Annotated in this window: 89 protein-coding genes and 2 pseudogenes (1 of these 91 only partly in view); 29 read left to right on the plus strand and 62 right to left on the minus strand. The window is 71.1% G+C overall.

The window, feature by feature from the left end:
- Positions 1-10 precede the first annotated feature (10 nt).
- The 3 genes from KQY30_RS32595 to KQY30_RS32605 all read right to left on the minus strand — a co-directional run bounded on the left by KQY30_RS32595 (position 11) and on the right by KQY30_RS32605 (position 2,069).
- Positions 11-721, minus strand: a complete 711-nt coding sequence (locus KQY30_RS32595) for a TetR/AcrR family transcriptional regulator (protein WP_217310129.1) — start codon at positions 719-721, stop codon at positions 11-13.
- Positions 722-916: 195 nt separating this feature from the next.
- On the minus strand, positions 917-1,498 hold the full coding sequence (locus KQY30_RS32600; protein WP_217310130.1) for a 1,4-alpha-glucan branching protein: 582 nt from the start codon (positions 1,496-1,498) through the stop codon (positions 917-919).
- Positions 1,499-1,640: 142 nt separating this feature from the next.
- A complete protein-coding gene (locus tag KQY30_RS32605; RefSeq protein WP_217310131.1) occupies positions 1,641-2,069 on the minus strand; it encodes a MerR family transcriptional regulator in 429 nt (142 codons plus the stop codon).
- An 83-nt stretch (positions 2,070-2,152) separates the two neighbouring features.
- On the opposite strand from KQY30_RS32605, the gene KQY30_RS32610 reads away from it, so the two are divergent.
- The 5 genes from KQY30_RS32610 to KQY30_RS32630 all read left to right on the plus strand — a co-directional run bounded on the left by KQY30_RS32610 (position 2,153) and on the right by KQY30_RS32630 (position 7,793).
- Complete coding sequence (locus tag KQY30_RS32610; RefSeq protein ID WP_217310132.1) at positions 2,153-2,809, plus strand: SDR family NAD(P)-dependent oxidoreductase; 657 nt, start codon at positions 2,153-2,155, stop codon at positions 2,807-2,809.
- Between the two features lie 379 nt (positions 2,810-3,188).
- Positions 3,189-3,779, plus strand: coding sequence for a hypothetical protein (locus tag KQY30_RS32615; protein WP_217310133.1), 591 nt, complete (start codon positions 3,189-3,191; stop codon positions 3,777-3,779).
- On the plus strand, positions 3,743-4,444 hold the full coding sequence (locus KQY30_RS32620; RefSeq protein WP_367997456.1) for an ABC transporter ATP-binding protein: 702 nt from the start codon (positions 3,743-3,745) through the stop codon (positions 4,442-4,444). The genes KQY30_RS32615 and KQY30_RS32620 overlap by 37 nt, the downstream gene beginning before the upstream one ends.
- Positions 4,444-5,154: an ABC transporter ATP-binding protein gene (locus KQY30_RS32625; RefSeq protein ID WP_217310134.1), complete on the plus strand. Its 711-nt coding sequence runs from the start codon at positions 4,444-4,446 to the stop codon at positions 5,152-5,154. Before KQY30_RS32620 ends, KQY30_RS32625 begins: the two co-directional genes overlap by 1 nt.
- Positions 5,151-7,793, plus strand: a complete 2,643-nt coding sequence (locus KQY30_RS32630) for an ABC transporter permease (protein ID WP_217310135.1) — start codon at positions 5,151-5,153, stop codon at positions 7,791-7,793. Before KQY30_RS32625 ends, KQY30_RS32630 begins: the two co-directional genes overlap by 4 nt.
- A 30-nt stretch (positions 7,794-7,823) precedes the next feature.
- Here the strand turns inward: KQY30_RS32630 and KQY30_RS32635 are convergent, their stop codons facing one another.
- The gene (locus KQY30_RS32635; protein ID WP_217310136.1) at positions 7,824-9,158 is read right to left on the minus strand and encodes a HAMP domain-containing sensor histidine kinase; all 1,335 of its coding nucleotides are present in this window, start codon (positions 9,156-9,158) and stop codon (positions 7,824-7,826) included.
- A gap of 15 nt (positions 9,159-9,173) precedes the next feature.
- Positions 9,174-9,875 (minus strand): response regulator transcription factor, encoded by a 702-nt coding sequence (locus KQY30_RS32640; protein WP_217310137.1) that lies wholly within the window; start codon positions 9,873-9,875, stop codon positions 9,174-9,176.
- A gap of 203 nt (positions 9,876-10,078) precedes the next feature.
- Here KQY30_RS32640 and KQY30_RS32645 point away from each other — a divergent pair, with 203 nt between their 5' ends.
- Both KQY30_RS32645 and KQY30_RS32650 read left to right on the plus strand, forming a co-directional pair.
- Complete coding sequence (locus KQY30_RS32645; RefSeq protein ID WP_093601330.1) at positions 10,079-10,744, plus strand: response regulator transcription factor; 666 nt, start codon at positions 10,079-10,081, stop codon at positions 10,742-10,744.
- Positions 10,741-12,135: an ATP-binding protein gene (locus KQY30_RS32650; protein WP_254407425.1), complete on the plus strand. Its 1,395-nt coding sequence runs from the start codon at positions 10,741-10,743 to the stop codon at positions 12,133-12,135. Before KQY30_RS32645 ends, KQY30_RS32650 begins: the two co-directional genes overlap by 4 nt.
- Here the strand turns inward: KQY30_RS32650 and KQY30_RS32655 are convergent.
- Together KQY30_RS32655 and KQY30_RS32660 are read right to left on the minus strand one after the other, a co-directional pair.
- Complete coding sequence (locus KQY30_RS32655) at positions 12,116-12,928, minus strand: hypothetical protein (RefSeq protein ID WP_217310138.1); 813 nt, start codon at positions 12,926-12,928, stop codon at positions 12,116-12,118. The two genes, KQY30_RS32650 and KQY30_RS32655, sit on opposite strands and share 20 nt — an antisense overlap.
- Positions 12,929-13,040: 112 nt before the next feature.
- Entirely contained in the window at positions 13,041-13,811 is a 771-nt protein-coding gene (locus KQY30_RS32660) for an aminoglycoside phosphotransferase family protein (RefSeq protein WP_254407426.1), read from the minus strand.
- 234 nt (positions 13,812-14,045) lie between these two features.
- On the opposite strand from KQY30_RS32660, the gene KQY30_RS32665 reads away from it, so the two are divergent.
- Positions 14,046-15,347, plus strand: coding sequence for a CBS domain-containing protein (locus tag KQY30_RS32665; RefSeq protein ID WP_217310139.1), 1,302 nt, complete (start codon positions 14,046-14,048; stop codon positions 15,345-15,347).
- Positions 15,348-15,826: 479 nt separating this feature from the next.
- Positions 15,827-17,392: an Nramp family divalent metal transporter gene (locus KQY30_RS32670; RefSeq protein ID WP_217311442.1), complete on the plus strand. Its 1,566-nt coding sequence runs from the start codon at positions 15,827-15,829 to the stop codon at positions 17,390-17,392.
- A gap of 164 nt (positions 17,393-17,556) precedes the next feature.
- Here the strand turns inward: KQY30_RS32670 and KQY30_RS32675 are convergent, their stop codons facing one another.
- The 3 genes from KQY30_RS32675 to KQY30_RS36845 all read right to left on the minus strand — a co-directional run bounded on the left by KQY30_RS32675 (position 17,557) and on the right by KQY30_RS36845 (position 21,427).
- Positions 17,557-17,934, minus strand: coding sequence for a hypothetical protein (locus KQY30_RS32675; RefSeq protein WP_217310140.1), 378 nt, complete (start codon positions 17,932-17,934; stop codon positions 17,557-17,559).
- 164 nt (positions 17,935-18,098) lie between these two features.
- Positions 18,099-20,873, minus strand: a complete 2,775-nt coding sequence (locus KQY30_RS32680) for an ALF repeat-containing protein (RefSeq protein WP_254407428.1) — start codon at positions 20,871-20,873, stop codon at positions 18,099-18,101.
- Complete coding sequence (locus KQY30_RS36845; RefSeq protein WP_254407429.1) at positions 20,870-21,427, minus strand: ALF repeat-containing protein; 558 nt, start codon at positions 21,425-21,427, stop codon at positions 20,870-20,872. Before KQY30_RS36845 ends, KQY30_RS32680 begins: the two co-directional genes overlap by 4 nt.
- A 594-nt stretch (positions 21,428-22,021) precedes the next feature.
- On the opposite strand from KQY30_RS36845, the gene KQY30_RS32685 reads away from it, so the two are divergent.
- Together KQY30_RS32685 and KQY30_RS32690 are read left to right on the plus strand one after the other, a co-directional pair.
- Positions 22,022-22,522, plus strand: a complete 501-nt coding sequence (locus KQY30_RS32685) for a hypothetical protein (protein ID WP_217310141.1) — start codon at positions 22,022-22,024, stop codon at positions 22,520-22,522.
- A gap of 36 nt (positions 22,523-22,558) precedes the next feature.
- Positions 22,559-25,171 carry a tachylectin-related carbohydrate-binding protein gene (locus KQY30_RS32690; protein WP_217310142.1) on the plus strand — a complete coding sequence of 871 codons (2,613 nt, stop codon included), beginning with the start codon at positions 22,559-22,561 and terminating at the stop codon, positions 25,169-25,171.
- Positions 25,172-25,315: 144 nt separating this feature from the next.
- Here KQY30_RS32690 and KQY30_RS32695 read toward each other — a convergent pair whose 3' ends face one another.
- The 6 genes and pseudogenes from KQY30_RS32695 to KQY30_RS37235 all read right to left on the minus strand — a co-directional run.
- Complete coding sequence (locus KQY30_RS32695) at positions 25,316-25,708, minus strand: hypothetical protein (RefSeq protein WP_217310143.1); 393 nt, start codon at positions 25,706-25,708, stop codon at positions 25,316-25,318.
- 57 nt (positions 25,709-25,765) lie between these two features.
- Positions 25,766-26,848 carry a SagB family peptide dehydrogenase gene (locus tag KQY30_RS32700; RefSeq protein WP_217310144.1) on the minus strand — a complete coding sequence of 361 codons (1,083 nt, stop codon included), beginning with the start codon at positions 26,846-26,848 and terminating at the stop codon, positions 25,766-25,768.
- 17 nt (positions 26,849-26,865) lie between these two features.
- Positions 26,866-28,803 carry a YcaO-like family protein gene (locus tag KQY30_RS32705; RefSeq protein WP_254407430.1) on the minus strand — a complete coding sequence of 646 codons (1,938 nt, stop codon included), beginning with the start codon at positions 28,801-28,803 and terminating at the stop codon, positions 26,866-26,868.
- Positions 28,804-29,173: 370 nt separating this feature from the next.
- On the minus strand, positions 29,174-29,386 hold the full coding sequence (locus KQY30_RS36850; protein WP_254407431.1) for an azolemycin family RiPP peptide: 213 nt from the start codon (positions 29,384-29,386) through the stop codon (positions 29,174-29,176).
- Positions 29,387-29,495: 109 nt separating this feature from the next.
- Positions 29,496-31,121: a YncE family protein gene (locus KQY30_RS32715; protein ID WP_367997490.1), complete on the minus strand. Its 1,626-nt coding sequence runs from the start codon at positions 31,119-31,121 to the stop codon at positions 29,496-29,498.
- An 18-nt stretch (positions 31,122-31,139) separates the two neighbouring features.
- Positions 31,140-31,358: pseudogene (locus KQY30_RS37235) on the minus strand (DUF305 domain-containing protein); the annotation flags it as partial.
- Positions 31,359-31,767: 409 nt separating this feature from the next.
- On the opposite strand from KQY30_RS37235, the gene KQY30_RS32720 reads away from it, so the two are divergent.
- A complete protein-coding gene (locus tag KQY30_RS32720) occupies positions 31,768-33,000 on the plus strand; it encodes an FAD-dependent oxidoreductase (protein WP_217310147.1) in 1,233 nt (410 codons plus the stop codon).
- A gap of 148 nt (positions 33,001-33,148) precedes the next feature.
- Here the strand turns inward: KQY30_RS32720 and KQY30_RS32725 are convergent, their stop codons facing one another.
- Positions 33,149-35,911, minus strand: coding sequence for an ABC transporter substrate-binding protein (locus tag KQY30_RS32725; protein ID WP_254407432.1), 2,763 nt, complete (start codon positions 35,909-35,911; stop codon positions 33,149-33,151).
- Between the two features lie 84 nt (positions 35,912-35,995).
- Complete coding sequence (locus tag KQY30_RS32730) at positions 35,996-36,295, minus strand: antibiotic biosynthesis monooxygenase (RefSeq protein WP_217310148.1); 300 nt, start codon at positions 36,293-36,295, stop codon at positions 35,996-35,998.
- Between the two features lie 143 nt (positions 36,296-36,438).
- Between KQY30_RS32730 and KQY30_RS32735 the strand changes: the two genes are divergently transcribed.
- On the plus strand, positions 36,439-36,882 hold the full coding sequence (locus tag KQY30_RS32735) for a PAS domain S-box protein (protein WP_217310149.1): 444 nt from the start codon (positions 36,439-36,441) through the stop codon (positions 36,880-36,882).
- 99 nt (positions 36,883-36,981) lie between these two features.
- On the opposite strand, the gene rfbB is transcribed toward KQY30_RS32735, so the two are convergent.
- Complete coding sequence (gene rfbB, locus KQY30_RS32740; RefSeq protein WP_217310150.1) at positions 36,982-37,965, minus strand: dTDP-glucose 4,6-dehydratase; 984 nt, start codon at positions 37,963-37,965, stop codon at positions 36,982-36,984.
- Between the two features lie 186 nt (positions 37,966-38,151).
- On the opposite strand from rfbB, the gene rfbA reads away from it, so the two are divergent.
- The gene (rfbA, locus tag KQY30_RS32745; protein WP_217310151.1) at positions 38,152-39,030 is read left to right on the plus strand and encodes a glucose-1-phosphate thymidylyltransferase RfbA; all 879 of its coding nucleotides are present in this window, start codon (positions 38,152-38,154) and stop codon (positions 39,028-39,030) included.
- A gap of 87 nt (positions 39,031-39,117) precedes the next feature.
- On the opposite strand, the gene KQY30_RS32750 is transcribed toward rfbA, so the two are convergent.
- The 3 genes from KQY30_RS32750 to oxc all read right to left on the minus strand — a co-directional run bounded on the left by KQY30_RS32750 (position 39,118) and on the right by oxc (position 42,851).
- A complete protein-coding gene (locus KQY30_RS32750; RefSeq protein WP_217310152.1) occupies positions 39,118-39,546 on the minus strand; it encodes a DUF2267 domain-containing protein in 429 nt (142 codons plus the stop codon).
- A gap of 218 nt (positions 39,547-39,764) precedes the next feature.
- On the minus strand, positions 39,765-41,021 hold the full coding sequence (gene frc / locus KQY30_RS32755) for a formyl-CoA transferase (protein WP_217310153.1): 1,257 nt from the start codon (positions 41,019-41,021) through the stop codon (positions 39,765-39,767).
- Positions 41,022-41,093: 72 nt separating this feature from the next.
- On the minus strand, positions 41,094-42,851 hold the full coding sequence (oxc, locus tag KQY30_RS32760; RefSeq protein WP_046497071.1) for an oxalyl-CoA decarboxylase: 1,758 nt from the start codon (positions 42,849-42,851) through the stop codon (positions 41,094-41,096).
- Positions 42,852-43,118: 267 nt separating this feature from the next.
- On the opposite strand from oxc, the gene KQY30_RS32765 reads away from it, so the two are divergent.
- Complete coding sequence (locus KQY30_RS32765) at positions 43,119-44,762, plus strand: FadD7 family fatty acid--CoA ligase (RefSeq protein WP_217311445.1); 1,644 nt, start codon at positions 43,119-43,121, stop codon at positions 44,760-44,762.
- A gap of 184 nt (positions 44,763-44,946) precedes the next feature.
- Here the strand turns inward: KQY30_RS32765 and KQY30_RS32770 are convergent, their stop codons facing one another.
- The gene (locus KQY30_RS32770) at positions 44,947-45,879 is read right to left on the minus strand and encodes a LysR family transcriptional regulator (protein WP_217310154.1); all 933 of its coding nucleotides are present in this window, start codon (positions 45,877-45,879) and stop codon (positions 44,947-44,949) included.
- 190 nt (positions 45,880-46,069) lie between these two features.
- Positions 46,070-46,549: a hypothetical protein gene (locus tag KQY30_RS32775; RefSeq protein WP_254407433.1), complete on the minus strand. Its 480-nt coding sequence runs from the start codon at positions 46,547-46,549 to the stop codon at positions 46,070-46,072.
- Between the two features lie 551 nt (positions 46,550-47,100).
- Between KQY30_RS32775 and KQY30_RS32780 the strand changes: the two genes are divergently transcribed.
- The 3 genes from KQY30_RS32780 (at position 47,101) to KQY30_RS32790 (ending at position 50,726) form a co-directional block, all read left to right on the plus strand.
- Positions 47,101-48,333 carry an ATP-grasp domain-containing protein gene (locus tag KQY30_RS32780; protein ID WP_367997457.1) on the plus strand — a complete coding sequence of 411 codons (1,233 nt, stop codon included), beginning with the start codon at positions 47,101-47,103 and terminating at the stop codon, positions 48,331-48,333.
- 263 nt (positions 48,334-48,596) lie between these two features.
- A complete protein-coding gene (locus KQY30_RS32785; protein WP_254407434.1) occupies positions 48,597-50,120 on the plus strand; it encodes a hypothetical protein in 1,524 nt (507 codons plus the stop codon).
- 78 nt (positions 50,121-50,198) lie between these two features.
- Positions 50,199-50,726, plus strand: a complete 528-nt coding sequence (locus KQY30_RS32790) for a GNAT family N-acetyltransferase (RefSeq protein ID WP_217310156.1) — start codon at positions 50,199-50,201, stop codon at positions 50,724-50,726.
- A 47-nt stretch (positions 50,727-50,773) separates the two neighbouring features.
- Here KQY30_RS32790 and KQY30_RS32795 read toward each other — a convergent pair whose 3' ends face one another.
- The gene (locus tag KQY30_RS32795; protein WP_217310157.1) at positions 50,774-51,778 is read right to left on the minus strand and encodes a phosphotriesterase; all 1,005 of its coding nucleotides are present in this window, start codon (positions 51,776-51,778) and stop codon (positions 50,774-50,776) included.
- Between the two features lie 454 nt (positions 51,779-52,232).
- On the opposite strand from KQY30_RS32795, the gene KQY30_RS32800 reads away from it, so the two are divergent.
- From KQY30_RS32800 to KQY30_RS32810, 3 genes are all read left to right on the plus strand, one after another.
- Positions 52,233-53,351, plus strand: coding sequence for a Xaa-Pro peptidase family protein (locus tag KQY30_RS32800; RefSeq protein WP_254407435.1), 1,119 nt, complete (start codon positions 52,233-52,235; stop codon positions 53,349-53,351).
- Between the two features lie 595 nt (positions 53,352-53,946).
- Entirely contained in the window at positions 53,947-55,326 is a 1,380-nt protein-coding gene (locus KQY30_RS32805; protein WP_217310159.1) for a bifunctional o-acetylhomoserine/o-acetylserine sulfhydrylase, read from the plus strand.
- 5 nt (positions 55,327-55,331) lie between these two features.
- A complete protein-coding gene (locus KQY30_RS32810) occupies positions 55,332-56,555 on the plus strand; it encodes a homoserine O-acetyltransferase (protein ID WP_217310160.1) in 1,224 nt (407 codons plus the stop codon).
- A 144-nt stretch (positions 56,556-56,699) separates the two neighbouring features.
- Here the strand turns inward: KQY30_RS32810 and KQY30_RS32815 are convergent, their stop codons facing one another.
- The 9 genes from KQY30_RS32815 to KQY30_RS32855 form a co-directional block, all read right to left on the minus strand.
- Complete coding sequence (locus KQY30_RS32815) at positions 56,700-58,052, minus strand: M14 family metallopeptidase (RefSeq protein WP_217310161.1); 1,353 nt, start codon at positions 58,050-58,052, stop codon at positions 56,700-56,702.
- 281 nt (positions 58,053-58,333) lie between these two features.
- Entirely contained in the window at positions 58,334-58,777 is a 444-nt protein-coding gene (locus KQY30_RS32820) for a subtilase-type protease inhibitor (RefSeq protein ID WP_217310162.1), read from the minus strand.
- Positions 58,778-58,999: 222 nt separating this feature from the next.
- A complete protein-coding gene (pcaD, locus tag KQY30_RS32825) occupies positions 59,000-60,178 on the minus strand; it encodes a 3-oxoadipate enol-lactonase (protein ID WP_217310163.1) in 1,179 nt (392 codons plus the stop codon).
- Positions 60,175-61,746 carry a 3-carboxy-cis,cis-muconate cycloisomerase gene (gene pcaB, locus KQY30_RS32830; RefSeq protein ID WP_217310164.1) on the minus strand — a complete coding sequence of 524 codons (1,572 nt, stop codon included), beginning with the start codon at positions 61,744-61,746 and terminating at the stop codon, positions 60,175-60,177. The genes pcaD and pcaB overlap by 4 nt, the downstream gene beginning before the upstream one ends.
- On the minus strand, positions 61,730-62,335 hold the full coding sequence (gene pcaG / locus KQY30_RS32835; protein ID WP_217310165.1) for a protocatechuate 3,4-dioxygenase subunit alpha: 606 nt from the start codon (positions 62,333-62,335) through the stop codon (positions 61,730-61,732). Before pcaG ends, pcaB begins: the two co-directional genes overlap by 17 nt.
- A complete protein-coding gene (gene pcaH, locus KQY30_RS32840) occupies positions 62,335-63,120 on the minus strand; it encodes a protocatechuate 3,4-dioxygenase subunit beta (RefSeq protein ID WP_254407726.1) in 786 nt (261 codons plus the stop codon). Before pcaH ends, pcaG begins: the two co-directional genes overlap by 1 nt.
- Positions 63,121-63,223: 103 nt before the next feature.
- Positions 63,224-64,414 (minus strand): thiolase family protein, encoded by a 1,191-nt coding sequence (locus tag KQY30_RS32845; RefSeq protein WP_217310167.1) that lies wholly within the window; start codon positions 64,412-64,414, stop codon positions 63,224-63,226.
- Positions 64,415-64,416: 2 nt separating this feature from the next.
- Positions 64,417-65,070, minus strand: coding sequence for a 3-oxoacid CoA-transferase subunit B (locus KQY30_RS32850; protein ID WP_217310168.1), 654 nt, complete (start codon positions 65,068-65,070; stop codon positions 64,417-64,419).
- Positions 65,070-65,825, minus strand: coding sequence for a CoA transferase subunit A (locus tag KQY30_RS32855; protein ID WP_217310169.1), 756 nt, complete (start codon positions 65,823-65,825; stop codon positions 65,070-65,072). Before KQY30_RS32855 ends, KQY30_RS32850 begins: the two co-directional genes overlap by 1 nt.
- 115 nt (positions 65,826-65,940) lie before the next feature.
- Between KQY30_RS32855 and KQY30_RS32860 the strand changes: the two genes are divergently transcribed.
- Positions 65,941-67,629 (plus strand): IclR family transcriptional regulator C-terminal domain-containing protein, encoded by a 1,689-nt coding sequence (locus tag KQY30_RS32860; RefSeq protein ID WP_217310170.1) that lies wholly within the window; start codon positions 65,941-65,943, stop codon positions 67,627-67,629.
- 155 nt (positions 67,630-67,784) lie between these two features.
- On the opposite strand, the gene KQY30_RS32865 is transcribed toward KQY30_RS32860, so the two are convergent.
- The 24 genes and pseudogenes from KQY30_RS32865 to KQY30_RS32980 form a co-directional block, all read right to left on the minus strand.
- The gene (locus KQY30_RS32865; protein WP_217310171.1) at positions 67,785-68,669 is read right to left on the minus strand and encodes a peptidoglycan-binding protein; all 885 of its coding nucleotides are present in this window, start codon (positions 68,667-68,669) and stop codon (positions 67,785-67,787) included.
- A 43-nt stretch (positions 68,670-68,712) separates the two neighbouring features.
- Complete coding sequence (locus KQY30_RS32870; protein WP_217310172.1) at positions 68,713-70,275, minus strand: DUF6519 domain-containing protein; 1,563 nt, start codon at positions 70,273-70,275, stop codon at positions 68,713-68,715.
- Positions 70,276-70,418: 143 nt separating this feature from the next.
- Complete coding sequence (locus KQY30_RS32875) at positions 70,419-72,647, minus strand: hypothetical protein (RefSeq protein ID WP_217310173.1); 2,229 nt, start codon at positions 72,645-72,647, stop codon at positions 70,419-70,421.
- Positions 72,644-76,444: a putative baseplate assembly protein gene (locus KQY30_RS32880; protein ID WP_217310174.1), complete on the minus strand. Its 3,801-nt coding sequence runs from the start codon at positions 76,442-76,444 to the stop codon at positions 72,644-72,646. Before KQY30_RS32880 ends, KQY30_RS32875 begins: the two co-directional genes overlap by 4 nt.
- The gene (locus KQY30_RS32885; protein ID WP_217310175.1) at positions 76,441-79,686 is read right to left on the minus strand and encodes a putative baseplate assembly protein; all 3,246 of its coding nucleotides are present in this window, start codon (positions 79,684-79,686) and stop codon (positions 76,441-76,443) included. The genes KQY30_RS32880 and KQY30_RS32885 overlap by 4 nt, the downstream gene beginning before the upstream one ends.
- Positions 79,683-80,060 carry a GPW/gp25 family protein gene (locus KQY30_RS32890; RefSeq protein ID WP_217310176.1) on the minus strand — a complete coding sequence of 126 codons (378 nt, stop codon included), beginning with the start codon at positions 80,058-80,060 and terminating at the stop codon, positions 79,683-79,685. The genes KQY30_RS32885 and KQY30_RS32890 overlap by 4 nt, the downstream gene beginning before the upstream one ends.
- Positions 80,057-80,401, minus strand: coding sequence for a hypothetical protein (locus tag KQY30_RS32895; protein ID WP_254407436.1), 345 nt, complete (start codon positions 80,399-80,401; stop codon positions 80,057-80,059). The genes KQY30_RS32890 and KQY30_RS32895 overlap by 4 nt, the downstream gene beginning before the upstream one ends.
- A gap of 77 nt (positions 80,402-80,478) precedes the next feature.
- Positions 80,479-81,006, minus strand: coding sequence for a phage baseplate assembly protein V (locus KQY30_RS32900; protein WP_217310178.1), 528 nt, complete (start codon positions 81,004-81,006; stop codon positions 80,479-80,481).
- A 73-nt stretch (positions 81,007-81,079) separates the two neighbouring features.
- Positions 81,080-82,219, minus strand: a complete 1,140-nt coding sequence (locus KQY30_RS32905; protein ID WP_217310179.1) for a hypothetical protein — start codon at positions 82,217-82,219, stop codon at positions 81,080-81,082.
- Entirely contained in the window at positions 82,212-82,556 is a 345-nt protein-coding gene (locus KQY30_RS32910) for a LysM peptidoglycan-binding domain-containing protein (protein WP_217310180.1), read from the minus strand. Before KQY30_RS32910 ends, KQY30_RS32905 begins: the two co-directional genes overlap by 8 nt.
- An 8-nt stretch (positions 82,557-82,564) precedes the next feature.
- Entirely contained in the window at positions 82,565-83,272 is a 708-nt protein-coding gene (locus KQY30_RS32915; RefSeq protein WP_217310181.1) for a hypothetical protein, read from the minus strand.
- Positions 83,269-83,970: a hypothetical protein gene (locus KQY30_RS32920; RefSeq protein WP_217310182.1), complete on the minus strand. Its 702-nt coding sequence runs from the start codon at positions 83,968-83,970 to the stop codon at positions 83,269-83,271. The genes KQY30_RS32915 and KQY30_RS32920 overlap by 4 nt, the downstream gene beginning before the upstream one ends.
- An 18-nt stretch (positions 83,971-83,988) precedes the next feature.
- Complete coding sequence (locus KQY30_RS32925; RefSeq protein WP_217310183.1) at positions 83,989-87,660, minus strand: hypothetical protein; 3,672 nt, start codon at positions 87,658-87,660, stop codon at positions 83,989-83,991.
- Positions 87,661-87,881: 221 nt separating this feature from the next.
- Positions 87,882-90,554, minus strand: coding sequence for a DUF4157 domain-containing protein (locus KQY30_RS37240; RefSeq protein ID WP_217310184.1), 2,673 nt, complete (start codon positions 90,552-90,554; stop codon positions 87,882-87,884).
- A complete protein-coding gene (locus KQY30_RS32935; RefSeq protein WP_217310185.1) occupies positions 90,551-90,844 on the minus strand; it encodes a hypothetical protein in 294 nt (97 codons plus the stop codon). The genes KQY30_RS37240 and KQY30_RS32935 overlap by 4 nt, the downstream gene beginning before the upstream one ends.
- A pseudogene (locus KQY30_RS32940) lies at positions 90,835-92,789 on the minus strand (ATP-binding protein). The gene KQY30_RS32935 and the pseudogene KQY30_RS32940 overlap by 10 nt, the downstream one beginning before the upstream one ends.
- 33 nt (positions 92,790-92,822) lie before the next feature.
- Positions 92,823-93,722: a DUF4255 domain-containing protein gene (locus KQY30_RS32945; RefSeq protein WP_217310186.1), complete on the minus strand. Its 900-nt coding sequence runs from the start codon at positions 93,720-93,722 to the stop codon at positions 92,823-92,825.
- A 4-nt stretch (positions 93,723-93,726) separates the two neighbouring features.
- Positions 93,727-94,449, minus strand: coding sequence for a hypothetical protein (locus KQY30_RS32950; RefSeq protein ID WP_217310187.1), 723 nt, complete (start codon positions 94,447-94,449; stop codon positions 93,727-93,729).
- Positions 94,442-95,185, minus strand: coding sequence for a hypothetical protein (locus KQY30_RS32955; RefSeq protein WP_217310188.1), 744 nt, complete (start codon positions 95,183-95,185; stop codon positions 94,442-94,444). Before KQY30_RS32955 ends, KQY30_RS32950 begins: the two co-directional genes overlap by 8 nt.
- Positions 95,182-95,706 carry a phage tail protein gene (locus tag KQY30_RS32960; protein ID WP_217310189.1) on the minus strand — a complete coding sequence of 175 codons (525 nt, stop codon included), beginning with the start codon at positions 95,704-95,706 and terminating at the stop codon, positions 95,182-95,184. Before KQY30_RS32960 ends, KQY30_RS32955 begins: the two co-directional genes overlap by 4 nt.
- A gap of 28 nt (positions 95,707-95,734) precedes the next feature.
- Positions 95,735-97,585: a phage tail sheath C-terminal domain-containing protein gene (locus tag KQY30_RS32965; RefSeq protein ID WP_217310190.1), complete on the minus strand. Its 1,851-nt coding sequence runs from the start codon at positions 97,583-97,585 to the stop codon at positions 95,735-95,737.
- A gap of 462 nt (positions 97,586-98,047) precedes the next feature.
- Positions 98,048-98,416, minus strand: a complete 369-nt coding sequence (locus KQY30_RS32970; RefSeq protein WP_217310191.1) for a hypothetical protein — start codon at positions 98,414-98,416, stop codon at positions 98,048-98,050.
- 5 nt (positions 98,417-98,421) lie between these two features.
- Positions 98,422-100,155: a cytochrome c oxidase subunit I gene (gene ctaD, locus KQY30_RS32975; RefSeq protein ID WP_217310192.1), complete on the minus strand. Its 1,734-nt coding sequence runs from the start codon at positions 100,153-100,155 to the stop codon at positions 98,422-98,424.
- Positions 100,156-100,516: 361 nt separating this feature from the next.
- Positions 100,517-101,023 carry a MarR family winged helix-turn-helix transcriptional regulator gene (locus KQY30_RS32980; RefSeq protein WP_217310193.1) on the minus strand — a complete coding sequence of 169 codons (507 nt, stop codon included), beginning with the start codon at positions 101,021-101,023 and terminating at the stop codon, positions 100,517-100,519.
- Positions 101,024-101,302: 279 nt separating this feature from the next.
- Here KQY30_RS32980 and KQY30_RS32985 point away from each other — a divergent pair, with 279 nt between their 5' ends.
- Positions 101,303-101,809 (plus strand): SPW repeat protein, encoded by a 507-nt coding sequence (locus KQY30_RS32985; protein WP_217310194.1) that lies wholly within the window; start codon positions 101,303-101,305, stop codon positions 101,807-101,809.
- Between the two features lie 232 nt (positions 101,810-102,041).
- Here the strand turns inward: KQY30_RS32985 and KQY30_RS32990 are convergent, their stop codons facing one another.
- Positions 102,042-103,625, minus strand: a complete 1,584-nt coding sequence (locus tag KQY30_RS32990; RefSeq protein WP_217310195.1) for a PHB depolymerase family esterase — start codon at positions 103,623-103,625, stop codon at positions 102,042-102,044.
- Between the two features lie 259 nt (positions 103,626-103,884).
- On the opposite strand from KQY30_RS32990, the gene KQY30_RS32995 reads away from it, so the two are divergent.
- The 5 genes from KQY30_RS32995 to KQY30_RS33015 all read left to right on the plus strand — a co-directional run bounded on the left by KQY30_RS32995 (position 103,885) and on the right by KQY30_RS33015 (position 111,858).
- A complete protein-coding gene (locus KQY30_RS32995; protein WP_217310196.1) occupies positions 103,885-106,389 on the plus strand; it encodes a SpoIIE family protein phosphatase in 2,505 nt (834 codons plus the stop codon).
- A gap of 197 nt (positions 106,390-106,586) precedes the next feature.
- Complete coding sequence (locus tag KQY30_RS33000) at positions 106,587-107,786, plus strand: S8 family peptidase (RefSeq protein WP_217310197.1); 1,200 nt, start codon at positions 106,587-106,589, stop codon at positions 107,784-107,786.
- Between the two features lie 437 nt (positions 107,787-108,223).
- Complete coding sequence (locus KQY30_RS33005) at positions 108,224-109,405, plus strand: mandelate racemase/muconate lactonizing enzyme family protein (protein ID WP_217310198.1); 1,182 nt, start codon at positions 108,224-108,226, stop codon at positions 109,403-109,405.
- Between the two features lie 83 nt (positions 109,406-109,488).
- Positions 109,489-110,367, plus strand: coding sequence for a trypsin-like peptidase domain-containing protein (locus tag KQY30_RS33010; RefSeq protein ID WP_217310199.1), 879 nt, complete (start codon positions 109,489-109,491; stop codon positions 110,365-110,367).
- A gap of 213 nt (positions 110,368-110,580) precedes the next feature.
- On the plus strand, positions 110,581-111,858 hold the full coding sequence (locus KQY30_RS33015; RefSeq protein ID WP_254407437.1) for an NAD(P)/FAD-dependent oxidoreductase: 1,278 nt from the start codon (positions 110,581-110,583) through the stop codon (positions 111,856-111,858).
- Positions 111,859-111,980: 122 nt separating this feature from the next.
- Here KQY30_RS33015 and KQY30_RS33020 read toward each other — a convergent pair whose 3' ends face one another.
- Together KQY30_RS33020 and htpX are read right to left on the minus strand one after the other, a co-directional pair.
- Entirely contained in the window at positions 111,981-112,565 is a 585-nt protein-coding gene (locus KQY30_RS33020; protein WP_217310200.1) for a hypothetical protein, read from the minus strand.
- 135 nt (positions 112,566-112,700) lie between these two features.
- Complete coding sequence (gene htpX, locus KQY30_RS33025; RefSeq protein ID WP_217310201.1) at positions 112,701-113,606, minus strand: zinc metalloprotease HtpX; 906 nt, start codon at positions 113,604-113,606, stop codon at positions 112,701-112,703.
- Between the two features lie 280 nt (positions 113,607-113,886).
- On the opposite strand from htpX, the gene KQY30_RS33030 reads away from it, so the two are divergent.
- Entirely contained in the window at positions 113,887-114,492 is a 606-nt protein-coding gene (locus tag KQY30_RS33030; RefSeq protein ID WP_217310202.1) for a response regulator transcription factor, read from the plus strand.
- 97 nt (positions 114,493-114,589) lie between these two features.
- On the opposite strand, the gene KQY30_RS33035 is transcribed toward KQY30_RS33030, so the two are convergent.
- A protein-coding gene (locus KQY30_RS33035; protein ID WP_217310203.1) for an ATP-binding cassette domain-containing protein crosses the window boundary here: on the minus strand, positions 114,590-115,343 show its 3' portion. Its footprint extends 1,070 nt past the window's final position; the window shows 754 of its 1,824 coding nt (coding positions 1,071-1,824); the start codon falls outside the window, past its right edge; it ends in the stop codon at positions 114,590-114,592.

Raw genomic sequence — 115,343 nt, forward strand, 5'->3', positions numbered from 1 at the left:
GCGTGGGGGGCTAGGGGTTCGGGAGGCGGCTGTGCAACCCGGCTAGCAGGAGCTGGAGTCCGAAGTCGAACTCCTCCTCGATGGGGACCGATGTCAGTGCGGTGGTGACCTCGGCGATGGCCGGGAATTCCTTGGGGTCCAAGTGCCGGTAGAAGTCGGCGAGTTGGGCGCCGGCGTCGGGGGCGGCGGCTGCGGGACCGTGCTGCTGCGCGGTGAAGCCGATGACGTAGTGGCCGACGGCGGTGAAGGCGCGTGCGGCGAGGTCGCCGGGGAAGCCGTGGCGCAGCAGGGCGCGCAACACCCGTTCGCGCTGGGCCAGTCCGTGAGGTCCCACGGGGACCTGGGCCATGAGCGGGGGCACGGTGTCGGGGTGGCGGCGCAGGGCATCGTAGAACCGGCGTGCCATCGCTCCCAGGGCCTGGTCCCAGGTGGTGAACGTATCGATGTCACCGAGGTCGACTTCACCGAGGACGCGGTCGACGATGTGGGCGAGGATCTCGTCCTTGCTAGCGAAGTGCCGGTAGAGCGTGGCGGTCCCCGAGTCGAGCGCATCGGCGAGCATGCGCAGCGAGAAGGCGGCGACTCCGTGCCGGTCCACCAGTTCCAAGGCGGTGGCGACGATCAGGTCGCGGTCCAGGGAGGGGCGGCCACGGCGCGGGCCGCGCGGCGCCTGCGGGCGGGCTGCCCACCAGGCGGGACTGCCGGGAGCGGCGGTGCTCATGTTGTGGTCTTCCCGTCGGTACGCCTGAACCGGTGAGGGCGGCCTGCGTGCCCGGGACGATCTCCGCGCGACCCCCGCGCACGGGACGTCCCATCGAGCATCCCCATGCAGCCCCTACCATTATGGGTACATAGTATCCATATGTAGTGGGGCGCCCGCCCGCCGCGCGGCTCGGCCGCCGTCCGGCTCTGCGTCCTATATTCGCGGCGCGACGGTCGCGAGCACGCCCCATGCAGCCGTTCCGTTTGGCCAGGTCCACCCAGCGACGAGGTGTCCGGAAAATCCCTGCGTGGCCTCAGTCGGCCGCAGGACGCGGTTGACCTGCACGTCGTCCCCGTCATCAGGGCCAGTTCCGTGCACGTTGACGCTCGGGTCAGGGGTGTCGCTCTTGCTCTGGTGCTGCGGCGTCGCCTCGCCACGCAGGAGCGCGCGCAACTGCTCCATCACCACCGGGTCGTGGACGCCGTCGTAGATCCACCGGGTGCCGAGCACCCCATGTTCGGAGGTGCCGATCAGAGTCTCGCCGGGGACGTCCTCCAGCGCCGCACCGCGGTAGCCCATGGGCACCAGATACGCCACCGGCTCCTGCGCGGTGGCGTCCGCCACGACCATGAACTCGATCCCGACCGTGCCCTCTGGATCGTCCAGACGGAACCCACCGGCCTTGACCAGTTCCGGTGTCTTTGCGTCGCCCACGTACCAGCTCTGCTTCGGCAGCCAGTCGGTGAGCAACTCCAGCTTGGTGGGTGTCATGGTGGTGTGGTGGATGAAGGCCATGCGAGCTCCTTACACGTAAGTCTGGGCCCGTCCCCGAACGGGATGTGATCGAACCTATAGGAGACGGCCGTGCTTCCCGAGAGGTGGCAGGTGGCCTCGTGGACCTTCCCGCGGACAGGACTCACGTGCAACGTGCCAGTGCTCAGGCACGCGCCTGCCGCGGCACCCGACCGACCTGGCTCATAGGGGCAGTCTCGCCTGACGGATCTGCGCCTTCCCCGGGCGCTGTGTCGAGAACGGCGTCCAGTATTCCCCGGGAACGCTCCAGTTGGGCGATTGCCTCGGTGATACGGGTACGTTCGCGCCGCAGCTCCCCGATGAAGGTCGGGCAGCCGGACGGCACCCTCAGCTCGTTTCTGTCGTGCAGGCAGTGCACGACCTTGGCGATGACCGCGGTGGACAGCCCGGCGGCGAGCAGCGCTCGGATGTGGTTCACGGTTGCGACGTCTGCCTCGGCGTACTCACGGTATCCGTTGTCCAGCCGGATCGGCCGGAGCAGCCCCTGCTCCTCGTAGTAGCGCAACAGCCGTCTGCTCACGCCGGTTTCGTGGGCCAGGTCGCCGATGCGCATCGGGCCTTCTCCTTGACCTTCACATAGATGTGACGCCTTACGGTCCCCCAGTATCGCTGATCGTGAAGTGAAGGAGCCGGGTCATGCCGGGTGCGGTGATCATTGGTGCGGGACCGGGGATCGGGCAGGCGGTGGCCCGTCGGTTCGCCAGGGAAGGTCTGCCGATCACGCTGATCGCCAGGGGCGAGCGGACGCTGCGCGCCGCGGCGGACGCGGTCGCCGCCCACGGCGTTCCAGTCGTCACGTTGCGGGCTGACGCCACCGACCGGGCCGAGTTGGACGCAGCCCTGGACCAGGCCATCGGCGAGCACGGAGTGCCGGAAGTCGCCGTGTACAACGCCGCGCTCGTCCGCGCGGACGAACTGGGTGAGTTGTCGGTGCGCGATCACATGGAGGCATGGGCGGTCAACGTGGTCGGCGCGCTCAACGCCGCGGCACGCCTCGCGTCGGCAATGGTGACGCGCGGAAGCGGAACGTTCCTTGTCACGGGCGGTATGCCCGAGCCCAAGCCGCAGTATGTGAGCCTATCCCTGGGCAAAGCGGGCGTCCGGACTCTGGTCGCGCTGCTCGATCAGCAGTACAGATCCTCTGGAGTCCATGTGGCGAGCGTCACCGTGGACGGCCCGGTCGCCGCCGGCACCGACTTCGATCCCGACCACATCGCCGAGCACTACTGGAAGCTGCACACACAGCCGCGCCACCTGTGGGACAGCGAGGCGCTGCACGCCGGCCGCTCCTGACGGCGCGTGGCCCGTGCCCGAGGCCGGAGAACCGAGCCCGGCACCGGTCCGCGTCCGCCGGTGAGTGAATCCGCTGCCCTCGCCTGCGCGGCCCCGTCCGCACATCGAGCACCAAAAGCCAGGAGCGGTCCGCGCCATGGCGCGGCTGTGAACCGCGGCGCGGACATGGCTCCCGGGCCACCCCACCGACCCGGCGCCCCCGCAGGATCACCCCGGCTCCGGACCGGACATCGCGCTCGGCGGGCATCGTGCGAGCCGCTGACGACGTCGCGTTAACCGGGCGCTCACCTGTTGAGGTGCGGGCGCTGGCAGCCCGGTTTCTAGCGTCGGTTCCGAGGCGGTCGTCCGGCCGGCTCGTCCCCCGCGCAGAGGTGTCACGATGCGTCGTACCCTGTCCGCCGCGCTGACCGGTCTGGTGATCCTGACCGGGGCAGTGGCGTGCTCCTCCAACGACTCTGGATCCGGATCGGGTCCGTCCTCCCCGGCCCCCGCGCCGGAGGTGAATCCCGCCGGTGACATCCCGGACAACCAGGTGTACGTGGACTGGTCGCCGGCCGACGGCGGTTATCGCGTCAAGGTGCCCGAAGGCTGGGCGCGCCAGGGCTCCGGCGCCGCCACGGTCTTCAGCGACAAGTTCAACAGCGTCCGGATCGAGCGGTCGCCGGCGGCGCAGGCCCCGACCGCCGACTCGGTCCGCTCGGTGGATCTGCCGGCGGTCGAGCGGTCGGCGACGAATGTGACGGTGGGCGAGGTCAGCACCGTGAGCCGTCAGGGCGGCAGCGCTGTACTGGCCACGTACCGGGCGGACTCGGCCGCCGACGGCGTGACCGGCAAGAGCGTCCGGCAGGACGTGGAGCGCTACGTGTTCTGGCGGAAGGGCGAACAGGTCGCGCTGACGCTCTCCGGTGCGGTCGGCGCGGACAACGTCGATCCGTGGCGTACCGTCACGGACTCCTTCCGGTGGTCGTGATGACCACGGCCGTTCCGCTCAGCGCACGCTCCCTGTACCGGTTCTTCCGGGCCGGCGGGGAGGAGACCTTCGCGCTCCAGGGAGTCGGTCTGGAGGTGGCGAAGGGCGAGATCGTCGCGGTCATGGGTCCTTCCGGATCCGGCAAGACGACACTGCTGAACTGTCTGGCCGGTCTGGACGAACCGGACGGCGGCATGGTGCACGTCGCCGGTCTGCCCCTGTCCCACCAGCGGGAACACGTACGAGGCCGGCTCCGGGCCCGCCATATCGGTGTGCTGTTCCAGTCGGGCAATCTGCTGGAGCACCTCACGGTCGCCGGCAATGTACGGCTCGTACGGCGGCTCTCGCGCACCCCGGACCACATCGCGCCACGGGATCTGCTGGAGCGGATGGGCATCGCGGCACGTGCGGGCGCGCTGCCCCGGCAGCTCTCCGGCGGCGAGTCGGCCCGCGCCGGTCTGGCCGTGGCACTGGCCAACGATCCGGCCGTGGTCCTCGCGGACGAGCCCACCGGGGAGGTCGACGCGGAGACCGAGCGGCGGATCCTCGCGCTGCTGCGTGAACGGGCCGCTACCGGGACCTCCATGGTGGTGGTCACGCACTCGCGGGCGGTGGCCGCCATGGCCGACCGGGTGCTGCGGATGCGGGACGGACGGTGGGTGTGATGGCCGGGACCGGAGCACCGCCGGCCGTCTGCGCGGATATCGCGCGCACCTACGGCTCGGGCAGCGGCGCGGTGGTCGCCGTGCACGGCGCGAGCTGTACGGTCGCCGCGGGCGCGCGCATCGCGGTCGTGGGCCCTTCGGGCTCCGGCAAGTCGACGCTGCTGCATCTGATGGCTGGTCTGGACCGGCCCACGGCCGGGCGGATCACCCATCCCGGGCTGCCCGGAGGACCGCTCGCCCGGCACATCGGTTTCGTCTTCCAGGGGCCGAGTCTGCTGCCGCCGCTCACCGTGGTCGAGAACGTCGCCCTGCCGCTGCGTATCGACGGTGTGGAGGAGGCGGACGCGGAGGCGCGCGCCGTCTCGGCGCTGGAGAGCCTCGGGCTGGCGGCGCTGGCGGCGAAGCTGCCCGACGAACTGTCGGCCGGTCAGGCCCAGCGCGTCGCGGTGGCGCGGGTACTGGCACGACGGCCCCGGCTGATCCTCGCGGACGAACCCACGGGCCAGCTCGACCGCCACAGCGCGGAGCAGGTGATGACGGTGCTGCTGGGCGCCGCCGAGGCGCTCGGCGCGGCCGTGGTGGTCACCACACACGACACCCGGGTGGCGGAGGCGCTGACCACACGGTGGTCCATGACCGACGGCCGGCTGGTGCTGCCGGACCGTACGGGATCCGAGCCACGGGAACACGAGGGAGATGGAGCACGGTGATCAGGACGTGGCTTTCCGGGCTGCTGCGCGTGCGCGGCGGCCGGCTTCTCGCGACCGCCTCGGGGGTGATGGTGGCCGTCGCACTGCTGTCCGTGCTGGGCGGCTTCCTCTCCACGACCCGGGCCACCATGACCTCCCAGTCGGTCCGTTCGGTCTCCGTCGACTGGCAGGTACAGGTGGCCGACGGCGCCGATCCGGACGGTGTGCTGTCCGCCGTGCGCGCGCTCGCCGGCACGGAGAAGGCCCTGCCGGTCGGCTACGGGTGGACCGAAGGGCTGGAGGCCCGGACGGGCGGCACACTTCAGAGCACCGGCCCCGGGTCGGTGCTGGGTCTGCCCGCCGACTACGCCGATGTCTTCCCCGGCGAGATCCGGGTACTGGCGGGGAGCGGCCGGGGAGTGCTGCTCGCTCAGCAGACCGCCGCCAATCTGCACGCGGCTCCCGGCGACACCGTCACCGTCAAGCGGGCCGGGCTGCCCGCGGTGCCCCTCCAAGTGGCCGGAGTGGTGGAACTGCCGCTTGCCGACTCGCTGTTCCAGAAGGTGGGAGCGCCGCCGCAGTCGCAGCCCGCGGCGCCGCCGGACAATGTCGTCCTGCTTCCCGAGCGGACCTGGCACACCGTGTTCGATCCGCTCGCCGGTCCCCGGCCCGATCTCGTACGGACACAGATCCACACTCTGCGCGGCCATGATCTGCCCGCCGATCCGGCCGCCGCGTACACCACGGCCACCGGCAGCGCGCACAACGCGGAGGTACGGCTCGCCGGTACCGGGCTGGTCGGTGACAACCTGGGCGCCGTTCTCGACGCCGCCCGCTCGGACGCGCTCTACGCGCAGTTGCTGTTCCTCTTCCTCGGCGTGCCCGGTTCCGTGCTGGCCGCGGCGCTGACCTGGGCGGTCGCCCAGGCCGGAGCGGGCCGCCGGCGCAGGGAACAGGCGCTGCTGCGGGCCCGGGGAGCCACCCTGGGCCGGCTGATGGGTCTGGCGGCGGTGGAGGCCGCGGTCGTCGCGGTGGCCGGCACGGCGGGCGGGCTGGCGCTCGCCGCGCTGGTGAACCGTACGGCGTTCGGTACGGCGGGGATCTCCCCGGCGTGGGCGCTGGTCGCCTCGGCGGCGGGTGTCGGGGTGGCGGGCGCGACCGTACTGGTGCCCGCGCGGTTCGACGCGCGGCGGGCGACCGTCGTCTCCGGCCGTACGGTGGTCGGGCGCCGCCCGGTGCCACGCCCGGCGTGGTGGATACTGGCCGTACTGCCGGCGGCGGGTTCACTGGCGGTGTTCCGCGCCACGAGCACGACGAACTACGCGCTGGTCCTGGCCCCGGAAGGCACGGCGAGTCTGTCCGTCGACTACTGGGCGTTCGCGGGACCCGCCCTGCTGTGGGCGGCCGGCGCGGTGCTGGTGTGGCTGCTGACCGACGGGCTGCTGCACCGTGGCGGGCCGGTGCTGCGAAGGCTGTTCCGGCCGGCGGCCGGCGCCCTCTCCGGCACGGTCGCGGCCAGTCTGTCCCGGCAGCGCGGCACGGTGCTGCGCTCGGTGGTGCTGCTCGCGCTGGCCTGTGCGTTCGCCGCGTCGACCGCCGTGTTCAACTCCACCTACCGGCAACAGGCCGAAGTGGACGCCGTGCTGACCAACGGCGCCGATGTCACCGTCACCACGTCCACGGCCTCGGCCACCGGCCCCGCGGACGTCGCCAAGGTCGCCGCGGTGCCAGGCGTACGTCATGTCGAGCCGCTCCAGCACCGGTTCGCTTATGTCGGCGCCGATCTCCAGGATCTGTACGGCGTACGGCCCGCGAGCATCGTGTCGGCCGGCCGTCTGCAGGACGCCTACTTCTCCGGTGGCACGGCGGGCGCCCTGATGGACCGTCTCGCCGCTCGTCCCGACGGGCTGCTCGTGAGCGCGGAGACGGCGCACGATTTCCAGCTCCACCCGGGCGATCAGGTCCGGCTCCGGCTGACCGACGCGCGGACCGGCGGACCGCGTACGGTCCCCTTCCACTTCGCCGGTGTCGTGAAGGAGTTCCCGACCGCGCCCAAGGACAGCTTCCTGGTCGCCAACGCGTCATACATCGCCCGTACGACGGGCAGCGGGGCCGCCAGTACGCTGCTGGTCGACACGGGCGGCATGGATCAGCGGGCGGTGGCGGCGCGGGCGCGGACACTGCTCGGACCGAACGCCCGCATCACGGATCTGCCGTCGTCGCGGACCGCGATCGGATCCAGTCTCACGGCCGTCGATCTCGCCGGACTCACCCGCGTCGAGCTGGGATTCGCGTTGGTGATCGCCGCCGCTGCGGGCGGTCTGGTGCTGGCGCTCGGACTGGCGGAGCGGCGTCGCACACTGGCGCTGGCGTCGGTGCTGGGCGCGCGGGGACGGCAGCTCTCGGGATTCGTGTGGAGCGAGGCGGCGCTGGTGGCCGTGTCGGGCCTCGCCGGTGGCGCGGCCCTCGGCTGGGCGCTGTCGCGGATGCTGGTGAAGGTCCTCTCCGGAGTCTTCGATCCGCCGCCGTCACAGATCGCCGTTCCCTGGGGCTATCTGAGCGCGATGGCCGGTATCACGGTGGCGGCGCTGGCGGTGGCGGCCTGGGCCGCCGTACGGCACGCCCGCCGGCCTCCGCTCACCGAGTTGCGGGAACTGTGACGTACCGACGGACCGGCCGGGCCGGGCATCTCAGGGCGGTCCGTGTGACGGGAGCGTCGTCGGCGCGGGCCGCGCCGGAAGGGCCACGAGCCAGGTGAATCTGGGGTGGGGCCGAGGGCGGGAGACGAAGAGTCTGCCGCCCTCGGCCTCGGCCAGCGAGCGGGCCAGCGCGAGACCGATGCCATGGCCGTCCTCCGTCGCGTGGCCGCGCCGCACGAACGGATCCGTGTCCTCGGGGATCCCGGCTCCCTCGTCCTCGACATCCACGGCCAGCACTCCGGCGCTCTCCCGGACACGTACGGTCACCGTTCCTCCGCCATGTGTCCGGGCATTGGCGATCAGCACATCCAGGACCTGCCGGGCGGCCCGCGGTGAGCCGACGGCGTCCGGCAGGTCCTCGTCGATCATCACCCGCAGACGCCGTCCTCCCGCCGCGAGTTCGCCGTGCCAGTGCCGTTCGATCCCGTCGAGGAGCGGCACCGGGTCGAGCGGTGCCCGCTCGGGTACGTCACGCGCCAGGGCCAGCAGATCGGTCAGGGTGGTCTCCATCCGTTCGACCTGCTGGAGGGCCGAGCGCAGGGCAGTGTACGGATCGGCGCGCGCAGCGGGTGCCAGTGGAGTCTCCAGCTCCAGCCGTACGCCGGTGAGCGCCGTACGGAGCTGGTGGGACGCGTCCGCGCTGAAGGCCCGCTCGCGCCGCAGAAGGAGGCCGATGCGGTCGGCGGCGCGGGCGAGGGCGTCAGCGACCGCGTCGGCCTCCGGGAGCCCGGTAGCCGGCGCACGGCCGGGCGGCGGCTCGCCGCGCTCCATGTCGCGGGCCGCGACGGCGAGAGCCTCCAGCGGACGGGCCAGCCGACGGCTGGACCGGACCGCGAGCAGGACGCCGACGCCCACGGCGAGTGCCGCCGGCACCGCCATCCCGGCCCAGGTCAGGGCGGCCCGCCGGTACGGATCGGCGGCGGGCGAGGTGACCCGTACCACCGCGCGGACATGTTCGGCGCCGCCGACCGGGACGGCCGCCACCAGGCCCTCACCGGACCGTGCGGTGGCGGCCCGTCCCGCCGCCGCGGCCCGTACCGGACCGTCTCCGGCCCGGGGACCGGTACCGGCCACGCGCAGCCCGTCGGGCCCGTACACCGCGATACGGGTGCCCGCCTCGGCACGCGGCAGCTCCACCGGATCACCGGCGCCCGGACGGCCGAGCGGTACGGGCAGGCCGACCGCGACCCGCTCGCCGAGCTGCCGCAGCTCACGCTCCTCGTCCTGCTCGTACAGCCGCAGCGCGGCGACGGCGAGCGGCAGCGCGAAGAGAAGCACCGCGCAGACGACGGCCAGCACGGTCGACCCCAGGATGCGGCGGCGCACGGTCCGGCCCTGCCGTCAGCCGGCCGCGGGGGCCGTCGGGACGTCGAGGCGGTAGCCGAACTGACGCAGTGTCGTGATCCGCAGATGGCCGCCGAGCTTGCGGCGCAGCGCGGCCACATGCACATCGAGGGTCTTGGTGGAGCCGAACCAGTTCTCGTCCCAGACGTCGTTCATGAGGTCCTCGCGGCTCACGGCCTGTCCCGGACGCGCGGCCAGCCGTACCAGCAGATCGAACTCGCGGGGACGGAGTGTGATCTCGCCCCGAGGGCTCAGACAGCGCCGGGCGGGCCGGTCCACGACAAGAGCGCCGAGCCCGATCCGCGCCGGGGCGCCGGGTGCTCCGAGGGCGCCGGGCGCGGCGCGGCGCAGATGGGCGGTGACCCGGGCCTGGAGCTCGGCGACCCGGACGGGTTTGGTCAGATAGTCGTCGGCTCCGCACTCCAGGGCCTGCACGACATCCATCTCCCCGGTTCTCGCCGTCAGTACGACGATGACGGCGTCCGGAGCCCGCTCCCGCAGAAGACGGCACAGTTCGAATCCGTCCATGTCGGGCAGCCCCAGATCGACCAGGAGCAGATCGGCCGGGTCCGGCGCGGTGTGTGCCAGCGCGGTGGCGCCGTCGGGGCACCAGTGGCTGTCGTGGCCGAGTACGCGCAGTGTCGCGCCGAGTCCGCCGCCGATCGTCGGGTCGTCCTCGACCACCGTGATACGTGCCATCGCCTCACGCCGCCCGGCGCCACGGACCGACGCGCCCGTACCCGCTGCCGTACACACATCCGTACACATCGACGCGGCCTTCCGCGCCCTGGATCGCGGTCACGCCCCGAGGATGCCGGACCGTACCTGAACACAACCTGAACGCGCGCTTCGCCGCCCGGGACGGTGGACGGCCGACGTCCGTACGTGGTCATACTGGCGGAATGACGGCTCCCCGCGTGCTGATCGTCGAGGACGATCACGGACTGCGCGATGTGATCGCCCGTGGCCTGCGCGACGAGGACTTCCTCGTGGTGACGGCGGCCGACGGCGCCTCGGCGCTGCGCGCCGCCGACGGTTCGGTGGACGCGGTGGTGCTCGATGTCGGGCTGCCCGACTCCGACGGCCGAGATGTGTGCCAGGCGATGCGGGCCGCCGGGGTGAGCGCGCCGGTGGTGTTTCTCACGGCGCACGACACACTGACCGACCGGCTCTCGGGCTTCTCCTCCGGTGGCGACGACTATCTGGCCAAGCCGTTCCACCTCAGCGAACTCGCGGCCCGGATCCGGGCCGTGCTGCGGCGCTCGGGCGACGGCACGGCGATCGACACGGGTGCGGTGCGGCTGGACCCGGTACGCCATGAACTGGAGGTGCGCGGGACGGCGGTGGCGCTCACCCCCACCGAGTTCCGGCTGCTGGCCTGTCTGATGGCCGCTCCGGGAGCTGCCGTGCGCCGTCGTGCCCTGCTGCGGGCGGGCTGGCCGGAGGGCGCCCAGGTCTCCGACAACACCCTGGACCAGTATCTGGTCCGGCTGCGCCGGAAGCTGCGCGAGGCCGACGCGCCGCACAGCATCGGCACGGTCCGCGGCATCGGATACCGCTTCGCGTGATCGGACAGCACCGACTCCAGCGCCTCGGCCCGCGTACGCTGCGCGGCCGGCTGGCACTGATCGCCCTGGCCACCAGCGTGCTGTGGATCGCCGTGCTGACCACGGTGTTCAACCTGGCCCTGGACAGCAGACTGCACGGGCAGGCCGACGAGGTGCTGCGCACCCGCGCCGAGGCCGTGGCCGCCACCGTCGACGCGCGGCCGGACGGCCGGCTGACGGTCAGGGAGCCGACGGAGGACCAGGCTCTGGACGCGGGTGTGTGGATCTACGAGGGCGGCCGGGCGATCGAACTGCCCCCGAACGTCCCGCCCGCCCTCCAGCGGCAGGCGGACGCGCTGGCCGGACACGGCACCCGGTTCGCCGAGACCACCTCGCCCTCGGCGACACGGTTCTACGCGCTGCCGGTCGCCGCGCTCCCGGCCACCGGAGGCGGGGGCGAGGCCGGAAGCGGCGGACAGGCGGGCACCGTGATCACCTCCGTCAGCCTCGACCCCTATGTCAGCACCGCCGATTCCGCGCTGGCCGGCTCGATCGCCCTGTCGCTGGTGCTGCTGGGCGGTGTCTATCTGCTGACCCGGTTGGTGGTACGGCGGGCTCTGCGGCCGGTGGGCGACATGAGCGCGCAGGCCGCCGAGTGGAGCAAGGCGGGTGTGGCGGAACGGTTCGGGGAGGGCGGGCGGCCCGCCGAACTCGTGTCTCTGGCGGCCAATCTCGACGAGCTGCTGGACCGGCTCGCCGCGGTCCTGCGCCATGAACAGCGTCAGGCCGCCGACATCTCGCACGAGCTGCGTACTCCGCTGGCCCGGATCACCGCGGAGACCGAGTGGCTCGCCCGGCGCCCCCGCACCGCCGACGAGCAGCGGGCCTCGCACGAGGCCATCGCGAGCGCCGCCGCCACGATGGGCCGGATCTGCGAGACCTTGCTCTCCGAGGCCCGTACACGCACCGGACAGACTCCGGGAAGCTGCGACGTCCTGGCGCTCGCGCGGGAGCTGGCCCGGCGTGGCACGGACGGGCCGCCGCGGACGCCGCCGGTCGAGGTCCGTGGCGGCCCGGCCACCGCCGGTGTCTCCACGGCACTGGCCGAACGCATCCTGAGCCCGCTGCTGGACAACGCCCGCCGCTATGCCGCGCACACCGTGGTGATCGAATGCGCGGCGACGACGGGCGCGGTACGGGTGACCGTCGCCGACGACGGGCCCGGGGTACCGGTGGAGTTCAGGGACTCGCTGTTCGAACCGGGCCGGCGTGCGACGCCCGGCGACGGTCATGACGGCGCGGGCCTCGGGCTGGCGCTCGCGCGCCGGCTCGCCCGCGCGGCCGGCGGCGACATCGCACTCGACGCAGGCCACGCGGGCGCGCGGTTCACCGTCACTCTGCCCGCGGGCTGAGCGGCTCGGCCGGTACGACATCCCTCCTGGTCCGGGTGAGAAAGACGACCAGGCCGAGGATCACCGCCAGGAACAGCGCGCTGGTCCCCACGGTGCCGAGCCCCAGTCCGCCGTCCGCACGCGCCTGGGACAGATAGTCACCGAAGGACGCGCCGAGCGGGCGGGTCAGTACATAGGCGATCCAGAACGACCAGACGGCGTTCAGACCGAGGGCCCGATGGGCGGTGGCCACCGCGGCGATCAGGAGGGCGAAGATGACGGCGGAGAGCCAGTATCCGAGATTGAGCCGCTCGGCGGTGAGGTCGCCCGCGGCGGTCCCGAGGGCGAAGGTGAAGAGGATCGCCAGCCAGTAGAAGCCCTCGCGTCGGCCGGTGCGGACGGAGTGGATGGAGAGCGTGCGCTCGCTCGCGTACCAGCCGATGAAGGTGAGGGCCAGGGCGACCGCGAAGACCGCCGTGGTGGTCTCCAACGGGACGCCGAGATTGTCGGTGAGATTGTCGCTGACCAGCGTGCCCACCACGCTGATCAGTACGACGGCGAGCCAGTACAGACCCGGCACATAGGCGCGCGCCCGGAACTGGAAGAAGAGTGTGATCACGAGCAGGGCGCTCATGATGAGGGACGTGTTGGTCAGCCCGAGGCCGAGATTGGCGTTGAGGAGGTCGGCGGCGGTTTCCCCCACCGTGGTGCAGAGGACTTTGATGACCCAGAAGTAGAGGGTGACCTCGGGGACCTTGTTCATCAGCTCGCGGCGCCGTGAGGAGGCGTCCGCCAGATATGTGTCTGCTGTCATGACGCAGCACGCTGGCAGGGTTCACCTGAACGTTTCCTGACCGGAGGGCACGGCCGACCGGTCCGGGCGGCCGCCGTGGATCGGGGCCGGGCACTTAATCGGGGCCGGGCGCTTACTCGAAAAGGTGGCGGTTGGCTCGGCTCCACGCGGCTCGTTGGGCCAGGTCGTCGAGGTAGCCGTCGGCAACCCACCGGGCTTGCGGCTGAAGTCCCCGCTCGGCGAGCCCGCGGACCTGCTCGATCGCGGCCTCCTGGACATCGATGACCGCGTCGACCAGGCCGTCGGTGGAGGTCAGGCCGTAGGCGTCGGCGAACAGCTCCAGGCGGTGGCGTCGGGCGGGTGGCTCGGGATGGCGCAGCCAGCGGAGGCATACGGCGTCGTCCCGGAACGGGGCGACGTACTCCAGGGCGTAGCAGATGTCGTGCAGCCGGTCCGCGGGCCGGGCGTAGTCCCAGTCCAGGATGCCGACGGGGTTCTCCCGTCGCCAGACGATGTTCCACGGGCCGAAGTCACCGTGGCAGACCACCTCGCCGTCGCCCGGCCCGCTCTCCCCGGTGCACCAGGTCAGCCCTTCGGACAAACGGAAGCCCGCGACCGCTTCGTGATACTGGCGCAGGAGACGGGCGAAGGCGACCAGGCCGGTGTTGTCGACCACCTTGGCCCAGCCTTGCGGCCCTGACTCACCGTCCAGATAGGTGAGGACCTCACGTCCTTCCTCGTCGATTCCCCGCACCCGTGGCGAGTACGGGAAGCCGACGTCCTCCAGATGCCGGAGCAACTGGTGGACCGCCGGGGTCCACGCATGCACGGGCCGCCGGACCGTGTCGCCCACGCGCACCACCCTGCGATGAGGATCGTCCTGCAACACGTGTTCGTCCGTCACGTGCGCAGTATCCCGTAACAGACTGGGGGAGAGCTCCACGCGCTGCTGCCCGCGCCGACTCCCCGCGGTGTCCGGGCGGACGGCGTTCGTTGAGGCAGAAGGCAGAAGGCAGAAGGCAGAAGGCAGAAGACGGAGGGCGGAAGACAGAAGGCGGATCTGCCGGGCTGTCCCGACACATCGACCCTTCGCCGCACCTTCTGCCCTCATTGGCGCCGATATGTCTAGCGTGAAGGTGTGGAACATGTCGTACATCTTGCTCAGCTACTGCGCCGACCGGTGGTCGGGCGCAACGGCGAGGTGGTGGGAAGGCTCGCCGACGTGATCGTGCGGCTGCGGGGGCGGGACTATCCGCTGGCCACCGGGCTGGTCGCGCGAGTGGCCGGGCGCGAGGTCTTCCTGCCCGCCGAGCAGGTCGCCGACCTGGACGCGGAGAAGAGCACTCTGACCAGCCCGCGGGTGGACCTGCGCCACTTCGAGCGGCGCGAGGGCGAGGTCCTGCTGCGGGCGGATGTGCTCGGCCACCGGGTCATCGATGTCGTCGGCGTCGAGCTGGTGAGGGCGTACGACATCGAGTTGGAGCAGCGGCCGGAGGGATGGGTGCTGACCTGCCTGGACACACGGAGGCCGCCGCGCTTGTGGGGTGTCCTCGCCGGTCGTCGCGCACGGCCCGACTGGCGGGACTGGAAGTCCTTCGAGCCGTTGATCGGCCACGCCCGCTCCGCCCGGGTCCGCGGACCGTTCGCCCGACTGGGCCGACTCAAGCCCGCGGACCTCGCCGATCTGCTGGAGGAGGCCAACCGCACCGAGTCGCACGAGATCCTGCAGACCGTCCACGCCGATCCCGAGCTCGAAGCGGATGTGTTCGAGGAGCTGGAACCGGATTCACAGACCCGCCTGCTGCGCGAGCGCAGCGACACCGAGATCGCCGAGGTGGTCGCCCGGATGCGCGCCGACGATGCCGCGGACGCCATCAACGATCTCCCGCAGAGCCGGCGCCGGCCCGTACTGGACGCGCTCCCCGCCGGGCAGCGCACCAAGGTGCTGACGCTGATGGGCTTCAACCCCTCCAGCGCCGGGGGGCTCATGGCGCTCGATGTCCTGACCATGGCGGGCAGCAGCGCTGTGGCGGAGGCGCTGCGGGCGGCGGGCGAGGCCCGCAGTCTCCAGCCCGAGGCGCTGACCAGCGTGTATCTGGTGGGGGAGGAGCAGCGGCTGCTCGGTGTGGTCACGCTCGTGGAGTTGTTGCAGGCCGATCCGGCCGCGCGGCTGGAGGAGCTGGCGGATCGCGACCCGGTCCGGGCCGGGCCGGATACGGACGTCGAAGACGTCGCTCTGCTCATGACGGACTACAACCTGCTGACCATTCCGGTCGTCGACGGTGCGGACCGCATCCTGGGCGTCATCACGGTCGACGATGTCCTGGACGTGGTCATCCCGCAGGACTGGCGTCGGCGCGAGCCCGCACCGCACCCCGCCCGCCGCGTGGAGCGACCCCGCCCCGGAGACTCCCCGCACGAGATGCCGCCCGGATCGTGAGCGAAGACGACCGGCCCACCGACGGAGCGGACCGGCCCGAGCCTCCCGAGCGCGCCGAGCCTCCCGGGCCCCCTGAGCGCGCCGAGCCTCCCCAGCAGCCTGCGTGCCCGGAGGAGCCCCCGGCCCGCCCCGGACCGGAGCATCCAGAGCCTCCGGACCGCGCGCAAGCCCCGGCCGAGCCCGTACAACGCCGCCCCGCAGGGCAGAAGCGGCCCGCGGAACCACCCGAGCGAAGGCAGCCACCCAAGCCGCCGGAGGAGAAGCGTCCCCCCGGGCCCCCTGAGCACGGACCCCCCGAGCACGGGCCTCCTGAGCACGCGACCCCTGAGCCCGGGACCCCTCAGCCCGGGACCCCTCAGCCCGGGACCCCGGAACGTCGCGCCGAGCCCCCCGCGAAGAAACCCGGCGCCCGGCCCGTACCGCCACCGTCACGCCCCGCACGGCCCGGCACCGGGCTCGACGAGGCCCATCTCGGCGAGATCCGGGGCGCCTTCGGGCGCGTCCCCCACGAACGCGTCGAAGAGCGTCCGGGCTTCAAAGCCCGCCTGCTGACCCTGCTGGCCATTGTCGGTCCCGGCATCATCGTGATGGTCGGCGACAACGACGCTGGCGGCATCGCCACCTACGCCCAGGCGGGCCAGAACTACGGCTACTCACTGCTGTGGGTGCTGCTCCTGCTCGTCCCTGTCCTGATCGTCAACCAGGAGATGGTCGTACGGCTGGGCGCCGTCACCGGCGTCGGCCACGCACGCCTGATCACCGAGCGGTTCGGCCGTTTCTGGGGCTGGTTCAGCGTCGGCGACCTGTTCCTCCTCAACTTCCTCACCATCGTGACCGAGTTCATCGGCGTCAGTCTGGCCTGCGAATACCTCGGCCTCTCGCGCTATGTCATCGTTCCGGTGGCCGCCGTCGCCCTGATCGCCGTGACCGCCAGTGGTTCCTTCCGCCGCTGGGAGCGCGCCATGTTCGCCTTCATCGGCGCCAGCCTGCTGCTGATCCCGCTGACCTTCATGTCGCAGCCGCAGTGGGGCCGCGCGGCCAACGACTTCGTCGTGCCGGGTATCCAGGGCGGCGTCACCAGTGAAGCGGTCCTGCTGATCATCGCGGTCGTCGGTACCACCGTCGCCCCATGGCAGCTCTTCTTCCAGCAGTCCAACGTGATCGACAAGCGCATCACCCCGCGCTTCATCGGCTACGAGCGCGCCGACACCGTGATCGGCTCCCTCCTGGTCGTCGCGGGCGCCGCCGCGCTGGTCATGATCGCCGACTTCGCGACCCGTGGCACCGCCGCGCACGGCCACTTCACCGATGCCGCCGGAGTCGCCGACGCCCTCGGCCGCCACGACCCTCTGCTCGGCGTCCTGTTCGCGATCGTCCTGCTGGACGCCAGCGTCATCGGAGCGGCGGCCGTCACCCTGGCCACCAGCTATGCCTTCGGCGACGTGTTCAATCTGCGCCACTCCCTGCACCGCCGCTTCGGCGAGGCCAAGCAGTTCTACGCCTCGTACAGCCTGCTGGTCCTGGTCGCCGCCGCCGTCGTTCTGATCCCGGGCGCCCCGTTGGGCCTGATCACCGAGGCCGTCCAGGCGCTGGCCGGGGTGCTGCTGCCCTCCGCGAGCATGTTTCTGCTCCTGCTGTGCAACGACACCGAGGTACTCGGCCCCTGGGTCAACCCCCGCTGGCTGAACGCGGTCGCCGCCGTCATCATCGCCGTCCTGCTGATGCTCTCCGGCACGCTGATGGCCACCACGCTCTTCCCGGGGGTCGATGTCGCCCGGCTCACGGTCTGGCTGGCGGTCGTGCTGGCCACGGGGCTGATCGCCACCGCCATCGCCGTCCGCCCGACCCGGCGCCGCGCGCCTGCCCGGGAGGTGCCCGCGATGTCGCCCGCCGAGAAACTCGCCTGGCGCATGCCGCCCCTGGCACTGCTGCAACCGGTGCGCTGGTCCGCCGGAACCAGGCTGGGCATGATGGCCCTGCGCGGCTACCTGATCCTCAGCGCCCTGCTCCTGCTCGTCAAAGCCGTCCGACTCGGCGGTGCCTGACCGGGGCCCGGGGGCGGAGCAGGATGCGGTGCGGCTGCCTCCCGCCCAGGGCTTCCGACGCGCGGGTGACTGCGCGCGGCAGTACGCGAGCACATGCCCCGAGCTGATCAGTGGCGTTGCCAGGCGGCCTCGCCCAGGAGACGGGCGAAATCCTCCGGCCGGGCCTACAGGGTGACGGCGATGGTCAGCATGATGGCCATGAGCGTGAGGACGAAGACCGTGATCTGCTTGCCGGTCGGCTGCTGTACGGGCTGTCCGGTACGGGCCCGGTCGATCTGGCGTCCTATGTAACCGGCGAAGGCGACTCTCGTCAGAGCCAGGCCGAGCATGGCCAGTGTGTACAGCGCCAGCGGGGTGGTTCCCTCGTAGTCCCGTACCGCCGAGTCGAGGCCGATGCCGAGCGCGCCGCCCAAGGGCAGCACTAGCGCCTTCCACTTGTCCTTTTTCTCAAGGATCAGGGACTGGAACGCCACCGCCGCCGCGATGCCCGCCACGACGGCGGCGATCCACCAGTCGGCGGGGGAGAAATGGGAGGTCAGCACAGCGGGTCTCCGTCCGGTGCGGGCTTACAGGGTGATCGCGACGGCCTTGATGGCTCCCCACGGGGAAGACAGCACCGATTCCCTTGAGCCGGCGGCCGAGTTGGCGGCGGGGTGATGCGTACCCGCCCTCATGGTGCGTACGCATCACCCCACATGCGGGGGTTTTACCAGGTGAGCAGGCCGACCACCGTGGTCACCGTGTCACTGACGGCGCCCGAGATCTTGGCGCCGACTTCCCTGGCCACGGTCTCCCCGTTCACGCCGAAGTTGCGGAAGATCGCTCCCTTGCCCTGGAAGATACCGCCGATCGCGAAGATGCCGAGTGCCTGCTGGAACTGGGGGGATCGCCAGCCGCCCTCGTACCCCAGGGACAGGATGGCGCTCACCCCTTGCATGCCCCAGGAGGCGAGCCCGACCCCGAGGGCGACGGCCCCGACGGCGGGGGCGAAGGGCCCGGTGAACGGGGCGAGGACGGCGAGACCGAGCGAGACCCCGCCGAGCACCGTGCTCCAGTGGCCGGTGGCCGCCGCCCAGTCCTTGACGTCACCCATGTCCTCGGGCCACATGCCCCAGTACTTGGTGTCGCCGGTGTTGTCGTCGTCGTACTCGGGCTTGTCGGTCGGATTGGTGCCGTCCTGCTGGTTCTTCTTGGCCGCTTCGGCCGCCCTGCGCGCGGCTTCGGCGGCTTCGGCGCGCCGCTTCTCGACGGCGATGGTGCGGGCCTCGCTGGCGGCGGCAGCGGCGGCCTGCGCGTCCTTGCCGGCCTGGACGGCGGAGGCCCGGGCCGCGGAGGCGGACGACTGGGCGGCCGAGGCGGAGGACACGGCCTGCTTGGCGGACGCCACCGCCTGGGTCATCGAGTAGTTCGCGGAACGGGCGGCGCCACGCGCGGTGGCCGCCGCCGACTGCGCGGACTTGGCGGACTGCGCGGCGGCTGCGGCCGAGCGGTCGGCCTCGTCCGCGTTGGCCCGGGCCTCGCTCGCCGAGTCCGCGGCGTCGTCGGCGTAACCCTGCGCCTTCGCCGCCCACTCGGACGCCTCCGCGGCGGCCTCCCGGGCCTCGGCGGCGGCCTTGGACGCCAGCGCGGCGTCCTGCAGGGCCTTCGCGGCGATCCTCGCGGCGTGCGCGATGGCGGCGCGGATCGCGGCGACATGGGTGGCGTGGTCCTGGTCGAGGCGCGCGATGTTGAACTTGTCGCGGACGACGAAGGCGCGCCGCATGCGTGCGGAGCCCTCCAGCACGATCTGCGCCGCCGACTTCATGTAGGGGCCGCCGGAGTTGAGCAGGCGGAAGATCTCCACGTTGTCGTCCTGTTTGGTGGCTTCCGCGAGTTCGACGGTGAGGAAGCGGTGCAGGGCGCGGGCACTGCCGTCGTTCAGCGCGGCCTCGATCCCCGCCTTGACGGCCGTACCGGGCTGCGAGTTCAGAAGCGCGAAGACCGCGACGCGGTTGTCGTCGGCCGCCGCCTCGATGGCGCCGCTGTCGAGGAAGTCGCGGATCGCGTTCGGGGCGGTGGCGGCCAGCGCCTGGGAGGCGGCCTCGGCGACGGCGGGCGTGCCGAGCTGGGCGAGGGTGAGGACGCTCTCCCGGTCGTCCTGGTCGCGGGCGAGGACCCGGTCCGCGCTGATCCAGTTGACGATGTCGTCGTCGGCGCCGGAGAGGGCGTACTCGGCGGCCTCCCGGGTCCAGCCGCCGGTCGCGTCGAGGAGTTTTACGGCGGCCTTGCGGCCGTTGGTGACCGCTGCGGCGGTGTCCCCGGAGCCCAGCGCCGATTCGGCGGCGGCGATCAGGTCCTTGACCTCGCTGGTGGTGCCGTCCGCCTGGGTGCGCTGCTCGTCGGCCCGCTTGGTGTCGTCGATCTCGGCCTGGGCCCGCAGCCGCGCCACCGTGACGCCGAGTTCGGTGTCATCGGCGATGCGCGCGGTCTCTGCCTCGCGGGCGGCCTTCTCCACCTCCTGCGCTTCCTTGACGGCGTCGGCAGCGGTGTTGGCCGCCGTCACCGCCGCCTTGGCGTACTCGGTGGAGCGCTTGGCGTACTCGATCGCCTTGCCCGCGTTGTCCGCCGCGTCCTCGGCCGCTGCGGCGGCCTTCAACGCGTGCTCGGCGGCGCTGTTCGCCGCGTCGCGGGCGACCCGGGCCGCCGTGGCCGCCCGTCCCGCGAGCGTCTGGGCGGTGCCCGCTGCCCGGGTGGCGCGCGCGGCGGCGGCGTCGGCCTCGACGGCGGCGGCCCGGGCCCGGGCCGCCTGGGACTGGGCGACCCCGGCGCTGGCGGCTGCCGCTGCGGCCGCGTTGGCGGCGGCAGCGGCGTTCTGGGCGGCGCTCGCGGCGGCGGAACCGGCGGCGGAGGCGCTCTGGGACGCGATGGCCGCCTGGTCGGCGGCAGCGGCGGCGGTCTTCGCGCGCGCGGCGGCGTCCCGGGCGCCCTGGGCGGCCTGACGGGCGGCCGACGCCTTGGACGCGTCCTTGGAGGCGGCGATGGCGGCCCCGTACGCCCGGGAGGCGGCGCCGCCGGCGGACGCGGCGGCGGCAGCGGCGGCCTGCGCGGCCTGCGCGGCGCGGCTGGACGCGGCCTGGGCGGCACGGGACGCGGAGATCGCCGTGCCGGCCGCGTCGGCGGCACCGCGCGCGGCGCTCGCCGCCTTGTTGGCGGCGGCGGCCGACCTGCGGACGTCGTTCTGGGCGGCCCTGGCCTCCTCGGCGGCCGCGAGCGCGGCCTCTTTCGCCTTCTCGGCGGCTTCCTTCGCCTGGTCGGAAGCGGTGACGGCCTGCTCCGTCTTGAGCTGCGCGCGCTTGCCCTCGCGCTCCACGATCTTGACCAACTGGTCGATCGTCGCGGCCTCTTCGTCGTGGGCGCGAGCGATGTACTGGCCGGAGACGAGGAACTGGCTGATCGCCTCGGGCGTGCCCTCGGACAGGGCGCGCTCCGCGTACACCCTCACCTGGGGGAGGCGGTCGAGAGGATGGTGAAGACCTCGACCCGCTCGTCCTCCGCGCGCGCCGTGTACTGGGTCGTCTCCAGGAAGGTCCGCAGCGCCGCCGAAGTACCCGCGTTCAGCGCCTTGTTGGCCTCCCGCCGCACGGCGGTGCCGCTGTTGTTGAGGACGGTGAAGACCGTCACCCGCATGTCCGTCTCAAGGGGCTGGGCGTAGCCGGTCTCCAGGAAGGCCGCGAGCGCGTCGTCCCCCGCTGTCAGCGCGGTCTCGGCCGACTGACGGGTGGACGTGCCCGCGTACGAGAGCGAGGAGAGCACGGTGAAACGGTTGTCCTCGGCGTTCACCGAGGGCAGTTCGCTGGTGAGGAAGGTCGATACGGCCGCCGAAGAACCGGCGAGGGCGATGGCCGCCGCCTCGCGGGTCGCCCGGCCGCCCGTCTTGTACGCCCACACGGCTCTGCCCCGGTCGGTGTCCGGCAGGCCGGTGTCGGTGGGTTCGGCGGCGTAGGCGGGGGCGGCGCTCAGGGAGAGAATCGAGGGCAGGGCGGGGGCCGCCGCCACCCCGGCGATGCTCGTGAGTATCCGGCGTCTGCTCCACAATGATGCCGACAAAGTGTGCATCCTCCCGTTTGGCCGTATGGGATACGGCTGCGAAAACATGGCACAGCTCCCCAACTCGTCGCCTTTGTAAGGGTGTTGGGGAGCCCGCTGGATTCGAAGGTACGGATGACTCTTTGCTGGGTCAATACCAATTTGCTATTTGTTCCCGGGGGGCGTCAGGAAGCCATCAGAAAGCGGAACGTTATAATTCAGAAATCTTTTCTTTTCGTAACATCCACAACTCCCCGTGCAACCTTCCTTTGAGGTGATGCAGGTCACGGGCTTTCTATCGGGTCTGACCAGTTTGCGAAGTTCTTTCCTGTGGACAAACTTTGGGCGATCGGTTTGCATGCATGAAGCTGCGGATATGAGCGGGGGGTTGATTCCGTTGGCATGCCTATTTCGTCGTGCTGAAATATCTCAAAAAATTGCGGACCTTGACGCGCCGCAGCTTTCACGCCCGTTATTGAATGCGTTCCGGGCCTCTGGCCGGAACCGACGATTGGGACAGCGATGAAGGCACGGAGCACCACCGCGTCAAGAACCGGACGCCTCATGACACGCATCCTGGCCGCCTCCGCGGCCGCGGGTGCCCTGGCATGGCTGGTGATGGCGGGGGGCCAGGCGGGGACGTCCGCCGACAAGGGCTCCACCTCGGTCGAAGCCGCCGCCGACGAGGCGCCGGGCTACGCGGTCGAGAACTACGACTACCCGAACGCGGACAAGATCCTCGCGGAGCAGAACATCGTCCTCAAGCGCGGTGACGGCCATATCCTCCTCGCCGACTGCGCGATCGGCGCGGGCCTCCTGGAGGTCTACTCCCGCGCGAACTCGCGCGTCTGCTTCTCCGTCACGGGCAACAGCGGCTGGCTGACCCTGGAGATCCCCTCGGTCTACGGCGTCCGTACGAGCGCGCACGCGACGGAACTCGACCTGACCGTCGACGCCGAGGAGACCTCCGTCGACATTCCCGCGGACACCTGGCAGGCGGTCGGCGAGAGCGCCGACCCGGAGGGCCGCCCCCACATTCTCGTGGAGATCAGGACCTCCAAGTAGTGCCCGGACGAGCCCTGCCCCTTAAGGACTGACTTCATGACACACATGCGACACGCCAGACCCCTGAGCCTTTTCGCGCTGGTGGCGGCCCTGATCGCGGCGCCACTGACACTCACCGCCACCCCCGCCCACGCGGTCTCCGGTACCGCAGTCGCGGACAACGCCTACGCGTTCACGGCACGGCTGGAGATCGGTGAGGGCGCCAAGGGCGACGCCAATCGCGCCTGCTCCGGCGCCCTCGTCGACGCGCAGTGGGTCCTCACCGCCGTGAGTTGCTTCGCCGACAACCCGGCCGCCGGCCTGGAGGTGCCCGCGGGCGCGCCCGCGCTCAAGACGACCGCCACCATCGGCCGCACGGACCTGACCACCACGACCGGGCAGGTGCGAGACGTCGTCCAGCTTGTTCCCCACCCCGACCACGACCTGGTGCTCGCGAAGCTCGCGAGCCCGGTCTCCGGGATCACCCCTGTCGCCCTCAGCGCGACCGCACCCGCGGCAGGAGAGGAGCTGCGGGTCGCCGGATACGGCCGTACCAAGGACGAATGGGTCCCGCTGCGCCTGCACGCCGGGACGTTCACCGTGGACTCGGTGAGTGCCACCGAGGTCGCCATCACCGGCAGGGACGGCGCCGCGGTCTGCAAGGGCGACACCGGAGGCCCCACCTTCCGTGAGGCCGGCGGATCAGTTCAGCTCGTCGGTATCAACAGCCGTTCCTGGCAGGGCGGTTGCTTCGGCGAGACCGAGACGGAGACCCGTACCGGCGCCGTCAACACCCGCATCGACAAGGTGCGTACCTGGATCAACGCCAACCTCGGGCCGGTCTGCGCCTCCAGCGGTGCTCTCTACTCCGTCACCCCCGAGGGCAGCCTGCTGCGTCGCAATGTGACCGACCCGGCCAACGGCACGGCCGCCGTCCCCGCGGCGTCCACCATCGACACCGGATGGGACCAGTACCCCCGCGTCCTCGCCGGCAACGGGGCGACCTTCTACGGCATCAAGGCCGACGGGCTCTACTTCAGCCACCGCGTCAGCTCCACCGGCCAGTGGGACGTCCACCACCGGCAGATCAGCACCGGGTTCCCGTGGTACCGCCTGCCCGAGAACCGCAACAAGATCACCATCGACCGCGGTGGCCACATTTGGTACGTCGAAGGCGGCGACGACCTGCGGTGGCAGCAGTACATCAGTGCCACGAACAGTTGGAACCCCGCCGGCAACAAGAAGATCGACTCGGGCTGGGGCCGCTTCAGCCACATCGTCGCCACGGACGACGGGGTGGTGTACGGGGTCGACTCGGCGACCGGCCACCTCCTGCGCTCTCGCTACGACTTCGAAAGCCAGCGCTGGCTCCAGCGCCATGTCACGGTCAGCTTCGCCGACTGGCGGGACTCACAGGGCCTCACGTCCTTCGGCGGCGACGTGATCATGACCGTCAGGCCCAATGGCGAGGTGCGTCACTACCGCTATCAGGAGGCGGTCGGGGACTTCGACGGTCTCTACAACCGGCTCATCGGATCCGGCAGTTGGTGGGCGGGCTACACAAGCGTGACCGGCGCCCCGGACTCCTGCCGCCTCAGGGCGGACTACACGCCCGACTCTCCCGCGATCGACGTCGCGCCCTTCAGCCCCACCAGCGTCATGCAGGCGTCCACCGGTGAGATCGAGTACGCCTTCACCGACAACGAGGGCCGGCTCGTCAGCGGCCGGCAGGCCGACCCGGCCGACTTCACCGACGTCCGGTGGACGGCAGGCCCGGCCAACGAGGTCTTCACCGGGAAGCCCCAGTTCGGCGAGCAGCCCGACGGCAAGGTGGCGCTGACCGTCCAGAACGTCAACAGCGAGGCCTGGTGGCGCCGCCACGGCGCGAGCAGCTCCGTCTGGGACGGCTGGACCAACCTGGCCGGTGCGATGAAGGAGTCCCCGGTCACGGCCAAGAGGCCGGACGGTGTGCTGGTCCAGTTCGCCGTCGACGACGACGGCAAGCCGTGGTACCGCGCCCAGCAGCGGCCCAACGTGGACTTCATGGGCTGGATCCGGCTCGGCGGCGACGGTTTCGCCGGACCGCTGACGGCGGTGACCGTCCGCGACAGCATCCAGCTCTTCGGCACCGACTCCACCGGGCAACTGCGTACCGCGAACTTCAAAAACGGCGCGGTCGGTTCCTGGACCAGTCTCGGTGACCAGAAGATCACCCACACCCCGTCGGTGGTGGTCTACCCCGGATACCGACTCGGCGTCTTCGCCCGTGGCACCAACGGCAAGATCGTCACCCTGGTCCAGGCCGTTGAAGGCACCGCCTACCCGGCCGCCTGGACCCAGGTCGGCGCCCTCACCGCGACCGGCGCCCCCTCCGCCGTCATCGACCCCACCACCGGCTACACCGCGGTCGTGGCCAGGAGCCAGGACGGCACGATCCACCACACCCGCGAAGAAGTCCAAGGCGCCTTCGGTACGTGGCGCGCCTGGCAGCAGGCCAGTACCAGGCCGTCGGCCACCGACCCCACGGCCTTCACCTACACCAGCACCGCAGGCTCCAACTGGGCCTACATCTCCCGCACCGACTCCAACGAGTCCCACATCAGCCAAGCACAGCCCGGCAACCCGGGCAGGTTCACCGAATACGACCTGCCCGCACCTTCCAACGGCTGATTCCCGTACCCAGCGCGCCCCGTGGGGCGGTGCCGGCACGGCACCGCCCTCTCGGACGACCAGTCTGCGGCCGGCCAGGTGCTTGAGCTGGGAGCGCATGCCCGGCTGCTTTGCCGGACCGTGGCCCGTCGCAGGCTGGTTGCGTCAGAAGCACTGGCAGTTGCTTCCGTACAGGATGAACCAGCCGGCCAGTACGAGAAGCGCGGTCAGCCCTGTCGCCAGCATCCGTTTCGCACGGAGCGGGCCTGGGTGGCGCCAAGCGGTGACGGCGGCGAGGGCGCCTGTCAGTAGTACGGCGGTGGCGCCGAGGGTGAGTTCTGGGCTCCGGCGCCAGCCCCAGACCAGTCCCACAACGACTCCCACGAGCAGAGCACAACTCACAACCTGCACAACAGCGTCGAAAACGATCTCGCCCACGGTTTCGACGAGGAAATCCTTGATGCCCTCCCAGGCCCGACGCCGCTTGCGAGGTCTGCGTTCCAGCACGGTGGTTGGAGCCGCTTGGTTGGGCGGTTGGTTGTCCGGTATCGCGGTCATAGTGCCCCCTTCGCGGCCTGCTGGGAGCGTATATCGGTTCCGGTGGCGCCGGACGGCTCAATCATGCGCCGGCGGCTCCAAGGCGGGGGCAGCCGAGGGGCTTGTCGGCAGGCCCAGGGCCAGGTTGCCCACGTGGATCAGGCGGGAGCGGTGCGGGGTCAGGAAGGGGGCCGTGACAGGGGTTTCCATCGCACCGGTCAGACACGACGCCAGGCCCAGGTCGGTCGCGGTGAGGCACATGGTCTGCATCAGGCATCCGGTGTCGCGGTAGATCAGGCTCAGCGACATTCCCTCGTACTTCCAGGTCGTTCGGCCGGCACAGGAGGCGAGGTAGATGCCGACGGGCGGTGCCTCGGCCATGGCGGCGGGGTCGATGACGGTACGTCGTTGCAGCGCGGCGAGTTCCTCGGTCCAGGGCGAGAGGCGGTGCAGGGTGTGGGCGAACGGGTCGTAGTGGTACGCCCCGGACGCCAGGCCCGCCACCTCGCGGGCCAGCACATACACCTCCAAGCTGTGCCGCCCGCCGCCGGAGGGTGCGGGCCGGTGGGTCTGTTCGTACGCGCGCGGGGGGAGATAGCCCCGTACCCGCGCGGTCCGGTCCAGGAACGCGCCGATGAGCGGCAGCGGCACGGGGGACGGGGCGAAGGCGCGGACGCTGCGGCGTTCGGCCAGGACCTCGGCCAGCGGGCGGCTCGGGGCGTCGCGGCCGTCGGGGAGCGCGATGACCTCGGTGGCCTCGGGGTGGGCGAGGCGGGCAGGCGGCGGAGTACCGCGCCGGGCACCCGGGACGGGGCCCCGCCCGGACTGTGCGTGTACGGCCAGTTCGTAGGGCGTCCAGCCGTCGCCGCCGGACATGGCATCCGTTTCCGCGCCGTCGGCCGGTGCGCACCGCTGGATGATTCCGGCCGAGGCGAGCCGTTCCAGTAGCTTGCGCACCTCATCAGCGTGATCGGACTCCTGCCAGCGGTCATGGAGTTCCTCCGCCGTCAGCGGGCGTTCGAGCTGGTGGAGCAGGCCGACGAGGACGGGCTTGACGGAGAACTTCCGCCACCGGCGGCAGTCGACGAGGGCCGGGCCCGTGTCCTCTCCCCACTCCAGCAGGATGTCGGGGTTGCGTCGGTAGAGCTGGTCATTGTCCATGCCGCCCACCTCGCTCGTCACAGGAACGGCAGGGGGAACGGATTCAACTCGTCCTCGGTGAGGCTCCTTTCCCGTACGCCCATGGCGACCGGCGCCGTGAACACACGAGGGCCACCCCGCCGGTGGAAATCGCTGCGCAGGGTCAGCGGGCACAGACCCGGCACCACCGTCCTGACCACCGACACACCGCACTCGGCCACATCGATCGGGGTGATGTCGACGGTGATGGTCTCGTACCCCCGGGCGGCCAGCCGGCGGACCGCCTCGTCGACATTGGCCCGGAGCCCGGCACTGGGCCTCGTGGGCGGGACCGGGTGCAGCGGGCCCTCGTCCCAGAAGGCCAGATGATGCAGGCGCTCGGGGGCGCAGTAGTAGAGGGAGAACTGGCTGAGGGTGTTCAAGACCGCGTCGGGGCCGGGGATTTCCTCATCCGCCAGCCAGATACCGGCACCCGTCCGGCACAGGCACGCCTCCTCCAGCGCACCGAGCAGCGCCGCGTGCGGATCCAGGTCGGCGCGTGCGGTGTGGACGACCACGGGACGCTCGGGGGTGCCCTCGGCGAAGCGGACGGCCACGGCCGGGATGCCCAGGTCGGTGGTGAGGTCCTTGCAGATGACCGTGGCACCGTCCTCGGTGACCCGGTCGATGATCCGGCGGGCCGGGCCGTCCGCGAGCCGTGCCAGGTCCAGGCTGGGCAGGGTCAGCCGGTTCTCCCAGAAGACGATGGCCGAGTCGCGCTCGACGATTTCCAGCAGGCCGCCGAGGACGGCGTGATGGTACGTACCGCCTGCGGCCAGGCCGGTGGAGATGGGGTCGAACCACGCCTTGTGGCCCCGCGGGAAGCGGTACGGCAGATAGACCGCGCAGGCCGGGACGTACCGCGTCTTGCCGGTGGTCAGGGAGTGGCCCCGGACCCAGTCGATCTCCACCTCCGGATCGAACGGCCCGTACCGTGGCCGTTCCGCGTACTCCTTGGCCGAGCCGAGAGGCAGCGTGCGCGGGTCGACGGCCTTCGCGCCGAGCGCGGCGAAGGTGGCGCGGACGAGCTGATCCGGGTCGTAGACGCCCGCGGCGTACCGCTCCATGGTCTCGCCGACCGCGCAGACCCGGGCGCCGGTCGGGTCGCTCTTGACGGCGCCGCCGCGCGACTCCGCCTTCACCGGGGAGAACCAGGTCGTTGTGGTCACGCCTGCGGTGCGCGCGTAGGTCGTGCTGCCCGGGCGGCCATCGCTCTCGTCCACCCGCAGCTCGGGCACGAGACCGGTCAGCGGGTCGACCGCGCCGCGCATGCGCCGCCAACTGGTCTGCGGATCGACGGAGTTCGCCTCACTCCGCTTCGGCGGGACGGCGGCCTTGGCGCAGGCGGGGCAGTTCGGAGTGTGAAACAGCGAGTGGCGCGTACCCGCCAGAGAAGCGTGGTCGAAATCGGTCAGCACCGAGGGCTCGGTGCGCGGCTCCGCGGTGAGGACCGTGAGCACCTCGTGGGCGAGGATCCCGGCGGCGATGGCGGTGGTGGGCCAGGCCTCGCTCTCCGCCGCGCCCAGCAGCACGTCGAAGGGCAGGTCGGCGACCGGCTGCCAGGTGTGGTTGGCGCGGATGCGCCGTACGAGACAGACGGGACAGGCGGTACGGGGAGGAGCAAGGGTGGCGAGGAGCAGCCGGGTCGGCGTGCTCAGATACACCACGAGCGGGATGCCGTTCGCGAGGGACAACCCGGTCCAGTGCTGGAGTTCGGACTCGTCCACGCCCAGCGGCAGGAGCACGGCGTGCGCGTCCGCCCGCCGCTCGGTGCCGGCCACTCCGATTCCCGCCCGCGTCAGCAGCCCGGCGGCCTCGGTCGCGACCGGCCCGTCGGCGGCCAGGGCGACCACGAACGCGCTCCGTTCCCGCTCCCGTCCGTAGAGCGGATGGGGGTGCCGGCCGTCGCCGGGATGGACAAGGCCACGGGTGCGCATCCCGTTGAGGACGCGGTCCGGTACGGCGTCGAGTTCGAGAAGGCCGTGCTCGGCACCGCGCGGAACGGGAACTCCGGCCGGGACGCGGAGGGTTCCCGTGCTCGCGCAGATGTACAGGTGATCGCCGCGGCTGACGAGCCGTACATCACGCCGTGGGGTGAGAGAAGCGGAATGGAGGGAACGGGGGGAATGGGACGAATAGGGGGTGGAAGGGTTCGGCGCTGAGTCCGGCGCCGGGTCCGGGGTCGATTCCAATGCTGCCCGCCTTCGGGGGAGTCGGTCGGTCGCCGGGAGTACGGAAGTGCCTTCCCGCCCCGTCGGTGACGGGATGCGGCCCTGCCCGTGACGGGACAGGAAGACACCGGGTGAGCTACTCCGCCGGCTCGGCTTCCTGCTCAGTGACGGCACTGAAACAGCTATGCCCGGCGAAAGCCGCCTCCGACTCGGGGATCGACATTTCCTCGAAGAGTTCCTCGTTTTCGAGCATGGCGTAGTCCTTTCTCTGAAATGCGCCGTCCTTATGGCTCAGGAGAGCCTCGATGGCGCTTTCTTCATTGCACGGCATGTTCGAAGGTGCGGTCAAGAGAAAGCTAATGATTTGCAAAGAGCTGCCAATGTGTAATTGTATTACGGATGAAAAGGGCCGCCGCCGCATGCGACCGCCGCCCGAATAGCCGGGCGGCGGTCTGGCCCTACCCCGCCGCAGGTGCCGGATCCGGTGCCGCGTTCGGGGGCAGCGGCATGGCCTCGCGGCTCTCCTGGACGGCCACCGGCGTATCGCTGTCCGCCCGGGTGATGATCAGGAAGCGCTCACGGGCCGCACCCTGCTTCGCCGTGTCCGCCCGGGCCCCCTCGTCCGGCGGGGTCAGCACCTCCCGCAACAGTCCGATCGCCTGGCTGACTTGGGCACCCGCCGCGTTCGTCGTGAACGTGGTGAGTGCTTCCGTACGGCCGAACGGCGCCGTCCGGTTCTCCGTGAGCCGGAGCGTGTAGTCCTTCCCCGGTTCCAGGCCGGTCGCCGCGACCTGAAGGAGGTCCAGGGCGCCGAGCGCGTTCACGGAGACCGTCGCGTGCCCCCGCCCGCCGCTGCCCTCCGGCGCGTTCAGGGTGAGATGGCCGGCCATGCCTGCGACTCCGAGGGGCATCAGATTGGCCGTACCCGTACCGGAGGGGACGGCCCGCGGAACGTACAGCAACTGCTGGGGCTGCTGGCCGATCGGAATCGTCGCGATGATCTGGTTCTTGAGGGTGTCGACGGCCGCGACGGCGTCCTGGTTCTCCAGCCCGACATACACCCTGGTGCCGTCGCCGGACACCCAGATGCCGTGCGGCAGATCGCCGGTGGGGATGGTGGCGACCAGGCTCGGCACCTTGCCGCGGCGGTACACCTTGACGGCGTTCTCCCCGCCCACCGTCACATAACCGAAGTGGCCCTTGGCGTTGTCGACCAGGGTGACGTGGTTGGTGATCGGTCCCGAGTCGAGCGTGGCGAGGATACGGAACGGCGGACGGGCGCTCATCACCTGCGTCTTGCCGGAGTCCTTGAGGGTGAACCAGACCTCGGTGCCGTCCCGGCTCACGGCCAGGTTGGGCGAGAAGGGGCTGGCCTGCGGTACGCGCGCCACGACCCGGTACGTCCGGGTGTCCACCACATCCACCTCGGGGGTGAAGCTGGACGGTACGAAGGCGTATTTGCCGTCCGGCCGGAACAGCACCATCCCGGGACCGTTCGCCGTCTTGACGCGGCGCTTCTCCTTCATACGGACGGGGTCGATCACCGATACGTAGTCCTCGCCCCGTACGGTCGCCCACAACTCGCGGCCGTCGGGCGTGAAGAACGTCTCGTGCGGCGAACGCCCGATGTAGACGACGCCCTTGACCTTGTTCGTCGCCGTCTCGATCAAGGTGACCGAGTTGGAACCGATGGAGACGACGGCGATGGTCCTGTGGTCCGGCGAGAAACCCATTCCGTGGACGAGGAGTTGCTCCCGGTACAGAGGGCTGAGCGCGCCGGGTACGGGGTCGCCGAGACGGATCACGCCCAGGAGCCGGTTGGCGGCGGGGTCGATCACGGAGACGGTGTTCGACGTCTGGTCGGCGGTGTAGACACGGTCGCGGCCGGATACGGGGATGACGGCGTCCGTACCCGTACCTGTAGCCGTACCCGTAGGCCTGCCTGTACGCGTGCCCGTACCCGCACCGGTACCTGCACTCGTACGGGTACCTGTGCCTGTGCCCGTAGCGGTACCCGTACGCGTACTGCCGCGTATTCGCTCGCCGGACTCCGGGCTTCCGCGTGCCGGGGGCGCGGCGGCCATCCGGCCCTTCAGTACGCCGATCTCCTGCTGCTGCGTGACGATGATCTCCTGGGCCAGCCGCCGCAGCACGGGGTCCTTCCCGTGCTCCAGGACCGCCTTCGCCATCTCGACGGCACTCTGGTGGTGCGGCACCATCAGGGCCGCGAAGTCGTGGTCGGGGTCGCCGGTCATGCGCGAGCCCGCCATGGCCTCGGCCATGGCCCTCATGCTCGCGTCCATCTTCCGTGTGAACGGTCCGTGCGCGCCGTCCGCACCATCCGCGTGGGACGGGTGGGCGTGCGACGAGAAGGCCGCCCCCCGTTCGGGGGGACTCGCACGAGACCAGGCTCAATGCGATGAACCCGGCTGCCGCGGATGCGCCCAGCCGGCGAAACGCGAATCCACTCATCCGACATCTCCTCTTCCGCCCGGTACGACCCGGGAACGCCAAGGGGACGACAAAAGGAGGACAGGGGAAGGGCGAGGGAAGTACAGAGCAGGAGCGGGGGAAGGAACAAGGGGAGGACATGGGAAGGACAGGGGACAAAGGGAAGGGCTCTCCGCCGGTGAGTCCCAGTCTTGGCAGCCCGGGGAGGTATGTCCTGCCGGGCTTTGCAAACGGGTGAACCGCGGCGCTGCCCGGGGTTCGCCGAAGGGAGCGGACGCGATGGAGCGGACCACATGCTGTGTGGTGGGCGGCGGCCCCGCCGGAATGGTGCTCGGCCTGCTGCTGGCCCGGGCCGGTGTCGAGGTCACGGTCCTTGAGAAGCACGGCGACTTCCTGCGTGACTTCCGCGGCGACACCGTGCACCCGTCCACGCTGGCACTGCTGGACGAACTGGGGCTGGCCGAGCGGTTCGCCCGGCTGCCCCAGCGCCGCGTGACGACGGTCCAGCTCCCGATCGGCCCGGGCCGCTCGCTGATCACCGTCGGAGACATCGGCGCGCTGCGGAACACGTACAACTACATCGCGATGGTGCCGCAGTGGGAACTGCTCAACCTCCTGGTGGAAGAGGCCCGTCGCGAGCCGTCCTTCTCGCTGCGGATGAGCACCGAGGCGACGTCCTTCCTGGTGGAGCGCGGACGGGTCCGAGGGGTGCGGTACGCCACGTCCGACGGCCGTACCGGTGAGCTGCGGGCCACCCTGACCGTGGCCTGCGACGGCCGGGGCTCGCTGGCGCGGTCGCTGCCCGAACTGGGGCTGCGGAGCTTCACCTGCCCGATGGACGCCTGGTGGTTCCGGCTGCCGCGCCGGGACGGCGATCCGCACGGACTGGTGGGAGGCGCCGGCGACGGGTTCCTCACCGCCCTGATCGACCGCGGGGACTACTGGCAGTGCGCCGCGCTGATCCCCAAGGGCACCGACGCCCGGCGCCGCGCCGACGGTCTCGCCCGTTTCATGGCCGATTTCAGAGCCGCCGTCCCCTGGCTCGCGGACCGGGTGAACACGGTGCGGTCGTGGGACGAGGTCAAACTGCTCGACGTACGGCTCGACCGCCTCCGGCGCTGGCACCGGCCGGGGCTGCTGTGCATCGGCGACGCGGCGCACGCGATGTCGCCGGTCTTCGGCATCGGCATCAACCTCGCGGTCGAGGACGCGGTGGCCGCCGCCCGCCATCTGGTCGGGCCGCTGCGGGCGGGGACGGTCGGCCTGCGGGACGTACGAGCCGTCCAGCGCCGCCGCTGGCCCACCGCGGCCCTGACACAGGCGCTCCAGCGGACCGCCCACGCCCGGGTCATCGAACCGGTCCTTGCAGGACAGCCGCCCTTCGGCGACTCCCGCCGTGCCCGGCGGATGGCCGAATTCCTCACCAACTCCCCCTGGCTGAGCCGCGTCCCGGCCTACTTCCTCGCCTACGGCGCCGTACGCGAGCGCCCGCCGCGCGCGTCAATGCGGTGACGCGGCCTGCCAGGTGGGCCCGGTCGGCGACGTGGCCCCGGCTCGTTCGGCCGAGGTCACCTGCCACAAGCCAGGACGCGTTCAGTGCGTCAGGGCGGATCGAGTCGGCCTGCTTCTCCGGAGTCATGGCCGCGACCGCGTCCCGGGGCTATGGGCACGGGTGCCGATCGTCCTCCGGCCCCCACGCCGTCCGGTCGTCCTCGCGTGACACCCTGCCGCACAGCAGCTCGGTCGCCGGTCTTTCGCCGCTGGCCCGCACCACCGCGAGCAGCTTGTCCTCCGTCAGCCGTCCCCCGCCCGCCGCGCCGTGCGCGTCGATACGGCCGGTCGCGCCGTCGAACCCGCCACCGCCCAGGCCCTGGTAGAGCACGCCTTGCAGCAACACCCTGTTCAGACGGTCGTCCTGGCCGCCGGTGGTGCGCCAGGCCTGGTCGATGCCCTCGGCGAGATAGCGCAACGCGTCCCAGGCGAGTGCGACATGGCCGTCCTCGCGCATGGCCCTCGTCCGGGCACTGCGGTCGCCGCCGTACGCACGGTCGTACGCGGAGAGGAAGGCCGCCGCCTCCGGGCTCCGCGTCACGAGCGACGGCGCGTGGCCGTGCGAGACATAGAAGAGGGTGAGGCCCTTGAAGTCGTCCAGGGGACGCCGGTCGTCCGTGAGTATGTTGATGACATCGTCGCCGGCCAGCACACCGATCTTCGGACAGTCGCCGGAGATACGGCCGATCTCGGCCAGGAACACCTGGAACTGGCTGGCCCGCGCCGACCACACCACCGCCGTCCGCGGATCCTCGCGCACCGCGCCGCAGACCTCCCGCGCCAGATCCTCCACGGTCGCCACGGGCCGCCCGCCCAGCGCGCCCGGCACCGGCCCCGGCTCCGGCGCGTCGGTCGGGGTGTAGAGGAGTACGTCCGTACGCGCCTGCCCGTACGACGAACGGAACGACGCGGCAAGGCTGTTGCTGTACGCGTCGGTGGCGTCGGCGACCAGACTCACCCGGCGTGCCTTCTGCCCGCCCGCGGTCATTCGCGCGTTCGACGCGAACACCGCCATCACCTCGGCCGCCCGCGCGTCGGTGGGAGCGGTCTGGTAGTAGTGCTCGCCCTGACGCAGGAGTTCATCGGCGGTGCCCGAGGTGCCGACCATCGGGATGCCCGCCTTGTCGAGGACGCGTATCGCGTCGTACGTATTGCGGCGGCTCTGCCCGAAGCCGACCACACCCGCGATGGACGGATCGCTCGCGGCCAGCTCGGCCACCCGCTCCGCGACGGCGGGCGCGTCCTTGAAACGGTCACCGGCGTTGGCGGTGAGCACCCGCAGCGGGACGCGCTCACCGGACCGCAGCGCCTGCGTGTTGATGTGCCGCTGCGCCAGCGCGATGCCGCGCAGCTCCGCCAACGTACCGCCGCGCACCGGGTCTTCCGCGTTCTCACCGCCGGTGAGCGGGCCGAAGTAGACGACGGTGCGGCGGCCGGGTCGCGGGTCGTCGGCGGGCCGGTCCGCCAACTCCCTGTCGAGCGCCGAGTTCTGCCGCTCGATCTGCTGGAGCACGGCTCGTAACGCCTGCTCGCTCGGCGCGTTGCCGAACTCCGCCGCGCCTTCGGCGACACCGACGCACTGCCCGTCCGTACCGAGGAAGGTGGAACCCTGGCACGGATCGTCCTTCTCGCCGCCTCCCAGGTCCGGTACGAGGATCAGACCGACGACGAGTGCGAGTGCCGCCGCTCCGATGCCGAGCACCCCGGCCACCTCGGCGCCGGGACCCCAGCGCGGCGACGGTGTCACCAGAGTGGGCCAGCGGCCGAGCCAGTACACCGCGGCCTGATCGTCCTCGGGTCCCTCGGCCACCGGCACGACAATGCCGGTCGGCTGCCCCGGAGTCATCCCGCGCCGCTCGATATTGATCAGCTCGGCACCGGCGTGGGCCAGTCCTGAGGCGTTGATGTCGGGGATGCGCGAGGCCAGTGACAGTACGCCGCCCGCCACCGCGAACACCGATGTGCACCGCAAGTCCTCGACCGCGGAGCGCAGTTCGCGCAAGAAGCGCTGGACACGCGAATCGGCGGGCCCGGCACCGTCGAAGAGCAGTACGAAGCGTGATGTACGGCGCCGCCGCCACGGGTTGAGAAGACGGGCCCGTGACGCCTGGTCCAGATCGGCCAGCAGGGCGTGCATCAGCACCCGGTCCATACGCTCCGGCTCATTGCCCGGCTCGCCGTGCACGAGGTCGAGCGCGGACCGGAAGAAGTCGGTGGGCGGGCTGCCGTGCTGCCGGCGCACCCACTCCGCGTACCAGCTACGGCTGCGCGCCCGGCCGAGCATCCGGCGGTTGGCGCGCCAGCCGAACAGGGCGCGCGGCAGCCGCTGGAAGAGCGGGCCCGCGACGAAGTTCCACAACAGCTCCAGCAGTGTGCCGCCGCTGGCCTGGTCACGGCCGCCGAGCCACCACAGGGTCTGGGCGGTGCGGGACCAGTTGCGGTGTTCCGCGTAGCAGTGGTTGCGCAGCTCGGCGTGGCGGCGCTCCATCAGCCCCTCGATGGCGGGCGCGGTGACGACGGAACGCAGCAACCGGTAGCTGTGCAGGCGGAGTTCGCCCGTGCCGGGCGGCATGGTCTCGGCGAGCTGGAGGGTGAGATGCTCGAAGAGTTCCAGCGGCGGGGGGTCCGCCCCGTCCGGGATCTGCGGGATATACGCGTGCGGGGCGAGGACCTCGCTCCGGCCGCGCATCCGGGAGCGGAGCCCGGCGACGATCCGGCGCCCCGCGTCGCCGCCGTCCGGCTCATGGAGCAGGACGACCGGCACTCTGCTGCGGCTGCGCCGGGACTGTGCCACCAACTTGTCGAACGCGTCGACGAAGCGTTCGACGCCCGGATACGCCGGAATACGGCTCTGCGAATCCCCCGCGGTCATGAGCAGGCCCCCCTCGTTCCCCCTGAGAAACAAGGATTATTCCCTCAACCGCTCTCAACCGCCCGATAAAAACGCCGAGTTGACTCAGCAGTGCATGATGTCGTCGAAGTGCTCTACAAGCGGGGCTCCGGCCAGATAGGGGCGCAGGGCCGCGCCGTACCTCGCGTAACGGTCCGTGCCACGGAAGTTGTCGAGGTGCGCCTCCGTCGACTCCCACTCGTTCACACCGACAAACCGCGTCGGCGTCTCGTTGCTCTGGTGCATCGCCGCGCTGACACACCCGGGTGTGGTGGCGAGCAGGTCATGACCCGTGTCCCGGTACGCGGACGCGAAGGCGGCCTCCTCGCCGGGTTTGACATCAATGATCGCGATTTCGGTAACCATGGGACGATCCTGACACAGGTGCCGGGGCTTGTCCTGGCCGGACATGGAGCTTTCGCGGGATCAGCCGCCCGCCCCGGACCGGGATCTTCGTACCCGGGCCTCTGTAGGGTGACGGTGACCGACTGCTTCGATGTGGAGGCGACATGGGAGACTTGAACCCCGAAGTCATATTGGGGATGGCGGCCCAGGCACCCGACGGCATGGTGATCATCGATGGTGAAGGACTGATCCGCTACTGGAACCGCGGCGCGGAGCGCATCTTCGGATTCACCGCCGCCGAGGTCGACGGCCGCAGCCTGGATGTGATCATCCCGGAGAAACACCGGAAGCGGCACTGGGACGGCTTCCAGGTGGCCATGGCCGAGGGAGTCACCAAGTACGGCGACAACGACCTGCTGAACGTACCGGCGCTGACCGCGTCCGGCGGGACGATCTCGATCGAGTTCAGCGTGATGCTGCTGGCCGGTCCCGAGGGCGGTCCGGGGTATGTCGCGGCCGTCATCCGCGATGTCACCGCGCGCCGGGCCCAGGAGCGGGAGACGCGCAAGCGCCTGATGGAGGCGGCTCAGGACCGCGCCGCGTCCTGAGTTCCGAGTTCTGACCGCGTTCCGCGTACCGCCGCGGAAGCGCTGCCGTCCCCAGGGGCGCGGGACGGCAGGGACGCGGGACGGCGCGCGAAGCCACGGTCAGATCAGTGAGGCGGCGGCCGTCAGCGGTTCCCACCAGGACCGGTTGGCCCGGTACCAGGCGACCGTCTCGGCCAGACCGGCGGCCAGGTCCACGGTCGGCCGGTAGCCGAGTTCCTCGGTGATACGGGTGTGGTCCACGCAGTAGCGCCGGTCATGGCCCCTGCGGTCCTCGACGTACCGTATCTGCCCCCAGTCCGCGTCGCAGGCGCGCACGATCAGATCCACCAGGTCCCGGTTGGCCAGCGGTGTGCCGCCACCGATGTTGTACGCCTCGCCCGCCCGCCCCCGCGTCCTGACCAGCTCGACCGCGCGGACATGGTCCGTCACATGGAGCCAGTCCCTGATGTTGCCGCCGTCCCCGTACAGCGGCGCCTCCCCGCCGTCCAGCAGCCGGGTGACGAACAGGGGGATCAGCTTCTCCGGGAACTGGTACGGGCCGTAGTTGTTGGAGCACCGGGTGACCCGCACATCCAGCCCATGGGTCCGGTGCTGGGCCAGGGCGAGCATGTCCCCGGCCGCCTTGGAGGCCGCGTACGGACTGTTCGGCCGCAGCGGGGAGTCCTCGGTCCAGGAACCGCTCTCGATGGAGCCGTAGACCTCGTCCGTGGAGATGTACAGAAAAGGCCCGACTCCATGGCGCAGCGCGGCGTCGAGCAGATTCTGCGTCCCCACCACATTGGTCCGTACAAAGCCGGACGCATCGCGGATGGACCGGTCGACATGGGATTCGGCCGCGAAATGCACCACTTGGTCGTGTCCGGCCATCAGCGCGTCGACCAGCTCCACATCACAGATGTCCCCCTCGACGAATTCCAGCGAGGGATGGCCGTCGACCGGGGCGAGATTGGCCGGATTCCCCGCGTATGTCAGGGCGTCCAGAACCGTGACGCTGATATCGCCGGTCCCGCCGGGCCCCAGCAGCGTACGCACGTAATGGGAGCCGATAAAACCCGCTCCGCCTGTGACAAGCACTCTGGTCATGGCCGGACGCTAGGAACGCCGCCTCGCACGGAGCTGGACGGCCACTTGAGATGACTTCCGCCCCGCCGTTCCGCGGGCTGTTCGAGCCGGTGTCGAGAGAGGCTCCAATACGGCATGGCTCAGTTGTGGGCGCGCGGCTTCCGTGGGCGCGCGGCTTCACCGGAATCGACGAACGGGAGTGACCTGATGAAGGGGATCATATTGGCGGGCGGATCCGGCACCCGGCTCCAGCCGCTGACCCTGGCCGTCTCCAAACAGTTGCTCCCCGTGGGCGACAAGCCCATGATCTATTACCCGCTCAGTGTCCTCATGCTCACCGGTATCAGGGACATCCTGATCATTTCCACCCCGGAGGATCTTCCGCAGTTCCGCCGACTGCTGGGCGACGGCTCCCAGTTGGGACTGCGGATCGAGTACGAGGAGCAGGCCAGGCCCAACGGGCTGCCCGAGGCCTTTGTCATCGGCGCCGATCACATCGGTGACGATTCGGTCGCGCTCATCCTCGGCGACAACATCTTCCACGGCCAGAACTTCTATTCCGTTCTCACCGAGAACAGCCGCGATGTCGACGGCTGTGTCCTCTTCGGCTATCCGGTGCAGGATCCAGAACGGTACGGTGTGGGCGAGACCGGCCCCGACGGAATGCTGGTCTCCATCGAGGAGAAGCCGGAGAAACCGCGCTCCAACACCGCGATCACCGGGCTCTACTTCTACGACAACACCGTGGTGGACGTGGCGAAGAATCTGAAGCCCTCCGACCGCGGCGAGCTGGAGATCTCCGACGTGAACCGCTGGTATCTGGAGCGGGGGAGCGCCCGCCTCGTCAATCTCGGCCGGGGCTTCGCCTGGCTGGACACCGGTACGCCCCACTCGCTCCTCCAGGCCGGGCAGTACGTGGGCACACTGGAGGAGCGGCAGGGCGTACGCATCGCCTGCGTCGAGGAAGTCGCCCTGCGCATGGGCTACATCGACAGCGACGAGTGCTACGGGCTCGGCGCCCGGCTCGGCAAGTCGCGCTACGGCGAGTACGTCATGGCGATCGCGCGGGAACTGGCCCCGGTCTGAGGCCCGGTCCGAGAGCACCGTCCCGAGAGCACCGTCCCGAGAGCGCCGGCCGCCCGGATCGGGGAGTCCCGTCGGCCGGCGGGAGCGTCAGGGGAGGAGAGCGGCGAGCGACGCGGGCATACGGGCTTTGAGGTCTTTCCACTCGCCCTCGCTGATGTGCTGCTGGAGCACGGTCAGTACGGTGTGCACCAACTGCTCGGTGCCGCCTTCCACCGAGTAGCGGAAATCCTGCCGGACACGCTCCAGGAATTCCTCCTTGTGCATCTTCACCGGTGTTTCCGAGGGCTTCCAGCCGTCGTAGTAGATACCGCGCAGCAGCGTCGGCAACTGCGCGGCGAACTGCGCGCTCTCATCGACGGGCAGCCGGTCCCGTAGCTGGTGCAGAACCGTCCGCAGCGCGGCATAGGACTGTTTCCTGCGGTCCTTGGGCCATCCATAGGCCTTTTCGATCTCATTGAGGATGTGGTTCGCCTTGTCGACCATGGTGTCGAACGAAGGGAATCCTGTGTCGACCATCTCGTGATCCTTTCGGCTGTCCGATTTAAGGTCACGAACGGTCCTGTGTGCCACTCATGGCAGGCGAATGGGTTCATCCGGCCCCCGCGCGGGCCCGCCGTACCACGCATAAGGGTGCCCAGCGCGCGGGGAACGCGCGCGGGGCACCCTGGTGGATCCGGCCGCCTCGGGTCGGGCTGCCTCGGATCAGGCCGCTCGGATCAGCAGGCCGCCGCGGATCAGGCGACGACGTTGTCCTCGTGCAGCTTGGCGATGGCGTACGCGTCGTAGCCCAGGTCGGCCAGGACCTCGTCCGTGTGCTCGCCGAGCAGCGGAGCACCCTTGATGTCGGGCTTGAAGCCGGAGAACTTGACCGGGCTGCCGACCGTCAGGTACGTGCCGCGGTCCTTCTGCTCGACCTCGACGATCGTGCCGCTCTTGCGCATGTCGGGGTCCTCGGCGAGCTCCTTCATGCTGAGCACGGGGGCGCAGGGCACCTCCCACTCACGCAGGATGTCGACCGCCTCGTACTTGGTCTTGTCGGCCAGCCACTTCTCGATCTCGCCGAAGATCTCCATGATGCGCGGCTGGCGGGCCCGGGCGGTCGTGTAGTCCGGGTCCTCGACCCACTCGGGGTGACCGATGGCCTCGGCGGTGCGCTTCCAGTTCTGCTCCTGGATCGTGAAGTAGATGTAGGCGTTGGGGTCGGTCTCCCAGCCCTTGCACTTCAGGATCCAGCCCGGCTGGCCGCCGCCGCCCGCGTTGCCGCCCCGCGGCACCGCGTCGCCGAACTCGCCGTGCGGGTACTGGGGGTACTCCTCCAGGTAGCCGACCTTCTCCAGGCGCTGCTGGTCGCGGAGCTTGACGCGGGTCAGGTTGAGCACGGCGTCCTGCATGGACACCGACACCTTCTGGCCCAGACCGGTCGCGTTGCGCTGGATGATCGCGGTCAGCAGACCGATCATCAGGTGCATACCGGTGTTGCTGTCGCCGAGGGCCGAGCCGCTGATGGTCGGCGGGCCGTCCCAGAAGCCGGTGGTGGACGCGGCGCCGCCGGCCGCCTGCGCGACGTTCTCGTACACCTTGAGGTCGGACCACGACGAGTCGTCGTTGAAGCCCTTGACCGAGCCGAAGATCAGCCGCGGGTTCAGCTCGTGGATGTACTCCCAGCTCAGGCCCATACGGTCCATGGCGCCCGGCGCGAAGTTCTCGACCAGCATGTCCGACTCGCGGATCAGCTTCTCCATGACCTCCTTGCCCTCGGGGGTCTTGGTGTTGATCGCCAGCGAACGCTTGTTGCTGTTCAGCATGGTGAAGTACAGCGCGTCCAGGTCCGGGATGTCCCGGAGCTGGTTGCGGGTCACGTCGCCGCCCTGGGGGCGTTCGACCTTGATGACGTCGGCGCCGAACCAGGCGAGCATCTGGGTACACGCGGGACCGGCCTGGACCCCGGTGAAGTCGATCACCTTGATTCCGGCGAGCGGCTTGTCACTCATGGTGGCTTCCTTCTTGTGAATGAACTCGGTACGGAGGGTGTGGTGTACGGGGGAGTGCGGTGAGCCGGTCGCTCACTTCTTCGCCGGCGTGATGTTGCCGACGGTGATGCCCTTCGGGTTGAGGTGCGCGATGTGACCGCTCTCGGTGCCGGCCGACGGGTCGATCGCGCAGTCGATGAGGGCCGGGCCGCCCGAGGCCAGCGCCTCGGTGAGGGCCGCGGTGACCTCGGCGGGCGTGGTCGCGCGGTAGCCCTTGCCGCCGAACGCCTCGATCATCAGGTCGTGCCGCGCCTGGAGCATCAGGGTCGTCGGCGACGGGTCGTCGTCCGACTCCAGGGGGTTGATGTCGTCGCCCCGGTAGACACCGCCGTTGTTCATGATGACGGTGACGATCGGCAGCTTGTAGCGGCAGATCGTCTCCAGCTCCATCCCGCTGAAGCCGAAGGCGCTGTCGCCCTCCACGGCCACGACCGGCTCGCCGCTCTCGACGGCCGCGGCGATCGCGTAGCCCATACCGATGCCCATGACACCCCACGTACCGCTGTCGAGGCGGTGGCGCGGCACATGCATGTCGATCACATTGCGCGCGATGTCCAGCGCGTTGGCGCCCTCGTTGACGAGGTACGTCTCGGGGTGCTCGTGGATGACGTCACGTACCGCCTTCAGGGCGCCCATGAACTGCATCGGGTGCGGGTCGGCCTTCAGACGCTCCGCCATCTTGGCGACGTTCTGCTTCGAGCGCGCCGCCAACTCCTCGCGCCAGGCGGTGGGCGCCGTGATCCGGCCGGGCTTGGTCCGCTCGGAGAGCGCTTCGAGCACCGACTCGATGTCCCCGACCAGCGGGGCCGCGATGGGCTGGTTGCTGTCCAGCTCCTTGGGCTCGATGTCCACCTGGATGAACTTGGCGTCCGGGTTCCACTGCGGAGCCTCGCCGTGGTTCAGCAGCCAGTTCAGCCGTGCGCCGATGAGCATCACGACATCGGCCTTCTTCAGCGCCAGCGAACGGGCGGTCGCGGCCGACTGCGGGTGGTTGTCGGGCAGCAGGCCCTTCGCCATCGACATCGGTACGTACGGGATGCCCGTGGACTCGATGAACTCACGGATCCGCTCGTCGGCCTGCGCGTACGCGGCGCCCTTGCCGAGCACCACCAGCGGGCGCTGAGCGCCCTCCAGGATCTCGATGGCGCGGTCGACCGCCTCGGGCGCGGGAAGCTGGCGCGGCGACGGGTCGACCAGCCGGCTCAGCGTCTTGTCGCCCTCCTCCTTGTCCATGATCGAACCCAGCACCGCGGCGGGGATGTCGAGGTAGACACCGCCGGGACGGCCCGAGATCGCGGTGCGCAGCGCACGGGCGATACCGCGGCCGATGTCCTCCACGCGGCTCACCCGGTACGCGGCCTTGACGAACGGCTGCGCGGCGGCGAGCTGGTCCATCTCCTCGTAGTCGCCCTGCTTGAGGTCGACGAGGTGCCGCTCGCTGGAGCCCGAGATCTGCACCATCGGGAAACAGTTCGTGGTGGCGTTGGCCAGCGCCACAAGGCCGTTGAGGAAGCCCGGCGCCGACACCGTCAGGGCCACCCCCGGCCTCTTCGTGAGATAGCCGGCCGCCGCCGCCGCGTGTCCGGCGTTGCTCTCGTGACGGAAGCCGATGTAGCGAATGCCCTGCGCCTGAGCGAGGCGGGCCAGATCGGTGATCGGGATGCCGACCACCCCGTAGATGGTGTCGACATCGTTCATCTTCAGCGCGTCGACGACCAGGTGGTACCCGTCGGTGAGCTCGGCCGGAGCGTCGACGGTAGCCGCGGTCTCCTGTGCAGAGGGGGCGGTCATGGTCCGAGGTCCTCCTTGGGCAGTCATGCCTGTTCGGCTTCTTGTCCCACCTTCGGTGCCGCGCGCCGGGCCGTCCAAGACCTATCGGCGACCAGCCGATAAACAACATTTATCGAGCGTGGTCGCCGCAGCTCGCGCCACGTGGCGGCCTCCCTTGATAGATACTCGCTATCGACTGTTCGTCAGCGCGTATTGGACGCACACCGCGTGCCCGAGCAGGCTCGACAGGTGACGGATTCAACAGATCTGTACGAGGAGGTGGTGGCCATGGCCGTCCCGACCGCGGCATCCGTGCGCGACACGGGTCCGTACCGGCCCCCGGCGGTCACGGGCCTCGTCGATCTCCTCGACCGGCATGCGCGCGACCGGCCCGACGCCCGCGCGCTCGTTGTCACCGGCGACCGGCTGGGCCTGTCGTACGGTGCCCTCGCCGCCCTGGCCGACAGTGTGGCCGCCCGGCTCACCGGTACGGGGCTGCGCCGCGGCGACGCGGTCGGTCTCGTCGGCGCCAACACCGCGGAATTCGTCGTGGCGCTGCTGGGCGCGGCACGGGCCGGCGTGGTGGTCGCCCCGCTGGACCCGGCGCTGCCCGAGGCTCAGCTCTCCGCCCGCGTCGAGGCGCTGGGCGCACGGGCGGTCCTCCTCGGCCCGACCGCCCCCGACGCCGAACCGGTCGCCCGGGTCCCGGTCCCCGCCTGGCCGTTGCGCGTGGACATCTCCCGTACCGGCACGGCGACCGCCACCCTCGACACCGGCGCGCTGGCGCCCCGGGACGTCCCGGCCACGGGCGAGGGGCTGACGGCGCGGGACGCCCTCGTCCTGTTCACCTCGGGCACCACCGACCGGGCCAAGATGGTCCCGCTCACCCACGCCAATGTGGCCGCCTCCCTCCGGGACATCTGCGCCACCTACGAACTGGGCCCCGGCGACGCGACGGTCGCGGTGATGCCGTTCTTCCACGGCCACGGTCTGCTGGCGGCACTGCTCGCCACCCTGGGCAGCGGGGGATGCGTCCTGCTGCCCGAGCGCGGCCGGTTCGCCGCGCACACCTTCTGGGACGACGTCCAGGCCGTGGCCGCCACCTGGTTCACCGCGGTCCCCACCATCCACGAGATCCTCCTCGACCGGTCGGCGCACGAGTACCCGGGCCCGCAGGTCGCGCCCCTGAGATTCGTACGGAGCTGTAGCGCCCCTCTCAACACGGCCACCCAGCGGGCACTTGAGCGCACCCTCGGCGCGCCGCTGCTCTCCGCGTACGGGATGACCGAGGCCACCCACCAGGTGACCAGCGAACCGCTGCCGGACTACGGGCCCCTGAAGCACGGGTCCGTCGGACGCTCGACCGGGGTGGACCTCCGTGTCGTCGACCGGAACGGGCGCCCCTGCCCGCCCGGAGTCCGCGGCGAGGTGTGGCTGCGGGGGGCCACCGTCACCCGCGGCTATCTCGCCGACCCCGACGAGACGGCGCACAGCTTCACCGACGGCTGGCTGCGCACGGGCGATCTGGGCTCCCTCGACGAGGACGGCTATCTCTTCCTCGCCGGGCACATCAAGAACCTCATCAACCGCGGCGGCGAGAAGATCTCGCCCGAGCATGTCGAGGACGTCCTCGCCGGGTGTCCCGGGGTCGCCGAGGCGGCGGTGTTCGCGCTGCCCGACGAGGTGTACGGGCAGCGGGTGGGCGCGGCCGTCGTGATACGCGAGGGCGAGATCATCAGTCCCGGGGAGATCCTTCAGTACTGCCGCCACCGGCTGTCCGCCGTCGAACTGCCCGACCGTCTCAAAGTCGTCGCCGCACTGCCGCACACCGCCAAGGGCGGTCTCGACCGGCGGGCGGTGGTCGCCCTGTACGGCCGGGACGGAGACACAGCGGAGCCGGGCGCGGGCTCGGGCGTCGCCGGCGCCGGCTGACGGCGCGCACCGACGCCGGCGCCGGGGGGCGCCGGGGAACATCACCCATGGGCCACGGGCCCGCGCGGCCGGCGCGGGGTCGGTGGCCTACGGGCGTGGGGGTGTCTTGTTGATCGTGCCGGACTCCGCGAGCCCGGCACGACACCCCCTGGGGCCGGCCGGTTCGTCGCGGGGTCGGTCGGCCCTATCTCACCCGGTGCTCGGTCGGCAGCGGCTGGTCGAAGAACTCGTCCAGCGACAGGCCCGTCGCCGCGTTCACAAACGCGCGCGCCGCTATCGAACCGGGGATCGCCGAGTGGATCGCCACCGACACCGTCGCCCTGGCGTCCGGGGCGACCAGTCGTACGGCCCGGGTCCTGCCGATCACCGGCATCGCGCGCAGCCAGGTGTGCGGCACGATGCTCGCCCAGTCGCCGACCCCCACGGTCGCGTAGAGCGAGGCCACCGAGTCCGTCTCCACCTGCGGGGTCACCACCACCCCGGCCTCCGCGAACACACTGTCGATGAGTTCGCGGATACGCATGTCGGGGGTGAGCAGCGCGAGCGGCAACTGGGCCGCTTCCGCCCAGGTCATGGTGTGCGTCTGGGGCATCAACTGGTCGCCGGAGGCCAGCAGTACGTACCGCTCCTGGTACAGCGGCACCACCTGGAGGCTCTCGCGTTCCTCGGGCGCGAAGTGCGAGATCGCCGCGTCCAGCTCGAACTCGCGGAGTTGGCGGTGCAGTTCCCTCGCCGACAGCCGGGAGTGCACCTGCACCTTGGCCAGCGGATGTGCCCCGCAGAACGCGGCGACCGGCAGTGCCAGGGTCGTCGACGCCGTCGGTTCCGTGCCGAGCCGCAGGGTGCCTGTGATGCCGGACTGGACGGCGGCGACCTCGGCCTTGAACGCGTCCTGCTCGGCGAGGATGCGCTTGGCCCAGACGACCAGCCGCTCTCCCTCGGGGGTGAGGCCCTCGTAGTTGTGCCCCCGGTTGATCAGCGTGACGTTCAGCTCGCGTTCGAGCTTGGCGATCGCCGCCGAGAGCGCGGGCTGGGAGACGTAGCAGGACTCCGCGGCCCGCGCGAAGTGCCTCTCCCTGGCCACCGCCACGAAATACTCAAGCTGACGGAACAGCATCAGCGACTCCTCCCTGCCGGACACCGCGCCGGAATCAACCCGCGGACTCCGCTTACTCCGGTGACACCTTGAATCATCCTACTTATCAACCGCCCAACCAGCGGTTTTCGGACGCCCTGTCGGGAGTGCCGCCGGGGGTGACGCCGCCGCCAAGAGCGGGAGGAAGCAGGTGCCGGGGGAGCCGGTTCGGTCAGCCGCGCGTCGCGGTGCTGTAGACGAACAGCGCGATCACACCGGCGATGCAGGCGAGGATCACCCAGGAACCGAAACTGGTGTGTTTCCCACTGCCTCCGCGCCGCGGGGCCTTCCCGGACCGCGCGGATCGACTGGATCGGCCGGACCGCTTGGGCACTGTCCGTCCCGGAGCGACCGGCGACGCGTCGGCCGCCGTCTCGGCGAGCAGCCGGCGGCAGGCAGCGGCGAGCACGCCCGTACCGGCGGAGAGGGGCACCACGGCCTCCGAGCGCGCCGGAGCGGTGGTGCCGCCGTCCAGGATGCGTCCCGCGCGTACGAGGACCTCGTCCCGGCCGCCCGCCGGAGCGAGGCTGATCCAGCGCCGCACATGCTCACCCCGGATGACCACACCGCCGGACCGCTCCCGGTACACGGTGTGTTCCCGCCACAACACCTCCGCCAACTCCCCGGCGATGTCCCTCAGTTGTGCGCTCACAACCCCTCCCCCTCCGCCCCGCGGCGAATCGAACAAGCATCGCACTCTAGCGGCAGGCGCGGAGCGGGTGCCCGGCAGCACCCCGCAGCGGCCCTGTTCGCCCTCCGGCACGGCTCCAGTTCCCCAACGCGAACGCGTGGCGCAAAGCGGTGCCGCCGTCCAGTGGTCGATGAACCCCCTCGTCTCCGCCCGGTGAGTAGCACCACCGCGGCGTGAGCGCGAACCGGTCACCTCCGGTGCCGGTCGCTTGGAGTCCGGCTCCGGTCGTTTCTGGTCGGATTTCAGGCTGATTTCGGTCGGCTACGGGCGAGATCCGGACAACGGCGGAAACAAGCCGGATGGAACGGCGCCGCGACGGGCAGGTCCCGGCGGGCCGTGCCCGCGGCCCGCCGTCCTTGCCGCGCACCTTCCCGCGCGGCCGGCTCCGCCCCAGGACCGACCTCGCGCGGACCGGGATCTTCTCACCCGGCAGCGTGAAAAACCCCAGCCCAAACGGGCTATCATCCGCTCTACACATTCCGATTGCGCACAGCCGCGCAGGCCGTGGAGTCATGGCACCGGTGAGTCTGCCCGGCCTGGTTCCGTATGCCTCGCGGCCATGTCGCCCTGTGTCGAGAGGAGCGTTCCCGATCGCACTTCGCATCTGGCTCAGCAGCGCGGGGGTCGCCGCCACCGAGGTGGCCCGGATGTTGCGTGAGAACCCCGACGCCACCGATGTCCGTATCTACGGCACCAACATCAGCCGGCACGCTCCCGCTCTCTCGGTCTGCGACGTGAGCGAGGTCGAACCCCACCGGGTCAGCAACGCGGCATACGCCGAGTTCGCCCTGGACTTCTGCCGCCGGCACGCCATCGACGTCCTCATCCCTCCCCGTCGACTGGACGCGCTCGCCCCCTACGCGGACGCGTTCGCCGCGCTCGGCACCAAGCTCATGTGCTCGCCGGCCCCCGCCGTCTCCGTACTGACCAGCAAGAGCGGAACGTACGAGGCGGCCCGGGCGATCGGTGTCCCCGTACCGCCCTGGTGGATCGTCTCCGACGGCGACGCGCTGCGCGCGGCGGCGCGGGAGATAGCCGACGAGGGCGGCATCGCCTGCATCAAACCCGCGGGGGAGTTCTCCGCGTTCGGCTTCCGCATCCTCGACGACACCCCTCTCCGGATCACTGACCTGCTGGCACCGGCACGGCCCGTCGCCTCACTCGGCGCCGTGGCCGACGCGCTCGACCATGCCGTGGAGCAGGGCGAGCGGGTGCCCGAGTTCATCGTGATGCCCTATCTCGACGACCCGGAGGTGAGCATCGACTGTCTCTCGGCGCCGGGCGGTGCCATGGTCACCTGTGTCGCCCGGTCCAAGGACGGCCGCTACCGCCATCTCCTCGACGCCCCTGCCCTGACCGATATCGCCCGGCGTCTGGTGAGCCATTTCCGGCTCGCGTATCTCTCCAATGTCCAACTGCGGCACTGGCACGGCCGGCCGATGCTGCTCGAAGCCAACCCCCGGGCCTCCGCCGGGATCTTCCAGACCGCCTTCGCCGGAGTGAACCTTCCGTGGGCCGCCGTCCGTCTGCTTCTGACGGGCGATCCCGGCCGGCTGGAGCCGCCGCGCCTGGGCGGCCGGATCGCCGTCACCGAGACGGTGATGGACCTGACCCCGGCCCGGCCACCGGTCAAACAACTGGCTCAGCCACCGCTCCAGCAATTGGCTCAGCCAACGGCCCAGTTGCTGGCAGCGGCTCAGTCACCGGTCCAGTCCCTGGCACCTCCTGTCTCCGCCGGAGCCTGAGCGGCGGAGCTTGCGGGCCGGAGGCTGAGCACGCCCGGGATTCCGGCCCGGAAGCGGGGGCGGTACGGTTCCGCCGCCCCGCCCCCGCCCTCCGTACTGCCACCGGAGGCGGGTCGTACGCCTCCGTGGCGTTGGCTCCATGGCCCATGGCGTCCGTCCCGGGGATGGCAGATGAAGGCCTGTTCACCTGTTCCTGGGTGAAGGTTCGTCCGGGTGCCCTGTCCCGATGGTGGGGCGTGCGGGGCGGATGCAGCGTGGTCCGTATGACAGAGACCTCGGCCGTGGCGTCCGGCCCGCGAGGACAGGAGCCACCGGCCGGGCAGGGCCGCTCGACGGCGGGCGACCTCGGACTACTGGCCGCCGTCGCCGGGGTCTACACCCTTGTCCAACTGGCGCTCGTCGTACGGGGATCGGGGCTCGGCTGGGACGAGACCGTGTACGTCAGCCAGGTCGCCCGGGACGCGGAGGCCGCGTTCTTCAGCGCACCGCGTGCCCGGGGCATCACCTATCTCGTCGCGCCCGTCACCCTGCTGACCTCGTCCGTCGGGGCGCTGCGGGTGTATCTGGCGCTGCTCTCCGGTGCCGGGCTTCTCGCCGCGCTCTGGGTGTGGCGCAGGCTGCTGCCCGTACCGGTACTCGCCGTCGCCGGAGCACTGTTCGCCGGGCTGTGGATCACCGTGATCTACGGCCCGCAGGCCATGCCCAATCTCTGGGCCGCCCTCGGGTCGCTCTGCGCCGTCGGCTGTTTCCTGCGGGCCGCGCGCGACCGGGCCGACCGCGCCGCCCTGGCGGGACTCGCCGGGGCAATGGCGTTCGTCGCGCTCATGCGCCCCTCGGACGCCCTCTGGCTCGCCCTGCCGCTCGGGCTCGCCACGCTGGCGGTCCCGGCGTGGCGGCGGCCCGCCCTGCTGCTGGTGCTCGTCGCCGGTACGGCGCTGGGCTGTACGCAGTGGGTCGTCGAGGCGTACACCGACTTCGGCGGTCTGCTCGCACGGCTCCGCAGGGCCAGCGAGATCCAGGGCCACTTGGGCTGGCATCTCGCCTTCGACGACCAGGTGCGCGCACTCGACGGGCGGCTGCTGTGCCGCCCCTGCGACGAGCCCTGGCGGCGGCCGGTCACCGCCGTCTGGTGGTTCGTCCTTCCGCTGCTCACCGCGGGCGGTGTGCTGGCCGCCGCCCGCCTCCGCCGGCTGCCCGTCGTCCTGCTGCCCGCACTGACCGCGCTGACCACGGCCGTTCCGTACCTGCTGCTGATCGGCTATGCCGCACCCCGCTTCCTGCTGCCCGCCTACGCGCTGCTGTCCCTGCCGGTGGCGCAGTGCCTGACCTGGCTCTGCTCGGCCGTACGCCCGCGCCTTCTGGTGGTGAGTGTTCTCGCCGTGGCGCTGGCCGGGCATCTCGCGGTGCAGTACGCGGTCCTCTCCGCCGTCGCCGCGCGCGGCCGCGAGAGCCGGGTGGCGTTCGGGCGGGTCGCGGCGGAGCTGGCGCGGCAGGGGGTCCGGCCGCCCTGTGTGGTCAGCGGCACGGAGGCCGTCCGTATCGCCTTCCGCGCGGGCTGCGCGTCCCGGCAGACCGGCGGCCACGACCGCAGCATTACTCCCGCAGGCCTCGTCGAAGCCGCACATGAGCGGCCGGTGGCCGTCGTGGTGGCGGGCGAGGACCCGCCACCCGCGTACGCGGCCGGCTGGCGGGTCCGGCGCCTCCCGGATCTGCCGGGCCTGCCCGGCCTCCGTGCCTGTCTGGCCCCCTCCGCCCAACCCACCGCGGGGAGCCGCTTATCCGGTTGAGCGCCGATTCCGGCCCGTGCTACCACTGGCTGACCCGGCAGCAGCCGGTCAACACAACAACGGGGAGGGCCGGCGGCCATGGTGCTCGGAGATCTCGTCACACTGCGGGCCATGCGGCGGTCGGACGCCGGGGCCCTCTGGCGCTGGAACCACGATCCCGAGGTCATGCGCTGGATGAGCGACGGCTACGCCCAGAACCCGGAACGGGTCGAGAAGTGGCTGGAGGAGCGCCCCCGCAATACGTACGGCGATGTCCTCCTCGGTATCGAAGTGCGCGAGGACACCCGGCTCATCGGCCTGATCCGCCTGCGGGACGCCGAGCCCGAGACCGGATGCGCTGAACTCGACATCTATCTCGGTGAGAAGGAGTACTGGGGCCGCGGATTCGCCACCGACGCGATGCGGACGGTCTGCCGGTACGGCTTCGACAAGATGCGGCTGCACAAGATCACCCTGACCGTCGTCACCGAGAACCACGCCGCCCACCGGGTCTACCAGAAGGTCGGGTTCGTCGACGAGGGCAGGCTGCGCCAGGTCTTCCGGCGCGACGGACAGTGGTACGACATGTTCACCATGGGCCTGCTGGAGGGCGAACTCCGGGACTGAGCACCGCTGTTCGCGCCGCCGGTGCTCGAACCGCCCCCGCGGCGGGCTCAGTACGGCCCGCTGCATTCGAGGATCCGTCTCGGGTTGTCGATCAGCATCGTGTTGATCTGCTCCTCGCTCACACCCCGCCGCCGCAGCGCGGGCAGCACATCGCGGGAGATGTGCAGATAGTGCCAGTTCGGCAGCAGGACGGGCACATCGCGCATCGGAAGCCAGTCGATGTAGCAGTTGGCGTCGTGCGCCAGCACGATGCGGTCGGTGTAGCCGCGGGCGCAGAGCGCGGCGACCGTGTCCACCCGCTGGTCGAACGGCAGGAAGACATCCAGCCCGAAACGGTCCATGCCGAGATACGAGCCCCGGTCGGCGATCGACATGAGATAGCCGAGATCCGTGGTGTCGCCGCAGTGCCCGATGACCACCCGGGTCAGATCCACCCCCTCGGCCGCGAACACATCCTGCTGCTCGGTGCCGCGGCGGGTCTGCGCGTGACTGTGCGTGAGGATCGGGACCCCGGTGGCCCGGTGCGCCTGGGCGACCGCCCGCAATACCCGCTCCACCCCGGGGGTCACCCCCGGCACATCGGTCGCGCACTTCAGGATCCCGGCCTTCACGCCGGTGTACGCGATGCCGTCGACGATGTCGGCGATGAACATCTCCACCAGCGGCTCGTCACCGCCGAGCAGGGTGCCCGGCCCGCGCATGCTCACAAAGTGCGGGACGTCGTCGTACGTGTAGAGCCCGGTCGCGACGACGATGTTGAGGCCGACCTGCTCCGCGACCTTCTGGATCCGCGGGATGGAACGGCCGAGGCCGATCACCGTGGGGTCGACGATGGTGGAGATACCGGTGGCGGCGAGGTCCGTCAGCCTCCTGACGGCCCGCGGCACCGCCTCGGACTCCCGGAACCCGGCCCGCTCCGGATGGTTGGTGACGAACTCGGGATTGAGGACGAAGATGTGCTCATGCATCAGGACCCGGCCGAGACCGCCGACCGGTACAGGGCCACGGACGGTGTTCACCTCGGCCGTGGCGGAGACGGTTTCGAACCGCATGTCGGACTCCCGCATCACACGTGGGCGCGCGGCACACGGCCGCGCCGGGGACGGACTCGCATCGGCGGACTCCGCATGGCTCGGCGGCCGTACGGCACAGCCGGTACGTCGGCGGGACCGCCCGCCGTGGACACCTCGCCCCGATGGGACGCGGCGCGCTCACGAGCACCCCTGGTACAGACTTCCCGGCCGCGCCGGTGCTGAAAAGGCGCATGCTCCCGGCGCTTGACGCATACGCGCTCGCCACCCGGTGCGCCGAAGCGCCCCCTGCTCCGGCGGCACTCCCGCACCGCCGCCCGCGCGCTCTCCAGTGCCCGCCCCCGCAGCGCACGCGAGGGTGGCGCCCCCGGATCACGGTTGGCCCGACGGCCCCCGAGGATGGATCGTTCAGATGCTTCCCGTACACCCCTCCGCCCCACCCGCCTCGGAAGGCCCGCAGATGACACCACGTCCGATGACCGCAGGCTCCTGGACAGACCGCCTCGACCGGGCCCGCGCGGCGGCGTCCGCCGCCGGTATCGACGCCCTGCTCGTCTCGCCCGGAGCCGATCTGCGCTATCTCACCGGTTACGACGCGCACCCGCTGGAGCGCCTGACCTGCCTCGTCCTGCCCGCCGGAAACGCCGCAGGCGAGCCCTTCCTCGTCGTACCGGCCCTGGAGAAGCCCGCGGCCGAGGCGTCGCCCGCCGGGAGCCTCGGGATCGGGATCACCGGCTGGGACGAGACCGACGACCCGTACGCGCTGGTCGCCGCGCGCCTCCCGCGCGCCCTCACCCGGGTCGCCCTGGACAACCGTATGTGGGCCGAGAAGGCACTGGCCTTCCGCGCCGCCCTGCCCGGAGCCGAGCAGGTGCTCGCCGGACAGGTGCTGTACGGGCTGCGGGCACGCAAGACCCCGGAGGAGGCGGAGGCCCTGCGCCGCGCCGGGCAGGCGATCGACCGGGTGCACTCCCGGATGGGCGAGTGGCTGCGGCCAGGCCGTACCGAGCGCGAGGTGGCCCGGGACATCGCCGACGCGATCATCGCGGAGGGCCATGTGCGGGTGGACTTCGTGATCGTCGGCTCCGGGCCCAACGGCGCCAGCCCGCACCACGAGGTCTCCGACCGGGTCGTCGAGGCCGGCGATCCGGTGGTCGTCGACATCGGTGGCACCACCGAGGAGGGCTACTGCTCCGACTCCACCCGCGTCTACGCGCTCGGCGAACCGCCCGAGGAGTTCCTGCGGCTGTACGAGGTGCTGCTGCGGGCCCAGCGCGCCCAGACCGACGCCGTACGTCCCGGGCTGCGCGCCCATGAACTCGACGCGATCGGCCGCGATGTGATCACCGAGGCGGGGTACGGCCCGTACTTCATCCACCGGACCGGCCACGGCATCGGACTGGAGAGCCATGAGGAGCCCTACATCGTGGCGGGCAACCAGCTTCCGCTGGAGCCCGGGATGGCCTTCTCGGTCGAGCCGGGCATCTATCTGCCCGGCCGGTACGGGGCCCGGATCGAGGACATCGTGATCTGCGCCGAGGACGGCGGGGAGCGGCTCAACAGAACCGGCCGCGAACTCGTCGTCCTGCCGTGACTGGCTGACAGGCCGACCGGCCCACCGTCTGACTGCCCGTCTGCCCGTCTGCCCGTCTGCCCGTCTGCCCGACTGCCGGACCGCCTGGCTGCCCAGCCGCCCGGCCGCCCGATCTCCCTGGCCCGTTCCGGCGGGCGACTGTTCGTACCGCCGGACGGGTGGTTGTACGCGGCGCTCCGCTGTGGTTACCTGACGTCATGACGCTCCGGCTTGTGACCCGCCGCCACGTGGACTACGGGCGTGTCACCAGCACGGGCTGTCACACCGCACGCTGACGCCGTGCCACCGGCGGCCGGCCGCCGCTTCCCGGGCCGCTGAGACCGCGGGATCCGCCGCGTTCACCGCATCCGCCGGATCAGGCTGATCGGCTTCATCAGGCTGATCGGCTTGATCTGTGTGGTCCGACCGATCCGCCGCCGGAAGCGCTCGTTCCGCCGATTCCGCCGCGCCGTGCGCGGGGCGTGCCACCGTGCGCCGTCCCGCGCCGGTATCCCTGTCTTCTGCGCGCCCGTCGGCGCATCGCGCTCCGTACTCGCAGGCGCCCCGCACCCCGTGGGCGCCCGCACTTCATCGCCGTACCGCACCAGGGAGAACCATGAGCCAGTCCAGCGAGTCCAGCGAGCCCATCGACTCCGTCACCGCCGGGCACACGCCCGAATCCGTCCCGGACGGACCCGACACCTCGGCCTGGTCGTTCGAGACCAAGCAGGTGCACGCGGGCGCCGCGCCCGATCCCGCCACCGGGGCGCGGGCGGTGCCCGTCTACCAGACCACCTCGTTCGTGTTCCGGGACACCCAGCACGCGGCCGATCTCTTCTCGCTCGCCGAGCCGGGCAATATCTACACCCGGATCCACAACCCGACCCAGGACGTCTTCGAGCAGCGGATCGCCGCGCTCGAAGGCGGTGTCGCCGCCGTGGCACTGGCCTCGGGGCAGGCGGCGGAGACCCTGGCGATCCTCACACTCGCCTCGGCCGGCGACCACATCGTCTCCAGCACCTCCCTCTACGGCGGTACGTACAACCTCTTCCGGCACACCCTGCCGAAGTTCGGCATCGAGGTCGGCTTCGTCGACGACCCCGACGACCTCGACGCGTGGCGGGCCGCGATCCGGCCGAACACGAAGGCGCTGTTCGCCGAGACCCTGGGCAATCCGCGCGGCAATGTCCTGGACGTACGGGGTGTCGCGGACGTCGGGCACACGGCGGGGATTCCGCTGATCGTCGACAACACCGTGCCGACTCCCTATCTCCTGCGGCCCATCGAGCACGGCGCGGACATCGTCGTCCACTCGGCGACCAAGTTCCTCGGCGGGCACGGCACCACCATCGCCGGGGTCGTCGTGGACGGTGGCACCTTCGACTTCGGCGCGCACGCCGAGCGCTTTCCGGACTTCAGCGAACCCGACCCCAGTTACCACGGACTGCGCTACTGGCCGGCCCTGGGTCCCGGCGCTTTCGCGGCGAAGCTGCGGGTGCAGCTCCTGCGCGACATCGGCCCCGCGCTGTCGCCGCTGTCGGCGTTCCTGCTGCTCCAAGGGGTGGAGACGCTGTCGCTGCGCATCGAGCGGCACTCGGCCAACGCCCAGGCGCTCGCGGAGTGGCTGGAGCAACGGGACGAGGTCGCGGCGGTCCACTACCCGGGGCTCCAGTCGAACCGCTGGCACGACGCCGCGCAGCGGTACCTTCCGCGTGGCGCGGGCGCGGTGCTGGCGTTCGAGCTGCGCGACGGGGTCGAGGCGGGCAAGCGTTTCGTCGACGCGGTGGAGCTGTTCAGCCATCTCGCCAATATCGGCGATGTACGGAGCCTGATCATCCACCCGGCCTCGACCACGCACAGCCAGCTCGACGCGGAGCAGCTCGCGGCGACGGGCACCTCGCCGGGGCTGGTGCGGCTGTCGGTCGGCATCGAGAATCTCGCGGACCTCAAGGCGGATCTGGAGGCGGGCTTCCGCGCGGCGAAGGGCGTGTCCTGAACGGCGTGACGGACACGGATCGGGGGACGCAGGGGCCGCCCGAGCCGTCGCGCCAGGGGCCCGTATCCGGTGCCCTTCCCCTTCCGCCGGCCACCGGTGCCTGGCGGGAGGGGGATCCGCCGGGGCGGCGCCAGTGGTGGGTACGGGCCGGGCCCCTGGCGCTGGAGGCGGGCGGCGAGCTGCCGGAGATCCGTATCGCGTACGAGACCTGGGGACATCTCGCCGCCGACGCCTCCAACGCCGTACTGGTCCTGCACGCCCTCACCGGCGACAGCCATGCCGCGGGCCCGGCCGGACCCGGCCATCCCACCCCCGGCTGGTGGGACGCGCTGATCGGGCCGGGCCGGGCCCTGGACACCGACCACTGGTTCGTTGTCGCGCCCAATGTGCTGGGCGGCTGCCAGGGCAGTACGGGACCGTCCTCGGCCAACCCCGAAGGGCGGCCCTGGGGCTCGGCCTTCCCCCGGCTGACACAGCGCGACCAGGTGTCGGCCGAAGCCGGTCTCGCGGATCAACTGGGCATCGAACGCTGGGCGTTGGTGCTCGGCGGCTCCATGGGCGGTATGCGCGCCCTGGAGTGGGCCGTCACCCACCCCGGGCGCACGGGCGCGCTGATGCTGCTCGCCACCACGGCGAGCGCCAGCGCCGAGCAGATCGCCTGGGCCACCATCCAGGCGCGCGCGATCCGCTCCGACCCCTTCTGGCGCGGCGGCGACTACCACGACGCGGGACCGGGGCGCGGCCCGCACACCGGGCTGGGACTGGCCCGCCGGCTCGCCCATGTCACCTACCGCAGCGAGCCCGAACTCCATGTCCGCTTCGGCCGCGACCCGCAGGGTACGGAGGACCCCTGGCAGGGCGGCCGCTACCAGGTCGAGTCGTATCTCGACCACCATGCCGCCAAGCTGGTACGGCGCTTCGACGCGGGCAGCTACATTGCCCTCACCGACGCCATGAACACCCATGACATCGGGCGCGGCCGGGGTGGTGTCCGGGCGGCACTGCGCCGGATCTCCGCGCCGACACTCGTGGCGGGCGTCGACTCCGACCGGCTCTATCCGCCGTCCCAGCAGGCGGAGTTGGCCGCGGGCATCCCGGACGCGGACCGCCTGCGCGTGATCGAATCGCCGTACGGGCACGACGGTTTCCTCATCGAGACGGAACAGGTCGGCGCGCTCGTAAGGGAGTTGACCGGCAGGACCGGCCCGCCGCGCCCGCGGACCGGGTGACAGTGCCGCACAGGCAACAGGGCGCCCCCGCCGACGGCGGGAGCGCCCCTTCTCTGTGCCGGATCAGTGGTGCCATCGCGCAGGGCCGGATCCAAGGTGCCGATCAGCGGCGTCGGACAGCGGTGCCGGATCCGAGATGCCGGATCAGCAGTACTGCGCTTCCTTGCCGATCGAGCGGTAGAAGCAGTCCGCGTTCTCCAGAAGCTGGAGCACCGCGTCCCGGTTCCTGCTGGTCTCGCGGTCGATCACCTCGTCGGGCGGGTAGAAACCGCCGCCCGAACTCGACGACGGGTACATCTCGAAGGTGTACGAGAAGATCTTGTACGTCCCCCACAGCCAGTCGTCGATCGAGCCGTCCGTGATGTAGAGATCACTGGCCTGCTCCGGGGTGTAGCCATTGCTCGCGGCCATCTTCTGCCCGACGGTCGCGAAGGCGTTGCGGTCGTCCACTGTCATACCGGTCGTGGTGTCCGCCGTGGTGTAGCCGAAGGGCCAGAGCACCAGTTCGCTGTAGGTGTGGAAGTCGATACCGGCCTTGATCTGCTGCGTACCGCCGACGACCCGGCTGCGCACGAAGTTCGCCACGACCTTCACCTCGGGCGCGGACTCGGCGGCGCTGCCCCGGTAGGTGTCCGAGGAGGCGCTGCCCGACGAACCGCCGCAGCAGCCCCAGCGGTAGGCCCAGTTGCGGTTGAGGTCCGTACCGACCGCGCTGGAACCGGAGTTGGGCTGCCGGTTCTTGCGCCAGCTCCGGTACGAGCCGGTCGCCACGTCGTACTCGCCGCCGTCCGGGTTGAGGTCCGGGATGATCCAGATCTCCCGGCTGTTCACCAGGTTGGTGACCCGTGAGTCGGTGCCGTAGTCGGAGGTCAGCTCCTTGAGCAGATACAGCGCCATCTCCACCGTGAGGTGCTCACGCGCGTGCTGATGGTGCGTGAAGAGGACCTCGGGCTCGTTCTCGTCGGTGGCGACATTGTCGCTGATCTTGATCGCGACCATGTTCCGGCCCTGGTACGAGGTGCCGATCACACGCTGGCTCACCAGACCGGGGTTCGCCGCTATGACGGTGTTGATCTCGCTCGTCATCTCGGCGTAGTTGTGGTATCTGGAGTCGGCGGAGGGGAAGTCGAACGGCTCGATGACGCCGTCCAGCGTACGGTCGGGGACGGCGCCCAGCGGGGTGGGGTCGTAGCCCAGCGCGCGGAGCTTCCTCGCCTGCGCGGGGTCGGCCGAGACGACCACGCTCTCGCTGTCCGACTCGTCGATCGTCACTCCCGTCCTGGCGAGCGCGGTGCGGGTCGCCGAGGTGGAGTGCATCCGGATCTCGTACTGCTTGATGGCCTCGTCGGCCGCCGCTGCCTCGGCGGCGGGCGACGGGGGAGTGGAGTCGGCGCTGGTGGCCGTGGCGGTGACGCCGAGGGCCAGGGCCAGCAGGGCGGCCAGGGTCACCGTCCTTCTGCGGCCGGTGCCGCCGCTTCCACGTGTTCGGAGCCGCATGGAGTCTCCCGGGTGTGGAGGTGAGTGGGGGGTTGTGCCGCGACGCGCCCTGTGTGCGGGACAGCGGAACTGGGGCCGTCCGGGGTCATCCTGAGGGCATGACATGTGCCGGTCAAGAGCGCGAATGCGGCGGGGCGGCCGGGCATGGTGCACGACGCCCCCGTGTCCTTCCGCCGCTCACCATCCCGGCCACCATCCCGGCCACCATCCCGGGCCACCATCCCGGCCACCGCCCCGGCCCCTCCGGAGCCTCCCCCGCCCCCTTCGCCCCTCCCGGGGCTCTAGAAGTCGAAGATGGTGCCGCTTCCGCTGTTCTTGGCACACGGGTTGCCGAAGGTGTGGACGTACGAGTAGCGCTTCCCCTCCCACACGCCCTCGGCGGTCACCGTCACCGGGTTCCACTCCTTGCTGCACACCGCGCGTGAGCCGCGGGTGGTGATGGAGTCCAACTCGGCCTGAGTGGACTGTAGTTCGGCACAGGCGCCGGCCGCGTCCGGGTGGGTGCCGCCCGCCGTGGGCGCGCAGCTCAGGGTCACGGCGCGCAGCACCGTACCGGTGGCGGCGCTCTCTCCGGCGGTGACACCGAGTACCAGGGCGGACGGCGCGTACACGCTCCCCGCACCGGTCCCTGCGCCGCCCGCAGCGCCCGCCGCGCCGACGCAGGGCAGTGTGCTGAACGCCAGTGTGGTGGCAGCGAGCGCCAGACCTCTTGCGATGGACCGCATGGCGAATACTCCTTGGTCGAGGTTCGGTAAATCGCTGGCAGTCTGGCCCGCCCCGACGGTGAATGCGTGGCACCACCACCATGTCCGGCCGCCCGGTGTGATGCCATGGCTGCAAATGGTGGTCACCCGATTGGATCTGCTGCGCGCGGTCCGGTGTGCGATGTGCCGCGCGGATGGCGGACCTGCCGGGGCGCGTGCCGGTGACACCGGCGGTGGTGCGCGTCAGTGCCCTTCGTCCTCGGCGCGCTCTTCGGCGAGGTCTCTCAGGACCCGGTCGGCGGCGGCGAAGGCCGAGTTGGCGGCCGGCACCCCGCAGTACACGGCCGACTGGAGCAGTACCTCGCCGATCTCCTCGGGCGTGAGGCCATTGCGTACGGCGGCCCGTACATGCATGGCGAGTTCGTCCCGGTGGCCGCCCGCGACCAGCGCGGTGAGGGTGATACAGCTCCTGGTACGGCGGTCCAGGGTGCCGCCGGTCCAGATCTCGCCCCAGGCGTAGCGGGTGATGAAGTCCTGGAAACGGGCGGTGAAGGGCGTGGTGGCGGCGATCGCCCGGTCGACGTGGGCGTCACCGAGGACCTCGCGGCGTACGGCCATGCCCGCCGCGTACCGGTCCTGCGGGTCCGCAGGCGGTCGGCCCAGATGGGACAGCAGCGCGTCGAGTACGGCACCGGGCCGCTCGACACCCGCGAGGTGCGCGGCGCGGGGCAGCTCGACGAGCGTGGCGTCACGGATGCCGTCGGCGAGTTCGCGTGCGTGGGCGGGCGGGGTGGCCGGATCGTCGCGGCCGGCGACGACCAGGGTGGGCGCGTCGATCAGGCCGAGGCCGTCGCGGAGATCGAGGCCGGCGAGGATCTCGCAGCAGACGGCGTACGCCTCGGGGTCGGCGGCCCGCAGATCGGCCACGAGCGCTTCCACGGCCGCGTCGCCGCTGGTGGCGAACCCGGGGGTGAACCAGCGTCCGGGAGCGGTGCCGGCCAGTGGTTCGGTGCCTCCGGTACGAACCAGCGCCGCGCGCTCACGCCATGGCCCGGCCCCGCCGAAGTGCGCCGAGGAACACACCAGCGCGAGCGACGAAACCCGCCGGGGACGACGCGCCGCGAGCCAGACCCCGACAGCCCCGCCCAACGAGATCCCCGCATACGCGAAGCTGTCCGCCCCGAGCGAGTCGGCCAGGTCGAGCACGAGCTGCCCGAGGCCGGCCACGCTGCTTCCGGCGGGGAGAAGCGAGGCGGGGGAGCGGCCGTGCCCGGGCAGATCCCACCGTACGACCCGGAACCGCGCCGCCAGACCGGCCATCTGGGGCTCCCAGACGCCGAGCGACGTCCCGAGGGAGGGGCCGAGGACGAGCACGGGCGCGTCGGCGGGGCCGTCGACACGGTGGTGAAGGCGAGGAGTCATGGGAGGTCCTGGTCGGGGGTCGGGCGGGGACGACGGCCATCGGCCGGGCCGGGCCCACGGTCATGAGCCGGCTCGCGGTGCCGACCGTCCGTCTGGTCGGGGGCGCGGTCGAGGTCCCGGCCGGGGGCGTCCAGAGGGAACTGGACAGCATCCCGACCGGGGTCCGGCGCCCGGTCCCGGTCCTGGCCGGAGCGCGTCGGGCGGCTGAGCGCCCGGTCCGTCAGGTCGGGCGCCGCGCCCGCATAGGTCTCCGGGACGGTCAGCTCCCGTAGCTTCTCCGGGGAGAGCACGTTGCTCGCCCGCGGGTCCTCCGCCAGCGTCTCGGCCAGGTCCCTGCCCTCGTCCGTCGCCCGCCGGGACGCCGCTGCCAGCAGGTCCCTCGCCGTGGCGCGGCCCAGCAGGGGGGTGAGGTGGGCCGTCAGGCGTTCGGCGAGCAACTGGCCGCCCGTCAGGGACAGGTTCGCGTGCATACGGGCTGGGAAGACCCGCAGGCCGGCGGAGAGTTCCGCCGCCGTCCCGGCCGCGCCGCCGGTCAGGCGCAGCGCGTCGAGCAGGGGCTGCCACTCGGCGTGCCAGGCGCCCGCCGGGCGTTCGTCCTCGGCGGCCAGGGAGCCGAAGAGGACGGCCGCGAGGGCGGGGACCTGGCGGGCGGCGGACGCGATCAGAGCCGCCCGTACGGGGTTGTGCTTGTGCGGCATCGCCGAGGAGGCCCCGCCCGTTCCCTCGGCGACCTCGCCGATTTCCGTACGGGACAGCACCAGCACATCCGCCGCGATCTTCCCCAGCGCGCCCGCGCAGAAGGCCAGTGCCCCGCCGAGGTCGGCGACCGGGGTACGCAGCACATGCCAGGGCAGCGTCGGCTCGGCGAGCCCCGTCTCGTGCGCGAACGCGGCCGTCAGCGCCCGCTCCACGCCCGGATCCCCGTCGGCGGCGGCCCGGAACGCCGCCTGTGTGCCCGCCGCGCCGCCGAGCTGCGCGGGCAGCGATGCCCGTACCACCACGAGCCGGTCACGGGCGTCCAGCACCAGCGACCGCCACCCCGCCGCCTTCAGCCCGAAGGTGGTGGGAACCGCGTGCTGGGTGAGGGTGCGGCCCGCCATCACGGTGTCACGGTGCCCGGCCGCCAGCGCGCCCAGCACGTCGGCGGTGCGCTCCAGATCGGCCGTGATCAGGTCCAGTGTGCGTACCGCGACCAGCATGAGCGCCGTGTCCACGATGTCCTGGCTGGTCGCGCCCCGATGGACGAACTCGGCGTCCTCCGGCTCCAGTTCGGCCACCGCGCGGGTGAGATCGGCGACCAGCGGGATGACCGGGTTGCCGTCGGCCCGGCCGCGCAGGGCGAGCGACCGTATGCCGAACCGTTCGGCGCGGGCCGCCGCGGTGACCGTACGTGCCGCGCGCTCCGGGGCGAGTCCGACCGCGGCCTGGGCGCGGGTCAGCGCGGCCTCGGCGTCGAGCATCGCCTGGAGGACCGCCCGGTCGCCGGTGGCCGCCTCGGCGGCGCGGCCGGCCCGTACCGGCGCCAGCAGCGCGCCGTCCGCGCCGCCGTGCTCATCGATCGGGTTCATGCCGCCGGCCGGAGGTGTCGGAGGTGTCGGAGGTGGTGAAATCAAGGAAGACCGTCTCCTTCTCGCCCTGGAGCCGGATGTCGAAGCGGTGGACCCGCTCGGATTCCTGACGGGCCATCAGCGTGGTCCGGCGTTCCTCGGGCAGCGCCGACAGCAGCGTGTCCGAGGAGGCCGGAGCGCCCAGATAGGCCCGGGTGAACAGATGGTGCGACAGCCCCCGCGCGAACACGCACACCGCCAGATACGGCCGTCCGCTCGGCGGCTCAAGCGTCCGTACCGCCCAGTGCCCGTCCGCGTCCGTGGCCACCCGCGCGAAACCGGTGAAGTCCACGCCGTTGCGCCCCAGGAAGCCGCCGGTCACCGGATCGCGGCGGAGCGATCCGGGGCGCCCGGCGAGCGAGCCGTCCGGCGCCGCCTGCCAGGTCTCCACCAGCGCGTCGGGCACCGGGGCGCCCCCGCCGTCGTACACGTACCCGTGCACGGTGAGCGCCTCCGGATGCCCTGCGGGCGCCACCTCGCCGCCGCCCGGGAAGGGCAGGGCATAGCCGTAGAACGGGCCGACGGTCTGGGAAGGAGTCGGGCGCGGCATCAGCGGTCCTCCCCGGATCCCGGCAGCGCGGCGTCTGACACCACGGCCGCCGACAGCGCGGCCTCGGAGAGCGTCGCGGCCGGGCCGTCGAGCACGATGTCCCACCGGTAGCCGAGCGAGAACTCTGGGCGGGACAGCTCGTGGTCGTACGCCGCGACCAGCCGTTCCCGCGCCGCCGGATCGGTCACCGACTGGAGGATCGGGTCGTACGGGAAGAGCGGATCGCCCGGGAAGTACATCTGGGTCACCAGCCGCTCGGTGAAGGCCGTGCCGAAGAGCGAGAAGTGGATGTGCGCGGGCCGCCAGGCATTGAGATGGTTGCGCCAGGGATACGCGCCGGGCTTGACCGTGGTGAACAGATAGCGCCCCTGATCATCCGTCAGACACCGTCCCACACCGGTGAAATGGGGATCCAGCGGCGCCGGGTGCTGGTCGCGCTGATGCGCGTACCGCCCCGAGGCGTTGGCCTGCCAGATCTCCACGAGCTGACGGCGTACGGGCCGTCCCGCCCGGTCGAGCACCCGCCCGGTCACGGTGATCCGCTCCCCGAGCGGTTCGCCGTGGTGCTGCCGGGTCAGATCCGCGTCGAGTTCCGTCACATCGGTCACGCCGAACACCGGTCCGTACAGCTCCGCGGCCTCCGGGTCCGCGCCCATCGGTACCAGCGGCCGCTTCGGATGGCGCAGCACACTGCTGCGGTACGGGGCGAAGTCCCGGCAGGGATGCGCCGGCCGGTCCGCGTCGCCGGCCACGGCATCGGCCGCCGCCCTGTGCGCCGCGGCTATCTCCGCGCTGATCCGGTGCTGTGTGAGGGGTTCTGAAGGGGCAAGGGGTTCGGAAGGCGCGACGGGTTCGGAAGGGGCGAGGGATTCGGGAGGCGGCACGGGATCACCTTTCGAGTACGAGGGCCAGGCCCTGGCCGACACCGATGCACAGCGCGGCGAGGCCGGTGCCCGACCCCGCGGCGGCGAGCTGATGGGCGACGGCCCCGGTGATCCGCGCGCCGGAGGCACCGAGCGGATGGCCCAGGGCCAGGGCGCCGCCGCGCGGATTGACGACCGCCGGATCGAGGCCCGGCCACTGGCCCAGGCAGGCGATCGCCTGGGCGGCGAACGCCTCGTTGAGTTCGAGGACACCGACATCGGTGAGTTCCCGGCCCGCCTTCTTCAGCGCGCGCTCCACCGCCTCCACCGGTCCCGCGCCGAAGTACTGGGGCTCGATCCCGGTGACGGCCGAGGCGCCGATACGGGCGAGCGGTTCGCGGCCCGTCGCCCGCAGACCGTCCTCGTCGGTGAGCAGGAGCGCCGCCGCGCCGTCGTTGAGCGGGGAGGAGTTCCCGGCGGTGACGGTGCCGCCCTCGCGGAACACCGGCTTCAGCCGGGCCAGCGCCTCCGCCGAGGTGGTGTCGCGGATGGACTCGTCACGCCCGAGGTCCACCCCGTCGACGGGTACGGTCTCCGCGTCGTACAGCCCGTCCCGCCAGGCCCGTGCCGCCTTCCGGTGGCTGGCCAGCGCGAACTCGTCCTGTTCGGCGCGGCCGACGCCGTACCGGTCGGCGACCAGTTCCGCGCCCTCACCGAGCGGAACCGTCCACTCCGCCGGCATCCGGGGATTGACCAGCCGCCAGCCCAGAGTGGTCGAGTACATCTGCTGGTGTCCGGCGGGCAGGGCACGCTCCGGTTTCGGTACCACCCAGGGCGCGCGGCTCATCGACTCGACACCCCCCGCCACCGCGACGGAGGCGTCGCCGACGGCGATCGCGCGCGCCGCCTGGATCACCGCCTCCATGCCCGAACCGCACAGCCGGTTGACGGTCGTGCCGGGCACGGTGACCGGGAGCCCGGCGAGGAGAACCGCCATCCGGGCGACATCACGGTTCTCCTCCCCGGCGCCATTGGCGTTGCCGAGGAAGACGTCGTCGATACGGGCGGGATCGAGCGCGGGGGTACGGGCGAGCAGTGCGCGCAGCACCCCGGCGGCGAGATCGTCGGGGCGCACGCCGCTCAGCGCGCCCCCGTACGCGCCGACCGGGGTCCGCACGGCGTCGACGACATACACCTCACGCAGTCGGCCGGACATGCCTACTCCTCGCTCTCGTCGGACGCCGGTATGCGCAGCGGCGCGGCCGTCCTGGCCCGTACCTCCTCGGGTGCGACACCCGGCGCGGTCTCCACGAGGACCAGCCCCCGGCCGGTGATGTCGATGACGGCCAGATCGGTGATGATCCGGTGGACGCACGCCTTGCCGGTGAGCGGCAGGGTGCACTTCTCGACGATCTTCGGGGAACCGTCCCGCGCCGTGTGGTCCATCAGCACGATCACCCGGCGGGCACCGTGGACCAGGTCCATCGCCCCGCCCATTCCCTTGATCATCCGCCCGGGAACCGACCAGTTGGCGAGATCGCCGCCCGCCGACACCTGCATGGCGCCCAGCACCGCCGTGTCGATATGGCCGCCGCGGATCATCCCGAAGGAGAGCGCCGAGTCGAAGTACGCGGCGCCCGGCAGCACCGTGACCGTCTCCTTGCCCGCGTTGATCAGATCCGGGTCGACCGCCTCCTCCGTCGGGTACGGGCCGACACCCAGCACCCCGTTCTCGGAGTGCAGGACCACATCGACGCCCTCGGGCAGGAAGCCGGGGATCAGGGTGGGCAGCCCGATCCCGAGGTTCACATACGAGCCGTCGGTCAGCTCGGCCGCCGCCCGGGCGGCCATCTCCTCGCGTGTACGGGCCATCAGGCCCTCACCGTCCTCTTCTCCACCCGCTTGGCACCGGCCTGTTCGGGCGTGAGCGGCACCACGCGCTGCACGAACACCCCCGGGACATGGACCGAGTCGGGGTCCAGCGCCCCCGGTTCGAGCAGTTCCTCCACCTCGGCGACGGTCACCCGCCCGGCCATCGCCGCCAGCGGGTTGAAGTTGCGGGCGGCCTTGCCGAACACGAGATTGCCGTGCCGGTCGCCCCTGGCCGCCCGTACCAGCGCGAAATCGGTGGTGATGCCGTACTCCAGGACATGGTCGCGCCCGCCGAACACCCGGACCTCCTTGGCGGGCGAGCGCACCGCCACCGAGCCGTCCCGCGCATAGCGCCAGGGCAGTCCGCCGTCGGCGACCTGGGTGCCGACACCGGCCGGGGTGTAGAAGGCGGGGATGCCGCAGCCGCCGGCGCGCAGCCGCTCGGCGAGCGTGCCCTGCGGGACCAGCTCGACCTCCAGTTCGCCGCCGAGGTACTGGCGGGCGAACTCCTTGTTCTCGCCGATGTACGAACCGGTGACCCGTGAGATCCGGCCCTCGGCCAGCAGCAGCCCGAGCCCTTCGCCGTCCACCCCGCAGTTGTTGGAGACCACACTCAGCCCGCGTACGCCCCGGGCGCGCACCGCCTCGATCAGAACGGCGGGCACCCCGCTCAGGCCGAAACCGCCGACGGCGAGCGACGCGTGGTCCGCGATGTCACGGACCGCTTCGGCCGCGGACTGTGTGACCTTGTCCATGGAAGGACTCCCCGCGCTTCGCATTGTTCGCACAATGAACTACAGTTCACTCACTTGCCGTCCCTGAGTGTGCGTGCACCCGGCACGCGTGTCAACGCCCTGCACCGGAGAGCCGATGACCTCCACGCGTCCCGCCGCCACAACCCACGCCGGTCCAGCGGCATCCCCCGAAGCCGTGCCCCCCGAGGCCGTCGGCCCGCTCATGCGCGGGATCGCCGTGCTGCGGGCGATCAGCGACGCGGGAGGACGGGCGGCCCTGAGCGATCTGGTCCGTACGACCGGCCTCGCCCGCTCCACCGCCGACCGGATCGCCGCGACCCTCGCGCGGATGGGATACCTCCGGCTCGACAGCCACTCCGCCGCCCTCACTCCCCGTCTGATGGAGCTGGGCAACGCCTATCTGGGCGCCCTCCGGTTCCCCGCCCTGCTCGCCCCGCTCGCCGAGCAGCTCGCCGAGGAACTCGACGAGTCGGTCTCCCTGGCCGTGCCCGACGCCGACGGCATCCGCTTCGTGCACCAGACCACCCGGCGCCGCGCGATGTCGCTGACCTTCCGCATCGGCGATCTGCTGCCCGCCGAACGCACCGCGCCCGGACCGCTGTTCGCCGCGGACTGGGACGAGCGGGAGTGGGCGCGGTGGCGGGAGCGCCGGGCGGCCGACCCCGAGGACCGCGGCTTCCCCGCCGTACCGCCGCGCGGCCCCGGCCCCGGAGGACCCGGCTTCGAGGAGCGCACGGCACGGGCGGCCGAGCGCGGCTGGGGCCTGGACGACCAGCTCATCGAGCCGGGGCTGATCGCCCTCGCCGTCCCCGTGCGGGACGCGGACGGGCGTACCGTCTGCGCGGTGAGCGCGGTCAGCCACACCAGCCGGCACAGCGCCGACTCACTGCGCCGCTCGCTGCTGCCCCGGGTGCGGGAAGCCGTGGCCGGCATGGAACGTACGCTGCGTACGGCCGTGCCCGCCGCGCCCGCCGCCCCGGCCGGGCTCGCCGACTGGACCGGCGCCTCCAAGCAGCAGCTCGGCGCGGAGTTCCTGGAGTCCCTGGCCCGTGGTCTGACCGTGGTGACGGCCTTCGGCGAGGGGCGCCCCGAACTGACACTCACCGCCGTCGCCGAGGCCACCGGGCTGGCCAGGGCCACCGCCCGGCGCGCCCTGATCACCCTCGAACACCTCGGCCTTGTCGTCGCGGAGGACCGGACCTTCCGGCTCACCCCGCGAGTGCTGGCACTCGGCTGTCCGCCGCTCTCCCGCACCACACTCTCCGAGATCGCCACTCCGCATCTGACCGCGCTCGTCAAGAAGGTGCACGATTCCGCGTCCCTGGCGGTGCTCACCGGCGACGACATCCAGTACACGGCACGCGTCGCCACCGGCCGCATCATGAGTGTGAACATCACCCTCGGCACCCGCTTCCCGGCGTACGCGGCCTCGATGGGCCGGGTGCTGCTGGCCGCGCTGCCGCCGCGGGAGCGGGCCGCCCGGCTCGCCCGCGCCGAACTGCGCGCCCTGACTCCGCGTACGGTCACCGACCGGGCGGAGCTGGCCGTGCTTCTGGAGCGGGCGGGGCGCGATGGATACGCCCTGGTCGACGAGGAGTTGGAGGAGGGGCTGCGCTCCCTCGCCGTACCGGTGCGCGACCGGGCGGGGCGCGCGGTGGCGGCGGTGAACGTCGCCATGCACAGCAGCCGTCGCTCCGTCGAGCGGTGCCTGACCGACGTGCTGCCCGAACTCCGGGCCACAGCCGGGAGTATCGAGTCGGATCTCCATGTCGCCGGCCGGTTCAGCCGTATCCCCGCGGCCTGACGACCGGGGCCGGCAGGGGCCGCGGGCAGGGCAGAGGCGCGCAGAGCCGGGCCGGTGCGGGGGCTCGCGTATCGCCGTACCCGCCGTACCGAATCCCTCCGTCCGTGCGCGTGGACGCACGGCGGCGGTACGGCGGGCCGACGCGCCCCGCACTCTCAGACGTTGGGCACCTTCAGCTTGTCCCAGCTCGTCTTGCCGGGGATGCCGTCCGCGTCGCTGCCCGAGTAGCCGAGCTTGCGCTGCCACGCGGCGTACGACTTCTTGTCGGCGTCCGACCAGTCGGGGCTCGGCCCGACCTGGTAGCGCCCGCACCCCTCCGCCACCAGCCGCTTGCCCATCGCCGTGATGATGGCGCTGCGCCGGCCGGCCGCGAAGAAGGACGCCCCGGGGAAGGGCTCGTACTTCGCCGGCGGCTTCGACGCGGGCGGCTTGGCGGGACCGTCCGGCTTGCCGCCGAGGCGCGCTCCGACGCGCTCGCGCATCGAGTCCATGGTGAAGCCGCGCGGGTCGATCTTGCCCGGCTGCCACTCCTTGTGCCCTATCACCGAGCGGTGGGTCCAGCCGTGCGCCCGGCAGATCGCGGCCGCGGCCTTCTCGATCGCCTCCAACTGGGCAGCCGGCCAAGGATCCGTGCCATTGCCCAGGTTGACGCACTCGAAGCCGTAGAAATAGCGGTTGCCGTCGGTGTTGGCCTCGTTGTCGGCGGGCAGCGCCGACTCGTTGATCACCGCCCGCAGGACCTCGTCGTCCCCGGAACCCGCGTGATTGGCCCGGCCGTTGCCGACCAGATAGACCGTGCCGTCCTTGGCGATCACCCCGTGGCACAGCGGACCCGGCAGGGTCGAATGGCCGTTGTAGCAGAGCTCCACGGAGTTCTGTGTGCCCGAGGTGACGGTGTGATGGATCATCACCCCGTGCAGCGGTCCCCACGGGCCCTTGTGATTGCGGTTGTGTGTGCGCCAGCTCCGGTGCTCGACCACGGTCAGGCCCTCGTCCTTGAGGGCTTTGAGGAGTTTCGCGGCGGTCAGAGGAGTTGCCATCGTGGTGCTCCTTCCCAAGTGCGATGTGTCAATTCTCGGGCTCCTACTGCCCGTTCCGCTCGTCCGTTTCGGTCGTACGGCTGTCGGACTCGGCCAGCTCGGCGGCCAGGGCCTCCTCCTCGGCGGCTGCCTCCGCCGCGAGTTCGCCCTCGTCCGCGGCGGGTACCGGCGTCGCCAGCGGGCCGAACGACAGCCGCAGATCCACCGGCGAGCCCTCGCCGGGCACCCAGGCCAGCGGCGCGTAACGGACCTCGATCCCGTCCGGCGATTGCAACAGCGGACGGCGTGCCGCGTCCGTCGGCCACTCCACATCACCCGTCGCGGTACGGGCCGGTACGGTCCAGAAGTCACCGGAGCGATAGGTCCGGCCGGGCTCGAAGTAGACGAGAACGCCGTCCTCCAGCGGCAGCCAGCCGCCCTCCTCGATCCGCAGCGCGCCATGGCGCAACTTGGGCGCCCCCCGTCCCGTACGGCCCGACGGCCCGTGGCCGCCGGTGTGCCGGGCCCCCGACGGATGGTCCCAGCGCCGCAGATACGGGTGGAGTCCGGGACGCCGCCCCACCGACGGATCGGGCTCGCCGGAGAGCCGTACGCGCCGTCCCGGCAGATCGACCTCCTCCACCCGCAGCAGCGGCAGCGGCTCGCCCCTGCTGATGTAGGCGGTGTCGACCAGCTCGACCCAGTCGCCGACGTTCAGATCGAGCTTGCCGTCACCGCCGAGCGAGGCCAGCTCGGCCCAGGTGCCGTCGAGTCCGTCGACGACGAACGTCACCGAGCCGTTCTCGCGCGACCACTTGAACGTCGCGTCCCCGGCCGTGCCGCCGTCATGGATCTCCACCCGGTACATCTGGTTCTCCGGGCCCCGGTACTGGGCGTCCGGAGGCACCGGGCACGGGTCCTCGTCGGTGTGTTCGGGCCGCCGGCTGCGTGCCGCCATCCGGGCCGTCGGCGCCTGCGCCCGCGCCCACTCGGCGAACGCCGCGCGCACCTCGTCCCCGGACGCCCCGTCCGCCAGCCCCAGCCGCTCGGCGGTCAGCGGCAGCACCTGCCAGACGACCTTCAGCCGGGCCGCGGTGTCGGGCATCGCAGGGCCCAGCGCCACCTCGCGCAGCAGCGGGTCCTCGGCCGCGGTGACCGAGCGCTCCCACACCTTCAGATGGACCAGATAGGGGAACTGGCCGGGCAGCCGGTCGCCGGGGCGCTCCGGGTCCCGGTACGCGTCCGGCTGGTCCCAGTACGTCCAGGTGACCGGCGGCTCCGGAGCCGCCTCGCCGTCCTCCGCCCGCTGCCCGTCCTCCGCCACCGGGACGCCGGGCAGCGGGCGCGTCGCGTCCAGCGCGATGCCGTCGACGTAGTAGCGGCCGCCGCCGATCGACAGATCGTCCAGCTCCCGGCCGCCGCCCACGAAACCCACCCTGAAGCCGGTGGCACCGCGCGGGCCGCCGTGCTGCCCGATCAGATCGGCGGCGACGGTACGGGCCCGGAGAAGCTGGATCGCGGCCTGCTCATTGGCGTCCGCGTCGAGCTGGACCCGGCCCTGCTGGGCGATCACCGCCGAGTAGTGCCGGTCGGGGCGGAAGGTGAGACGGGAGATGTCTGCGTGCATGGGAAGGGGTCCCCCTCGGAAGTTCTGCGTTCGGCGGTCCGGTGCGGGCGGGTGCTGGGGTCGTACGGGGCGCTCGGTGGCTGGCGGGTCGTACGGTGCGGTCCGGGGCGTGCCCGGCGGATCGGTGCCCGGTGGCGGGCGGGTCAGGTGACGTGGAAGATCCCGGCGTCGGTGCCGGCCGGGGTGTACTCGGCCAGCCGGGCCCGCAGGCTGTCCAGGCGCTGCGGCTGGTACAGATCGTGGAAGGCGCCCATCTCGGAGCCGTCCTCCGCGCCCCGCTTGATCTCCTCGGCGCAGCCGGCGGCGAGCTGCGCGTACGCCGGCGTGCCGTACCGCCCGCCGGTGAAGAGCGGCCGTACCCGCTCCGCGTCCTCGCTCCCCACCAGATCCGGCTGGCAGCGATGGCGGCGCGGGGTGCGCGAGCCGGGCGGTACGTACGAGAAGCGCAGCCGGCCGGTGCCCCGCCTGGCCACCCGCATCCGCCCGGTGAAGACGCTGTCCTCGGCGATCTCCACCGCGTGGGTGTGGATCTCGCCGATGACGGTGGTGCGGTACGCGTGCAGGACGGCATGGGCGTGGCGGCAGTCAGGGGCGGACAGTGCGGCCCGGTCGTGGCCGGTGGCGTCCAGGATGCTGTCGCGGACATGGATCGGCAGCGGATCGTCGCCCACCTCGTCGCCGATCACCTCGATCGTGCCGAGGACGCTCCGCTCGATCGCGACACAGGCGGTGGTCCTGTCCAGGACGAGGCTCGGTTCCTCGGGGGAGTGCGGTGTGCACCCGGGCTCCAGCGACCAGCCGGGGACGAGGGTGCAGTGCCGCAGCACCACCGCGCCGACCGGACCGCTGACATGGAGGCCGCGCCCGGTGACCAGCAGTCCGTCCAGCACGATCCGCGGCGCCCGGGCCGGAGCTGCGCCGCCCCCGTTTCCGCCGCTGCTCCCGTCGTCCTCCCGCGCGCGGATGTTCAGCGCGTCGGGGCGGTTGCTGTACCAGTCGAGCAGCCGGATCACCGGACGGGTGCCCTCGGCCGCCCTCAGCTCCAGCCGGTCGCCGGGTTCGAGATCGAAGTCGAGCTGCTCCTGATAGGCGCCGCTGTGCGTGATCTCGATGACGCCGTCCGGACCGCAGCGCCCGGCCCGCCGGTCGTCGCGCCACTCGCCGTAGGCGTCCATGATCCGCCGGTGGGTCTGGCCGGGACCCACCCGGTAGACGGCCGCCGTCGGTGATGTCTCCCGGTCGCGCGGATACTCGCCGCCGCCCGTGTCGTCCGCGAACGCGTAGTGGTAGGTGACCCAGACACCCTGGCGCGGTGCGGACCGCGAGCCGAACGCGATCCGGCCGAGCACCGGGTCCACGGCGACCTGCCCGCGTTTGGGCCGGTAGCGCCAGTCCGACAGATCCGCCACGACGAGGTCCGACATCGGCACCGGCTCCTCGCGCCCGTCGCACCGGATCGTGAAGCTCTTGCCGGGCCCGTAGTAGTCGGCGAGCCGGTCGGCCAACTGCCTGCGGCGGATGTACGCGGGGACGTTGTCGACCGTCGCGACATGCGTGGCCGACGGCTCGGGCACCGGCTTCGTCACCAGCGGAGTGTCATTGCCCAGGATCGAGAACGTGTAGAGGTTACGGGCCCGGTCGACGCAGTACGCGGGCGCCCCGGTCACGTGGTACGGCTTCAGCCGCCATACGAACAGGCCGACGCCCGCAGGGGAGTTGCCCCCCTGGGTACGGGACGAGCCGGCCCGCCGTACATCCACCGACCGGGCGGTCGTGCCGAACGGACCGCCCGCCAGATCCAGCGCCGCGCCCTCCCGTACGTCCGCGAGCCGGCCGCGCTCCAGCCGCCGGGCGTTCACGGCCGCCGTCCCCGATCCGTACAGCCCGACCGGCTGCTGGTGGGAGACCAGCCGGGAGAACTCGACGGCCCGCGAGGGCCATCCGGCGACCGCGTCGGCCAGCTCCTCCAACAGGGCCAGGGTGCCCTTGTGCCGCCGGTTGGCGACGGTCGCCGCGACATCGCGGCGCGGTGCCAGCGCCTCGGCCAGCAGCTCGCGCGAATGCGAACCGCCCGCGCCCGTACCGCCGTTGAGCCCTATCGCCTGGACCCGCTCGTAACCGGGCAGCGGGGTGTGTCCGACCAGATCGCCGAGATACGGCAGTACCCACGGCGCGGCGGTCTCCACGAACCAGTCTTCGTAACCCTGCTCGACCCCGTCCCGTACCCGGTCGACCTGCTCGGCGATCACCGCGAGCAGCGCCCGCAGCGGCTCACCGCCCCCGCCCGCTCCGCCGCCCTCGCCGGCCGTGGCGTCACGCAGCCGGTGCCACTGCGGAAGGAGTTCCGCGAGCCCGTCCGGTTCCCTGCTCATGCGGTGACCTCCGTCAGAATCAGTGTGTCAGCGACCCGCGGTGAGAGCAGGGCCAGTTGGGCCGGCCTGATGCCACGGAAGACACACACCGCGCGGCCCTTCGCGAGCCGCCGGGTGTCGGTGATGTCCGGGTTCAGGCGCAGCAGTCCGGCCAGGGAGATCCCGTACCGGCCGGCGACCCGCGTCAGTGTCTCGCCCTCCTCGGCCGTCACCCGGTGGACGGTCTCGTCGTACGAGGCGAGCCGCGCCGGGACGGCTGTACGCAGCTCACCGAGCAGGCCCGCGAGCCCGCTCAGCTCGTCCGGGGTGACGGAGGCGGGGACTCCGGTGAAGACGTCCACATCGACGTGGTCGACCCCCGGCACCCGGTGCGCGGTCGCCAGCACGTCCGACAGCACCGCAGGACGGCCCAGCTCCCGGCGTCCGCTGCCGAATTCATGGAGCAGCGCCTGCCGGAGCCGTGGCTCGACCACCGTCCAGGCGTGGTCGCGGGCCACCTTCACCCGCGCCGCGAGCAGCAGCAGGACCAGCTCGCGCACATCCACCCGTACCGGAAGGCGCGAGTCGCCGTACCGGGCGAGTGAGAAGCGCAGCGCCCGCAGCACCTCGGAGTCCTCGGCGACCGGGATGTCGTCCACACCGGCGACCGTGAGATGCAGCACCCGGCGCCGCCCGTCGAAGAGCTCGCGGGCCGACGCCCGGCCGATGCCCGCCCGCGAGCGCGCGAAGTCCTCGTAGTCCGCCACCGACACCAGCCGGTCGAGCGCCGAGACCGCGAGCGGGATGGTACGCCGCGTCAGCCCGGGGCCGTCGGCGTCCGAACCGCCCGTCGCCGGCAGCGGATTGGTGACCGCGGTGACCCCCAGCGGCCGGGTCACCGCCTGGGTGATCCGGTCCGCCGGCAGATTGGCGGCCCGGCCGGTGCCGAAGCGGTAGCGGGCCCGGACGTTCTCGTGCCCGGTGGGCAGCCGCGCGCCGAACACACCGTCGCCGAAGGTCACCGTCGTCCGTCCGTCCGCGGCCGTCCCCGTGACATACACGCGCTCGCGCGGACCGCGTCCCGCCAGACTGTCCACCTCGTGCCAGAGCAGACCGTCGACGCGCACCTCCAGCGTCGGCCGCGCGCCCAGCGGATTGTCGGCGGGCAGCCAGGTCAGCGGCGACTGCCACAGCGTGAACGTCTGATTGGTCCGGTCGGCGTCACCGCTGCCGATCGGCTCGTCACGGCTCTCACCGTGCGTGGCAGGCACCACATTGCCCTGGATCCGGACCGTGTCCCGGCGGTAGCGGTGGACCAGATCCGCGGTGAGCACCAGCCTCGTATGGACATGGTCACCGGGCAGCAGCGGATCGAGATGCTGCTCCACCGCCGCGATCACGGCCGGTTCGGTGCCGCGCACCCCCGCCGTCCCGGGGATGTCGGTGCGCTCGCCGGACACCACGAGATGCCGCCCCGGCCGCAACCCGTCGTACAGCTCCGCCAGTTCGATCTCATTGCCGTGCACGTCCTCGCCCAGCGGCTCGCCCGCCAGGCGCAGCGACTGGCCGCCCGCGTGCACGGTGGTGTCCCGGATCATCGACAGCAGCACATCGTGCTTGTCCAGCCACGGCTCGGCGAGCGTCAGTTCGGTGCCCCGGCCCGTGATGCCGTAGTTGGTGTACGCGGCGGTGCGCACGGCCGTCACCCGGGTCTTCACCGACGCCAGATTCCTGTCGCCGGGGATGCCGTCGGGCCCCTCTGCGCCTTTGCGGGGGCGCTCGACGGCCACCCAGCTCCCCACCGTGATCCCGTCCTGCACCGAATCGAGCGGCAGCACATGGAGATCGGCGCGCTCGGGCACGGTCACGATGCCGATCTCGACATTCGCCGGCTCACCGCCGACGGTGTAGCGCGCGTGCACCTCGAAGCCGCCGTGGGCGGCCCGCTTGTACTCGCCGGGGGACAGATACCAGTCCAGCGGGTCCCCGTTCTGCACGCCGACATGGACCCGCCCGTCCTCGCCGGGCCGGGACACGAACAGCTTCAGCTCCGGCAGACCGGGCTCCAACTGGGCCGTCACGCCCGGCTCCTGGGACTCGGCCGGGCGCCGCGCCAGCCAGCTCAGATCCCGGTCCTGCGCGGAGCGGGTCATCAGCGTGCCCCGTCCCGGCGGCAGCTCGAAGCTGGTCTCCGCGGGCAGATTCTCGGAACGCTGAGCCGAGGAACCGAGCTCCGTGTGCTGGAACTCGGCGCGTACGGGAACCCGGCCCGCCGTGTCGTACACCACCCGCATGGTGGTGAGCGCGGCGCCGTCGAGCGGCCAGTCCGTCTGCCGGACCACCCGGCCCCGCTCGTCCTGCACCGGCTTGAGCGGCGCGGTCGCGCCGAACGGCGCGGCGGTCACCCGCAGGGTCTGGAGTTCACGCAGCAGACCGGGCACGGGAGTCGGAGCGGCGGCGGTTCCGGCCGTGCGCGGCACGGTGGCGCCGCGCCAGGCCGCGTACAGTCCGTCCGCCACCCGCGGATCGAGCGCGGCGAGCACCTGCGCGCCCAGGTCCGAGCCGGACGCGAAAAACGCCGCGGGATCGTACGCCCGTGCCCGGGACGCCGCCGGCGGGCCCGCCGTACGAGCGCGCAGGGCGGGCAGCACGGCGCCGAGCGCCCGCATCGCGGCCGAACTGCCGGACGAAGCCGAAGAGTCCGGCGGCACCGGCTGGGAGGGCGCCAATTCGCCCGCCCGCTCGATCAGTTCACCGATCACCGCCTCCAACCGCTCGAACCAGGCGGCCACTTCCTCGTACGGAGCGGCCACCGCCTGTGCCTCGGCGAGCCGTTCGTACGGATCCGCGAGCCGCCGGGCGAACTGCGCCGCAGTGGTGATCCCGTCCAGATCGGCACGCAGCGGCGCCAGCACCTGCCCGTCGAACTCCTCGATGATCAGGCTGACCGGCCGGGGATGGGGCCGGTCCGGAGTGGGCTCCCCGCCCCCGCCCTCACGTTCGTCCTCGGCGATCCACTTCCGCAGCTCCGCCACCAGCTCGCTCAGCGTCGGCGGGGCGGACTCCGGCAGCCCGATCGCCGTCACATCGTCGTCCCGGTCGATCCTGACCCGCGCGACCGGAAGCAGCAGCCGCCGCCCGCCGGTGTCCGGCTCCTCCCCGCCGAAGACGAACAGCAGCTTGTCGCCGGTCTGGAGGGAGGTCCCGGTCCCCGAGATGTCGATCTCCGAGCGGCGGCGCAGATCGTCAACGGTGAGGCGGGTCGGGCGGCGCCTGCGGACCGCCAGTTCGTTCCAGGCCGAGCGGGCCGTGAGGTCCTCGCTCGTCTCGAACGCCTGCGACTCCTCGGTCGCGGAGGCGGGCACGCTGTTGCTGCGCGCTCCGCGCGGGATCAGCACCGGCAGGTCCGCCGCCCGCGGATCCCGGTCCAGTGTGTACGCCAGAAAGGCGTCGGCCGCGATCCCGGGCCGCGGCCGGTGCCCGACCAGACGCCCCAGCAGCACCAGCGAGCGGTGGTCGTCGGCGGTGCGCAGATAGCCCTCGTCGGCGATCCGCTCGGAGTGGAAGGTCAGCAGATCGCCCACGACCGCCCAGGCATCCAGCAGCCCGATCGCCGGGTCGTCGGGGGTACGGACGGTCAGTCCGCGCAGCGCCGGATACGCGGGGGAGGCGAGCCGGTCGAGCATCGCCGCCAGGAACGAGCCGTACTCACCGACCCGGTAGTCGAGGGCCGAGCGGCCCGGCGCGTTGTAGAGGGGCGCGGGAGCGTGCCGCTCGTCGTGCCCGCCGCAGCCGCAGCCGGCGTGTGTGCAGGTCATCGCGGACCTCCGCCCAGTTCGATCGTCAGCCGGCCGTTCTCCGGCCGGTCCGGGTCGTTGTCGCAGCGCGCGACCTCCAGCGGGCCGAGCCGCAGCACACCCGCCTCCAGTGCGGTGCGGTCGAGCGGGTCGTCGTCGAAGAGCCGGCTCAGCCGGGTCACCCGTACGCTCGCCACGCCCTGGACGGCCGCAGCCGTGGCCACCAGACGGCTGAGCCGCACCGGTTCGCCGAAGGTCAGCGCGTCGGGGTGGAAGAAGCCCAGCCGCCCGCCGGACAGCCGCCCGCCGCCCAGCAGCCCGTACAGCTCCGCCAGGATCTGCCCGTGCTGCCGGCCGGGCGCGGCACACACCGCCAGGACGATGTCCAGCGGTACGGCACGGGCGGGGCCGACCACCAGATCGTGGCCGATCCTGCGGTAGCTCTCCAGGGCGTACGACACCGAGTCGAGCAGTGCGGCGGAGGGCTCGGCGGAGCCCAGCGCGTCCACGGCGACATGCGCCTCCTGGACACTGCCGGTCCAGCGGATCTCCGCCGCCGCCCGCGCCACTCCCGGGAGTTTCGACGCCAGCGCCGCGTAGTCCTCGGCGGTGACGGCCCGCAGCCGCGCGCGCCTCAGATCGAGCGGGGCCAACTGCCGCACCTGCTCCACGGGTTCGGGCTCGGTGCCGCCGACGGCGGGAAGCGGATTGCGCACCCCCGCCACCGGCATCGGGTCCCCGGCGTCGGTCGCGTCGGGATCACGGACCAGTACGAGATGGTTGATGGCCTCCGCGCCGACATTGCCCGCCGTACCGCCGCCGAGGCGGTGGCGCAGCTCCAGCCGGGCGCCCGGCCCCGGCCGGGCGCCGTGCCGTCCGTCACCGAAGCGCAGGGCGATCCGGCCGTCGTTCTCCAGCTCGCCGACGAAGTGGCGGTCACGGGGGCCGCTGGTGAGCAGATCGCGCCGGGGAGTCCAGTGCTCGTCGCCGTCCGCCACGGTCACCGCGGGCAGTGCGGCCCTGGGGTCCTGGACGAGCGCGGCGGCGGGGCCGCGCAGCACCGGCTCGCCGGGATGCAGTCCGGCCGCGTACGGACCGCCCCAGGTGTGCGCGATCTCCCAGGCGATGCCGCCGTCCAGCACCGTGCCCGCGCGGGCACGTGCCGTCAGCACCTCAAGGCGGCGCAGCTTCGCCGCCAGCAGCCGCTCGCTCCGGTGCAGCAACTCGCGCAGCGCACGGACCGGATGGCGGCGCAGTTCGAGCCGCTCCAGCAGCCGTAACCCGAACAGCACGGTCAGCTCCGCGACTTCGGGCTCGGCGAGACCGTCGCGGTCGCGGGCACCGCGCCACAGCTCCACCAGCCGCTGCCGCACCCGTCCCGGGATCGCCGCCAGCCGGTCGGCCTGCCCGGCCGAGACCTGGCGGGGTTCTGGGAACGGTACGGCCTGGACGACCGGCGAGCGGCCCAGCACCGGCCGGAAGCGCGGCCGGATTCCCGGATAGGTGACCTGCGCCAGCAGGGCGCCGAGCGCCTCCGCCTGTGCGTAGGCGGTGCCGGGGACGACCTTCTCGGTCCGCCGGCCCGCGCTCTCCAGCCCGAGACCGGCCCGTACGGTCGCGTCCTCGCCGACCACGGTGAACAGCTCGCGGATCTGGTGCACCGTCAGCGAGCGGCCGTGACGCGCCTGGCCCAGAAGGGAGTTGATGAGCGCGGCCGTCGCGTTTCCCGCGTTCCGGTCCCAGCAGCCGAAGCCCGGCGGATCGCAGGAGCCGGGTACGGCGGGCGCGGGCGGCACGGTGACCGTCTCGGACCCGCCTCCGTGTGTGCCGGATTCGCTTCCGTGGAAGGCGGTCGACCGGCCGTGGTCGACGAGCACCACATTGCCGCGCGCCACACTCACATCCCCGACCGGCTCACAGTCCGGGCCACCGCGGGTGAACAGACAGAAGGGGAGGGCGAGCGCGTCCTCCCGTGCCCAGGTGACCTCCAGCACAGGCTGGTCCGCCAGCCGGTCCACCAGCGGAGTGACCGAGGTGAGGCGTACGGCGTGCCGGTGCGCCGGATCGGCGTCCCCGGGTGTGCCGGAGCGCGGCCCCCGTACCTCCTCGAACAGCAGCAGATCACCCGGCGCCAGATCCAGCGCACGGTCCTCGCACTTCTCGTCCGTCCACTCGTCCCTCAGTGTCGCGGCGGTGGCACCGGCGGGCAGCGAACACACGTCATCGCCCCAGGTCCAGAAACGGATGGTGTTGTGCGCGGGACGCAGCACCAGCGGCTCCTCGGCCACCAGCGGTTCGAACACCTCCACCGAACCGCGCTCCTCCAGCGCCGCCAGATCCCGGTCGTCGATGACGGTGCCGATCTCGGGCCGGTCGCGCGGGCCCAGCGTACGGACATCGACCGCAGCGAAGCGGAACGTGCCAGGGAGCAGGGTCAGTTGACGTACGGTCTCGACCGCGACGAACGCGCGGGCGTTGCACCCGTCGTGCATCGGGTAGTCGATGAGCCGCACATGGCGGCGTACGGAGACCCGGCGGCGGGCCGTGTCGAGATACGCCTCGGTGGCGACCGCGTCCTGCTGGTAACTGATCCGGTCGGCGGCCTGGGCGAGGAGTTCGACCAGTGTGATGCCGAGGTCGGCGGCATTGCGTTCGGTCCACGCGGGGGTGGTGAGTGCCAGCCGGTCCAGGATCAGCCGGCGGATCGTGTCGTAGTCGCGCGCGGTGTAGTCGATGACCGGTGAGGGCGGGTACGGGAGGCCGGGCCCGGGTCCGTGGTCCGCGCGGTCGAAGGGGACGACGGGGCCGGGGGAGTCGGGGCGGAAGGTGAACTCGGCCTGGAAATACCGCTGGTCGAAGCCGGGAAACGGCTCCGTGCCCGGCCGGCCGTACGGATCGGTGTCGACGAGGGAGAGCCGGTACCGGGAGCTGTCGCCGGTACGGTCGAGCGTGACGAACAGCCGGTCGTCCAGCTCCGGGTCCTCCTCGCGCTCGACGGCCACTTCGACCGCCTCGATACCGGTGATCCGGCGGCCGCCGTCGATCTGTACGTTCTCCGGGGACACACCGTGGGGCGCCTTGCCGAGGAAGGTGACGGTGAGGGTCAGCCCGTCGTCACCGGCCTCGACCGCGTCGACACCGCCGAGGCGCGCGGCACGGACTCCGGCGCGGCGGTTGTGGAGGTGGCGAGGGCCACGAGGGCCGTGGGTGTCACGGGGGCTGTGGGTGTCGGGTGTGTCGCGGGGGTCGCGGGGGTCGTTCATACCGGGCCGCTCCCCTCGAACACCTCGTCGCGCCGGCTCGCTGTGGAACGCACCACGTACCGCAGATACACCCGCACCACGTTCTCCTCGCTCACCACGTCCAGCGCCTCCACCTCGATGAGTTCACCCAGCCAGCGCTGGAGCGAGGCCTGTACGGACAGCTCCAGGGCGGAGGCCAGTTCCGGGCTGTTCGGGGTGAAGACCAGATCGAGCAGACCGCACCCGAAGTCGGGCCGCATCACACGCTCGCCGGGGGAGGTGAAGAGCAACTGCTCGATCAGATCGCGCACATGGGCGTCGTACGCGGCGTGCGCGGTGCGTCCGCGCCGGTCGGCACGGAAGGGGAAGGCGATGTCGCTCCGTACCGTCGTCATCGTGACGACACCTCCCGCGAGGCCACGTGGCCGACGACCGGCGCACCCTGCGGCACCAGCGCGGCGCTGAAGCAGACCGCGCCCGTGGTGTGGAGCAGTACGGGCACGCCGTCGATCAGCACACCGTCGCGGTCCGGCGTCCAGCGGACGGAGACGCACGGCTGCGGTACCCCGTCGACGGTGTGCCGGCAGCCGCTGACCGTGAATACATCGGTCGCGGTGGGCACGGGCCGGCCGTCGATCCGTACCGCGGACGACGGGGCGGCGGGGGGTGAGACCCGGCCGCCGTGCGGGCAGTTGATGGCGGACCCGCCGTTCACGAGATTGCCGTTGCCGGACAAGACTCTTCTCCCCGTTCTGTTGGTCCTCATCGCTGTTGCTGTTGCTGTCGCTGTCGCTCTTGCTGTCGCTGTCGCGGCTATCGCTTCTTCGGCACGATCAGCCGGCCCTCGTTGATGTTGACCTCGTCGCCTATCAGCACGATCGACGCGCCCTTGCCGTTGCCGACGGTCACGCCCTTCTCGTCGATCTGGATGTACGCCCCGCCCTTGGCCTCCAGCAGAATCCCCGTACCGCCCGGCACGTCCGACATGACCAGCTTGTGATCGCCGGGCGTCTGGATCACCACCGGCTGGGACGCGGGCAGTTCGGCGCTCGCCCGGGGCGGCAGCTCGGCGGCGTCCCCGTACCAGCAACCGGTCCAGACCGGGAAGCTGGCGTCCCCCTGCTCGAACTCGATCCACACGCCCGCGCCGATCTCCGGCACGGCGTACTGGCCCGACCGGCGCCCCGTGAACGGCAGACAGGGCAGCGCCCAGGTGGACGCCTCGTCGCCGAGCACGTCGGGGACCTGGGCGGTGATCCGTCCGAGCTTCAGCGGGTCCTTGTTGTCGATGACCCGGCCCCGGAACTTGCCGAGGAAGCGGTTGCTGTTCGGTGCCGCCATGGGGCGTTGTCTCCTGGTCGTCGCTGGTCAGTGCGGGTGTTCTGGGCTTATGGGCGTGGCTTACTGGCGTGGCTTATGGGCGTACGGTTCCGCTGCGGGCGATCAGTCCCTCGCGGGAGAGCGTGAAGTTCTGCTGGTACGAGCCGGGCCTGAGGTTGTGCGTCACGGACTTGACGTAGTAGTCGCCGTCGTACGTCACCCCGGCGCCCCGCACCCCGACCAGCTCGCGCGGACGCAGCACGTACCCGTGGCGGTTGACGTCCAGCGATCCGGAGCCGGAGATGGCGTCGGCGGAGGTGGCCGCCCGCGCGAGCGCGGTGGCCTCGGCCTGCCCCTGGTCCATCTTGGCCGTGCCGGAGAGCGTTCTGCGTTTGAGCGCGGGGGTGGCGCGCCGTCCGAGCGGCGGCCGCAGCGGGCTGATGTCGGGCTGGGCGAGCAGGGTGGAATCGCGCGACTTGGGGTCCTGCACGCGCGCCTGCGGTTCCTCGCGGGCGGTTCCGTCGTACGCGAAGGTGAGCTGGTCGACGGTGGAGTTGTTGTCCATGTTGACGTTGAGCGCGTGCTGGCGCCGGCCGAGGCGCTGTTCGGGCCCCCAGAACGCGGTGGAGCGGCCGGGAACGGGTCCGGGATCGAGATAGAACGTGAACCCGTTGGCCTTGGCCAGGTCATTCACATACTGGAGGTCGGTCCCGGTCTGATAGTCCACGCGGCGCTGTTCGTTGGGCGGCTGCTGGATCTGCTCGCGGATGATGCGTGTGTCGATCCCGTAGTCGGCGTACTTGGCGAGGATTCGCTCGACGCGCTGCGAGGGCGCGAGATTGGGATACCGGTCGGTCCGCTCTTCGAGGTCCAGCAGCAGGGTGAGGTCCTCGCCCGTGACGGTGAGGGTGGTCTGCCCCGGCTGGTTGCTGGCGCCGACCTCCTGCCGCACGATCAGCCCGTCGAGCAGGACGGTGGGCGTCCCTTTGACGGTGGCCGTGACGATCACCCGCGTCCGGGGATCGAAATACCCCTCGGGCAGCAGCCGTTGGGTGATCACCCCTTTCTTGGTCAGATCGAACGCGATCTGAAATCCGCTCCGCTCCCCGGCGGTTGTGGTGATCTGCGCGGAGAGCAGCGCCTCGGTCACCTCGGCGGGCACGGGCCGGGTGAGCTTGGGGCCCATGTGCAGGGTGAGGTGTACGGGCCCGTTCCCGATGGGTTCGTCAGCCACGGAACCCACCTGGCAGCGGAATCTCGATGACCCGCCCCGGCTCACCGGTCAGCTCGCCCGGATCAAGGATCGGATTGGCGTCGGCGATCTGCCACCACTGCCCGGGATCGCCGAAGTACCGCTGCCCGAGCTGATCGGGCCGCTCGCCGCTGCTGACGGTGTGCGGTGCGGTCTCCGTTTCGTTCAGGGCCGGCAGTAACCGCCGCTTGGTGTACCGGACTTCGGTGCCGTCGGCCATGCGGTGCACCCCGATCTCGGCGTCGTGATACCGGCTGGAGCGGGGGTACGGATGGGCGCCGGGTATCCCGTCCCAGGCACTCTCATAGGGCTCGACCACTGTGTCCGCTACCTCCCCGTCCCGGTTGCTGCGCCATTGATCCCGCCATTGATTCCGCCACTGAGCCCAAGGCTCCCGAGCTGTCCACCGACAGCGGCCCCGGCGAGCCGCTCCTTCTGGGCGAGATGCGCGAGATACAACTCGGCCCCGCGATGCCCGGCCGGCAGATCACTGACGGTCAGCACCTTCAGCCCGATGCTGAGCGAGGCCCGGATGGGATTCAGATTCACGTCGAACGCCGACTCATTGACGGACAACTCGGTGAGCCGCACGGGCATCACCCGCTTGCTCCCCCAGGTGAAGAGCGTCAGCGGCGTCTCGATGGGACTGATCTCGATGGACCCGTTCTGCGCGAGCCGCGAGGCGGCCCGGAGCTGCGCGGTGGTGGGCTGCACGAGCATCTCCAGCACGGCGAGCTGAGGATGAATCCCGTCGGGAGCGGCGACATCGAGCTGATCGGTGGCGTCGATCTCGGCGGTGAACTTCCAAGTCTCCTGAGCGGGCCCCTTGAGCCGAAGGGCCTCGTTTCGGTCCCCACTTCCACTACCGCCCCCGCCGGAGTCACCGCTGCCTCCGGCGGCCCGGGGCGCGACGGAGCGTTCGAGGGTGTCGGGGTTGAACTGGAGGACGATGATGCGCTGGGGGGTACCGCGCTCGGGATCGACGATGACGATGCCGGACCGAATGGGCTTGGGTATGTCGGCGTAGCGGGTCACAGTCTTTCTTCCAATCGCCGTTGAAGAGATGTGTAGTCATGCTCGGGAAACAGTCGGGGGAAGACATCCGTCATTTTCTTGACTGAATCACCGATATCTCCGAGCGCTAGATCGCGGAATGACACATCGGCAAACAAATACTGCCACCCCCGTGTCCCCTTTGTGAGGACTAGAGTCTCCAAGTACTGGTGATATGTCAGGTCGAGTTTAATGTAGCCAATAGGGTACGGGCCGCCGCCGATGCGCGCGAGATCATAGTGCCAAATTTCCAGCGGTGAAGTTCTCGGTTTCATTCGCAGGTATGTCATTGAGCCGACGCCAGATCGATATGCGCTATCGATATATCGCAGCTGGCGGACGAATTCTCTCTTGAAACCGGCGGGGATGGAATCTGCTGCAGGGTCGGGCGGTTGCATCAAGATTTCGAATGGATCCGGAATTCGATACTCGCCGAAAAAGTCCGGTAGTGGCTCATTGGTGTGCCAGTTGATGGCTAGGCCAGGGATCCTGATGGCTTCATTGAGCATTTGTTCGTCCAGTGTCACATCGGTCCAGCCTTCATTGAATTCGTTGAGCGGCAGGAGGTCTGAGAAGGAGCTTCCGGGCTCACCCTGTACTTCGTCAACGATCTCGATCCCGGAAGCCTGGCGAATCCTGTTGAGTGAAGACATGTGCTTGGATTCCAAGTGGTTGAGCATGTGTGATAATTTCCCTTTCTAGACGATAAACAAGTTGTTATCGTAATTCTCCTTGATCGATGGCCAGACCTTCTCCTCGAAATTGTAGATCGACTTCCCGGAAGTGTGTACGTAGGAAGCCAGGCGGTCGTGCATGTCGTTGATTCCGCTAAATGGCCTCAGTTTCTTTACGGCCAGGAATGTGATGTCGTGATTTCCAAGTATGGAACGCGTTCGCGCCATTACTGTTTGGTTGGTCAGATTGGCGGTGTTCAGGTCGAGGATTCCCGCACTTCTCGTGGGAGGGGGGTCGAACTTTACGGTTTCGGGGTTTCGCCAGTTTGAAGACTCCCATTCGGATCGGCTGCGACCTGAGCCCGTTCCTCTGTGTTTGTGCGTGCGATAGGTGGCGGTGATGCTCTGGGGGAAGAAGTCTGGATAGGTGTTGCCCGGGTATCCTCGCGCGTTGCCCTTGAAGAAGGAAATGTTGAGTTTATAATCACCTGGTTGCTTTGAGTTATTAGCTGCGTTATTGCCGAATTTTCCGGCCGCCTCTGCCTCGATCTGATTATAGAATCCGCGGTTCTTGTAGTTGGGGGCCGGTACAAAGTTAGTGGCTTTACTGGGGCCGCCGAGCTCCCTGGGGAGAAGGTGCATGAGGTCCCACTGAAGGTTGCCCTGGGGTTCCCACAAGGAGTGCGTGTCGATGTACCTGAACCCTGCCAACATCCTCACCTTGGCGCTGCGCCCTGAAGGCGGGTATTGGCCATTCCTTTCCGCCCATTCAGCGTTGATGAATTGCAAATTGAAACCTGCGGGCTCCTGGGCGGTGCTGTTGGTGAAGGGCAATGGATCGGGTTCGGGCAGTTCGAGAGGTTCGCTTCGGTCAACTCCGTTTTCCGTGTTGCCCGTGTTGGACGACCCACGTGGGTTGAGTGAGGCCCATACCGTGAAGTCCGGACTGCCCGCCTTGCTCAGGTCAGTCAGCCTGTACCACCTGCGTAGCTCCTCAAGAAGAGCTAAATGTCGTTGGACCGATATTCCGTGGTCAAGCCTTTCGCTGATGATGGGCCGGATTCTGGCGATGATCCGCGACAGGCGGTCGGTCTTGGATTGATTGGAATTCTCCGTTTTGCGGCGCTGGTCGCGCTGGCGGTGGCGTTGCTGTTCGCGGGCTCTCTGCTGCTCCTGGAGCTGGTCCCTGCGGCGTCGGTATGCGTCGCGGAGTCTGCGGTCGTTGTTGTTCAGGTCCCGGCGGCGGCTGTTGTCGCGGTCCGTGTTGCGGTTTTGGGTGCGTTGGGCGCGGTGGGATTGGGTGCGGGCTGCTCGTACGGTTTCGCGGGCGCGGTTGGTGGCTCGCGTTTCCGGGGACGGTTCGCGGCGGCGGGGGGTTGGCCGCGTGCCCTCTGTTTCGCGGCGCGGGGTGGTCCGGTCCTGGGGCGGTTCTGTCTCGCGTTCCCGGGTGCCGGGTCGGCGCGTGTCCGGGCGGCGGGTTTCCGGGGCCGGAGGGCGGGGGCGGGTCGGGCGCGGAGGTCTGGCCGGGCGCGCGGGGCGGGCAGGGCGGGCCGGGCCTCCCGGGCGGCGTGGGTTCCTCAGGTCCTCGCCCGCCCGCTTCGCGCTGCGGCGCGCCTCCTCCGCCTCCCGGTCCCGGCCCGCGTTCGGCTCCGGCCTCCGCCTCTCCGTCGCCTGCGGCCTGTCCGGTGGGTTGGGGCGGGTTGGGTCCCGGGGCGCGCTGGGGGTGTTCGGGATGGTGCGTTGGGACGGGGCCCCCTCCCTGGGGGCTCTCTCGCCGGGCTTCCCCAAGTTCGCCGCCACCCCGCGCAGCCGGTCCCCGACCCGCTTGACGTACTTCCCGATACCGCTGAGCAGCGCCTCGTACGCCAGCTCCAGCAGTGCCACCACACCCGAGGCCACCGCCTTGGCGAACAGCAGGCCCGCGTTGCCGCCCTTGACCGCCTTCAGGTAGTCCATGAACGCGCCGAACGCCTTGAGGATTTCGCTCAGCGCGCCCCACGCGGCCTTGAGCGCGTCGATGACGGCCATGACCCATCCCGCACCCGGGATCAGCTTGGCGATGATCTTTGTGACGACGATCTCGCCGATGATGGCGGGGAGTTGGGGAAGCGCCTCGTCCCACGCCTCCTTCGCCATCTGCTCCTTGCTCACCCCTCCGTTGAGCAGGGCGTTGAAGATCTGCGGGGTGAGGCCGAGGACTTCCTGGATCTTCTCGCCGAACCAGTTCCTGATCGCCGAGGTGACCTCACGGAACAGATGGTTCCTGGCGCCGTCCTGCGCGGAGGCCGCGGCGCCGCTGAGCCAGGCGCCCGGGTCCACGATGATGTCGGCCGCGATCATCGCCCACTCGCCCAGCGCGTTGAGCAGTCCCAGGGCGAAGTCCATGATGGCCTTGACAGCGGTCATCACGGCCTCGACCGCCAAGCGGAGCCCCTCCTTGAGGGCGTCGAGGATGTCGCTCAGGATCCTCGCGATCCGGTTGAGCAGATCGGTCATCATCCGCCGGAGTTCCTGGGCGATCCGCTGCACCAGGGCGATCGCCGCGTCACGGATGCGGATGATGAGAGCGCGGATACGGTTCGCGATCTCGATGATCCCGTTGAGGAGATCCTTGGCGAGCTGGATCAGGGCCTCGGTGAACTCCTTGAACTTGCGGACGATGAAGTCACGGGCCTCCGTGATCCAGCGGACCACCGTGGCCTTGAAATCGGTGATCAGCGCGACGACCGCGTCGCGGGCCCGGCGGAAGAGATCGATGATCGCGTTCTTCAGCTCGATGAGCTTGTCGCGGATCCAGTCGAACGCCCTGGAGAGCCAGTTGCCCGAGTCGTTCTTGACCGTGTCGCGCTCCCTGACCGCGTTGTTCTGCGCGGTCCTGGCCTCGGTCCCGATACCCTCCTCGTCGGTCTTGCGGCGGTCCTCGACGTTCTGGTCGGTCTGCCTCTCGCGCTCCTCGACGTCCCGGCGGATCTGCTGGATCTTCCCGGACTTCTTCGTACCGAGGCTGTCCAGCTCCGCGTCCTGCTCGGTCCGCCACTCCTCGCGCTGCCGGTCCACCTCGGACTTCGTCTTCTCGCGCTCCGCGGCCTGCGTCCTCGTATTGGCGTCGATCTCGCTGCGTACCTGCTGATCGTGCCGTTCCCGCGAAGCCCTGGTGTCCCGCTCCTTGACCCCCCGCTTGTCGGACATGGTCTTCTGGCCGTCACCGAACGCGGCCTGGATCTGCGGCCCTCGCTCGTGTTCCGCCACCTCGGACACTGCCTCCGGGGGGATACGGCCCGCCGCCGGAGCGACGCCCCCCGTGCCGCCGCCCTGCCCCTGCGCGCCCGGGACCCTCGAGGTCAGGGTCTCCCCGGGCACATCCGGGTAGATCTGGTCCTCGCCCAGGGGGCGCGCGGCGTCAGCCTGACCCGCCGCGTGCAGCTCATTGCCCTTGGTGTCGACCTCGCCGCCCTGCTCGTCGGCGCGACCGCCGGCCTCCCCCTCCATCCCCACACCGGGGGCCATGCCGACGGACGCCTGGGCGAGCATCTCGTCCTCGGTCGGCAGGTCCAGAATCCACTGGACCACGGCATCCGAGTCGATGACGTCCTCATCGGCGCCGAACCATCCGGCGACCGTGTTCACCGCGCCCACCACGAGCTGGGCGCCGCCCGCCAGCAGCCCTTCGAGCGTGCTCGGCTCCTCGATCTCCATCCCCGGGATCTCGCCCTCCGGGGTCTGGTCGCCCTCGACCTCGGCGGTCTCGCTCTCGGGGGCATCGATACGGGCGGCCGGATCGCTGGAGTACTGTCCGGGGGCCGATGTGGCGGGGGCGCCGTGCAGGGTCCGGGGCGCGCCCGACGGCCGCTCCATGGTGGGCGGTGCGCTCTGGAGCGCCTTGTGTTCGTCGCCCACGGAACGGTCGACCGCGCCGTTCACCCCGCCCAGCGCCTCAAGAGCCCGGTGCGGCTTGAGTTTCGCGGCGCTGCCCAGCCCGGCTTCCGGTGCCACCGACGACAGGTCGGGAGCGGCGGGATCCTGCTTCGGGCGTACGGCCGCCACGGCCCGCGCGCCGCCACCGCCGCCACCCCCGAAGCGCTACGGGTACCTCCGCCGCCGCTCCTGGTACGGGGCGCCGGACCGGACGACCGCGGACGGGCCGGCGCCGGGGACTGTGCGGAGGCGGGGGCGGGAGCCGGTACGGGATCGGAAGCCGCAGCGGGGGCCGCGCCCGGCGCCTCCGTAGCGGCGGCCGGTGACGAAGCGGCCGTGTCGCCGGGGGAGTTGGCGCTCCCTCCGCCACCCCCTCCGTCGCCGCCCCCGGTCACGTCCGGAGCACGGTTGTCGGCAGTGGACGAACTGCCGGGGGAGGAGTCGCTCTCCCGCCCGGTGGCTCCGCCCTGCCCGGCCGAAGCGGTGCCACCACTGGACCGGGACGCCCCCGAATCCGCGACGGAGGAGGGCGCCCCGCCTCCGGCGGCCGATCCCGCCGATCCACCCGACCCTGCCGATCCCGCCGACTCGGACGCCGAGGTCTCCTGTGCAGGCGAACTGCCACTGGACGCCGCCGCCCGCTCCGTCTGCTGCCGTTCGGCGGCGGGCCCGCTCTCCTCCCGTGCCTGCTCCGGCTCGGCCCGCCCGGCTTCGGCCTCGGTCCCGGCGCTCTCACGGTTGTCCGCCCCGGCCTCCGGCCTGGGCTCCTTCGCCACAGGCGCGGCCGCGCCCGGCGCCGAGGAACGCCCCGTACCGGCCGACGGACCGACCTCCTGCTCGGCGGAGTTCTCCGTCTGCTGGAGGAGCGAGGCTTCCCGGTTCCCGGCCGGGACACCGGGCGAGTCCGTACGACTGTCAGTGACCGGTGCGGCCGACGACGCGGGCTCCCCGCCGCCCGCCGCGCCCTCCTCCGCGTCCTCTTCCGCCCGCCGCGCCTGGACCTGTTCGGCCTTGGTAGCAGGCGGCTCGGGGAAGGAGGGCAACCCCTGGGGAGCGTTCGATCCGGGAGTGATGCGGTCCGCTGTCGGTACCCCGGAGACGTCCAGGTCGGTTTCGGGTACGAAGTCCTCGGGCTTGAGCTCGATGTCCCAGGCGCTGTCCTCGCGCTCGGCCTCGGCCTCGCCGAGGTCCGCGAGTTCGCCCTCTATGCCCGTCTCCAGGCTGAACGGATCCTCGTTCGTCTCCTCCTCGTCCTGAAGCCGCTTCCCCTCCAAGGTGCTCCTGGCCCCGGGGTCGGCGGTCTTCAGCAACGCTCCGGGTTCGACCCCGGCGCTGTCCTCGCGCTTGTTCTCCCCGGCCGGCAGCCGCTGGGCCCCCGTCGGCTCGACGGCTTCCGGCCGGCTCTCGGCGGCCGGCTCCGCCGTGCCGGACGCAGGTGCTTCGGCCTGCTTCCCACCGGGCTGCTCGTCGCCCTTCTCCTGCTCGCTCCGGGACGCGGTACCGCCACCGGTCGCGCTCGCCGTACCGGACCTGTCCTGGCCGCCACCGCTCTGCGCGGGCGCCTGCGGAGCGGACCCCCGAGCCCCCGCCGAGGCCGGCGCTCCGCCGGCGGACGAGGAACCCTGCTGTCCGTCCGGACCGGGAGTGTTGCCGCCGTCCTGACGCGTCTCCTCGTCCCGGCGCGCTTCCTCGTCGCGCCGTGCGTCCGTACCCTGCCCGCTCGCCGTGCCTTGCCCGCTCTCCGTACCCCGTCCGCTCGCCGCGCCCGGCGCAGCGGATGCCCCCGTCCGGCCGTCCCCCTGCGCCCGCGCCCTGTCCCCGTCCAGTTGCTCGACGGCGTTGGGAAGGGCCGCGGGAGCGTTCAACGTGTCCTGCCCCTGGAGGCCGGAGTCCTCGGTTTCCTCGACCAGGTCGACCAAGCGCTCGTGCTCCGGGCTGAGCAGCCTGTTCTCCAGGCGGTCGAAAACCGCGTCCTGCAACTGCTCGGGCAGCCGCGCCAGTTGTGTACGGGCGCGCCTCGACCGGTCCTCCGGGTCGCCCCGCAACGAACGCACCACCCCGTTCGCCAGGCGGTCGAGCAGTGTCGCGGGGTCCAGTTCCTCCATACGGCGGCGGTCGGCGTCGACGGTCGCGTAGCGGAGCCAGCCGGGGGTGGACTGGCCCTTCTCGACCGCCGCCTGCTCCCCGCCCCCGTCCCCGGCGCGTAATCCGTCCCGTACGAGATCACGCGCCGTCGACTCCGCCTCCTGCTCGATCACCTGCTGCGGCAGGCTCACCGCGCCCAGGTCGCGGCCCGCGCGGAGGGTGCCCAGGCCGTGCGGGTTCTGGACCGTGTGCAGCAGTTCGTGGGCGAGCAGGCGTTGGCCGTCCGCCGTGCCCGATACGTACGCGCCCTCGCGGAAGAAGATGTCCTGGCCGACGGCGACCGCGTCCGCGCCCAGCAGTTCCGTGAGCGCGCCCGCGTCGCGGTCGGTGTGCAGCCGCACCTGGCTGAAGTCGTGGCCGAGCCGTTCCTCCAGCTCGCGCCGTACGCTCGGATCCAGCGGCTGGCCCGCGCCGCTGACGATGTTCTTCGGCTCGGGCGTGGCGGATCTGGCCCGCTCCCTGCGCTTGCGCCGCCGTTCGTTACGGGCCGCCTCGGCGTCCTGGGACGCGCTGCGGGACGACGTACTCATCGCGGCTCACCCCGCCCCGACAGACCCGCGTGCACCGCGCGCGCCAGTGCCTCGCCCAGCCGGCCCGGCGACGTGGTCGCGGGCAGCGGCGGCAGTCCGGACAGGGCGTCCAGGGTCCGGCCGCCGTCGGCAGCAATCGGCACGCCCCGTTCCCTCACGAGCCGGGCCAGTTCGGCCTGGAAGGCCGCCGAGACCCGTTCCGGGTCCAGCCGTTCGAAACCGTCGAGCACCAGCTCGCCGATGTCCACCCGTACCTCGGACGACGTACGCCGTGCCTCGTTCAGACCCATCCGTGGACCTCCGAGGGCGTCAAGGAGCGGTCCAGCTTGAGGTATTCGGTACGCGCCGCCTCCAGCATGTGCCGCATCTGGAGCCGGCCGCCCTCCTCCGCCGCGAGGAAGGCGCCCGACAGCGCGATATTGCGGATCGAGCCGCCCGCCACGGTCAGCCGGGCGAGCCGCTCCGGATCGATGTCCTTCAGCGGCGCCCGCGCGGGCAGCACACGCCGCCAGATCTCGGCGCGTTCGCTCTCGCCGGGGAACGGGAAGTCCACGACGAACCGGATACGGCGCATGAACGCCGTGTCCAGCGCCTGCTTCATGTTCGTGGTCAGGATCGCCAGACCCCGGTACGCCTCCATCCGCATCAGCAGATAGCTGACTTCGAGATTCGCGTACCGGTCGTGACTGTCCTTGACCTCGCTGCGCTTGCCGAAGAGCGCGTCCGCCTCGTCGAACAGCAGCAGCGCGCCGCCGCGTTCGGCCGCGTCGAACACCCGGCGCAGGTTCTTCTCGGTCTCGCCGATGTACTTGCTGACCACCTGCGAGAGATCGATGACGAACAGATCGAGGCCCAGTTCGCGCGCCATCACCTCGGCGGCCAGGGTCTTCCCGGTGCCGGAGCCGCCCGCGAACAGCGCGGTGACACCGAGTCCCCGGCGCAGCGTCGCCGCGAAACCCCACTCCTGGTAGACGGTGGCCCGCTGCCGTACATGCGCGACGATCTCCCGCAGGATCCTCGACTGCCGCTCCGCGAGCACCAAGTCGTCCCAGCCGGCCCGTGGTTCGAGGCGCCGACCCAGCTCGTCCATGCCCATCCGGGCCTCGGTCAGCCCTGCCTGCCAGGCCAGCCCTGCGGCCTCCGGCCCGTCCTCGCCGGGCAGGTCTCGTACGACGGCCGCGGCCGCGGAGCGGACGAGATGCGGCGGGAGCGCGAACTGCTCGACCAGATGCCGGAGTTCGTTCTCCGACACCTCCGGTACGCCCGCGAACGCGTCCGCCCACACGCCGAGCTGCTCGTCGGTATCGAGCGCCGGTACGGTGACGCGCGCGCCGTGCGGCCCGGTGCCGGTCCGGGGATCGGTGCTGGAGACCACCAGCGGTACGGCCGCGCTCTCGATGAACGCGTCTGTGGCGGTGGCCTGTTCACGGTCCAGCTCACCGGTCTCCAGCAGCAGCGCGGCGGGCAGCAGGACCGCCTCGCGCTGCCAGAGCCGGGCGAGCCGGTCGCGCTCGGCCGGAGCTGACGGGATGTCAGCGGCGGCCATCGTGTACAGGCCGAGCCCCGAACGACGGGCCGCCGCCGCGGCTATCTCGGCGCGGGACCGCGGATCGCCGCCGACCAGTTCGGCGCGGCGCGGGCTGTACGGTCCGGTGCCCGCCCAGCCCGCGGCGACCCGGGCCGCCGCCAGGTCGTACGAAGGGGGAGGCTGTCCGGCTCGGGTGTCCGGCGCAGCAGGCCGTGCAGCCGGGTGTCCAAGTACGGCGAGCCGACGAGGAAATGCAGGATGCGCTCGTCGAGCCGGAGCCGCGAAGTGGTCAGCCGTGACTCGTCGTCCAGCTCGACGATCCGCCAGCGGCGCAGCGGCGCGACGGGCGTGAGCGCGCTCCAGTGCGGCTCGCTCAGCGCGGCGAGGGCGAGCGAGAAGGTCGGATACGCCCGCTCCGGATGACCGCTCGCGGCGGCGCAACGGCTGCCGGTGGTGGGGTCCAGCTCGGCGGCGGCGGTGAGCAGGACGACATCCCGCTCGAACGGACTGAGCCCGAAACAGGCGACAAGCGCGTCGAGGGAAGCAGGCCCGGGGGGCGCGCCCGTCTCGTTGTGCGGGGCGGCGTCCGGCGCGGGGGTGCCGCCGTCACCGGTGCGCTCGGCGTGTGCGTCGACGCCGGCCAGGACAGAACGTATGGCGGCGGCCAGCGTCCGGCCGTCCGCGCTCGCCTCACCGTTGGTGCTCATGCCCTCACCCGCCCCCGTGTCGCGCACCGTGCCTCAGCTCTCCCTGCCGTCTTGGCCCGAGCCCGAGCCCGATCCCGAGCCCGATCCGGATCCCGGCCCGGATCCTGATCCGGAGCCCGACCCCGGCCCGGACCGTGTGCTCTTCCGGGTACGAGCGGTCGGCGCGGCCCGCTTGGTTGTCGTCTTGCGTGCGGCGCGCTTCTTCGCCGGCGCGGCGGCCGCAGACCCCGGCTCGCCGACCGGCTCGTCCACCGAAGGCGGCGCAGGCGCAGGCGCAGGCACTGGCGTCGGCGCCTGCGCCGAAGGCCGTCCCGGTGCCCCCTCCGACCCCAGCGGCACCACCCGTACCGTCCGCTTCTCCACCGGCTTCGCCGCCACCGGCCGTTCGCGGCCCTCGATCAGCACCAGCGACGCCTGATACGCCACCGACAGCGAGTACGGCGTCTGGTGGAGCATCCCCCAGAGCTTGGACGTCTCGTCGATGTCCATCACCGTCGGTGTGAACCGCACCCGCTGCGCCGACGCCGGCAGATCGCTGCCCGCCAGATGCGGGCGCTCCGCCGCCAGCTCGATCAACTCCCGTGGCAGGACCGGGAATTCGTGCAGGGTACGGACCACACATCCGATCAGGCGCTGGCCGATCAGCTCGGCCTCCTCGCCGTACGCGCTGATCAGATAGTGCAGATCCAGCGGCGCGGCGGGCCGGTTGAGCAGGGTGCCGTCCGAGGTGCGCGTCGGCAGGTCGGTGTGACGCATCGAGGCGTTCGGTGTGACCTGGTACAGGAAGACATTGATCGTCGGCTCGACCGGCGGCTCGGCGGGTGGCTTACGGGTCTCGACCTTGACCGCGATGTCCATCTCGGGGCCGAGATTGGTCTCGATCAGCAGAGCCAGCGCCTGGGTGACCGTCGCGAGGGCAAGTGCGTTGCTCATGGCCTCAGTTCCTCGTCTCGCCGCGCGCGAGATAGGCGTCCAGCGTCAGCGCGGGCGCGGCCCGTCCCGTTCGCCCGGCCGGCGTACGCACAGAAGCCCCCGGTGCCGTTGCCGCGCTCACCTCCAGCCGGCCGATCTGCACATGGACGACCCGCTCCGGCGTCCGCGAAGCCCGCCGCCCCACCCCGTTCGCCGCCGCGCCCCGCGCCACCACGGTGTCGGCGTCGCGTGGCCGCGCACGTACCGGAGCGTCGGTCGCGGGAGCGATCGGGGCACGCGGTACGGACCCGGCCCCGGGTGCCCGTACCGGACCGGAGACCGGGGGCACCGGCGTCCGCCCGGCCGCGCGCGGACCCTCCGCCGCCGACGGCCGCGGTCCCGGAACCACGGTCGCCGCAGGCCGCAGCACCGGCCCGGCCGTCGGCGGAGGGGCCACGGTCGGCGGTCCGGCCTCACCGGGCCGTGCGCTCTCCGTCCGTACGACCGTGTGCCGGTCCGTCCGAACCTCGCGCTCCAGGCGCACCGACTCCACCGGCCCGAAGGCGGGTCGCGGCGCGGCCGGGATCAGCGCGGCCGGCTCGTCCGGCTCCGGCAGGCCCGTCCGTACCGCCTCGGGCCGCTCGTACGGACCCGGCAGCCGGGGCCGTACCCGCACCGCGCCTCCGGCGCCGCCCGCGGCGGACCCCGGTGCGTACCGGGCCAGCAGCCGGTCGAAGTAGTCAGCCATCCGCGCACAGCTCCAGGTAGTAGCGGCGCCGCAGCGGGCTGAGCGCCAGGATCTCCGGTTCGCTCCACCCGTAGGCGGAGGCCAGCAGATGGACATCGAGCATCAAGTCCCGTGCCCAGCCGTCCAGTTCGGTCCACAGATACGAGGTGATGTCCAGCTCGGCCGGGGTGGCCGCGCCGCACTCGGGGCAGCGGACGTTCAGCGTCACATCGGCCGCCGGGTCGGCGTCCGCCGCCGCCTCGGCGAGGCGCCGCCCGATGTGCTCGGGCAGCAGTCCGGCCAGCCGGTCCGCCGGTACGGTCTCCCCGCTCCGTACGGCCGAGACCGTGCAGCGCGCCACCAGCAGCCGGCGGGCCTCGCCCGGATCCCGTACCGCGCCCGCCGCCGCGACGTCCGCGACGGTGGGCAGCCGGAACTCGACCACCCACTCGCCCTCGGCCACCCGCAGCGGCCCGGCCACGGCCGGCGGCCGGGTGGCGGCCAGTTGAGCCGCGTCGAGGTCGAACTCCATCGCCTCACCGCACGACGCGCACTCGGTACGGACCTGCATACGCTCGCCGAACAGCGCCCGGCGCAGCGCGAACAGGTCCGCCTCCCGCGCGCCGACCGGCATCGACAGCAGCTCGTCGGTGCCGGCCCCCGGACGGGCCGCCCGGTGCAGCAGCAGAGACCTCCCCGGACCGTGCTGGGCCAGGCCGGCCTCCCAGGTGGCGAGCAGCTCGGCCGGCCCGGTCATGCCGGATGGGTGAACGAGGGCTCGGTCGGTTCCTCCACCTCGTAGTCGCGCTCCCAGCCCTCGCATTCGAGCTTGACGCTCTGGATGGCGACCGCGTTGGCGTTGGCGTCCAGCTCGCCGAGGACCTGGTACTCGCTCACCCACGCCCGGTACAGCTTGTGCGAGACGGCCACCTGCCCGGCCTCGTTGAGGACCTGGATGATGATGTCCTTGCGGAAGTCCCGCAGCGAGACCTCCGCGCCGAGCCCGGCACCGACCTGCCAGACCTTGTTGGCCCAGCGGTCGAACTCCGGGTCGTGGGTGACTCCGCGTTCGAGGGTCACGCCTTCGAACTCGGAACGGCCCGGCGATTTCCGCGGCGAACTCGGATCTCCACCATGGCGGTGCTTGACCACTTCGGTGGTGCGCTTCAGAGGACTGATCTTGCTGATGCCCGCGACCGTCCGACCGTCCCACAGGACCAGGAACTTGAAATTCCTGTAGGGGTCGAAGCGATGGGCATTGACCTGGAACTCAGCCATCGTTTTCCTTCGTGTTCCTTTGCCTTGGTTAAGAGAGGGTGAGTTCTCCGGCCACCTGCTGGATGGTGACGATCACGAACTCCGCGGGCCGCACCGGCGCGATACCGACCACCACATTGACCACCCCGCGGTCGATATCCGCCTGGGTGGTGGTGTCCTTGTCGCACTTGACGAAGTACGCCTCGCGCGGGGTGCCGCCCTGGAAGGCGCCCTGCCGGAAGAGATCATTCAGATACGCCGACGCCTTGAGCCGGATCTGGAGCCAGAGCTGCTCGTTGTTGGGCTCGAATACGACCCACTGGAGGCCGCGGTGGAGGCTCTCCTCGACATGCAGCGCGAGCCGCCGCACCGGTACGTACTTCCACTCGCTGTCGAGCGCGTCCGCGCCCTCCAGGGTGCGGGAGCCCCAGATCAGCGGGCCGACCACCGGGAAGGTGCGCAGGCAGTTCACGCCCAGCGGGTTGAGCAGGCCGTTCTCCCGGTCGGTGAGCTTCACCGTCAGCGACCGCACCCCGGCGAGCCGCGCCTCGGTCCCGGCCGGTGCCTTCCACACCCCGCGCTCCGCGTCGGTACGGGCGATCACCCCGGCGACGGCACCGGACGGCGGGAACGAGCGCAGCCGTCCGGTGAGCGGGTCGGTGAGCTGGAGATGCGGGAAGTACAGGCCCGCGTGGTTGCTGCGTACGGCGTCGAACGCGCCGATCCCGGCGCGCGCCGCGTCCACCCCGCCCCAGGCCGAAGGCGAGTCCACGAGCAGGAAGATCCGCCGCTCGCGGCAGAGCTGCTCGGCCGCGGACAGTACGGTGACCATGTCCTCGGTGGACTCGTATGCCGAAAGCTCGGGCAGCGTCAGCAGATTGACGTCGTCCATGTCGCGCAGCGCCTGGAGGCCGGACTTGGCGGCCTCGCTGCCGATCAGGTCGCGCGGTCCCGGCGGGTCGCCGTCCTTGCCGCCCTCCAGCGGGAAGACGGGCGGATTGACCGAGGCCTCCAGCCCCAGATCGTTGGCGCACTCGCCGACGAAGCGCACCACGTCGTCCGGGTCGAGGGACCCGGCGACGACCTGGAGACGCCGGCCGAAGGCGGTGACCTCGGTGCCCGCGTAGGTGTGCTTGCCGGGCGCGTCGGGCAGCGAGCGCAGCTTGCGCTCCAGCAGCAGGGCCAGTTCGGTGACGCTCTCTGGTGCCTCGCCGTCGTGATCGGGCTCGTAGAGGGTGAACTCCCGCTCCACATCGCCGATCTTGACCTTCAGCTCGACATCGAGACCGGGCAGCTCGGCCGAGAAGGGCTTGGAGACCGTCCCGGACGGGTCGGGCCGCCCCTCGTCCAGGGCCTTCACCCGTACGAGAGAGGAACCGGCGTTGACGACCGTCTCCACGAAACGGCCGTGGCCGGCGTTCATCGACAGTCCGGTGAAGGACTCGCGGGCACCGCCTCGCGCGTCGAGGATCCGCAGGTTGAACGTCTTGTCGGGGGTGGGCGTGTCATGGTCGACGGCCACCCGTAACCGTGAGCCCCAGACACCGGGCTCCTTGGCGCGTACCTCCAGCACCGGGCACTCGCTGCGCCCCTCGGTGGAGTCGAGCGTGACACAGGCCTCCTCGCCGGTGCCCGCCCTGGCCACCCGGACGATCACGGCGACCGTGCCGCCGTTGCCGAAGAACTGGTGCACGGCGTACGAGACCGCGCTCTGCGAGGTGAGCCCGCCGAAGCGGCGCTCGAACTCGGCGAAACTGCTGATCCGGACCGGCTCATTGAGCGGACCCCGGCGGGTGTGCCCCACGAACGCGGTCACCGAAGTGGTGACCGAGGCGATGGTCCGGATGCCGCTGGGAAGCTCTTCGATGTAAACGCCGGGATAGCTCATATGCGTCGGCATTCCCCCTCCATTCCCTTCGCGCACCAAGAGATGAGGAGAGGAGGTGAAGAAAGAGCGTCGATGCCGCGAGTTCGCATAAACGTTCTCGGTTTTCCCCCGGTCACACACCCCGTGCGATATCGGTCTCGCACAGCCATCCGTATGCGGATGCACAGACGAACGGGCCACGCGATTGTGGTTCCTGTTGCATGAGTGCCACTGGCGAGTGTGGTTCCGTCCCAAGGAATGGTCAAGGGATCGATCCGGTCAATGGGTGATCATTTGACTGTGGTGCTCTTCCGGACAATGGGGCGTGGTCAGAGCGGTGACCGGGGATGAATATGGAGAACGGTTCACGATCGCTTCACAGGAAAATTCGGTTACGCGCGGCAAACAAGCCGAATGGATTTTCCCCCGGCGCGCCGCCTTGCGAAGCGCCGGTCCCTGTCCGGGGCCGTCCGGGGCGACGGTGTCGATCAACGGTCACCGGGTGAGGTACGTGACCGCGGTGCAGGCGCCGCTCGCCGCGCCCACCGCCACAACTGCCGCCGCCACACAGCGCGTTCGCAGCGTCCGATAGCGCTCCGTGTACTCGCCGCGCAGCCCGGCGGCGCGCTCCGAGATACGGACGAGCATCGCCCGGGAGGCCGCCAGCCGGTCCGCGATGTAGGCGCGCTCCACATCCTCGCGCTGGGCCGTGGTGAGCCAGGGAAGCTGCTCGCAGAAGCGCGCGGCCCGGCCGCGGGCGTCCTCGATCTCGGCGTTCCACAGCAGATACCCCTCGAGTTGGACCAGCCCGCGGGCGCCGGCGCCGTTCTCGTCACGTCCACGCGTACCTCCTCGCTCCGGCACGGCGCTCACTCCGGCCTGTCCGCGGGCGGCGCCGCGGTGGTGGTGCCGGGGCGGCGGTTCATGGCCTCGTCGAGCGAGCGGATGGCGGGGTAGTGCAGATCGAACGCGGGGGATTCCGAGCGGATCCTGGGCAGGGTGAGGAAGTTGTGCCTGGGCGGCGGGCAGGACGTCGCCCACTCCAGCGAACGTCCGTAGCCCCAGGGGTCGTCCTCCTCGACCTTCTTGCCGTACTTCGCGGTCTTCCAGACGTTGTAGAAGAACGGCAGCATCGACAGCCCGAGCACGAACGAGCCGATGGAGGACACCGTGTTGAGTGTGGTGAAGCCGTCGGAGGCGAGATAGTCCGCGTACCGGCGCGGCATCCCCGTGACGCCCAGCCAGTGCTGCACCAGGAAGGTGCCGTGGAAGCCGACGAACAGCGTCCAGAAGGTCATCTTCCCCAGCCGCTCGTCGAGCATCTTGCCGGTGAACTTCGGCCACCAGAAGTGGAATCCGGCGAACATCGCGAACACCACGGTCCCGAAGACGACATAGTGGAAGTGTGCCACCACGAAGTACGAGTCGGAGACGTGGAAGTCCAGCGGGGGCGAGGCCAGCAGGACGCCCGTGAGCCCGCCGAAGAGGAAGGTGACGAGGAAGCCGATCGACCAGAGCATCGGTGTCTCGACGGAGATCGAGCCGTGCCACATCGTGCCGATCCAGTTGAAGAACTTCACCCCGGTCGGCACGGCGATCAGGAACGACATGAACGAGAAGAACGGCAGCAGCACACCGCCGGTCACGAACATGTGGTGTGCCCACACCGTGATGGACAGCCCCGCGATCGCGATGGTGGCGCCCACCAGCCCGATGTAGCCGAAGACCGGCTTGCGGCTGAAGACCGGCAGGATCTCGGTCACGATGCCGAAGAACGGCAGCGCGATGATGTACACCTCCGGGTGCCCGAAGAACCAGAAGAGGTGCTGCCACAGCAGGGCGCCTCCGTTGGCGGGGTCGAAGGCGTGCGCGCCGAACTTGCGGTCGGCCTCCAGCGCGAGCAGCGCGGCGGCCAGCACCGGGAAGGCGAACAGCACCAGTACGGCGGTCAGCAGCACGTTCCAGGTGAAGATCGGCATCCGGAACACCGTCATACCGGGTGCCCGCATACAGATGATCGTCGCGATGAAGTTGACGGAACCGAGGATCGTGCCGAAGCCGGACAGCACCAGCCCCATGATCCACAGGTCCCCGCCGACACCGGGCGAGTGGACCCCGTCGGTGAGCGGGGAGTACGCGAACCAGCCGAAGTCGGCGGCGCCGTTGGGGGTGAGGAAGCCCCCGAGCACCATGAGTCCGCCGAAGAGATAGAGCCAGTACGCCAGGATGTTCAGCCGGGGGAAGGCCACATCGGGCGCCCCGATCTGGAGCGGCATGATCCAGTTGGTGAATCCCGCGAAGAGCGGTGTCGCGAACAGCAGCAGCATGATCGTGCCGTGCATGGTGAACGCCTGGTTGAACTGCTCGTGCGAGATGATCTGGATGCCGGGCCTGGCGAGTTCGGCACGCATGAAGAGCGCCAGCGCACCCCCCACGATGAAGAATCCGAACGAGGTGATCAGATAGAGCGTGCCGATCGTCTTGTGGTCGGTGGTGGTCAGCCAGCCGACGATGACGCGGCCCGGCTGCTTGCGCCGTACCGGCACCTCGTTCTCATAGGAGTCCTCGGCCTCGGCCGGCTCTTCGGTGCCTGTGGTCGTCACTGCGAACGTTCCTCCGGTCAACGCCTGGGGTGGGGTCGGCAAGCAGCATGGCGCCGCTTTCCCCGGCGTGGCGCGACCGGTTCGTCCCCGGCGCGTCGTGCGGACCGTGCCCGTACGCCTCGGAGGTGCGGTGTTTCCGGGGGCCCGTGGCAGAGCCGGTCACCGGCCCGGGGCTTCCCGCCGTCAGCCGCGGCACGCAATATTCACCCGATGGAGTGGATGCGCGGGTGCTGTCCGGTCGTGTCCGCGAGAGACTGTGCGGTGGCGGCAGGTGTGTCGGCCCACTACGGGACGGGCCGCACGGGACGCCCCGGCTCGGCGCGGTGTTACGCCGGCCCGTCGGTGTGTTCCGCCCCCGGTGTCAGTCGACCAGGCTGCCCGGCCGCCCTTCGAGCAGTACGAGCAACTCGCCCAGACCGTCGGCGAGCTGGGCCTGGCTCCGGGCGCCGAGACCTTCCAACAGGGCCGCCTCGTACCGCAGTTGCTCGGGCAGCAGCCGGTCGAGCAGCGCGCGGCCGTCGGCGGTCAGCGAGAGATGCGCGACCCGGCGGTCCCGTTCGTCGAGCCGCCTGGTGATCAGTGCCCGGCCCTCCAACTGCCGCAGCCGCTTGGTCACGGCGGCTCCGGAGGCGAAGGTCTCGCGTGCGATGCGCCCCGGTGTCAGCTCCCGGTCCGTACGCCGCAGGGCGCCCAGGATGTCGAACTCCGGCCTGGTCAGGCCCTCCCGCCGCAGGGGCGCGTCGGCGGCCTGCTGGAGCAGTGCGAAACAGCGGTTGAGCCGCCCGATCACCGCGATCGGTGCCAGCTCCAGTCCGGGCAGTACCTGCTCCCACTGCCGTATCACCCCTGCGACGACATCCTCGGCCACCTGTGCGCTCCTCTGGTCCTGTCAGGGGCATGGTTCCGGTCAGAGGCCGATTCTGCCCAGCCGAGGGCCGGTCCATGGCGCGCCCGGCCAGGCAATACCGGGCCTTGTATACGGTCCTCGGGGGCTTGAAATGGAAGCGCGAAATTTTACCAGCGAAGCGCATTCCGCGCCCAAGACGCCTGCGCTACACAAAAACCGGCAAAGCGCGCAAAATGGATAGGGCGCGACTCGGCGTCGCGCAGAGCGGTCGGACTTGCGCGAACGAAGGAGGCGAGTCGTATGGCCGACGTCTCACATGCGAGGGGGGACCTTGCCGGTCATCCCGATGTCCCCGAGATGCGGGAGCGTTATGCGCGCCTGCTCGGCGGGCGCGATGTGGCACTCGTGGACGGACCACTGTTCCTCGTGGGTCTGTACTGCGCGCTGTCACCCTGGATCCTGCACTTCTCCAGCACCCAGCCGTCGCTGGCGGCGCACAACCTGATCATGGGTATCGCCATCGCCGTGCTGGCGCTCGGATTCACCAACACACCGTCCAGGATGTACGGGCTGAGCGGGGCCCTGTGCCTGATGGGGATCTGGATGATCGTGACCCCGTGGGTCGTGGGCAGCGGTGCCGACAAGGGCATCATCTGGAGCAACGTCGTCATCGGTGCGCTCGTCTTCCTGTTCGGTCTGGTGTGCGCGGCGGCGGCGATGAAGAGCGGTGCGATGAAGGGCGGCGGCCGGGGCCGCAGGCTCGGGCCCGCGGAAGGCGCCAGGATCGGTACCACGGAAGGAAAATGAGGTGACCGACCAGCGGACTCCGCAGGCCTGACCCGGGCCGGAGCGGACACAGGCCTCGGCTCCGCCGAGGCCTGCCGCATGCCCACGCTGCCCAACTCACGCTGCCTGCAAGGCGGTTGTGCCATGGATCCAGACCGGCGTCCGCCCCGAACGACTGATCCGCGGTGGTGCGGCCGGCATTCCGCTCTCGGCCGCACCACCGCGTGTTCGTGGTGTCACATCAGACCGGCGGCTACTCCCACTCCACCGTCAGCGTCGCCTCCGCTCCCGGCCTCAGGAAGACGTACGCCGTCGACGAGGGCGCGTTCACCAGCCGCAGCCGCGCCTGGGTGACGCCCGTACGGTTCACGGTGGTGAAGGCTCCCGATGCCTTCGTCCCCGAGGAGAAGGCGCCGAACTCCGCTGCCTCCGTCACCGAGGCCGCGGCGGCCCAGTCGTCCGCGCCCGTTGTGCACGCGGCCCCGAAGCAGCCTGTCCTGATGTCCGCCACCAGCCGGTTGCCGCCCGCCCACGGGTCACCGCTGCCACTGGCGCGCGTCACCGTCAGATACGCGCGGGTCACCGTCGCCCCGTCCGGGACCGACGAGGTGTCGAACGAGAGCAGGGTCCGGTTGTGCAGCCCGTCCGTGCCCCGGCCGACCGCCAGCCCGAGGCTACCCTCCAGCGTGCCGACCGCGGGCGCGCCGCCGGTCGCCGACGCCTTCACATAGCCGTCGTCCGCGGCCAGGCTCGGGAACACCGCGGAGTGCGGGTCCTCACCGGGCGTCCCGCCACCGCCGTCACCGCCGTCCAGCCCCCAGAACTGGCCGATGCGGAACGAGGCGCACAGATTGACGTCAAGGATGTACGCGCCCGCCGTACCGCACTGCTGCGCCCCCGTTCCCGGGTCGACCGGCTGGCCGTGCCCCATCCCGGTGAGCGCGTACGTCTCCACCACCGCGCGCCCCGCGCCGTCGCGGTACACCGCGTGCGGGTAGCCGGCCACGGTGTCGGTGGCATCGGCCGTGGTGTCCGTGCCGTGGACCGCGGTCCACTGCTCAACCGTCTCGGTCATATTGGCGGGGACGACGGTCGTGTCGCTGGTGCCCTGCCAGACGGAGACCGAGGGCCAGGGGCCCGCGTACCCGGGATAGGCGCCACGGACCTTGTCGGCCCAGGCCGCCGGCGACAGGTTCGTCCCCGGGTTCATGCAGGTGTACGCGGCCAGCACGCTGGTCGCGCAGGCGTACGGCAGCCCCGCCACCGGCGCTCCGGCGCTGAAGACGTCCGGATAGGCGGCGAGCATCACATTGGTCATCGCGGCCCCGGCGGAGAGCCCGGTGGCGTACACCCGCGCCGGGTCGCTGCCCAGGTCGGTCTTCATCCGGTCGGTCATCTGCTTGATCGACAGGGCCTCGCCCGCTCCGCGCCGGATGTCCCCGGACTCGAACCAGTTGAAGCAGGAGTTGAGGTTGTTCCCGGACTGCTGCTGCGGCAGCACCAGGGCGAATCCCCACTGGTCGGCCCACTTGGTCCAGCCGGTCTCCGTGTCGTACGCGGCGGCCGACTGCGTACAGCCGTGCATCGCCACGACCAGCGGCCGGCCCGCGGGCAGTCCGTCCGGCACATAGCGGAACATCCGCAGATTGCCGGGGTTCGAGCCGAAGCCGGTCACCTCGGTGAGCGAGGCGGCCCGTGCCTCGGGCACGAACCCGGGTCCGCCCGCACCGAGCAGGGCGACCAGCAGCGCGAGCAGCAGCCCGGCGGCGGAGAGTTTTCTCGTACGCGTACGGATCGTTCTCGTACGTGTACGGATACCGGTACGGATCGCTTGCATGGCGGCTCCTTAGAGGTGTCCCCCCTCTGTGGGATACGGACAGTAGGGCCGCTCGCACAGCGCGGAGCACGGGCCCGACCACCATCAATCCAGCGGATCGGTGGGGTCCGGCCATATGGACGTTCCGGGAGCGATACCACCGGCGCCGTGGGAGCGGTACCGCCCAAGGCATGACGGCTCCGCCCGGAGGGAATATCACAGGGAGGTCTAAAGTCCGATAAAAGGGAAATGGTAGAATCATCAAAGGGTAGAGATCGGGATGGATGACACGCGTGGTGCGGCCACCTGGGAGGCGCCGGAAGGGTCCGGTGCGGGGGCGAGGTGGGCGACAGCGACGATCGACGCCGACGGCATAGTGGCGTGCTGGAGCGCGGGCGCCGAGCGGGCGCTGGGCTATGTGCCGGCCGAGATCGTGGGTCACGCGGCCAAGAGGCTTCTCCGGGGATCGCTGCCCGAGTCGGCCCGGCGCTCGCTGGCCGGCCGGGAACCCTGGAGCGGCGAGGTCGCGGCGCGCCACCGGGACGGCGGCCCCGTGGACATGGACCTGTTCGCCTGCCCGCTCACGGACGCCGACGGAACGGACGCCGACGGAGCCGGGGTGTGGCTGCTGGCGGCCGTGGCCGGGCCGGGCACCGGCCGTCACGTCCCTCCCCGTCCGCACACAGACCGGAGACACGACACGGACCCGCACGGAACAGAACCCCTCGACACCGACCTGATGGATCACGCGTTCGCCCAGTCGGTGCTTCCGATGGCCATCCATGACACCGACCTCCGCGTGATCCGCGCCAACCCGGAGATGTGCCGGATCACCGGGCTGACCGAGGACGGGATGCGCGGAAAGCGGACCGGGTTCCTGACCGACAACCGTCAGGACGTCCAGGTCTCCGGGCCGATGCGGCGCGTGCTGCGCACGGGCGAGGCGGAGACCGCGATGACCTTCCGTACCGCCTCGGGCGAGGACCGTGAGCGCGCCTGGCTCGTCTCGCTCTCGCCCCTCAAGGGCCAGGACGGCAAGGTCAGGGCCGTCGCCCTGGCGGGTCTTGAGATCAGCGAGGAGTTCCGGGCCCGCGAGGGACTCACCCTGCTCAGCGAGGCCGGTCTGCGGATCGGCACGACCCTGGACGTGACCCGTACCGCCGAGGAACTGGCGAGCACCCCGCTGCCGCAGTTCGCCGACTTCATCAGCGTCGACCTGCTGGACTCCGTACTGCACGGGGACGAACCCACCCCCGGACTCCTCTCCGGCGACATACGGCTGCGCCGTGTCGCCCACCAGTCGGCCCACCGCGCCGATGTGCCCGAGGCCGCCGTCGCCATCGGCGAGGTGGACAACTACCCCGAGTTCTCGCCGCCCGCGCGCTGTCTGGCCACCGGCCGCGCCGTTCTCACCGGGCCCTGGGACGCCGGCTACACCGAGTGGATGGCGCGGGACCCCCGGCGGGCCGCGAACTGCCCGAACTACGGAGTCCAGTCGATCGTGGCCGCGCCGCTGGTCGCGCGCGGGAACGTGCTGGGCGCGGCCCTGTTCTGCCGCAGCGTCAACCCGGAGGCCTTCACCGCCGACGATCTGCTCCTCGCCGAACAGCTCGCCGCCAGGGCCGCCGTCTGCATCGACAACGCCCGGCGCTACACCCGCGAGCGCAGCACCGCCGTCGCCCTCCAGCGGAGCCTGCTGCCGAGGGGCGCGGCCCGGCAGTCGGCCGTCGAGGTCGCCACCCGCTACCGGCCCGCCGACTCGCAGTACGGCGTGGGCGGCGACTGGTTCGATGTCATTCCGCTCTCCGGCTCCCGGGTCGCCCTGGTCGTCGGCGATGTCGTCGGGCACGGGATCCACGCCTCCGCCACCATGGGCCGGCTCCGTACCGCCGTACGCACCCTCGCCGACATGGACCTGCCGCCGGACGAACTCTTCACCCACCTCGACGACGTGGTCCTGCGGCTCGCCTCGGAGAACGCCGACCAGTCGGCGGACGACGCGTATCTCGGCGCGAGCTGTCTGTACACCGTGTACGACCCGGTCTCCCGGCACTGCAGCGCGGCCAGGGCAGGCCACCCGCCGCCCATACTCGCGAGGCCGGACGGCACGGTCGAGGTGCTGCGGCTGCCGCCGAGCCCGACCCTGGGGCTGGGCGATCTGCCCTTCGAATCGGCCGAGTTCGAGATCCCGGAAGGCAGCCTGCTCGTCCTCTACACCGACGGCCTGATCGAATCGCCCGAGCACGACGTCGGCTCCGGCATCGATGTCCTGTGCGACATCCTGCGCACCGCGTCGGCCTCGTCCACGTCGCCCGAGGCCGTCTGTGACATCGTTCTCCGGACCCTCCAGTCCACCCGGCCCGTCGACGACGTGGCGCTGCTCGTCGCGCGCACCCAGGCCCTCGACGCCGGCCAGGTCGCGACCTGGGAGCTGCCGGCCGAGCCCGCGCTGGTCGCCGACGCCCGCGAGCGCGCGGCGGACCAGCTCGCCTCGTGGGGCCTCGAGGAACTGACCTTCACCACGGAGATGGTGGTCAGCGAGCTGTTCACCAATGCCATCCTGCACGCAGGCGGGCCCGTCCAGCTCCGGCTGATCCGCGACCGCACACTGATCTGCGAGGTCTCCGACGGCAGCACCACCGCCCCGCACATGCGCCGGGCGCGGGTCTTCGACGAGGGCGGGCGTGGGCTGCTGCTGGTGGCCCAGCTCACCGAGCGGTGGGGGACGCGGCAGCTTCCCACCGGCAAGGCCATCTGGGCGGAACAGGCGCTTCCGGCGGCCTGATCCACGTACGGTCCCCCAGGCACGCGAGGCACGTGGGGCACGCGGGGCACGTGGGGCACGCCCAGGCACATGGCGGGGGCTGAGCCATTCGGCCGATGGCGCTCAAGCGGTGCGTGCGGTGTGGACGAAGGACGGGTGTTCCTTCCTCGCGCACACCCCCTGTGCGCGAGGGAACCCCGTCCTTCCAAGGAGAACGCATGCGCCTGCGCACGCGCCGGGCACCGGCCGCCCTTCTGCTGCTCGTCCCCCTGCTCGCCCCGCTGTTCGGCAGTACCGGTGCCATGGCCGGGACCCACGAGGACCAGGTCCCGCTGGAACGTTCCGCCCGGGCGGTTCCGCACCAGTACATCGTCACACTGAAGCCCACGGTCACACCGGCGCAGGCGACACGGCAGCTCGGTATCGAGCCCCTCTTCACATACGACAGCTCCCTGCGCGGATTCGCCGCGGTCCTCACCCCCTCCCAGCTCGGCGCGGTGCGCGCGCTCCCGGGGGTCGCGGCGGTCGAGGAGGACGGCCTGGTCTCGGTCGGCCCGCCCGCGTCCGGACAGGATCCCGGGCGGAGCCGGGGCGCCGTGGCGAGCTGGGGACTCGACCGGATCGACCAGCGACGCCTGCCGCTGGACAACCGGTTCAGTGTGAGCGGTACGGGCAAGGGCGTCACGGTGTATGTCGTCGACACCGGGATCGAGACGGCGAACCGGGAGTTCGGCGGCCGTGCCACCGCGGGATTCGACTCCGTGCCCGACCGGCGCGGCGGCCAGGACTGCAACGGCCACGGCACCCATGTCGCGGGCACCGCGGGTGGCGGAACCCATGGGGTGGCCCGCGGGGCGTCCCTGGTCGGGGTACGTGTGCTCGACTGCCGGGGCAGTGGCACCTGGGCCGCGATCCTGGCGGGTTTCGACTGGATCGCCAAGAACGCCAAGCAGCCCGCGGTCCTCAACGCCTCCCTCGGCGGACCCTCGTCCACGGCGGTCGACGAGGCCGTGAACGCCCTCGCGACCCGGGGCGTGCTGCCCGTCGTCGCCGCGGGCAACGAGGCGACGGACGCCTGCTCCGTGTCGCCCGCGGGCGCGGCGGAGGCGCTCGCCGTGGGCGCCACCGACGCCCAGGACCGCGAGACCGACTTCAGCAACCACGGGGCGTGCGTATGGACGTACGCTCCCGGCTCCGCCATCGTCTCCGCCGGGCTCGGCGGCGGCTCGGTCGCGCAGAGCGGCACTTCGATGGCGAGCCCGCATGTCGCCGGGGTCGCCGCGCTCTACAAGGAGAAGCACCCGGACGCGAGCCCGAAGCATGTCGCGCTCTGGATCGCCGGGCAGGCCGGCAAGAACCTGGTGTCGCCGATCAGCAAGGGCTCGCCCAACCGCCTGCTGTACACCGGCGGCCTCTGACACCGCCCGCTGTAACCGGTGGACTCTGAGCGGGCCCCGACCCGGTGAGCGGGCCCCGATCCGGGCTCCGGCTGTACGGGCGGGCTCCGGCCGTATGAAGTAGCTCCGGCCGTACGGAGCAGCTCTCCGCCGTTGCCGCTGCCGGCCCCTGACGAGGGGCCGGCGGCTTTTTGGGCGATGCCGCTTTTTGGGCGATGCCGCCGGGGACCCGTGGTGGCTGCGCGGAGTCCGGTGAACTTCCGCCCGGTGACGGCGACTTGCGAAGGTCTGGAGTGAGGCGGCCGGGGGAGGGGCAGGGCTGGCTACGGTGGGCGGGTCGGTCGGCTCAGCGGGTCGGTGGGCCGTTCTCGTCCCGATGCGCCGTGCCCGGCACCGTCATACGGCGTACCCCGCACGTAATTCGACCGCCGACCCGGGAAGCCCCGAGGAGCCCTGCCATGACATCCGCCACCCAGCCCGCCTCGGTCAAGCCGTTCGCCCCGGTCCCCGGCGAAGCGACGCTGGACCGAATATCCGCCGTCCGTCTCTCGCTCGTACGGCTGCCGCTGCGCACCCCGGTCAGCGACGCCAAAGTACTGACCGGACGCCAGAAACCGCTGACCGAGGTCGCGTTCCTCTTCGCGCGGATCAGCACCGAAGGGGGCCACGAGGGCCTCGGCTTCAGCTACTCCAAGCGCGCGGGCGGCCCCGGCCTCTACGCCCACGCCCGGGAGATCGCCGCCGAGCTGATCGGCGAGGATCCCAGCGATACCGGCCGGCTCTGGCAGAAGCTGGTCTGGGCCGGCGCGTCCATGGGGCGCAGCGGGCTGACCACCCAGGCCGTCGCCGCCTTCGACATCGCTCTCTGGGATCTCAAGGCGCGGCGGGCGGGGCTGCCGCTGGCCAAACTGCTTGGCGCCCACCGCGACTCCGTGCCCTGTTACAACACCTCCGGCGGGTTTCTCTCCGCGCCACTGGAGGAGGTCCTGGAGAACACCGGCCTCGCGCTGGCGCGGGGGATCGGCGGTGTCAAGATCAAGGTGGGCCAGCCGGACACCCGGGCCGATCTGCGGCGCGTCGAGGCCGTACGCGAACGGATCGGCGACGACGTGCCGTTGATGGTCGACGCCAACCAGCAGTGGGACCGCGCCACCGCCGCCCGTATGGGCCGGGCCCTGGAGGGATTCGGCCTGACCTGGATCGAGGAGCCGCTGGACGCGTATGACGCGGAGGGCCACGCGGCCCTGGCGGCGCGCCTGGACACCCCGGTGGCCACCGGCGAGATGCTCACCAGTGTGGCCGAGCACACCGGTCTGATCATGGCCGGAGCCGCCGACTTCATCCAGCCCGACGCCCCGCGCGTCGGCGGTATCACCCCCTTTCTGCAGATCATGGCGCTCGCCGACCACAAGTGCCTCGGTATGGCACCGCACTTCGCGATGGAGATCCATCTCCATCTCGCCGCCGCCTACCCCCGGGCCACCTGGGTCGAGCACTTCGAGTGGCTGGAGCCTCTGTTCAACGAACGGCTCGATGTGCGCGCGGGACGGATGTCCGTACCGAGCCGCCCCGGACTCGGTCTCTCCCTCAGCGATCAGACCGCCGCCTGGACGTCGGAGGAGACAACTGTCGTTTCCTGAGGCGTGGTTGCCCGCCGCCGTTGTGGGACTCACAATGCGCATGACAAATCCGAAGCACCTTCGGTCACAAGAGGGGACCCCACATGAAGAAGCCTCTCCTCGGCGCGCTCCTGGCCGTCCTGCTCCTCGGAGCGGGAACGGCGCCCGCCATGGCCACCGGCCATGACGCGGTGGCGCAGCGCACGACGGCCGCCACGACAACCGACACCACGTCCCAAGTCGGTATCCAGGCCGTCGACTTCGCCGGAACAGTGGCACTCAGCAACTGCTCGGGATCCGTCGTACGCACACCCGCGTCGCTGCCCAGCGACCCCGCCCTGGTCCTGTCCAACGGCCACTGTCTGGAGACCGGCTTCCTCGGCCCCGGCCAGGTCGTCGTCAACCGGGCGTCCACCCGTACCTTCACCCTGCTGAACTCGGCGGGCACCGGTGTCGCGACCCTGCGCGCCAGCAAGATCGCGTACGCGACGATGACCGACACCGACGTCTCGCTGTACCAGCTCACCAGCACCTACGCCCAGATCCAGAGTTCGTACGGGATCAACGCCCTGGAACTGAACACCGTCCGGCCCGTCCAGGGCAGCGCCATCAAGGTGGTCTCCGGCTACTGGAAGCGCATCTACAGCTGCAACATCGACGGCTTCGCCTATCAGTTGAAGGAGGCCGACTGGACCTGGAAGGACTCGGTCCGGTACACCTCCGCGTGCAACACCATCGGTGGTACCTCGGGCTCGCCCGTGATCGACAACACCACCGGCAAGGTCGTGGCCGTCAACAACACCGGCAATGAGTCCGGCGGCCGCTGCACCCTCAACAACCCGTGCGAGGTCGACCAGAACGGCACGGTGACGGTGCGTCAGGGAATCAACTACGCCCAGGAGACATACGGCATCGTGCCGTGCGTCGGCTCGGGCAACCAGATCGACCTGAGCCGCTCGGGCTGCGCTCTGCCCAAGCCGTAACGCACGCACGAAAGCGGCGCCGCCGGGACGACCGGTGGCGCCGCTTCCGTTCGTGCGCTCGTACGTTCGTACCGCCCCCTCCCGGAAGTCGAGGAAATCGCCGGTCGGTGTTCTGGGACAGTTCCCCTGACCTGGGCCGGTGACCGCCCGGCCGTCCGACTGCCCGACCGCCCGACCGAAGAGGGAGCCGTTGTGAGTGTGGAAGCCGATGCCGTGTCAGAGTCCCGCGCCGCGCGGCGGCCGGAGCGGTGGCCCCGGCGGATCGTCGTGGTCGGTGTCTCGGCCGCCGGGCTCGCCGCGGCCGAGACCCTGCGCCGGGAGGGCTTCGACGGTGCTCTGACGCTCATCGGCGACGAGCCCGGGGTTCCCTACGACCGGCCGCCGCTGTCCAAGCACATCCTCCGGGGCGACTGGCAGCCGGACCGCGTCGCGCTGCGCACGCCCGAGGCACTCGACGCCCTCGGCCTCGACCTGCGCCTCGGGGTACGGGCGACCGGACTCGACCTCGCGGAGCGGACGGTGGCCCTCGCGGACGGCGGCTCGGTCGCGTACGACGGCCTGGTCATCGCCGCCGGGGTACGGCCGCGGCGGCTGCCCGGCGACACCGAGGCTCTCACGGGTGTCCATGTGCTGCGGACCCTGGACGACGCGACGGCCCTCAGGGAACGGCTGGCGGCGGGCCGTCGGCTGGTTGTGGTGGGCGCCGGGTTCCTGGGGGCGGAGGCCGCCGCCGTGGCCCGGGGGCTGGGCGTGGATGTCACGCTCGTGGAGCCCGCGCCGGTGCCGCTGGCGCATGCGGTGGGGGAGGAGATCGGGCGGGTGCTGGCGCGCGCCCATCAGGATCACGGCGTCGCGCTGCGTGCCGGAACCGCCGTCGCCGGGCTGGTCACGGACGCCGGCCGGGCCGTCGGCGTACGGCTCGGTGACGCGAGCGTTCTTCCCGCCGACGACATCCTGGTGGCGATCGGCTCCCGGCCCAACACCGAGTGGCTCGAAGGCAGCGGACTCACCCTCGGCGACGGGCTGGTCTGCGACCGGTACAGCGCCGCCGCCCCCGGGGTCTACGGCGCCGGTGATGTGGCCCGCTGGTACAACCCGCTGTTCGGCACCATGATGCGGATCGAGCACCGGACCAATGCCGCCGAACAGGGCATGGCGGCCGTCCGCAACCTGCTGCGCCCCGACGCGCCCCGTCCGTACGCCCCTGTCCCGTACTTCTGGTCGGACCAGTACGACATGAAGGTGCAGGCGTACGGGTATCTGCGCGGCCACGAGGAACTGGCGGTCGTCCAGGGCAGCCTTGCGGAGCGCCGCTTCCTCGCCGCGTACCGTACGGGCGACCGGCTGGCCGGGGTGCTGGGCATCGGTATGCCGCCCAGGGCGATCCGTCCCTGGCGCGCGGCGGTCGCGGCGGGGACGGGGTGGCGGGAGGCCGTGGAGAAGGGGGCGGAGAGGGCGGCTGAGAGGGTGGCGGACACGGTGGACGCCTGAGTGGCCGGGCGGCCCGGTGGCGCGCGGGTGGGTGCGGTGGCACGGGCGGGCGCGAAGGCACGGTAGGCGTGGGCTTGGCCGTCGGGCCGATCGGGCGCGCAGGGCCGGTGCTCCGGTGCCGGTCAGAGGCCGGGTGCGCCCCAGACGGGGAACCAGTGCGCCAGGTCCGGTTCGATCCGTAGATCGCTGCCGAGCACGGCCCTCACCTGGAGTTCACGCTGATTGTCGCGTTTCTCGGTGCTGCCGGGCAGCGGGGCGAACGGATAGAAGGTGCCGCGCTTGTAGAGGTAGACCAGCGCCAGGGGCCGCTGCTCCATATCGCGGAAGCTCAGCAGCGAGCAGAGGAGCTGAGGGCCGAACCCGCCCTCCTCCAGCAGCGAATTGACCGCGTGCAGATCGTTGACCAGGGAGGCCGTGTCCTCGGGCGGCTGCCGGACGAGCAGCCAGGTGTAGCCGTACGAGTCCTGGCTGAACTCCACGGGATGCCCGGCCCGGCCGGAGTCCGCGTCGAGCAGCTCCCGTACGTCCTCCCTGACCCGGGCGAAGCCGCCGCCCTCGACGCCAGCGAAACAGACCGAGCCCCGTCCCGTGGGCATGAATCCGGCGCCTGCCTGGAGGGTGAGCGCCGCGGAGGGGAGGGCGAAGAGTTCGTCGAGATCGGGGCGGACCGGCTTGCTCCGGCCGAGGATGGTGTCGAGAAGACCCACGGGACCAGCTCCTCACTCGATTCGGGTCGGTACGGCGGCGGTACGGTCGCTCAGTGGCTCAGTGGCTCAGTGGCTCAGTGGCTCAGTGGCTCGGCCTGTCGGCTCAGTGGCTGAGCCTGTCGGTGGCCTCGCCGGTCACGGGCGGGCCAGTTCGGTGGACAGCCGGGCGAGCTGGTCCAGCCGCTGCTCCAGCGTCGGGTGCGAGGAGAACAGCCGGCCCAGGCTCTCCTTCGAGGCGAACGCCGGGACGAAGTAGAAGGCGTTGTACGGCTCCGCCTTCCGCAGATCCCGCGTCGGAATCCGTGCCATCTGCCCGCTCACCTTGGTCAGGGCCGAGGCGAGCGCCGAGGGGCGCCCGGTGAGCAGCGCGGCCGAGCGGTCCGCGGACAGCTCGCGATAGCGCGAGAGCAGCCGGGTCAGCAGAAAGCCGACCACATACACGACTGTGCTGACCAGCGGAATCACCATGATCATCAGGCCTGCGGGGCCGGCGTTCCTGGCGCTGTTCGACAGCCCGCTGTAGAGCGCGAAGCGGGTGACCAGACCCGCCATCACTCCGAGGAAGGAGGCGATCGTCATGACCGCCACATCCCGGTGCGCGACATGCGACATCTCGTGCGCCAGGACACCCTCCAGCTCCTCGGGCTCCAGCCTGCGCAGCAGCCCGGTCGTCGCGCAGACCAGGGCGGTGCGTTCGCTCCGCCCGGTGGCGAAGGCGTTCGGTATGTCGCTCTGCGCGATCGCCACCCGTGGTTTGGGCATGTCGGCCAGGGCGCAGATCCGGTCGACGGCGCCATGCAACTCGGGTGCCTGCTCCGGGGTGACCTCGCGCGCGCCCATGCCGAAGGCGGCGATACGGTCGCTGAACCAGAACTGCGCGATGAAAAGCACACCTGCGAAGATCACGATGATGGGCCAGAACTTGCCCAGCACCGCCAGCAGCACACCGACCAGGACCACGTACAGCAGGCCGATCAGGAACATGGTGGTCACCATGCGGGTGGTCAGCCCGTGGTCCTGGGTGTAGCGGGACTGTGCCATCGCTCGCCTCCATTGACGTCGCTCTCCTGCTATTTTCCTCCTTTCCCGGCGAAACGGAATAAGCGTGAGATATGGAGGGTGGTGACGGTGCAGGGGCGCGACTGAGCCCGCCCATGGGGACTCCCACGCCGTCCCGCCGGGCGCGCGCGGTGGCGCACTGCCGCACGCGGGGGTGCTCGGTGTGCCCCTGGAAGTGCTCCCTTCGATGGCGCATTCCGCGTTCCTCACCGCTTTGGACGGGCATTGTGGTGTGGGTGATGACGCCAGGAGGAGGCAGTAGATGATCCGGGTCCACGTCGTGCACCATGTGAGTCTTTTCCGCTCGGCTCTCGTGGCGCTGTTACGGGCCGAAACAACCCTCGACGTGTCATCGGCGCCCGGACACACGCCATTCCGCGGGGCATATGTGGTGCCGCCCCAGGTATATGTCGCCGATATCGACTGCCTGAACTCTCCGGGATATATCGACAAGACGGTGTCCGCCTACGGTGACCTGGGCCAGGGGCCTGGTCTGCTCGTTCTTGCCACGGTGCGGAAACCGGGAGCCTTGCGTAGGGCTTTTGACGCGGGAGCTCTCGGGTATGTGAACAAGGATGGTGAGCCGAGACGATTGGTGGAGGCCATCCACCGGGTCGCCAGAGGAGAGCGATTCATCGACGAATCGCTCGCTTTCGATTTCGTTCAGGCCTCGAAGATGCCGATGACACCGCGTGAACTGAGTGTTCTCGCGCTGGCGGCCGAGGGTGCGCCGATCGAGGAAATCGCGCGGTCCCTGCACCTTTCCAAGGGGACGATACGTAATTATCTGGCGGCCGCGATAAGGAAAGTCGGCGGACGCAACCGCCTGGACGCGGTCCGGATATCCCAGGGCGCGGGCTGGCTCTGACCTGCGGTGAGTCCGGCCCGGTGGATCAGCCTGTCAGAGGGTCGGCCGGTCAGTGGGTCAGTGACTCAGCCACTTGGCCAGTCAGCCGCCCGTTGGCTCAGCCACTGCCCCAGTGGCCCATCAGATCGCGGTAGAGAGCTGACCCGGCCAGGAGCTCCTCATGTGTGCCGAAGGCCGGCCTGGTGCCGTCCAGGACAAGGACGCGGTCCGCCCGGCGCGCGGACGACAGCCGGTGCGCGACCACGATCAGAGTGCCGGGACGGGCGGCCAGAGCGCGTTCCGCCCGCTCCTCCGCGACCGGATCGAGATGACAGGTGGCCTCGTCCAGAATCATCAGCGGCGCGGCGGACAGATAAGCACGGCACAGGCAGAGCCACTGGCGCTCGCCCTGTGAGAGCCTCGCGGGTTCGATCACCGCGTCCAGCCCGCCCAGCCGGCCGATCAGACCGCCCAGCCCCAGTGCGTCGACGGCGCGGCTCAGCTCGGCGGACGAGGCCTCGGGCCGCAGATGCAGCAGATTGTCGCGGACGGTGCCGGTGAATACGTACGCCTGCTGCGGTATCAGTACGCGGCGCTCTGCCAGTTCCTCCGCCCGCAGCCCCGATACGGGCTCTCCCGCCAGCAGCACGGTGCCCCGGCCGGGAGCCAGCAGTCCCGACATGACACCCGCCAGAGTCGATTTGCCGATACCGCTCGGCCCGACCACCGCGATGTGCTCACCCCGCTCCACGGTCAGACCGAACCGGTCCAGTACGGGCGGTGCTCCGGGACCGTACGCCAGCGTCACCGACCGGATCTCCACCGCGGGCGGCGGCGCGGTCCGCGCCCCCGACGGGCCGATCCGCCGGAAC

This window comes from Streptomyces sp. GMY02, from assembly GCF_019056675.1.
GTDB classification, from domain to species: Bacteria; Actinomycetota; Actinomycetes; order Streptomycetales; family Streptomycetaceae; genus Streptomyces; species Streptomyces odonnellii.

Coding starts and splice junctions, on each gene's coding strand:
- KQY30_RS32655 (WP_217310138.1), bottom strand. CDS start 12,928: ATGACAGCAGACACATATCTGGCGGACGCCTCCTCACGGCGCCGCGAG.
- frc (WP_217310153.1), bottom strand. CDS start 41,021: ATGAGTGACAAGCCGCTCGCCGGAATCAAGGTGATCGACTTCACCGGG.
- KQY30_RS32640 (WP_217310137.1), bottom strand. CDS start 9,875: ATGGCACGTATCACGGTGGTCGAGGACGACCCGACGATCGGCGGCGGA.
- KQY30_RS32735 (WP_217310149.1), top strand. CDS start 36,439: ATGGGAGACTTGAACCCCGAAGTCATATTGGGGATGGCGGCCCAGGCA.
- KQY30_RS32815 (WP_217310161.1), bottom strand. CDS start 58,052: ATGCGGCTCCGAACACGTGGAAGCGGCGGCACCGGCCGCAGAAGGACG.
- KQY30_RS32880 (WP_217310174.1), bottom strand. CDS start 76,444: ATGACCTGCACACACGCCGGCTGCGGCTGCGGCGGGCACGACGAGCGG.
- pcaG (WP_217310165.1), bottom strand. CDS start 62,335: ATGCCGCGCCCGACTCCTTCCCAGACCGTCGGCCCGTTCTACGGCTAT.
- pcaD (WP_217310163.1), bottom strand. CDS start 60,178: ATGACTCCTCGCCTTCACCACCGTGTCGACGGCCCCGCCGACGCGCCC.
- KQY30_RS32920 (WP_217310182.1), bottom strand. CDS start 83,970: ATGCTCAACCACTTGGAATCCAAGCACATGTCTTCACTCAACAGGATT.
- KQY30_RS32805 (WP_217310159.1), top strand. CDS start 53,947: ATGAGCCAGTCCAGCGAGTCCAGCGAGCCCATCGACTCCGTCACCGCC.
- KQY30_RS32900 (WP_217310178.1), bottom strand. CDS start 81,006: ATGGCGGCACCGAACAGCAACCGCTTCCTCGGCAAGTTCCGGGGCCGG.
- KQY30_RS37240 (WP_217310184.1), bottom strand. CDS start 90,554: ATGAGTACGTCGTCCCGCAGCGCGTCCCAGGACGCCGAGGCGGCCCGT.
- KQY30_RS32615 (WP_217310133.1), top strand. CDS start 3,189: ATGCGTCGTACCCTGTCCGCCGCGCTGACCGGTCTGGTGATCCTGACC.
- KQY30_RS32925 (WP_217310183.1), bottom strand. CDS start 87,660: ATGGAGATCGAGGAGCCGAGCACGCTCGAAGGGCTGCTGGCGGGCGGC.
- KQY30_RS32750 (WP_217310152.1), bottom strand. CDS start 39,546: ATGGTCGACACAGGATTCCCTTCGTTCGACACCATGGTCGACAAGGCG.
- KQY30_RS32985 (WP_217310194.1), top strand. CDS start 101,303: ATGGCCGACGTCTCACATGCGAGGGGGGACCTTGCCGGTCATCCCGAT.
- KQY30_RS32725 (WP_254407432.1), bottom strand. CDS start 35,911: ATGACCGCGGGGGATTCGCAGAGCCGTATTCCGGCGTATCCGGGCGTC.
- KQY30_RS32600 (WP_217310130.1), bottom strand. CDS start 1,498: ATGGCCTTCATCCACCACACCACCATGACACCCACCAAGCTGGAGTTG.
- KQY30_RS32645 (WP_093601330.1), top strand. CDS start 10,079: ATGACGGCTCCCCGCGTGCTGATCGTCGAGGACGATCACGGACTGCGC.
- KQY30_RS32820 (WP_217310162.1), bottom strand. CDS start 58,777: ATGCGGTCCATCGCAAGAGGTCTGGCGCTCGCTGCCACCACACTGGCG.
- KQY30_RS32995 (WP_217310196.1), top strand. CDS start 103,885: ATGGATGACACGCGTGGTGCGGCCACCTGGGAGGCGCCGGAAGGGTCC.
- KQY30_RS32990 (WP_217310195.1), bottom strand. CDS start 103,625: ATGCAAGCGATCCGTACCGGTATCCGTACACGTACGAGAACGATCCGT.
- KQY30_RS32695 (WP_217310143.1), bottom strand. CDS start 25,708: ATGACCGCGATACCGGACAACCAACCGCCCAACCAAGCGGCTCCAACC.
- KQY30_RS32595 (WP_217310129.1), bottom strand. CDS start 721: ATGAGCACCGCCGCTCCCGGCAGTCCCGCCTGGTGGGCAGCCCGCCCG.
- KQY30_RS33000 (WP_217310197.1), top strand. CDS start 106,587: ATGCGCCTGCGCACGCGCCGGGCACCGGCCGCCCTTCTGCTGCTCGTC.
- KQY30_RS32800 (WP_254407435.1), top strand. CDS start 52,233: ATGACCGCAGGCTCCTGGACAGACCGCCTCGACCGGGCCCGCGCGGCG.
- KQY30_RS32955 (WP_217310188.1), bottom strand. CDS start 95,185: ATGACCGGGCCGGCCGAGCTGCTCGCCACCTGGGAGGCCGGCCTGGCC.
- KQY30_RS32690 (WP_217310142.1), top strand. CDS start 22,559: ATGACACACATGCGACACGCCAGACCCCTGAGCCTTTTCGCGCTGGTG.
- KQY30_RS32965 (WP_217310190.1), bottom strand. CDS start 97,585: ATGCCGACGCATATGAGCTATCCCGGCGTTTACATCGAAGAGCTTCCC.
- KQY30_RS32860 (WP_217310170.1), top strand. CDS start 65,941: ATGACCTCCACGCGTCCCGCCGCCACAACCCACGCCGGTCCAGCGGCA.
- KQY30_RS32785 (WP_254407434.1), top strand. CDS start 48,597: ATGACAGAGACCTCGGCCGTGGCGTCCGGCCCGCGAGGACAGGAGCCA.
- KQY30_RS32605 (WP_217310131.1), bottom strand. CDS start 2,069: ATGCGCATCGGCGACCTGGCCCACGAAACCGGCGTGAGCAGACGGCTG.
- KQY30_RS32790 (WP_217310156.1), top strand. CDS start 50,199: ATGGTGCTCGGAGATCTCGTCACACTGCGGGCCATGCGGCGGTCGGAC.
- KQY30_RS32950 (WP_217310187.1), bottom strand. CDS start 94,449: ATGGCTGACTACTTCGACCGGCTGCTGGCCCGGTACGCACCGGGGTCC.
- KQY30_RS32845 (WP_217310167.1), bottom strand. CDS start 64,414: ATGTCCGGCCGACTGCGTGAGGTGTATGTCGTCGACGCCGTGCGGACC.
- htpX (WP_217310201.1), bottom strand. CDS start 113,606: ATGGCACAGTCCCGCTACACCCAGGACCACGGGCTGACCACCCGCATG.
- KQY30_RS32855 (WP_217310169.1), bottom strand. CDS start 65,825: ATGGACAAGGTCACACAGTCCGCGGCCGAAGCGGTCCGTGACATCGCG.
- KQY30_RS32850 (WP_217310168.1), bottom strand. CDS start 65,070: ATGGCCCGTACACGCGAGGAGATGGCCGCCCGGGCGGCGGCCGAGCTG.
- KQY30_RS32715 (WP_367997490.1), bottom strand. CDS start 31,121: ATGGCCGCCGCGCCCCCGGCACGCGGAAGCCCGGAGTCCGGCGAGCGA.
- KQY30_RS32945 (WP_217310186.1), bottom strand. CDS start 93,722: ATGAGCAACGCACTTGCCCTCGCGACGGTCACCCAGGCGCTGGCTCTG.
- KQY30_RS33030 (WP_217310202.1), top strand. CDS start 113,887: ATGATCCGGGTCCACGTCGTGCACCATGTGAGTCTTTTCCGCTCGGCT.
- rfbA (WP_217310151.1), top strand. CDS start 38,152: ATGAAGGGGATCATATTGGCGGGCGGATCCGGCACCCGGCTCCAGCCG.
- KQY30_RS33005 (WP_217310198.1), top strand. CDS start 108,224: ATGACATCCGCCACCCAGCCCGCCTCGGTCAAGCCGTTCGCCCCGGTC.
- KQY30_RS32870 (WP_217310172.1), bottom strand. CDS start 70,275: ATGCACGCAGACATCTCCCGTCTCACCTTCCGCCCCGACCGGCACTAC.
- rfbB (WP_217310150.1), bottom strand. CDS start 37,965: ATGACCAGAGTGCTTGTCACAGGCGGAGCGGGTTTTATCGGCTCCCAT.
- pcaB (WP_217310164.1), bottom strand. CDS start 61,746: ATGAACCCGATCGATGAGCACGGCGGCGCGGACGGCGCGCTGCTGGCG.
- KQY30_RS32625 (WP_217310134.1), top strand. CDS start 4,444: ATGGCCGGGACCGGAGCACCGCCGGCCGTCTGCGCGGATATCGCGCGC.
- KQY30_RS32765 (WP_217311445.1), top strand. CDS start 43,119: ATGGCCGTCCCGACCGCGGCATCCGTGCGCGACACGGGTCCGTACCGG.
- KQY30_RS32960 (WP_217310189.1), bottom strand. CDS start 95,706: ATGGCTGAGTTCCAGGTCAATGCCCATCGCTTCGACCCCTACAGGAAT.
- KQY30_RS32865 (WP_217310171.1), bottom strand. CDS start 68,669: ATGGCAACTCCTCTGACCGCCGCGAAACTCCTCAAAGCCCTCAAGGAC.
- KQY30_RS32770 (WP_217310154.1), bottom strand. CDS start 45,879: ATGCTGTTCCGTCAGCTTGAGTATTTCGTGGCGGTGGCCAGGGAGAGG.
- KQY30_RS32935 (WP_217310185.1), bottom strand. CDS start 90,844: ATGGGTCTGAACGAGGCACGGCGTACGTCGTCCGAGGTACGGGTGGAC.
- oxc (WP_046497071.1), bottom strand. CDS start 42,851: ATGACCGCCCCCTCTGCACAGGAGACCGCGGCTACCGTCGACGCTCCG.
- KQY30_RS32780 (WP_367997457.1), top strand. CDS start 47,101: ATGGCACCGGTGAGTCTGCCCGGCCTGGTTCCGTATGCCTCGCGGCCA.
- KQY30_RS32610 (WP_217310132.1), top strand. CDS start 2,153: ATGCCGGGTGCGGTGATCATTGGTGCGGGACCGGGGATCGGGCAGGCG.
- KQY30_RS32890 (WP_217310176.1), bottom strand. CDS start 80,060: ATGACGACGGTACGGAGCGACATCGCCTTCCCCTTCCGTGCCGACCGG.
- KQY30_RS33010 (WP_217310199.1), top strand. CDS start 109,489: ATGAAGAAGCCTCTCCTCGGCGCGCTCCTGGCCGTCCTGCTCCTCGGA.
- KQY30_RS32730 (WP_217310148.1), bottom strand. CDS start 36,295: ATGGTTACCGAAATCGCGATCATTGATGTCAAACCCGGCGAGGAGGCC.
- KQY30_RS32720 (WP_217310147.1), top strand. CDS start 31,768: ATGGAGCGGACCACATGCTGTGTGGTGGGCGGCGGCCCCGCCGGAATG.
- KQY30_RS32685 (WP_217310141.1), top strand. CDS start 22,022: ATGACACGCATCCTGGCCGCCTCCGCGGCCGCGGGTGCCCTGGCATGG.
- KQY30_RS32885 (WP_217310175.1), bottom strand. CDS start 79,686: ATGAACGACCCCCGCGACCCCCGCGACACACCCGACACCCACAGCCCC.
- KQY30_RS32795 (WP_217310157.1), bottom strand. CDS start 51,778: ATGCGGTTCGAAACCGTCTCCGCCACGGCCGAGGTGAACACCGTCCGT.
- KQY30_RS32700 (WP_217310144.1), bottom strand. CDS start 26,848: ATGGACAATGACCAGCTCTACCGACGCAACCCCGACATCCTGCTGGAG.
- KQY30_RS32705 (WP_254407430.1), bottom strand. CDS start 28,803: ATGCGCACCCGTGGCCTTGTCCATCCCGGCGACGGCCGGCACCCCCAT.
- KQY30_RS32875 (WP_217310173.1), bottom strand. CDS start 72,647: ATGAGCAGGGAACCGGACGGGCTCGCGGAACTCCTTCCGCAGTGGCAC.